The sequence below is a fragment of the Paractinoplanes ovalisporus genome, from assembly GCF_016834655.1.
Lineage (GTDB): Bacteria > Actinomycetota > Actinomycetes > Mycobacteriales > Micromonosporaceae > Actinoplanes > Actinoplanes ovalisporus.
In genome coordinates this window covers 1-112973 of record NZ_JAENHP010000008.1, presented here as the reverse complement: position 1 = coordinate 112973, position 112973 = coordinate 1, and the positions used below count along the sequence as shown (strand labels likewise).

Genomic DNA, 112973 nt, shown 5'->3' with positions numbered 1-112973 from the left:
AAGGTCTCCCCGGTCGTGCTGCGCAACACGCCCCGTTTCGTCGCCGTCTCGCGTGACGGCCGTACGGTGTTCGTGTCGATGTACGAGGACGACAAGCACACCGGCAGCGGCGTCGCGGTCGTCGACACGGCCAGCCGCAAGGTGGTCCGTTACCTCGACACCGGCCACATGCCGTACACACTGGCCGTCGCCCCGGACAACAAGCTCTGGGTGCCGATCCACAGTGACGGCCGGCTCGAGATCTTCAGCTCGGGCACGCTGCGGATGGAGTCGGACCTGCCGGTGCGGCCCAACCCGCACGCGGTCGGCTTCTCCGGCGACCAGATGCGCGCGTTCACCGCCAACCACGAGTCGAACGCGGTCTCGGTGATCGACATGCGGACCAACGCGGTGATCCGCACCATCCCGGTGTCGCGGGCGCCGCACAGCATCGCGGTCTCGCCGGACGGGCGGATGGCGCTGGTCGCGGGCTACGAGTCCGACACCGCCGACCTGATCGACACGGTCACCCTCAAGCGGACCGGCCCGTTCAAGGTCGGACGTGATCCGCAGAGCGTGGCCTTCTCGACCGACAGCCGCTACGGCTACGTGGTCAACGAGTTCGACGGCACGGTGTCGGTGCTCAACGGCAAGACCGGCAAGATCACGGCGACGGTCAAGGTCGGCAAGAGCCCCCGTACGGTGGGGGTGTCGCCCGACGGACGCACCGCGTACGTCTCCAACGGCGGCGACAACACCATCTCCGTCCTGCGGGTGGGGGAGTGAGCCGACGCGACCGCACCGCCGGGGAGGTGCTCGTAAGGCGGCTCTTCGCGGAGCACGGGGCCGCCCTGCTCGCGTACGCGACCCGGTTGAGCGCCGGAGACCGGGTGCGGGCCGAACTCATCGTGCGCGAGACCCTGGTGCGGGCCTGGTCGGCCAGTGCCTCCCTCAGCGGCGACCGGGGTGCCGTACGGGCGCATCTGTTTCCGATCGTGCGCGATGTCGCCGCCGAGCAGGGCGTGCCGCAGCCGCAGGCCGGACCGATGGAGATGCTCACCGCCGTCGGGACGCTTCCGCCCGAACAGCGCGAGGTGTTGAACCAGTTGTACTTCCAGGGGCGTGACGTCAAAGAGGCGGCGGCGTCGCTCGGTCTTCCGGCCGAGACGGTGAAGTCCCGCAGCTACGAGGCGTTGCGCCGGTTGCGGGAGGCGCTGCCCGCCGCCGAACCGACGGGAGTCACATGAGCGGGCACCAGACCGAGCAGCTGGGTGCGTACGCCCTGGGTGTGCTCGACGACGACGAGTGGTCGGCCGTGCACGCCCACGTCGAGGACTGCCCGCAGTGCCGCCGCGAGGTGGGCGACCTGCGCCAGATGGAGGAACGGCTCGGTGAGATCCCGCCCGAGGCGTTCCTGGAGGGCCCGCCGCCCGACGGTGACCTGCTGTTGCACAAGACCCTTGCCCAGGTACGGGAGGAGCGCCGCGGCCAGGACAAGCGGCGCACCGCGCTGTGGACGCTGGCCGGGGTCGCCGCCGCCGTGCTGGCCCTCGCGGGCGGCCTCTATGCCGGCCGGTCGACCGCGACTTCGGCCGACGCCCGGGCCGTGGCCGCGGCCAGTGCGGCCGCCCCGAAGGTGCTCACGGCGCTCGACCGCACCACCGGCACGGCGCTGAACGTGACGATGACCCCGGCCGCCGGATGGGTGCGGCTGAGTGCCACGATCGCCGGCGTCCCGGCCGGTACCCAGTGCCGCCTGTTCGTCGTGGCGAACGACGGCCGCCGTGAGTTCGCCGGAAGCTGGCTGGTCAGCGACGCCGGCGCGACGGACGGCACCGCGGTCGACGGCAGCGCGCTGGTGGCTCCGGCCGACGTGGCGGCGGTCCAGGTCGAGACGTACGCGGGGCAGGTTCTGGCCGTCGCCACTATCTAGAACCCCGCCCGGGAGCCTATTATCGGATCGTGATTGCTCGATCGACTCAGCGTCACGGCGTCTGGTCCTCACCATGACCGGCGCCGGTTGGGTCGCGGTCTCGATCGTGGTCTTCGGGTCGCTCTGTTACGCGACCGCCTCGATCCTGCAGGCCGTCGGCGCCCGCCGCAGCCGCAGCACGGCCCAGACGATGGCCCACCCGCTCTATCTGGCCGGCATCTTCTTCGACATCCTGGCCTGGGTCGGCGCCATGATCGCCCTGCAGACGCTGGCGGTCTACGTCGTCGAGTCGATCCTGGCCGGTTCGCTGGCCCTGACCGTGCTCGGCGCCCGCATCTGGCTCGGCTCCCGCCTGCGCAAACGCGACTCGGCGGCCATCCTCGTCACGATCGTCTCGCTGACCTTCCTGGCCTTCTCGGCCGCCCCGCAGGCCGAGGTCCACACGCCCGGCGAGCTGCGGTTCGCCCTCTGCGGTGCGGCCGCCGCCATGGTTCTGGTCGGCTACGGCGCGGTCAAGGTCGACGCCCCCGGCGGCGTCATCGCGGCCTGCGCCGGTCTGTCGCTCGGCGGCGCCGCCCTGGTCGGCCGGTCGCTGCCGGTGCCCGAGGGCGTGGGCGCCGGCCAGGTCGCGCTCGCCCTGGTCACCGAGCCGCTGGTCGCGGCCCTGCTCGTCTTCGCCGGAACCGGCATGACGCTCTACGCCCACGCCCTGCAGCACGGCGACGTCGGCCCGGTGACCGCGATCCACTGGACGGCCGAGGTGATGGCGCCGTCCATCGTGGCCGTGGTGTTCCTTGGCGACACCGTCCGCGAGGGCTGGCTGATCCCGGCCGGCGTGGCCTGCGCGCTCACCGTCGGCGCCGCGGTCGTGCTGGCCACCGCCCCGGCCACCCATGCGACCCACGTCGAGACCCCTGCGGAGGCCCCTTCCGGTCCGTCCGCCCTGCCCCCGCAGTCGCCCCGGCACGCCTTGGGGGCGCCGCCCCTGCCCGTGCTGCCGCAGCCGACCGGCGAGCGGGTCATCTGGTGGGGCCCGCCGCCGATCTGGCGCCCGCCCGACCGGGGCCGCCCGGTCGAGCCGAGCTACCGCGCCCTGGCCCTGCCGGCCGCCGCACCCCGTTTCGTGTGGGCGGCCCCGCCCCGTCGTCGCTGACCCCTGTCGTCGCTGCTTTTCTCAGCACTTCCACGTGCGCGGGGTCGTCGGTCCGTCGTTGCTCGCGTCCTGGGCGACTCCGACGATCAGGCCCGTGTTGGCCACGGCCCGCGCCGAGGTCTCCTGACCCTTCGGCGCCGGAAGGCCGACCACTTTGCCGTCGCGGATCAGCTTGCCCGAGGCCACCACCAGCTGGTCCCGGTTGACCGAGTCGCCGGGCCCGTCCCCGTCGAGCTTGGTGACGGCGCCGGTCTTCAGGTTCCACAGGGCCGGCTTGCCGCTGCCGGTGGCCGGCCACAGACCGCCGGTGGCCCAGTCGCCCTCGGCCGCGTACGCGACCGACCGCATTCCGGCCGGTGCGGCCAGCTTGCGGCCGTGGCCGGTGCGGTCCCAGACGTACGCGTCCCGTCCTTCGCCGTTCACGAAGCTGCCGCCCACGATCATGCCGTCGTCGGTGATGTCGTAGACGTTGGCCTCCTCGGGCAGCGGCAGCTTGACCGCGGTGGTCGAGCCGGCCGCCCAGAACAGCGCGATGCTGTCCTCACCCTCGATCTTGCCGTCGGGCTCGGCGTTGATGACGATGTCGCCGGCGGCGTTCATCATCGGCCACGGGTAGATGTGCCAGTCCCCGGGCGGCGTCTTCAAACGCGTGTAGCGGCCGTTCTCGTACCGGAACGCGTATTCGAGGTTCCCCTCGGTGGCCAGCCCCGCCACCACGCCGCTCGCGTTGACCGTGGTCAGCTGCACCGACTTCTCCACCTGCGGCAACCGTTTCGGCACGCCGTCGGTCCACAGGATCGGCTTGAAGTTCTGCCCCGAGAAGTCGTGCCCGATGATGTAGCGCCCGGAGGGGTCGACGCCCTCGGCGGTGGCCTCCTTGGCGCCCTTCGGCATGGCCAGCGCCGTCATCTGGCAGTTCTTCTTCACCGGCGTCACCGAGTCGGCCACGTAGGCCGGCGCCGGTGGTGCGGCATCCGGTTCCCTCATCACGACCGGCACCGCCACCACGACGCCGGTCGCGAGCGCGACCCCGCCCGCCGCCTGCCACGAGCGGCGGCGAAAGACCTGGCGCCGGCCCGCATCCAGCATGGTTTCCGCCTCGAGACGGCTGGGCGGCGCGATGATCCGCTCCAGCCGGTTCCGCAGCTGCTGTTCCTCGTCGTTCACGACCGCTCCCTTTCGACCACCGGTGCCATGGCTCCACGGAGAGTGGCCAGCCCACGCGCGCACTGACTCTTGACGTTGCCGGTCGAGCAGCCCAGCGCCTCGGCCGTCTGCTCGACGGTCAGGTCGCCGAAGTAGCGCAGCACCACCACGGCCCGCTGCCCCTTCGGCAGCCCCCGCAGCGCGGCCGCCAGCGCGTCCCGCTCCCCGAACCCGTCGTCGGCCGCCGGAACCGCCTCCGCCGTGTCGGGCACGTGGTTGCCCAGCAGCACCCGCGACCACCGGCGGCGGCGCTCGTCCAGATAACGCCGCACCATGATCCGGTGGACGTACCCGTCGAGGTTGTCCGCCGCCGCGGCCTTACGCCAGTTCACGTACAGCGCCGTGAGTGTGGCCTGCACGATGTCGTCGGCCTGGTGCCCGTCCGAGCACAGCATGTACGCCAGTCGATGCAGACGCGACAGCCGCCCCCGCACGTAGTCGACGTAATCCCGGTCCTCGTCGGCCCGCATCCGGTCCCTCCCCGTCCTGTTGCCTGTATGTCGGCGCCGGGGTCGTGAAGGGTTGCAGCCTATTTGAATCCGTACGTCAGATCGGCCAGCTCGGCCTGCCCCTCGGCGTTCGGGTGGAAGAAGTCGATCTGGTTCACGAGGTCGAGGCTGAACCCGCTCTCGTGCACGTCATCGTCCCAGCGGCAGCGGCTCCCGTACGCCTCGCACGCCTCGGCCAGCTCCGCGTTGTAGTCGTTGATCCGCGCCCGCACCTCCCGGCGCCGCTGGTCGTCCGCCTCGTCGGTGGACCCCGGGTCGGCCAGCATCGAGGGGCATGTGCCGAACCGCTTCCACGCCCGTACGGCCTGCTCGTCCTTGCGCCCCTGCTGCCAGAGCCGATAGACGTCCGGAATGCTCGCGACCATCACGTTCGCTTTCGGCAGCCCTTTCTTGAGCCGGTCCAGCCCCTTGTCGACCCGGCTGCGAAAGGTGGTCACCGAGGTCATCGCGGTGGTGCTGCCCGCGCAGGCGTCGTTGGCTCCGATCAGGACCGTGACATATTGCGCCTTCATGTCCACGGCCCGCGCCGCCTGCCCCGCCAGATCCCCCGCCCGCGCCCCCGGCTTCGCGAAGTTGCTCGCCTTGCCTTTGATCCGCGGGTTCTTGGCCAGGATCCGCCGATAGTGGCTGTCCACAGCCTTGGCACTCCCGGTGGCCCACGAGTTGCGCTCACAAGCGATGAACGCCCCACAACTCCCGTACCCCACCGTGATCGAATCCCCGAGAGCCGCCATCGACGACGGATAGCCCTTGGGCGGCGCTCCCGGCGGCTCCGGATCGCCGCCTCCGCCGCCGCCCGCTCCACCTGCTCCCGCTTCGCAGGCCAGCGCGAACACCGCCAGTACGGCCATGGTGACAACATGCCAGCGGCGAACCATCAACCCTCCAAAGTCACGGGGTGCAACCATTCCGGCACGATATGTCATCGCCGGGCTTCGCGGGGTGCCACCTTCTTGGAGAAACCCTGATCCCGTACTCGGAGAAACTCTGATCTCGTATTTGGAGAAACGCCGGATCTCGTACGGGACAGCCCCGGCACCAACCGCACCGATCAGGAACCCGCCGTCCCTCGCGACCGGGTGCCACACCGGTCCGTAACGCGGCCGCCGGCCGTAGCGTCCGGTCACCCACGACGCGCCCTCTTCCGGGTCCACGCCCGCCGCGGCAGGGTTCCCCGAGGCGGTGCCGCGCCGTTCTGGCGGCCGTCGCTACGCCGGACGCTCCTGACCGCGTTCCCCGGTGCTTGTCGCGGCGTCCGTCGTTCTGACCGTGCTTCCCGCGTCTCGCCGTGCAGCTCGCGTCCGCCGGCCCCATCAGCGGGTCGCACTCTCCCGTCGGCTGGCGTGGCCCATCGCGCCTGCTAGGAGTGCTGCGGCTCCTCCAGGCGGAAGTCACTTTCGAACACGCCATACTCCGCCGGCTCCACCCAGCAACTGAACCAGCGGCCCGGCAAACTCGATTCATCGACGCCGAGCTGGAAGGCCAGTATGGCCGCATCCGTCCGGCGCACTTTCGCCTCCGGATCCGGCTCGCGGAAGTGGGCGACCCCGCCGCGCTTGGTGACGACGAAGTAGACGACCCTCTCGCCGTGCGTCGCCTCGGCCACGTGGGGCATCCCGCAGATCCCGCAGAGCGATTCGGGGTCATGTCGCGTCATCGGGCAGAACTCCAGCGGGTTGTGGGTGGAACGCATTTGGTGCACGCGGCTGGCGCGGTGAAATCATATTGCTCGGCAGGTGGCCGGTTGCCGCTGTGCCGGTTGGGTACGCGACCTGCTCGTGGCTCTGGCGGTTCGTCCGGCCACGTCCGGCGCGGCGGCGGATCCCCCTCCCGGCAGACCGCCGCCGCACCACCATGTGCCCGCCGTTATCCACATTCCTGAGTTATCCACAGGGCTTCCGCAAAGATCCCCGCGAAGCGTCACCATTGGCGGCGGCAGGAGAGACCCGGGAGCAGAGGAGGTCCACGACTGGGCGAAAGCCGTTCGAGCTGAGGGCGATTCCGTAGGCGGACGTTGCGCGCGGCGCGGGAGGTAGAGCGGTGCCGGGACGCTGAGGTACGGCCGCGCTGTGGGAGGGCCGCGCTGTGTGGTGGCGCGTTGCCGGGAGGCCGCGCTGCGCTGCGGGGTGGTCGCGCGCTGGGGCGTCTGTGGTCGTGCTGGGCGGTGGCGGCGCTGTGGAGGGCCACGCTGGGCGGTGGCGCGCTGCCGGAATGCCGGGGCTGCGTTGCGGGGTGGTCGCGTGGGGAAGTCGGCGGTCGTCCTGGACGGTGACGGCACTGTGGACGGGCCGCGCTGTGCGGTGGCGCGCTGCCGGAGGGCCAAGCTGTGGGGCGTCCGCGGTCGTGCTGGGCAGTGGACGTTGGCGTGGAATGGTCGCGGGACGTCTGCGCTCGCGTGGGGCGGTGCGAGATGGTCGCGCTTTGGCCGTGCCGGGCGGTGGGCTGCGCTGCGGGGAGGCCGCGCCCCGCTTTGTGAGGTCGGTTCTGCGGGATGGCTGGGAGCGGAGGGTGGGGGCGGGGCGGGGGACGTTGCGCCGGCGGAACTACCGGTCCGACCCCCGGCGAGCAGGGCGGCCAAGCCGGCGGCGCCGCTGGGGAATCACCACAGCATCGGCCGACTGAGCGCGGGGCGGGTTGGGTGGCGCTCGGGAAATGGTGCTGGGCGGAAAGGGCGGTGCCCCGCGAGGACGCGAGGCACCGCCGGGGTGCGGGTCAGCTGCCGGAGATGGTGAACTGGGAACCGGGCTGGATGACGATGTTGCCGTCGGCTGAGTTGGTGATGGTCACGTTGGTGAGGACGGCGTTGCCGCGGGCGCCGCTCATGGCCAGGATTCCGGCGCCGTTGTTCGACTTGTCGATGCGTACGTTGGTCACGGCCACGTTCGGCATGTTGCCGCCTCCCGTTTTGAACTGGATGCCGTCGTACGTGGAATCCAGGATCTCGGTGTCGCGGATCGTCACACCGGTGATGTCCTTGCCGGACGGGAAGAGCGTGATCGCGCCGAACTCCTGGTCCTCGTTCCAGAAGACGCCGCCCGCCCGGTAGAGACCGTTGTTGGCCAGCAGCGTCGTCCCGCCGAACGGCAGCGGGTCGTGGTCGGTGGCCAGCATGATGCCGGGGTAGTTCATGGTGTCGTAGATGAGGTTGTTCTCGGCCGAGTTGTTCGACCCTCCGTAGATCGCGATGCCGTTCGCCCGCCACGGCAACTGCACCGTGTTGTTGACGAAGTGGTTGTTGGAAGCGGCATCGGCCGACGTGTCCTTGACGCGCGGGTTCGCCCACACCGCCAGGGAGTCGTCACCGGTCGTACGGAAAGTGGAATTGAAGACCCGCGAGTTGCGTGTGCCGTTGCTGAAGTTGATGCCGTCCGCGTACGTGTTCCGGATGCGCATGCCGCTGAACTCGAGCCCGTCGCCCGGGTTCCAGTAGGCGGGCGTGTCCGAGTAGTCGCGGCCGACCCAGGCGCCGACGTTGACGTGCTCGATCCACACGTTGCTGATCTTCGTGTTCCTGCCGAGCCGGCCGTTGATGCCGTGGCCGCGGTTGGCCCGGTTCGTGGTCATGCCGAAGATGGCCAGGTCGGAGATCTGCGTGTTGTCGTCGATGTCGAAGCCGACGTTGCCCTCGTGCGGGTGGTTGATGTTGCCGACCACGTTCTGCGGCTCGGTGTTCGTGGAGAGCTGCGTGTGCCACATGCCGGCGCCGCGGATCACCACGTTCCGGATGCCCTTCTGGTTCCACTGGCCCCGGTTCGGGTCGGGCGAGAGGATCTTCTGCTCCTGCCGCCACTGCCCGGCCGGGATCCACACGCAGGAGATCACGCCGTTCTCGTCGTCGGTCACCGCCCGCTGGATCGCGGCGGTGTCGTCGATGCCGTCGTTCGGCACCGCGCCGTAGTTCGTGATCGACACACAGCCGGCGGGCTGCGACAGCGCCGGGGCCACCTGCTCCAGGTCGATCATGTCGATGATGTAGAACGACGCCGAGTCGCCCGAGTCCCGCTGCAGCTTGAAGCGGGTTCCGGCCGGGTACGACGTGGACAGCAGCGCGTGCGACTCGTCGAACAGCCGCCGCGCGTCGGCCGACGGTGTGTTCGACAACGACTCGGTGTCGTCGGTCGTGCCGTACAGCCAGCTGTTGCGCGACGACAAGGTCAGCTTCTGCACGAACTGGTCGTTGGCGTAGAGGCTGATCGTGGCGTTCTGCCCGCCGCCGCCCGGAGCGTCCGGGATCGAGTTGCGGACGACGATCGAGTTGGCCTGGTTGATCGAGGTGAACTCGACGAACTGGCCGGTGCTGTTCAGGCGCACCGATTTGCGGCCCGACGACTCGGTGCCGAAGTTGGTGTGCCCGAAGGTGCGCAGCGCGTCGGCCTCGACCAGGGTGCCTTGATAGCGGGCGGCCTCGGCCTCGTACGACACGTACGGTGTCGCCGCTCCTCGTCCGACCACGATTGATTGCGTACGGGAATTGTTGTTCTCGTTCGTCTCGGCGACCACGTTGGTGGCGTCGGCCGTGGCCGTCACCGTGGCGCCGCCGCTGGTCGCCGTCCACGGGCCGACGTTGACCGTCACCGTGGCGCCGGCCGCGACCGCGCCCGTGTTCGCGTTGAGGGTCGTGCTGCCGGCGACCACGCGGGTGACGCTGGCCGCCGCCGCGCTGGTGCCCCGGTTGTTCACGGCGACCGCGAACGTGACCGAGGCGCCCGCTGCCGGATTGGCCGGATTCGGCGTCACGCTGAGAATCTGCAGGTCCGGGCCGGGAGCCTGGGCCACGACCAGGGCCGACGGCGAGGTCAGCGAATTGTTGGAGTTGTCGGTTTCGGCAACGGTGTCGGCCGGGTCGACGACGGCGGACACCTGGTAGCTACCCTGCCCGCGCCGGCCCGCGTTCACGGTCACGGTCGTCGAGGCGCCCGCGGCCAGGGCACCCACCGAAGCGCTGCCCACGGTGTTACCCGCCAGCCGTACGTCGAGAGTGGTCGCCGCCGCGGCCGCGCTGCCCTGATTGCGTACGGAAGCCGTGATGTTGATCGTGGAGGTCTCGTCGGGCGTGGCCGGGGTCCAGGACAGGCCGGTCACGATCAGGTCCGGGTTCGGCGCCCACGACCCGAGAACCTGCAGCTCCGCCACCTGACCGCCCGGGGCGCCGGTGTTGCTGAAGAACTGCAGCTGCAGGTCGGCGACCCGCCCCGTGACCGGGATGGTGACCGTGTTGCCGCTGCCGAACGCGTAGTCGGCGCGCGCCTTGAGCGACGTGAACGCCGACGCGCCCTGGGCCCGGCCCAGCACCTGGATGTTCTGGGTGCGCGGGCCCCACGCCGAGTCGGGGTTGAGCTTGACGACCACGCCGGTGACGTTGGCGTCGGCGCCCAGCTTGGCCGTCAGCGTGGCCGGGAAGCCGTTCGACTCCCAGTAGGTCGCCAGGTTGTTGTCGTTGGCGTTGGCCGCGACGAAGGTGAAGACGTTGTTGGACGCCTCCATCGTCTTGCCCGCGGCCAGGTTGGTGCCGGTCGGCGGGTCGGGATCCGGGTCCGGGTCCTGCCCCGCGACGCCGTAGACCTCGAGCTCGGACAGCTGCCCCGCGGGCCAGCCGGTGTTGGCGGTGATGTTGATGCGGACATACCGGACGGTGGCCGCGGTGAAGTCGATCGTGACGGTGTTGCCGCTGCCCGGGTTGAAGGTGCGGCCGGCGCTGGCCGACAGCGTGCTCCAGCTGGAGTTGTTCGTGCTGCCGAGCACGCTGAGCGTCTGCGTACGCGTGGCCCAGTCGGCCGGCGGCGGCAGCTTCAGCTTGACCTGGTCGATCGCGACGCTGCTGCCGAGGTCGACCTGCACCCACTGGGGGAAGGAGTTGTTCGGGCTCTCCCAGTAGGAGCCGGCATTGCCGTCGGTCACATTGCTTGCCACGTACGGGCCGTTGACGCCACTCGCCGTGGCGGTCTTCCCCTGGGCCAGGTTGGACCCGCCGGCGGCGTGTGCGGGGGTGGCGGAGATCCCGGCCGCGACCAGGGTGGTCGCCAGGATCCCGGTGATGAACCTTCTTCGCCCTCTCATGAAGCCCTCTTAGGTATGCGCGAGCGGGCCGCCGAGGTTCGGGGTCTCGGCGACCACTCCGGGGACGGGGGACGTCTGCCACAAATTTTCAACTTGTTGCCAAGTTTTTTCGTAGGCAGGGATTCAAGGTTTCAGATACATCACTGATAAGTCAACGGCTGATGTCGCGAGATTTCGCTGGGCGCGGGGTACCAGATAGGACGTGTGGGCTGTCGCGGCGTTGTGCCTGATCCAGTTCGTCGACGTGATGGGCGTGACCGTGGTCGTCACGACGTTGCCGGCGATGCTGAACGACGTCGGCGCGGCTCCGGAGGACAGCGCGATCGTGGCCACCGGCTACGCGATGTTCTTCGGCGGCCTGCTGATGTTCGGGGCCCGGCTGGGCGACCGCTTCGGGCATCGGCGGTGCATCCTCGGCAGCCTGGTCACGTTCGCCGGCGGTTCGGTGCTCACCGCCGCCGCCAGTTCGGTGCCGATGCTGACCGCGGGCCGATGCGTGCAGGGCGCGGCCGCGGCCGTGGCGGTGCCGTCCGCGCTGCGGCTGCTGACCACGATCGCCCGGGACGAGCGGCAGCGGGCCCGCGCGGTGGCCGCCTGGAGCGCCGCGGGCGCGGCGGCCGGAGCGTCCGGCTTCGTGGTCGGCGGGTTCGTGTCGGCCGCCGGCAGCTGGCGACTGATCTTCTGGGGTCTGCTGGCCGTCTCCGCCCTGCTGGCCGTGGCCGTGGTGACCCTCATTCCCGCCGGTTCACCGGCCACCGAGCGTCCCGCGCTCAACCTGGCCGGAGCCCTGCTGCTGACCGCGGCCGTCATGCTCGCGGTCGTCGGTGCCACCGCCGGGCTGCTCGTCCTGGGTGTGGCGGCCATCGTCGCCGGGGTTCTGTTCGTGGTCGCCGACCGGCGTTCACCGGCCCCGATGCTTCCGCCCGACCTGGTGCGCCGGCCCACCGTGCGCCGCGGGGCCGGCGGCTCGTTCTTCAACACCGCGACCACCAGCGGTGTCGCCACGCTCATCACGCTCTATCTGCAGACCACCCTGAGCCGTACGCCCCTGGAAGCGGCCGCCACCCTGCTGCCGCTGAGCCTGGCCGTCATCCCCGGTTCGGCCCTGGCCGCACGGCTCATCGTGCGGCGCCCCACCGAGCGCGTCGCCGCGGCCGGGCTCGCGGTGATCGCCGTCGGGGTGGCCGCCCCGTTGCTCGACCCGAGCGCGCCGGTCCTGCTCGGCGCGGGGATGGCGGTCACCGGTCTCGGCCTGGGGCTGGCCTCGGTCGCGGCCACCTCGCTGGCCACCGACGTGCCCGAGGGCCCGCGCGCGACGGCGGCCGGTCTCGCGAACACCGCCGCCCAGCTCGGCACGGCGATCGGAACGGCCGCGTTGCTGCTGCTGGCCGCCGCGACGACCGACCTGTTGGCCTGGGGCGCGGCGGCCGTGGTGGCGCTGGCCGCGGCGGCCGCGCTGGGCCGGGCGCGCAGAGACGGGCGGAACGACTGAGCCTCAGCCCTGGCGCCGATGCTCGCGTACGAACGTGTGGGTCGGGGGCATCGGGTGGTAGACGACGCCGGCGTCGTACGCGGAGTCGCGATGCAGCGCGACCTGCTCGTCCGAGGCCTGCGCACCGTCCGGCAGCCTCCGCAGGAACCCGGCGACCAGGTGCCCGCCACGCGGGTGGTGCGGACCGTGGCCCGTACCGGCCGGGCCGGCCTCGCGGACCTGAGGCGCGAACCGCACCAGCCGCAGCCGCCGCTGCCCGGCCCGCGCCGGATAGGCCGGACGGCCCGCCGGGTCGACGCTGCCCTCGACCAGATCGAGCGAGCCCAGCTTCGGCACCGTCGCGACGACCGCGTCCTCCAACCGGGCCGGCATGCCGAGCCTGCGGCAGTTGGCGAGCAGCGCGCTCTCGGGCAGCACGGCGCTTCCATCGGGGCTGAGATGACCCAGTTTCCGGACCGTACGCATGATCCAGCTGCCCGGGGTGAGGTCGGGGATCTCGCTGTTCTGGTCGGCGCCCGGCACCCGTTCCCGGGTGACCACCAACGGGTCGTACTCGTCCCAATAGACCGTGTCGTCGATGCTCACGGGCTGGTCGAGAGGCGTGGTGCTCGCCTCCACGACCGCGCTGCCCCGGGCCCACACGAACGTGACGAGCACCCCGGCCCGGATCGTGCGGGGCCAGCGGATGCCGCTGAGTTCCCACTCGCCGCCACGCCGGCGCAGGGTCACCGTCTGCGCGGCCGAATCGGGAAACTGGACCAGCAGGCCGCGCTCCCTGACACGTCCCGGCATCGGCCCGTCCGGCAGCGGACACCACCCGCCGTCGACATGCAGCTGGTAGAGAACCGCTCGCCATTTCCGTCGGCGCTGGCCGAGCCACCACGCCTGCTCGCGCTCGTCGTCCGGCCCCACGAGATCCTGGTCGGCTCGCATGCCGGCGCGTAGCTCGGTGAGGGCGAACTCCGCCCGGAGGCCCTGGGCGCAGGCGAACGCGTGGTCGCGAATCGTCCGGCGGAGCAACCGGATCCGCTGGATACCTCCCGGGCTGTCGGCCGGGTTCCCGAGCGCGGCGTGGTACGCGCGGTCCCGCCGGTCCTTCAACGTCTTCGTCGCCTGGACGGCCAGTCCGGCCCATCGTTCGACCAGAGCCGGATGGTGCACGGGAAGGTCGCCACGGTTCGAGACCAGCAGCTGCACGAACTGGGCGTCATCGAGATCGAGAAACCTACGTACCTCATCCGGAATCTCTCCCGGGAAGCTGAACCTCTCGGCGAGCTGATCATGCCGGGCGGTCCAGGCATCCCTGGACTCCTGCGAGTTGTCGCCCAGTTCGTCGCTGAGGAGCTCGAGATCCAGCGTCTCGCGACCCATCACGGTCTCGATCAGAAGCTCGCCCCAGACCATCATCTCGGCATAGAGCTGCACCACGGCCAGCCACTCGATGGGCAGTGCCGCCAGAGCCCGAGACTCCTCGTCGCTGAGCTCTTCGGCTTCGGTGGCGGCACGCACCACCCGGGCCAGGGCGTGGAGGTGGAGGCCGGGGTCGATCGGCTCGCCCGGGCGCGGGAGCCGGCCCGGCTCGTCGTCCATCGCCGACATCTCGCCGTAGCAGCCGTTGCACAACAGCCGGGACCAGTCGTCGTCGACGGTGGTCACCAGCTTCGAGCGCTTCGGCCCACGGCAGCGGCTGCAATCGAACGAGACAACGGTGGTCAGCTTGTGCTGCCGCAGCGAGCCGATGGGTTCGTACGGCTGAAGGATGGTCCAGTCGGTGGGCTTGGCCGTCATCGGTCTCCACAACGGAATGAGGTGTTCCGCCGGCGACGCTACGGATTGCCGGGCGACCGCGAAGCCGCCCGTCCGTTCATGATCAATTGGCCGATGGGCCGGTGTACCCGGCCGCCGGAAGGATGGGGTTCAGGCCTTCAAGCCGGTGAGCGGGCGGAGCTCGGCCATGCCGGTCTCGTAGTGGACGATCTCGCTGCCGGGGTGGTCCTTGGCCGCGTACATGGCGATGTCGGCCTGGCGCAGCAGCTCGCCCGCGTCCGTGCCGTGGCCGGTGGTGACGCCGAAGCTCGTGCCGATCGGCAGGGTGCGGCCGTCCACCTCGATCGGCTCGGCCAGCGCGGCCATCATGCGGCGCACCACCTCGTCGGCGTCGGCGGCCGATGAGCCGGGCAGGACGATCACGAACTCGTCGCCGCCCAGGCGGGCCACCGTGTCGCCGTCGCGGGCGGCCGCGGCCAGGCGGCGGCCGACCTCGATGAGCAACTGGTCGCCGGCGTCGTGGCCCAGGGTGTCGTTGATCTGTTTGAAGCCGTCGAGGTCGAGCAGCGCCACCGCCACCGGGCCGTCGTGCAGGTCGCCCAGGCGCCGCTGGAACAGGGCCCGGTTGGGCAGGCCGGTCAGCGCGTCGTGGGTGGCGCTGTGGTCGAGGCGGCGTACCAGCCGGCCGTTGTCGATCAGGGCGGTCAGCTGGCGGACCGCGACCAGGGCGGTGACCAGCGCCGACGCCACCACCAGGGCGAGATCGTCGTCGAAGGTGCCGTTGGCGGCCACGGCGACCAGCAGGGCCTGGACGGCGATCACCGCGGCGTACGGGGCGAGGCTGAACGGGCGGTCGGGACGGGCCTGGTAGACGTGTTTCGCCGTGACCTGCTTGCGGGCGGCCAGCACGGCCACGAAGAAGCAGGTCGGATTGCCCACCACCGAGGTGAGCAGGTGCGGGTTCTCGATCAGCGGCTGGGCGATGGGGGCCAGCGTGCCGACGAACACGGCCGCGGCGAGCAGCCGCAGCGAGGTGCCGTCGACAAACCGCTGACCGGAGAGCACGACCTTCATCACCGAGAACACCGCGATCATGCCGGTGACGGTGAGGATCAGCGAGGCGATCGGGTCGGGCAGGTGACGCATCTGGAAGTGCCAGAGGAAGGCGGCCGCGGCCAGCATGACCGTGCCCGCGTCGAGCAGCAGCCGCAGCCGGGCGCCGGGGCGCTGGTCGCCGATCGGGAGCCGGAGCAGGGCGTACACGATGAACAGCTGGGCCACGCCGGCGCCGGCGATCATCACGGGTGGGGTGTGGCTGCCGCCGACATCGGGGTGCTGCCACACGTCGTACCCCTGGCTCGCGAGCCCGACGGTGGCGGCGACCGCGGCGTACGACAGACGGCGCCAGAAGTCACGGGCGGGCTGGGCGAGGCTCTTGGTGCGCGAGGTCCGCCACAGCGCCCCCGCGAGCACCGCGCCGGCCGCGAGGGTCGGCAGCCAGTGCAGGATCGACGGCCCGGCCGGCTGGGTCAGGCCGATCCCGAACCAGAGGGCCGCGATGGCCGCGATCAGCCCGGACACGCCGGCGTACTTCCCCATGACGGCCCCTATCGGCCGGTGGGGAGCCGAGGTGAGGAGATGGCGACTCAGACGTACGGGAAATTCTGGGGCGGAAGTCCGTTGCAGTCCCAGAGCTGCAACCGCGTCCCGTTGGCGGTCGCCCCACCGGGCGAGTCGAGGCACCGCCCCGAGTTCGGGTTGATCAGCGAGCCGTCGCCCCGGCGCAGCCACTGCTGGGCCGGCGAGCCGTTGCAGTCCCAGATCTGGATCTTCGTGCCGCCCGCGGTGGCAGCGTTCGGCACGTCGAGGCAGCGGCCCATCGCACCGATCGAGCCGTCGGTCCGCAGCGTCCATTGCTGCACCGGCGCGTTGTTGCACGACCACAGCTGCACCGCCGCGCCGTTGAATCCGCCGCCGCCCGCCACGTCGACGCAGGTCCCGCCGATCGCGCTGAAGCGACCGGTGCGTTCAGCCGTCGGAGGCAGAAGAGCTTCCCCCGCGTACGCCCGGCAGCCCGCCCCGCCGTCGTCGGTGGTCACCTGCAGCACCGCGTTGCCGTCGACGCTCGGCGCCAGGGCCGGGCTGTAGTTGGGGCACACGCCGGCCCGCGCCCCGGGCACCGCGACCGGCGTGGGCACGACCGTCCACGGCCCTGACCCGGTTCCCGAGAACATCGCCCGCCCGTTGACCGCCGCGTCGCTCCCGTCGGCGTTGCGCACCCGCTGCCCGATCAGCAGCACCCGCCCGGCCGCGGCCAGCGCGAGCGTCGGCGTCGCGGTCAGGTAGCGCCCGTCCGCGGTCTGCACGAGCGGGTCCAGCCGCGCCGGGTCGCCCCAGCTCACCCCGTCGTTGGACCAGCGCGAACGCACGGCACAGTCGTACTGGCCGCCGAAACCGCAGACCTCGTACGCGAGCAGGTAGCGCCCGTCGGGCAGGCGGCGCACCGCGGGCATGCCCGGCCGGTGTCCCGCCTGCGGCCCGGTGACCACCGGCGTCCGCGCCGACCAGCTCAGCCCGTCGTTCGAGATCGACTGCACGAGCACCTGGCTGCGGCCCGGTTGACTCTCGTCGGCGAAGAGCACGACCAGACGCCCGTACGCGTCGACGGCGAACTCGGGCTCCCACAGCCCACCGGCGTTGTCCGAACGCGCGATCGTGGCCAGGAACCGCCAGTTGCGCCCGGCGTCGTTGCTGGCCCAGAGCCGCACCGACATGCGCCGGGCCGCGCCGCCGTCCTGACCGACGCTGCCCGCCCACAGCAGCGTGCCCGTGGGCAGGGCGCCGATCGGGCGGGGCAACTGGAAGAGCGTCGCGCAGCAGAGCCCGGCGCGGGCCTCGGGGTCGGCGACCGTGCCGACCCGCTGGTAGCCGTCGTAGATGGCGCCGACCGGGCCGCCGGCCGGGAACTGGGTGACCGAGATCAGCGTGCGGCCGTCGGCCAGCCGGACGGCCCGCGGATACATCGCGGTGTCGGCGCCCACCGGCTGACCCGTGGCTGCGGCGGCCGGCGTGGCGAGCAGCGCCACCATGACCAGAGCGAGGAGGACAGCTTTCATGAGGGGATGGCCACCGCCGTTCTGAGAGCGTGCCCAGATGTTTCGAAAATGATAGCCATCAATGTACGTGGTATTACACGCTGCGACGATGCGTACATTTCTGGTCGGCCTGCGGGTTGCCAGCGGGCTGCCGGTGCGCGTACGGGACCTCGGTGATCCTCGCGCGACGTTCACCATCACGACTGCGGATTCGGGGGAGTGGGACGCGGCCTTCGACCTGTGGTTCGACGCGCCGGCCAACCCGCCCGGCCAGAACTACGGCGCCGAACTCATGATCTGGACCAACCACCGCGGCCGCCCGCAGCCGATCGGCTCCCGCGTGGGCCCGGTGAACCTCGAGGGCGGCACCTGGGACGTCTGGATCGGCAACATCGGGTGGAACGTCATCTCGTACGTCCGGACGACGCCCGCCAACACCATGGCCAACTTCAGCGTGAAGGCGTTCACCAGCGACGCCGTCGGCCGGGGACAGATCGACCCGGCCTGGTTCATGACCAGCGGGCAGGCCGGTTTCGAGCCCCCGGTGCAGCAGTGGACCTGCCTCAACAACGGCGCCCAGCAATGGCAGCAAACCAACGGCAACCTACGCAACCCGCAGTCGAACTGCTGCCTGGACGCCGACCCATGGGGCACAACAAACGGCACGCGCCTTCCGGCTCGTCATTGTTCTCGATCAGGTGCCCGATGAACTGGTTCAGCTCGTCGGCTATTTCGAATTGCTGACCGATCGCGTGATGGTGGACCTGCTCACCATTTCGTCGTACGAGGTCGGCGATTCGAGGGTCCTGGTGCCGCAGCGCATCGACCCCGGAAATCGGCTCGCCGAACTGACTGCCGCCGAGGCGAGTGCTCGTGAAGCGAAGGCGCTGCGACCGGGATCGCAGGAGTCCCGTGCCGCCATGGCCGAGGCACCCGCAGCCGTCCGGACGTGGCTCGAGCCCCTGGTGCACTGGGCCGAAGGTCTGGAAAAGCGGGGGCTGATCGCTTTGGCCAGCTATCGGGGCAAGAACCAGATCACGACGCTCCTTCCGCGCTTCCGCCACGTGAAGGCCGGGCTTGTCACCGTCGTTCTCAACGCGACCGGGGCGGCGCTGCAGTTCCAGCCCAGCGTCTTCCGGAAGTGGGCGCCGGACAGCATCGCCGTTGTGGAGGGGCTGCTCGGTGCGAGACTGACGAACGGCAAGCGGATCACTGAGGTGCCGGACGGACTCCTGGCCGCTCTGACGTCTGCGTACGAGGAGGCAACGGGTGCTGACGTTGGGGGTGGACCTGGCCTCGGCGGATGAGCGGACCGCGATGGCGCGGCTGGAATGGGCGGGCGGGGCTGCCGTCGTACGGGAAATGCGCCTTGGGGTTTCTGACGAGGAATTGCTGGACGCTGTTCGTGAGGTCGACAAGGCCGGATTGGACTGCCCGCTCGGGTGGCCGTCCGCCTTTGTCGACTTTGTTGCGGCGCAGCGGAAAGGGCACTCGACGCCGGTGGCGGCCGATGCGGCGTGGCGGCGGACGCTTGCCTATCGGGTGACGGATCAGGCCGTACGGAAGGAAGCCGGCCTCAATCCGCTCAGTGTTTCCGCCGACCGGATCGCCTATGTGGCGTTTCGTGGCGCCAATCTGCTCGCGCATCTGGGGATCGAGGATCGTAGCGGCGCAGGTGTGGTGGTCGAGGTCTATCCGGCGGCGTCGTTGCGGCGGTGGGGGCTGACCCATCGCGGCTACAAGACCGATGGGCACGGCGCACTGCTCGACGAACTGCTCGCTGCCGCGCCTTGGCTTGACCTCGGGCCGTACGGGGAACTCTGCCGCACCAGCCACGACGCGTTCGACGCGGTCATCGCCGCGCTGGCCGCCCGGGCCGCGGCTCTGGGACGGTTCGTTCCGCCCGCGCCGGAGCAACGCGAGGCCGCCCGTGTCGAAGGGTGGATCGCACTCCCCACCGGCGACCTGAACGACCTGCGGTAACGTGCGCCGATGACGATCGCGGCGGCCCGGGGCTGCATTCTCGGACTGCTGCTGGGCGACGCCCTCGGCGCCGCAAAAGAAGGCGCCGCAACAAAGACAGCAGGCGCCGCAACCAAAGCGACCTCCGCGGGACAACTCGCCTGCTTCACGGTCGAGGGGATCATCCGGGCGAGTGTCCGGGCCTCCCACCACGGCGGCATCAGCCACCCGCCCGGCGTGGTGTGGAACGCCTACCTGCGGTGGGCCACGATTCAGGGCATTCCGGGGGTTCCGGCCCGTGATAAGAACGGCTGGCTGGCCCACGTGCCCGCCCTGGCCGAGCGCCGCGGCTCGGCGCCCGCGACCGTCGCCGCCCTCCAAGGCATCACGGAGAGAACCAGCACGGGAGCCCACGCCCTGACCCGGACCTTGCCCGCGGGCCTGGTCGCGCTGTGGGGAATGGACGCGGCCCGCCTCGCTCACGGGATCGCCGCCACTACTCACGCCGACGAGGCGGCCGACGTCGCGGCCATGGGCGCAACCGCCGTCGCCGCGCTGGCGCAGGGCCGTAAGGTCGAGATCGACCTGCCGGAGAAGAAGGACGAACGGGCCGTCTCCGCGCTGGCCGGCGGCATAGCGATCCTCCGCGCGTTCCCGCGGCCCGACCAGGTCCGCGACGCTCTCGTCGCCGCCGTCGCGAAGGGGCCGCACGTCGCCACGGTCGCGGGTGCGCTGCTGGGGACGGCCCACGGCGTGGACGCCCTCCCGGTCGACTGGGTCTCCCGCCTCGAACTGGCCTGGGTCGGCGACGTTCTGGCCCGCGATCTGGTGGCCGAGTTCGAGGAGCATCCGTCCGGAAGCGAGTACGAGCCGGCCCCGGACGGCCGCTGGTGGAACCGATACCCGGGCGGGTGACGACGGCGTGGAGTTCACGTACGAGGAGCGGCGGCCGCCGGCGTTGGCGCGGTTCGTCGAGTCGGTCTGGTACGCGCGGGGCCGCATCGACTACCGCCGGGAACGGATCGCGCCGACCGGGTCGACCGTCGCCGTGGTTGTGCTCGGTGACCCGATCCAGGTGGTGGCCGGCGACGGGCCCCCGCTGGTCGCTCGCGAGGGCTTTCTCATCGGGCCCCACGACCGGCCCGTGATCAACGAGCCGCTGGGGGAGACCCACTGCTTCGGCGTCGTCACCACCCCGGTCGGGTGCGGCGCTCTTTTCGGGGTGCGGCCTTCCTCCGTACGCGGGAAGGTCGTTGATCTGATGACAGCGTGGCCCGGCGCGGTGGCGCTGCGGACGGCGGGCTCGCTCGACGATGTCGAGAAGGCTCTGGTCCCTGGCCCGCCCGGTCCGGCGCTGCGACGGTGTGAGGCGGCCGTGCACGCGCTCGAAGCCGACCCGCTGCGGCCGATCGCCGGGCTCGCGGCCGAACTGAACGTCTCCCACGGGCATCTCGACCGCGAGTTCACCGAGATCGTCGGGCTGGCGCCGCGGGCACTGTCGCGGATCCTGCGGCTACGGGCGCTGCTGGCCGCGATCGACGTCTACGCGCCGGTCGACTGGCCGGGCCTGGCCGCCGCGTACGGCTGGTTCGACCAGAGCCACTTCATCCGCGACTTCCGCCGGCACACCGGCGTGACCCCGTCCGCCTATGTCAAGGCTCAGCGCGCCGCGTTCACCCCCGACCAGGCGGCACCCGGCTTCACCCCGGAGATGTGAAATCTGTCCAAGACCGGGTCGTGAAGATAAAGGCGTGACCACTGCTTTCACCGCCTCCGCGACCGTCGACCGCCCCGCCGGCGAGGTGTGGGCCCGGCTGACCGACTGGCCCGCCGCCCCGGCCTGGATGTCCGGTGTGGAGAGCATCCACGTCTCGGGTGACGACCTGACCTTCCGGGCCCGCGGCCGCGACCGCACGGCCCGGGTCGAGGTGGTCGAACCCGGCCGTACGGTCGTCGTGCACTCGGCCCAGGGCGGCGTGACCGCCGCCTACACCTACACCTGCGTGCCCGAGGGCGGGGGCACGCGGGTCACCCTGACCGCCGACTGCCGGGTCGGCGGCGTATGGCGTCCGTTCGCCGGCCTGCTGCGGGCCGCGATCCGCAAGGCCGACGGCGGGCAACCGGCCGCGCTCAAACGGGTGGTCGAACGCCGTTGACCTCGCGGATGGCCGACTCGATCTCGCGGACCCGATCGGCCAGCAGACCCACCGCGCCCACCGCCCGCACCATCGGGTCGTCGTCGGCTCCGCCCAGGGCCTGCTCGCGCCGATAGGCCGCCTTGACCTCGTCCCAGCGTGACGCCTGGTCGGGGGTCAGCCGGTCGCGCAGCGACGCCAGCTTGAGCAGGTTGGCCTCGGCGCCCGCGGCCAGCGTCTGGGCCTCGCCCAGGTAGTGGTCGTCGATCACCGTCTCGAGCTCGTCCTCGTTCATCGCCGGGACGATGCGTTCGGCCAGCTTGTTCATGTTGCGGTAGGAGCCCTGCAGCTTGAACGGCGGCTCGGTGCGGGCCGCGTCCGACTGCGCCGCCGAGGCGATGTACGCCTGGTTGTTGCGCAGCACCACCCGCTGCGCCCGTTTCATCTTGCGCAACACCGACAGCACCTGCTCGAGCTCGGCCGCCGAGTAGGGGTAGGACAACCGGTCCGCCCGTACGGAATCATCGCCGTCGGCCAGACGCATGAGCAGCGGCAGATCCGCCCGGTCCCGCCCGGCCAGCGGAGCCAGCGTCGTGTTCGAGGTGAGCGCGTTCTCCAGATAGGACAACTCGAACAGGTCCTCGCGGCCGGCCAGCACGTCACCCAGGTTCCACACGTCGGCCCGGTTGGCCAGCATGTCCGGCACCCGGAAACGGCGGCCGGTCTCGGTGTACGGGTTGCCGGCCATGCACACCGCGAACCGCTTGCCCCGCAGGTCGTAGGTGCGGGTCCGGCCGTCCCAGACACCCTCCATGCGGCGCTGGGCGTCGCACAGCGAGATGAACTTCTGCAGCAGTTCCGGGTTGGTGTGCTGGATGTCGTCGAGGTAGAGCAGCACGTTGTTGCCCATCTGCAGGGCGAACGAGATCTTCTCCACCTCCTGCCGCGCGGTCGCGTCGGGTGCGTCGGCCGGGTCGAGCGAGGTCACGCCGTGCCCCAGCGCGGGCCCGTTGACCTTCACGAAGATCAGCCCGAGCCGGTCCGCCACGTACTCCATCAGCGTGGTCTTGCCATAGCCGGGCGGCGAGATCAGCAGCAGCAGGCCGGACTGGTCGGTGCGTTTGCCGTCGCCGGTCGCGCCCAGCTGCCGGGCCAGGTTGTCGCCGATCAGCGGCAGATACACCTCGTCGAGCAGGCGGTTGCGCACGAACGCGGTCATCACCCGCGGCTTGAACTCGTCGAGCCGCAGCCGGTCGCGTTCGGCGGCGGCCAGGGCGGCCCGCTGCTTCTGATAGGCGCGATAGGCGGGCATCCGGGAGACCCGCAGTTCCCGCGTACGGGCGAGGAAATCGTCCAGCCTCACGGTCAACGTGCCGTCGCTGATGCGCGGATGCACACCCAGCAGCCCGGTCACCGTCTCGCTGAGCGAAGCCGACACGTCGTAGCGGGTGAGGCCGGTCAGCTCGACCGCGACCGCCTCGACCACGTCGGCGGGGTCGCCGGCGTCCGGCTTGGCGGCCCGGAAGGCGCTCAGCCACGCGTGCACCAGTTGCCGCCGCGCCTCCAGGTCGTCCTCGAGCGCGCGCAGGTCGGCCGCGTACTGCCGGCCGGCCGGTGACTGCGGCCCGCCCAGCTCGCGGTGGAAACGGTCGAGCAGGGTGCGCGCCCCGGCGCTGGTGGCGAACCCGTCCGGGGCCGCGGCCAGCTCCTCGGCCAGATATTCGCCGCCCGGTCCCAGCTCGGCGCAGAGCTCGTCCCAGGCCAGGCCGGCCGAGCCGAACATCTCCCGCAGCCGGGCCAGCGAGGCGGCCCGCAACGTCCATTGGGTCCGCTGTTCCGGTGTGGTGCCGAAGGCCCAGAAGAGCTGCGCCTCGGCTCGTATCTTCGGCTCGTAGCGCAGCAGCCCGGCCCCGGCGTGCAGGCGGATCAGCGCGGCCAGGATCAGGGCCGCGTCGGCGTCGTGCACCCCCCGCTCGTACCCCTCGTCGTAGCGGGCCTCGGCCCCCCGCCGCACCAGGTCGCGCAGGGTGTCGTCGGCGAGCGCACCCGGGTTCTCCGCGAAGATCGCCGCGGCCAGGTGCTCACCCCGGTAGACGTGCTCGGTCTCGGAGACCAGCACCTGGTTCCAGAACGGCTTGGTGGCCAGGAAGGCGTCGTCGCGGATCGGTCCCCGGTAGTCGGTGCCGGTGATCGCGAAGGCCAGTTCACCCGCGTGCGGCACCAGGCTCAGGTCGATGGCGCTGGTGTTGACCGCGAACGTGTGCCGGCCCAGCCGGATCGTGCGGCCGCCGTCGGCGTAGAGGTCCTGCCGGTCGCGCAGGGTGCGGCCGGCGTCCTGTCGCGCGGCCTTGAGCTGACCGTCCAACTCCTCGGCGCGGACGCTGTCGCCCAGCTCCCGCAGGTCGGCCGTGATCGAGCGCAGCTTGGCGACCATCGGGTCGGTCGCGAAGTACGTGTTGACCTGGTCGGTGTCGGTGAGGGCACCGACCCGGCGGCGCACGGTGTCGAGGATGCGGCGGGCCGAGTCGGCGAGCCGGTCGGCCCGGCGGGCCTGCTCGTCCAGCAGGGCCTGGCGGCGGCCGGAGATCGCCTCGTACACCTCGGTGCGCTTGGCCCCGAGCTGCTCGGCGAAGTCGTCGTAGTCGCCGAACCGGGTTTCCAGCGTCTCGATCTGGGTCATCAACCGGGCCAGGTGCTCGTCGCACCTCTCCGGCGTGTCGGCGGCGGCCAGCGCACCGCTGACCGCCTGCCCGAACAGCGCGAACTCGGCCGCGAACTCGGCCCGGCCCTCGCTCGCGGCCAGCTCGCGGCGCCGGCCGTCGACGGTGGCCCGGGCCCGGTTCAGCCCGCCCAGCACCGTGCCCAGGCGTTCCAGGATCCCGACCCGCACGGTCGCGTCGGCGATGTCGAGCCCGCCGATCACCTCGGTGACCGCCTGCAGCCCGTCGAACTGCTCGGCGATGCGGGCGGTGACCGGCTCGGCCTCGGCCGTGGTGGTGATCGCGCCGGCCGAGGCGACCAGGTCGTCCACGGTGGATTCGTAGTCGGCGAACGCGTCCGGCCGCTGCAGGTGCTCGACCGCGCGGCGGGCGGTGTCGTCGACCGCGGTGGTGAGCTCGGCGTCCACGGCGTCGATCCGCGTGAGGTCGGCGTATCGCATCTCGCGCAGCCCGGCCAGCCGGCCCTGCTCCTGGCGCAGTCCACCCAGCTGGGCGACCCAGCCACCGGTGGTGGTCGGGTTCTCGGCCCGGGTCTTGCCGATCAGCGAGGTCGCCGACGCCTCGGCCGCGGCCACCGCGTCGGCCGCCTGCCCGGTCAGCACCTGCACCGACTCGAACTCGTCGAGCACCTGCTCGGCCGTGGAGCGCACCTCGGCCAGCGGCTCGCCCAGGTTCTCGAGCTCGGCGTCGGCCAGCCAGTGGTAGCTGTCCGACACCCGGGTGCAGGCCGCGATGATGGCCTCGAAGACCGGCCCGGACGGGCTCATCTCGTCGACCATGCGGGTCACCGCGAGCGCGTCGGCGATGCCCCGCACCAGGTCGGCGTTGCCGATCCGGTCGAGCGGGCCGGTGCCGACCGGTCGGGTCGCGGCGAACGTGTCGGACTCGTACGGCGTCTGCCAGACCTGCATCGGGTGCACGCGGCTGGGTTCGTCGGTGGTCGTGCGGAAGACCACCAGGGTGCCGTCGTCGAACAGCGAGTAGCCGTGGCCGCCGATCGGGGTGGCGACCTCCTTGCGGATCACGTTGTACGGCAGCAGCAGGTAGCGTCCGGCGGCGCGGGCGTGGAAGACGTACAGGACGTCCTCGCCGTTGACCGAGTGGATCGCGCGCTCGTACTCGAGCTCGGTGGTGTCGGCGTCGAAGGTCTTGGCGGCGCCGGTGGCCAGGTAGTAGCCGCCGGGGAAGATGATGCCCTGGTCGTCCGGCAGGCGCCGGCAGGCCTGGCCGATCCCGTCGATGCGGCGGATGTCGTGGGTGCGGGTGTTGAAGACCAGAAAGCGATAGACCGTTTCCTGGTACGGGAGGACGCGTAACAGGATGAGCGGGCCGACCCGCGCGTACGAGATCTCCGCGTCGGCCAGACTCTGCAGCGGCTCGTCCACCGGCTCGGAGAAGATGCCCTGCCCGTCCTCGGTGTTGTTCTCCACCTTGACCGTCAGCGAGCCGCCGACCGCCTCGACGAACACCTCGTCCTCGATCGAGACGTGCGGGTGCCGGCCCAGCACGTGCTGCTCGCGGCCGGTGACGGTCCACTCGAAGTCGTGCTGAGGCGGGAAGACGTGGTCGCGCTCGCCCCGGTTGTCCAGGTAGGACACCGTGCCGTCGGTGCCGACCCGCCAGCGCAGCACCTTGAGGTCGTCGCCGCGGGCGCCGGTCTGGAACACGGCCAGCAGCAGGCTCTCGATCCGCCGCAGCTGCAGCAGCTTGGTCTGCTTGTAGTAGCGGTAGAGCTCGGCGAAGTCGCGCTCGAACCCCGGGTCGTCGAGCAGCCCGGGCAGCGTGGCCGGCTCGAACGTCTTGCCGTTGAACCGGTGCACCGCGAACACGTCGGCGACCGACGTCTCGGTCTTGAGGCCGATGAACACGTTGTAGCCGAACAGCATGACGCCGCCGACCTGCGCGATGTCCCGCGGCACACAGTTGTTCTCGGTGCGCACCCGGTCGGTGTGCAGCAGCGTGGTCTGACGCCCGCCGAACGTGGAGATCCGTCGGGCGTTCAGGGCCTCCGCGCGGCCGGCCAGTTCGCGCGCACGCGCACCGAGCCGGCCGCGCAGCACCTCGTAGGTGCCGGCGTCGATCGTCTCCGCGGTCACCGGGCCGCCGGCACCTTTCCGTCGGCGATACCCATCCGCTCGGCCGCGGCCAGCAGCTCACGCAGCTTGCCGGCGTCCTGGCCGCCGTTCTTGATCTGCTGGGTGAGGAAGGCGGCCAGGCTCACGTTGGCCACGTCCGAGGTGGACACCGAGCCGACCACGCGGCCCAGGTCGTCGGCGAAGTTGGCCGACCCGTCCAGATAGCGGGCGCCCAGGCCCTGAGCCACGGTCGAGTTCTCGACGAAGCCGTCGACGCTCTTGCCCAGCGCGATCGAGCCGATCAGCTTGTCGAAGAACATCGAGTCGCCGCCGACGATGTCGATGTCGGCCTTCTCCAGTCCGGCCGACAGGACCATGGCCTGCGCCTCGGCGACCTCGCGGTGCACGTTGATGCCGGCCAGACGGACCTCTTTCTCCATCTCCAGCCGCAGGCGGTATTCCTCGTGCTCGCGGGTGGCGTCGTCCAGCGCCGCCATCGCGCCCGCCTTCTCCTGCAGACCCTCGGCCTCGCCCTTCAGCTTCTCGCGGATCGCCTCGGCCGCGACCAGCGCCTTCTCGCGCTCGACGGCGGCCTCGGCCCGGCCCGTCTTCTCGATCGCGTCGGCGCTGCGCTCGCGCACCAGCACGTCGGCCAGGCCGGCGGCGGCCGCCTCGGCCTGCGTGCCCTCGGCCAGGCGGATCTTCGACCGGGCGTCGAGTTCGGCCGCCTGCTGGCGGGCCTCGGCCAGGAGGACTTCCTCACGGGCCTTGAACTTCGCCGCGGCCTCGGCCGCCTCGGCGGCCTTGATGTCCTTGACCAGGGCCTCCTGCGCCTCGGCCTCGGCCTGGATGACCACGGCCTGGCGCGTACGCTCGGCCTCCTCGACCGTACGCAGGCGCTTGATGTTCTCTTCCTGCTCGGCCACCGTCTTCTCGACCGCGATGCGCTCCCGGATCACCTCGGCCATGGCCCGCTTCTCGGCCTCGACCTCCTTGTCCTTGGCGATCGTGGACAGCTCGGTCTCGCGGTCGCGGCCGATCACCTCGAGCATCCGGTCCTTCTCGATGCGCTCGGTCTCGATCGCGATGACCCGCTCGCGGTTCTTCTCGGCCACCGCGATCTCGCGGCGCTTGTTCTCCTCCTGCACGCCGAGCTGCTGATCGGTCTTGATCAGGGCACCCTGGGCGCGCAGCCGCTCCTCGGCGTGGGCCAGGGCGATCTCGGCCTCCTCGCGGGCCCGCATGGTCTCGATCTCGCGGCGCTGCTTGATCTCGGCGTCGGTCTGCCGGCGCTCCAGCTCGAGGATGGCCTCCCGCGCGTCCACGTTCTGGCGGGTGATCTCCTTCTCCTCGTTGCGCCGGTAGTCGTTCGTGCGGACCGCCTCGATCGCGGTCAGCTCGGTGATCTTCCGGATGCCCTGCGCGTCCAGGATGTTCTTCGGGTCCATCGACCCCAGCGGCGTCTGCTCGAGGAAGTCGATCGCCGCGTCCTCCAGGCTGTAGCCGTTGAGGTCGGTGCCGATCACCTCGATGATCTGGTCGCGGAAGTCGTTGCGCCGGGTGTAGAGGTCGACGAAGTCGAGCTGCTTGCCGACCGTCTTGAGGGCCTCGGAGAACTTCGCGTTGAACAGCTCCTGCAGGGTCGACTCGCTGCTGGCGCGGTCGGTGCCGATGGCCTGGGCCACCTTGATGACGTCCTCGGTCGTCTTGTTGACCCGCACGAAGAACGTGATCCGGATGTCGGCCCGGATGTTGTCCTTACAGATCAGACCCTCACGCCCGGTGCGCGTGATCTCGATCGTCTTGACCGAGATGTCCATGATCTCGGCCTTGTGCAGCACGGGCAGCACCACGGCGCCGGTGAACGTCACATCGACGCGGCGGACCTTCGACACGATGAGGGCCTTGCCCTGCTCGACCTTGCGGAACATGCGGCTGATGAAGAACAGCACTCCGATGGCCACGAGCAGGACAACGGCGATGAGCACGCCGAACCCGGTGGAGACAACGTCCATCAAAGACCCTTCGTTGCGATGTCGGTGGGAACGACCCAGAAGAACTCGCCGTCCGGGTCGAAGTCGTAGAGGAGCGCCTCGGAACCGGCGCGCAGATCATCGGCCCCGGCCTGCCGGACCTGAACGATCGCCGACGAGCCGTCCGGAGCGTGCACCTCGGCCTGACCGAACGTGTCGGTGACCTTGCCGGTGCGGATGACACAGGTGAGCCCGACGAAGTCGGCGCGCGACGCGTCCGGGCCGTCGGGGAGCAGTTTGCGGATCGGGATGACCAGGAGCCGGGTGAGCACCCAGGCCACGACGAGCGCGGCGATCATGACGGCCCAGAGCGGGACCGGCCCGTGGAACTCGCCGCCGGCCAGGCTCGCGAACCAGGCGAAGGCGATCAGCAGAGACAGCGAGACCGGAGCCGGCACGCCGCCCAGCCCCGCGAAATCGAGCGGACCCTGGTCGCCGGCCTCGGAACCGGCCTCGGGGTCGGCGCCCCCGACGATGACCACGATCCAGTAGCCGACGACCACCACGAGCATCGGGGTGAAGAGAACGGTGGGAAAGCTCAGTGCAGCGTCGACAAACCCGCCCATGATCAGACCGCCCCCCGTCCCATGATCGTGATCTCATGGTGACAGCCCGCGTCCACCCGTCCGATCGCCCGGATATTCTCGGGCCTGACCAGGGGCGATGGCGACCCCGCATGCAGTTATTTCGCGAAACCGTCATATCCGTGGGGACCGGTCGGTCCGGTCGGCTGAGGCGGCCCTCAGCCGAACGTCAGGCGCTGGTGCCGGCGCCGGGCGTCAGGCGCTCCTGTAGCGCTCCTGCCGGCGCCGGGCGTCGCGCATCAACCGTGGGACCGCGGGCGCGGCGAGCCGGGGGAAGAGATCGACGAAGCGCATCATCGGCCCCCGCCGGCGCGGCACGATCGTCACCGGCCGGGGCCGCTCGGTGAGACGGCCGACCACCCGGGCGACGGCGTCGGCGGTGAGCAGGGGAGCGGTGAACGAGGCGGCCGCTTCGGGGTCGTCGACCTGGTCGCTCAGCAACGGCGTCCACACCCCGCTCGGGCAGACCGCGCAGACGTCGATGCCACGGTGACCGCCCCGCCGCAGGTCGAACAGGGTGCTGAGGGTGTACGCCATGGCCGCGTGCTTGCTGGCCGCATAAACCGCCTGCCCCGGCGTGGCCACGATCCCGGCCATCGACACCAGGTTGATCACCTGTCCCCGCCCGGCCGGCACCATGTGGGCCAGCGCGGCGTTGGTGCCGTTGATCGTCCCGGTCGCGTTGACGGCAAGAACACGGTCGTTGCGGTCGGCGTCGATCTCCCAGGCATATCCCACGGCGAGAATGCCGGCGTTGTTGACCCACAGATCGAGCCGGCCGCGCTCGGCGACGACCGCTTGGGCCAGCGCCCGGTTCGCGCGGGCGTCGGTGACATCGAGCGCCGCCGCGCGGCAGTCGGAAAGACCGTCGACCGCCGGCTCGGCGACGCCGGCTTCGATGTCGGTCGCCCAGACCGCATAGCCGCGGCGTGCCAGCTCGGCCGTGATGGCCCGCCCGAGCCCACCTCCGGCCCCGGTGACCACCGCCGTCCTGGTTCGTGTCATCGCCCTCGCCCCTTCCGCCCGCCTCGGGACGACGCTATTAGGGGCCACTGCACGCCCAGTGGATTCGAACTGGACCGGAACGTCATTCGTCCATCAATCTGGTTTTGTCCGGACCTCGTCGTTGCCCGCTGTCGCCGGCACGCCACAACGGGGGCAGGTCTCCTGTTCGGACCAACTGACCCGGCCGAGGTCGTCCGGGGCGAACGATTCCTGCCCGAGCTCCCGGCGCACCGCGATACGGAAGGTCCACAGCGCCTCCGCGAACGGGTGATAGACGTCGTGGAACTCGCTCGTGGACAGCCGGGCTCCGGTGCGGACGGCGTTGCGGATCGCCACCAGCCGCAGGAAAGCCTCCTCACCCGACCGGACCAGCTCCGGCGAGCCGGACATGAGCAGGCGTTCCCGGATGCTGTACGTCTTCGAGTCGTGCACGGCGGCGACGGCTCTTGTGTAGCGGTCCTCGTCGGCCGGGTCGCTCCGGGCAACCTCACGCAGGGCCGCGTGCGCGGCGTCGAGGGCGACCGCGAATTCGGCGTACGTGCTCAGCCGCTCGGATTCCCGGTCCCGGCTGCGCTGGCTCCGATCGGCCCGCACCCCGGTGAGCAGCGAGCCGGTCAGCGCGATGACCGCTCCGCAGGCCGCGCTCACGATCGGTACCCAGTCCGAAGCCATCGGTCTCCCGTTCAAGCGTCGTGAACGCGTCCACCGGATCCGTGTCGCCGGGCGCGCTGAGCCATGAACACTCCCACAGTCACAGGAGGCAACCCTTCGAGTACTTTATGTATCCGAAGAGGGGTGTGGAAGATTTGAGACGGGTGGGATGAGCGTGGTGCCGCCGGCGGGAGTGCGTCGTGGGTGAGTTGCAATAACGCGATAGTCGCGTTCACGGCGTCTGGTGCCGCTGGGTCGCGTGCGGCAGCGGCGAAGCCGAGGGCGAAGGCCGTGCGGTTCGGGACGGCCGGGTGGCGTACGTCCGCAGTGGTGGTCTTTGCCTGTTCGACCCGGTTGAGCTGGGCCTCTGCGCGAAAATGAGGGCGGGCACGCGGGAGGGGAGACATCTATGTCGCTCAGTGGGGCGCATCGGGCGGCGTTCCGGCGGGAAGCGGCTGGGGAAGGGCGCGTCTATTCGATCCGCGACGCGGGTGGGCTGGCGGCTCCGGCCGTGGATGAGGGGTGGGCCGTTCCGTTCTGGTCGAAGCCGACCCGGGCCGGGCGGGTGGTGGATCAGGTGGAGGCCTACCGCGACTTCCAGGTGGTGGCCGTCGACGTCGATGAGTGGCTGGACGGGTGGCTTCCTCGTCTCGAAGCGGACGGGATGCTGGTCGGTGTCAATTGGGCGGGCGCCCGCGCCACCGGCTACGACCTGACGCCGGCGCAGGTCAGGCAGTGGTTCGAGGACGAACCCGCGGAGAAGTAGGAGTTGGGCTCGTCAACCCCTATGCTTGCGGCACAGCAAACAAAGGGGCCCTTCGTGCGCAGCCTTCAGATCCTCGTCGTCGACGACGATGACGCCGACGCGCTCATGATTTCCGAGGCCCTGGAGAGCGGGGACACCCGGGCGAGCGTCGATCGGGTGGTCGACGGCCGGGAGGCGCTCGACTATCTGCGTCGCGAAGGGGCCTATCCGCAGGCGAACCGGCCGGATCTGATCCTGCTCGATCTCAACATGCCGCGGATGGACGGGCGCGAGACCTTGGCCGCCATCAAGACCGACGATCGGCTCAAAGCGATTCCGGTGGTGATCCTGACCACCTCGGGCGCCGCGCCGGACATCGTTGCCAGCTATCAGCACCGGGCCAACGCCTATGTGACCAAGCCGTTCGGGCTGGACGACTTCGAGAGCACCGTACGGACGATCAACCGGTTCTACCGTGAGGTCGCGACGCTGCCCGGGTCGGAGCAAGCTTAGGCCTGGTCACCTGCGGGTATCGGGACTGCATGACCACGAACGAAGCTCCCGAGGACCTCGGCGCCCCGGTCGCCTATCTCGTGCTCAAGGACGGCACGCCCGTCTTTGACGAGTCGGGCGCGCGCGCCGGTGAGGTCGAACATGTGCTGGCCGACGATCAGTCGGACCTCTTCCACGGGCTGATCATCGAGACCCCGGACGGCCATCGGTTCGCCCCGGCCGGCAAGGTCGGCGGCCTCTTCGAGCACGGTGTGATTCTCACCGTGCCGGCCGCCGACCTGCCGGAACCGAGCGAGGACCCGTCGGCCAAGGTGGCCGACGAGGGCCTGCAGGACACGCTCAAGCGGGCGTGGAACTGGTTGATCCAGCCCCGCTGACCCGGGGCCGCGGAGGCGTCAATGACGCACGCCGCCCCAGCGCACCAGCGAAGCGCCGACCGACATGCCGCCGCCGAAGCCGGCCATCAGCACGATGTCGCCCTCCTTGAGGGCGCCCTTGCGGTTGGCCTCGTCGAGCGTCACCGGAACCGACGCGCTGCCGACGTTGCCGTAGCGGTCGAGCGTGAGGTGGGTCGTGGCCTCGGTCAGACCCGCCTGCTCGACCAGCTCGGCCAGCATCACGCCGTTGGCCTGGTGCGGCACGAAGTGGGTGACGTCTTCGACGGCGACGCCGGCCCGCTTGAGCAGGGCCTCGAGCGCCGGCGGGACACCGCTGTTGACGAACTCGCGCACGCCGCGGCCGTTCATCTTGAAGTAGTGGTCGCCGTTGGCCACCGTGTCGGCCGAGGCCGGCAGGCGGCTGCCGCCACCGGGAACGTGGATCAGCTGGCTGGCCTCGCCCCGCGACACCAGCTCGGCGTCGAGGAAGCCGTAGCCGTCGGCCACCTTGCCGACCACCGCCGCGCCCGCGCCGTCGCCGAAGAGCACGGCCGTGCGGCGGTCGCCGAAGTCGAGGATGCGCGAGTAGATGTCGGACGCGATGACCAGAACCTTCGCCGTCGGGTTCATCGAGACGAGGCTGTTGGCGAGCGCGACGCCGAACACGAACCCGGCGCAGACGACGTTGATGTCGAAGCAGGCAGCCCGGTTGGCGCCGATCAGGTCCTGCACCAGCGTGGACGTCGGCGGTTGCGGAGAGTCACCGGTCGAGGTCGACACGATGAGGTAGTCGATGTCGACCGCCTCGAGGCCGGCGTTGTCGAGAGCCTCCCGGGCGGCCTCGGCGGCGAGGTCGGAAGCGGCCTCGTGCGGCGCCGCGAAACGGCGGGCCTGGATCATCGTCTTGCGACTGACCCACTCGGGATCGGCATCCGGCACGAGACGCACCAGATCGTTGTTGGTGACCACCTCGGCCGGCAGGTACGAGCCGGTACCCAGGATGCCCACGCTCATTGTTGCCCCCACTTGATCGAACTCGCCCACTGTCCCGCGAAAGAGGCTATCGGGTTTAGGCTATGACAGGCAGGCAAGATCCCACGACGTGCGGACCGCCCATATCGGCCGATCGGCCCACTCATGGCGAGTCCGGAAACGCATCGGTAACAAGTGGAAACCAAATGCGGCCGGTTCGATCTTTCCGTGCAGATCATCATTACGGGGAGTCACCAGAACTACGACAAATCGGTCCGGGTCACAAGTCGGCAACCGTCTTCAGATAGAGAAAAGGCCGGCCCCGACGGGACCGGCCTTTCTTGTGTCGGATATCAGCGGGAAGAGCGATCCCGGTCACGGTAGGTCCACGCGCCCGAGCTCAGCCCGCTCTTGGGGACGCCCGGCTGCGGAGCGCCCGGATTCGGGCCACTGGTCTGGCCGGTCGGCCGCGGGGTGCCGACGCCGAACCGGCCGGTCGGGCCGGGCTGCTGCGGAATGCGGGCGGCCGCCTCGTCACGCCGCTGGGCCAGGTAGGCCGCGGCGGCGCGGTCCTCCTCGGTGGGGGCGGACATCAGCGCGTAGGCCAGGCCGATGATGCCGAAGACGACGGCGAGGCCGATCGGGACGAGCATGCCGCTGGCGGTCGCTCCCGGCAGCTGCCCCTCGGACGGGTGGGTGTCGACCGACATCGCGGTCATGCCGGTGAAGTGCATGCCGTTGACCGCGATGCCCATCACCAGCGCGGCGGCGAAGATGACGAGCGGGCGGCGCACCGTGACGGCGAGCCAGAGCGCGACCGCTGCCGCGACCACAGCGATGCCGATCGAGAGGCCGACCCGGGTCATCCCGTACGTCACCTCGCCGTTGAGCTTCATGGCGGCCATGCCGGTGTAATGCATCCCCGCGACGCCCAGGCCGGCGATCACGCCCCCGGTGACGATGCGGAAGTTCTGCGCGCCCTTGCCCAGCAGCGCGATCGCGAGGCCGACGCCGACGGCGATCACGGCGAGCAGGGCGCTGGCGGCGGTGAGGCCGACGTCGTAGCGGATCGGGGTGCCGACCACGCTGAAGCCCATCATCGCGACGAAGTGCATGCTCCAGATCGCGGTGCCGCCGATCGACAGCGACGCCAGCACGAGCCACCAGACACGCTCGCCGCGGCCGACGGCCGACCGGAAACGGACAGCACAGGTCAGCCCCAGCATCGAACCCAGGACGGAAAGGACGTAACTCACGGTGGGGGTGATCCACCCGTGATCGAAGTGATGGATCGGCGCCATCGCGGATCTCCTTCTCAGCTCCCGCTCTGGGACTGCATCATGCACTCTTAGACGTGATCTTGCACGGGTTCATGAACCCGAAAAGCCGGATTTAGCTGCTGGAACGCGACGAAATCGACTGATGAATTTCGAAGTTTCGTTGATCAGTCGCCCGCTCGCCGACGATTAGACCTCCATGCACGGGCTGAAGTGATCACCCGACGGTCTGTAGCCCACTGTCCGAACAGACACTCGACATGTCCGAGGCGGCAGCGGAGACGGCGGCCACGGCGTCGGGCTCGCCCTCGGTTCCGGCCGAGGAGACCGCTTTCCCATACGCACCGAGGAGGCGATCGGCGGCGTCGGCGACCGGGGCGTCGGCGGTGCTGGCGGCCTGGACCACGCCGTCGACCACGCCCGGGTTCATCAGCGAGGAGTCGGTGATCGCCTGGGCCAGGGCGGCGCAGGCGAGCGAGCCGGGCGGGTCGTCCACGACGCTCGTTTCGACCGACGGCACCACCGAGGCGGTGCTCGGCACCGGCTCCGGCGTCACGGGCGGCGTCTCCTGGGCGCCGCCACAGCCCGCGCTCGCGCCCCCGGCCAGCAGGGCGGCGACGATCAGCGCCGGAAATCGGGACATTTTGTCAGGCTATGCGGGTCTTACGCCGTACGGGAGCAGAAAAGCCCGGCCGATCACCCGGCCGGGCTTTGACGCTGAGAGCTTGGACCGCTCAGAGATAGGAGCCCTTCTTGTACTCGTCCCAGCTCATGTTCCAGTCGGTCCAGCCGTTGCCGTTCTTCAGCTTCTCCTCGGTGCCCGAGACGGTGATCGGGTCACCCATCATCGTGCGGTCGAAGAGCCAGGCGCCCATCGCCTCGGAGACGTTCACGCAGCCGTGCGAGACGTTGACCTTGCCCTGCTTGCCCTCGGACCACGGCGCGGCGTGGATGAACTGGCCGCTCCAGGTGATGCGCTGGGCGAAGTCGATCGGGGTCTTGTAGCCCTCGCCGGCCGGCAGCTCGTCGGTCGTGTCGAAGATCGTGTGCTTCTTCTTCTCGATCACGACCATGGTGCCGCTCGAGGACGGGGTGCTCTTCTTGCCCAGGCTGACCGGGATGGTCTTGATGACCTTGCCGTCCTGCTTGACCGTCATCTGCTTGGTCTTGTTCGAGACCGTCATGACGAACGAGCGGCCGATCTTGAGGTCGACGGTGAGGTCGGAGCGGCCGTAGTAGCCGTCGCCGAGCGGAACGCCCTTCAGCGCCACCTTGTAGAAGACCTTGGACTGCGCCTTCCAGTAGACCTTGGGGCGGTAGTGCACCTCGGTCGGGCTCGTCCAGTGCCAGGTGCCCTCCTGGACCGGGGTGGCGGTGACCTTCATGCGGCGCTCGACGTCGTCGCGGTAGCTCTCGGGGATCGAGCGGCCGAACCGGATGATCAGCGGCATGCCCACGCCGACGGTCTGGCCGTCGCCCATGAAGCTGGTGACGCGGATCTCCTTCGACGGCTTGGCCATTGTCGTGAACGAGGAGGTGGCTGTGTTGGTCTTGCCCTCGGCCTCGGGCCCGGTGACGGTCACGGTGTATTTCGTGCCGTAGGCCAGGGTCTTGGACGGGGTGAAGGTCTTGGCGTCCTTGTCGAGGGTGCCCTCGATCTCGGCGCCCTTGGCGTCGACGACCTTGACCTCGGTGTTCTCCGGGTCTTCGCTCGTGTACTTCACCGAGCTGATCGCCTGGACGTTCTTGGCGTCGGCGGCCGGCTCGCTCACGGCGACCGTGCTGGGCAGCGCCTCGGGCGCGGGGGAGGCACCGCCGCTGCTGCCCGGCTGGCCTCCGCCCTCCCACGAGGACGACTTCTTGTCACCGTCGCCGCATGCCGACGTGAGCAGAAGGCTCGCCGCGACGACCGCGACGGCGGCTTTCTTGAATCCCCAGGTCTTCATGGTCCCCTCACGGCGTCGTTCGTCCCGGCGCCCAATACTGCCTTTATCTTTCCCGGTCACCAATCCCGGAATCGTGCCGTGACGACTTTCATTCCCCGCTATTTAGTCCGTTTTTCACCAATTGCCACATTCGTCACTTCAGCGACGCGGGAACCGGAAGCGCACTCCCCTTGATGTATTCCGACCAGGACAAATCCCACGGTGTCCAGCCGTTGCCGTAGGAGAGCTTGTCGCCCGTGCCCTTCACGGTGACCGGATCGCCGATCAGGGTGCGGTCGAACAGCCAGCGCGCGTTGGACGGTGACACGTTCACACAACCGTGGGACACGTTGCGGCGGCCCTGGTCACCGACCGACCACGGGGCCGAGTGGATGTACTGCCCGCTCCACGTGAGGCGCTGGGCGAACTCGATGTCGGTGACGTAACCGTCGTCGCCGTCGGTGTCCGTGGTGTCGAAGACGGTCGCTTCCTTCTTCTCCATGACGACCATCACGCCGCTGGAAGACGGGGTGCCCTTCTTGCCGAGGCTCACCGGCATCGTCTTGACCGTCTTGCCGTCCTGCACCACGGTCATCTTCTTCGAGGCGTTGTCGACCTTCATCTCGAACGAGCGGCCGATCTTGGCGGTGGCCGAGCGGTCGCGGTCGCCGTAGCGCCCGCCGCCGGTCGGGAGGCCGCCGACGGCCACGCGGACGGCGATCGTGGTGCCCGGCTTCCAGAACTCCGGGCCGCGGTAATAGGCCTGGGTGCCGCTGCTCGTCCACGACCAGACGCCGGGCTGGGCCGGGCTGGTGCTGACGAACAGGCGGCGCTGCACGGCGGCGCGGTCGGCCTTCTTGATGCCCGGGCTGAACTCGACCACGACCGGCATGGCCACGCCGTAGGTCCGGTCGTCGAACAGGTAGAGGCCGGTGCCGGTCTTCTTGCCGGGCTTGCCCATCGTCGTGAAGCTCGTGGTCTGGGTCGTGGTCTGGCCGTTGTCGGCGGTGGCGACGACGGTGGCGGCGTACTTCTGGTTGGGGCTCAGGGACTTGGCCGGGATCCAGGATGTGCCGTCGTCACGCAGCTTGCCGCTGACCGGGGTGCCCTTGGCGTCCTTGAGGGTCACGTCGGTCACCTTGCCGCCGGCGACCTTGACCCCGATCTCGGCGCTGACCGGCACACCCGTCTTGCCGGCGGCCGGCGTGATCGTCAGGCTGACCGGAACCGTGGCCGACTCGGTCACCGGCTCCCCGTCCGCACTCGCGGAGGCGGTGGGCGCCGTGGAGGTTCCCACCCAGGCGGTGGCCTTCTGGTCGTCCTTGCCGCACGCCGCGAGCGCGACCGGCGTGATCACCGCCATCGCCATGACTGCCACGAGCGTGCGTCGCATGCTGGACCTGCCCCTTCTGAAGTTCGCGGGGACATCCTGCCTCATGGATGCAAGAGATCGAGTCCTCCGTCCGGGTGGGGCAGCCTCGTCCGGGGCCGATTTCAGAGATCAGTTGGGGCCGTGCTACCTTTTCTCCGTTGCCGACGAGCGCCGCTAGCTCAACTGGCAGAGCAGCGGACTCTTAATCCGCGGGTTGTAGGTTCAAGTCCTACGCGGCGCACGGTAGTAATCAGAAGGCGCACAGCTGATCAGCTGTGCGCCTTCTGCGTGTTGCGCCCCTCACGTCTTCCACTTGTTGGGATGGCCGGCCCGGGCTCTCCGGCGGCAACCGGCCGATTCGAGCGGGCTTCTGCGGCTGTGCCGTCCGGTCGTGGCCGACGACTTCGATCATCTTTCCGGCGGGGGCCGCCGGTTCTTGAGAATCGTCAATAAGCGCTGGTTATAGGCCATTTCCGCAGAGCCGGATCCGGGCTTTGCCGAGGGCGGCTGGATGTTTGGCGAAGGCGGCTCTCCAGTCGGCGGATCAACATCAACTTTCGGTCGGGCCGACCTAAACATTTAGTACAAGAAAGTGGAAATCGCCGCAAAACGCGTGGCGTTGGCGCGGCAGGATCCGGTGGTGGTCATATTGTCCGGTTTGTCGGTTGGCACCTCGACCGGACACTCAACAGTCACTGGAGGAAAGCAATGAACAACAGTCGGCGCATCGGGGCGCTGGTGGCCATGGCCACCGCGGCGGTCGGCATGGCGACGGTTACCGCTACGGCGCCCGCTTCGGCGGCGGTCCGGGGGCCCGAGCCGGTTTCCAGCTGGCTGGGCGCGGTCCGGGCCAACGCCGACAGCTGGGTCAAGATCTACTGGCGTACGGACCGCAAGGTCTGCGACGTCGAGGTGCGGGTCAACGGGCGCGACGTCGACGTCGACTACCCGGGCCACCGCCGCTACACGTCCTTCACCCGCGGCGACTCGCTGCGCCCGGGACGCGTGGACTTCACCGCCGTCGAGGTGAACCCCGACTTCGACCGGGCCGGCATCGCCCGCCTGCGCGCCACCATCGCCTACGACCTGTGCGGGCGCCGCGACCGCACCGAGTACCGCTCGTTCTCGCTGTCCCTGCCGGTGCTGCGTAACAGCGGCCACGACGGCCCCGGGCGCCCCGGTGGCCCCGGTGGTCCGGGTCGCCCTGACGGTCCGGGTCGCCCCGACGGTCCGGGTCGCCCTGACGGTCCGGGTCGTCCCGACGGTCCGGGTCGCCCTGACGGTCCGGGTCGCCCCGACGGTCCCGGTCGTCCGGACGGCCCCGGCCGCCCGACCCCGTCGAGCCCGACCGCGTCGCCGTCGACCAGCCCGACCGCGACCGCCAGCCCGACTGCCACTGTCAGCCCGACGGCGACCCCGACCACGAGCCCGACCCGTCCGGACCGTGGCAACGGCGGCGACCGCGGCAACGGTGGCGACCGTGGGAACGGTGGCGACCGTGGGAACGGTGGCGACCGTGGGAACGGCGACTGGGGCAACGGCGGCAACCGCGGCTGATTGCGGCGATCGCGGGTGCCGGTGGCGATCGTGGCCATCGCATCAGATGACAGCCGCCGCTGACCGGCCGATGTAGCGGTAGCGGGTCCCGGGGCCACCGATTGAGTCGGTGAGCCGGGACCCGTTACGTGCGACCAACCCCGCTGCGACGCGTCGGATCGGCCGGGCGCGCGATGTCTCAGGGCGTCCAAGGCTGAGCCTGGGCGACGGCGGGGATGCGTACGGGAAACCTGGAAATGTATTTTATGACCATGAGCCCGAATTGCGCGTTATAGCATGATCGACGGCCGAGCCGCGCGACCGGGAAGCGGCCCGCGTAACGGGAAGAGGACCGATATGAGAACGGGCCGCCGAATCGGCATCGTCGCCGCCACTGCCGCCGCGGTGATGGGCCTGCTGGCCGTGGCCTCACCGGCGTCGGCCGCGCCCGCCACCGACGCCCAGGCGAGCGCTCCGAAGCAGTTCAAGGGGCCGCGTGTGGTCAACCAGACGCTCGCGACGGTCGACGCGAACGACTCGCAGTGGGTGCGCGTGAAGTGGAAGACCGACCGCCGCGTCTGTGACGCCCAGGTGGTCATCTGGGCCAACGACGACGTCCAGATCGACTACCCGAGCGACCGGGACTACACGTCCTTCTCGCGCGGCGACACGCTCAACCGCGGCCGTGGCGACTACACCTCGTTCCGTATCCAGGCCGACTTCGACCGCGACGCCTGGGCGATTCTCGCGGCGACGATCACCTACACCGATTGCAGCCGCAACTCGGACACCTATACCTCGAACACCGGTCTTGTCGTGCCCGTCCGGGCCTGACCGGTGAGCGGCGCCGACGCGCGCCGGCAGGACAGCGGCGCCCTGCGCGCCGGGACATAGCGAGCGCGGCCCGACCGCGCCGGATGAACGCGGGGCGGCTCAGGTCCGCCCGAGACGAACGGCGACGATCGCCGCACATAGCAAAAGCTGCGCCCGGCCTGCAGAGGCCGGGCGCAGCTTTGCAGAACCTAGACCCGGGCCAGAACCTGGGTCGCCTCGTCCGACTCGCGCCGCGCGGCCATGATCAGCGCGGACGGGTCGGTGAGCACCATCTCCATGGCCTTCGAGATCAGGTTGGGGTCGAAGGTCGACGCGTGGAACGTCGCCTCCAGGTGCAGCACCCCGTTCATCTCGCTGGTGGTCAGGCAGACGCCCTCGGGGCTGTTCAGGGTCGGCACGCTCAGGTTGACCCGCCACTCGGGGCCGACCGACCAGGGCAGGTCGCCGAGCAGGTCGTGCCGGCCCTGGTTGCTGAAGGTCAGACGCGGGCGCGGCGGGATGGCCAGCTCCGACGGGTACGGGTCGGGCATGCCGGGCGCGCCGTCCAGAGCGATCTTGCCCTCGCGCAGCACCATCATGGTGAGGATGCGGCCGGTGGCGAGCTCGTTCTTGATCGTCGTGTTGATCGACGCCGGGTCCATCATGTTCTGCGGGGAGAGGTAGGGCCCCATGCAGAAGTTGCTGTCGATCCGGACGTCCTTGTCGAGGAAGCGCCGGCCGTCGGCCAGGAACGTCGCGCCGCCGGTGTCGGGCTTGAGACCCAGCTGGTGCAGCGCCGCGGTGAAGGCCGCGAACGTGATGGCCGAGGTGGTGACGCCGGGCGAGTATTCGTCGCGCCACTTGCGCATCAGCTTCAGCGTCGAGGCCGAGCGCGCTGAGCGGACGGTCAGGTTGGGCTGCCACTTGCGCATGCGGGTCTCTTCGGGCTCCGGCGGACGGGCGAAGCTGATGCCCTCCTTCCACCGGGCCGGCTTGGTGCCGAACTGCTTCCACCAGGCCTTGGGCAGCGCCATACGGTTGCGCTCGAGCGGCGGGATGACCGCGGCCCGGCCCTGACTGGCCGCGAGCACCAGCTCGTGCACCAGCGAGTTCACGGGACCGGCATCGCCGTACGCGTGGGAGACCTTGATCGCGATGTAGCCGGCGCCGACCAGGATGCGGATCGGGTGGACGCCCCGCGGCTCCGACTGCAGCTTGCGGGTCATCCCGTCCATGTCGAGCGACCAGTCGCCGGAGTCCTGCACGGCGCGGTGCACGAACTGGGCGAACTCGGCGCCGTTCATGTGCTCCCAGCGGGCGCCGACGCGGTCGAGCTTCGACACGGCCCGGTGCTTGGGGTCGGCGGCGTGCAGACCGATCAGAGCCCGCCGTACGCCGTCGACCGTCACGCCGTACAGCGGGCCGACGGTACGGATGTATTCGAGCGGCAGCCAGGCCCGCTCGTGCAGGGTCATCACGGTCGTGTTCGCGCTGTCGCCGCGGCGCTTGGCGCTGCCGAAGACGACCCGCAGGACGGTCGGGGCGACCAGCACGGTCTCGACACCCATGACGATGGCGACCCACATCACCAGGTCGGTCAGGCCGCCGGTGCTGCCGCCGTACCAGGCCGCACCCAGCTCGGCGATTCCCGCGAAGAGCGAGAAGATGCCGGCGCCGCGCACCCTGTCCTGCACGCGGGAGATCGCCATGAAGAAGTGCAGGAAGACGAACGGGATGTAGGTCAGCGAGAGCAGCCGCAGCGCGTCGCTGGCCGTCTCGGCGTACTGCGCGCCGAAGACCGACATGATCGGGTTGGCCAGCAGGAAGACGAGCGCCGCGGCCGGCACACCGCCGCCCAGGCAGATCATCAGGCCGACGCGCACCTTGGAGGTCAGCGCCCGCTTGTCGCCGCTGGCCACCGCGAACAGCGTGAGCGCCACGTTGCCGGGCACCATGGCGAGGAACGACAGCACCATGAAGGCGGTGTAGAACGACGCGTTGGCCTCGGCCGACAGCACCGCGGTGACGACCAGCGGCAGCGACGCGCGCGGCAGGTAGGTCGCCAGGTTGAGCAGGTTGTGGTCGAAGGTCGACTTGCCCCGGCCCTTGAGCAGCGAGAACCGCGGCCGGGCGGAGTCGATGACGCGGCGCCGGCGCAGCGCCACGCTCAGGATGGCGGTCGACAGCACGATGCCGGCCACCCAGGTGAGCAGCAGGATGTTGCCGTCGAGGGTGATCGGGGCCAGGGCCAGACCGCCCAGCAGCGCCAGCTTGATCACCGAGAACCAGGCGTTGCGCATCAGCTGCAGCGGGCCCTTGAGCAGGCCGACCAGCGCCTCGTCGAGAACCAGCGTGATCGAGTTGAGCGCGATGCCGACGACCAGCAGCACGGTGCCGAAGAGGCCGCCGAGCGCCTCCTGCAGGCCCGGGATCCACAGCTCGGCGACGATCACATAGACGATGCCGCCGACCGTGGCCGCGCTGCCCGCGACGAGCAGACAGGTGGTGATCAGTTCCCACTTGGGCCCGCGCAGCTGCGACAGGTCGGAGATCAGCATGGTGCCCATGCCGAACATGCCGATGGTGCCGATCAGCGTCATCGCGGAGACCGCGGCCGACGCCTGGCCCACCGCCTCGGGCGACGCCGAGCGGGCGGCGACCCACCAGAACGCGAACCCGAACAGCGACGTGATCGCCGTCGTGGCGATCAGCGAGCCGGCGTTCAGGAACAGGTCGACGTGCCCCTTGAGGGCAGTCAGGATGGCGCTGCGCTTCTTGGCCGGTTTAACCGAGCCTCCCGGCGCGGCGACCTGGGTCGCGGTCACAAAGCCTCCCCACGGAACGACGAGGAAACGGTAGTTACTCGTCGGTTTCGATGGCTACGGGAGAGCGGCCGAATCTTCGCGTACTGTCCGGTATGGACGATCATTGAAGCGGCGGATCCGATTGGCCGTTCGGTCGATATTTGGGGCGCATGAGGTCCCAGATGAATCACCTGCCACCGCCGCAACCCTGATCGACCGTCACTGTGCGTGACGTGGATCATCACAACCAACCCGCTCGTTTCAATCGCCAGAAGAGGCCACTACAGACGAGAACAATTATCACAATGGTCACCGAGAACCCATACCGGGAGTCGATACCGGGCATATTCGCGAAGTTCATCCCATAAATCCCGGCGCCCACGGTTGGGACGGCGGCGATGGCGGCCCAAGAGGCGATCATGCGCATGTCGTTGTTCTGCTCGAGTGTCACCTGTGTCAGGCGCGCTTGCAAGATCGAGTTAAGCAGGTCGTCGAAGCCCGCCACCCGGTCGATCGCCCTGGCCAGACGGCCGCGGACATCGACGAAGTAGGGTCGCAGGCCGGCCGGGACCACGGTCAGGTCGAGCAGCCGGGCCAGCGGTTCGTGCAGCGGCAGCACCGCCCGTTTGAGTTCGACCATCTCGAGTTTAAGTTGGTAGAAGTGGGCGATCTCGGAGGAGCGCCGAGTGGCGAAAGTCTCTTCCTCGAGGCGTTCGAGATCACGTTCCACCTGCGTGGAAACGTCGAGGTAATCGTCGACGAGCCGGTCGGCCACCGCGTACGCGACCGCCCACGGGCCGGCGCGCAGCAGCTCGGGGCGCTTCTCGATCTCGCGGCGCACCGGCCACAAGGCGCCCGCCGCGCCGTGACGTACGGTGATCACGAACCACGGGCCGATCAGCAGCGTCACGTCGCCGGTGTCGACCACCTCGCTGGTCGCCGTCAATTCCTCGTGCTCGACATAGCGGGCCGTGCGCAGCACCAGCCGGGTCACGTCGCCGTTGGTCTCGGCCGCGGGCCGGTGCCCGCCCTCGACCGCCTGCTCGACCAGCAGCTCGTGCAGACCGAAGGTGACGGCCACGGCCCGCATGGTCGCCGGGTCGGGCTCGTGCAGCCCGAGCCAGACGAACTCGCCCCGGTGCCGCCGGGTCTGAGCGAAGTGGACGGTGCCCGGTTTGCGAATTCCCGACCGGTAGATGGCGCAGTCGACCACCGCGTCCGAGTTGGCGCGGCGGACGGGCTGGTCGGCATGGACGACGCGTGGGGCGAGCCCTCCGAGGAGCCGCCCCAGCGCACGCGGAAGAAGCATCCGCCGACGGTATCGACTGCACGCACCTCAGTCCGACCGGCGCATCGCCCTCACCCCGGCCCACAACCCGAGGGTGGCGGTGGCGGCCGCGGCGATCAGCCCGCTCAGCGTGGCCGACGTCCAGATCTCGCCGTTGAACAGCGTCCGCTCGGCGTCCACGACATAGCTCAGCGGGTTTCCCTTGGCCAGCGCCCGCAGCCAGCCCGGCCCGTTCTCGATCGGCAGCAGCACACCCGCCAGCAGCAGCAACGGGAAGATCAGGGTCTGCTGCACGGTCCAGAACAGCCACTCCTGGTTCTTCGAGGCCAGAGCCAGCGTGTACGACAGAGCGCCGAGCCCGATGCAGAACGTGGCCAGGATGATCAGCCCGAGCACCGCGCCCACGAGGTTGAACCGGAACCCGAACGGAACACAGACGGCCACGATCAGGGCGGCCTGCGCGAACATCGGGACGATCTCCTTGAGCGCGCGCCCGATCAGCAGGGCCGGCCGCCGCAGCGGGGTGACCAGCATCCGCTCGTGCGAACCGGTCTGGATCTCGAAGAGCAGGTTGGAACCGGTCATCGACGACGCGAACAGGCAGGACATCACGATGATGCCGGGCACGAACCACTGCAGCGAGTCGTCCGGCAGCAGCGGCGTGAACAGCGCCAGGAAGACCAGCGGCTGCACCATCGAGAAGATGATCGTGAACGGGTCCCGGAGCACGGGCCGCAGCTCGCGGCTGAAGACGGTACGGGTGTCGGTGATCAGCGTGGTCACGGCTCAGACCTCCACGAGCTCGTCGGTGCTGCCGGCGGATTCCGGTGCGGCGCCGCCCTCACGCAGGCTGCGGCCGGTCAGGGTCAGGAAGACGTCGTCGAGCGTCGGGCGCACCACCTCGACCTCCGCCGCCGGGCGACCGTGCGCGCGCAGGTCGTCCAGGATTCCGGTGACGCGCCTCGGTGCCTCCTGCGTCGAGATCAAGAGCCGAACTCCTTCCCGTACGGGGGAAAGCCCGCCCAGCACCGAGGCCGCGCTCGCCGCGTCCGTCTCGTGGTCGAACCCGAGGATGATCCGGTCGCCCACATGCTCGGCCTTGAGCCGCGCCGGGCTGTCGTCCGCGATGATCCGCCCGTGGTCGATGACGATCACCCGCTCGGCCATCGAGTCCGCCTCGTCGAGGTAGTGCGTGGTCAGCACGATCGTCGTCTCGTGCCGGGCCCGCAGGTCGAGGATGTGCTCCTGCAGGTTCGCGCGGTTCTGCGGATCCAGACCGGTCGACGGCTCGTCGAGGAAGAGCAGGTCGGGCGCGTGGATCAGGCCCATCGCGATGTCCAGCCGGCGGCGCTGCCCGCCGGACAGGCTCGACACGCGCCGGTCGGCCACTTCGGACAGACCCAGGGACTCGACCAGCGTGGCGGCTCGGGCCCGGGCGTCGGGCACCTTGAGCCCGTACGCCCGCCCCTGACTGATCAGTTCGTCGCGGCCGCGCTGGCTGTGGCCGGCACCGTTGCCCTGCCCGATGTAGCCGATCCGCAGCCGCACCTCGCGCTGCTGCCGCACCACGTCGAAACCGGCCACCCGGGCCGTCCCCGAGGTCGGCGGGATCAGCGTGGTGAGCATGCGCAGCGTCGTCGACTTGCCGGCGCCGTTCGGGCCGAGCAGCGCGACCAGTTCACCCGGCTCGACCCGCAGATCGATGCCGTCCACCGCCCGCACGTCCTTGAAGTGCTTGGTGAGCCCCTGTGTCTGAATCATGTTTTCCAAGCTAGGGTCGCTTGCGGCCACTTTCTGACCTCAATGCGGCGGAGTCTGGATCCATGGCGAACACGAGTGCCCGGATGCTGCGGCTGCTGTCCCTGCTTCAGACCCACCGTTACTGGCCGGGTTCGGAACTCGCGGACCGGCTCGAGGTGAGCCCGCGGACCCTGCGGCGCGACGTCGACCGGCTGCGCGAGCTGGGCTATCCGGTCGACGCCAGCCGCGGCGTGGCCGGGGGCTACCAGTTGCAGGCGGGCGCGGCGGTGCCTCCGCTGCTGCTCGACGACGATGAGGCGGTCGCGATCGCGGTCGGGCTCCGGACGGCGGCGGCGGGTGCGGTCGCCGGGTTCGAGGAGACTTCCGTACGGGCGTTGGCCAAGGTCATCCAACTGCTGCCGCCCCGGCTGCGCCGTCGCATCGACGCGTTGCGGGCAGTGACCGCGCCCGGCGTCTTCGGCGGCGGTCCGACGCTGGACGCCACGGTGCTGACCACCCTGGCCATGGCGTGCCGGGGCGAGGAGCGGCTGCGTTTCGACTACGCGCCGCGCGAGGGCGCGGCGTCGTCGCGCTACGTGGAGCCGCACCACCTGGTGCCGATCGGCCGCCGCTGGTACCTGGTCGCCTGGGACCTCGACCGCGGCGACTGGCGCAGCTTCCGCGTCGACCGCCTGGACACGCCCGCCCTGACCGGCGCCCGCTTCCGGCCGCGCGAGATCCCCGGCGGTGACCCGGCGGAGTGGCTGCGTTCCCGCATGTCGAGGATCCCGGCCCGCTACGACGTCGCGGTCCTCTTCGAAACACCCGCGTCGACGGTGCGCGCGATGATCGGCCACTACGGCACGGTCGACGAGATCTCGGAGGTGTCGTGCCGGATGCACATGAACACCGACGACCTGGGCTGGCCGGTGATGGTGGTCGGGGTGCTGGGCGTGCCGTTCACGATCGAGTCGCCCGAGGAGTTGCGGACTCAGGTGCGTGCCACCGCCGAGACCCTGCTGCGCGGTTCCGCTTCGTAGGCCGGCCGTCTTTGCTGAACACCGGCGATCTGGGTTGGTCGGCGTGCCGTTCACGATCGAGTCGCCCGAGCAGTTGTGACCCTGCGCGCTACCTCTACTACCGCTTGACTCGCGCCCGAGCAGTTGCGAGCCCGAGCGCGCCGCCTCTACCCGTTTTGCTGCGCGGATCCGCCTGATGGGTGGTCGGCCTTGTTGGACGGATCGGCGCCCCCGTGGCGCCGATCCGCATGACGGAAGCTATCGACCACCTCTGACACTTTTCCGGCGTCGGCCACGCCCGCGCTTGGACGAAATCTCCGGGCACCGAGGCCTCAACCACGACGGCACGCGCGGCGATCAGTGCTCGCGACGCCATGACCTGCGCCTTCGATCCGCCGGGCGCGCGCGGTGCGATTCCGAGGCACTTCGTAGGGCCTTAATAGTGGCGGTGGTCACACTTTCAGGCTCCTGGATCGTCGGCGTGCCGATGGATCACGTCGGACCGGGGACACCGGAAAATGTCAGGGGGTCCGTGCAGAATCGGGTCCATGACGACCATCGGTGCGATCTTCCTGCCGAGCAATCCGCCCGAGTCCCTGCGCTCCGTCGCTCAGGCCGCCGATCAGGCCGGCCTCGAAGAGCTGTGGCTGTGGGAAGACTGCTTTCTCAACGGAGGTCTCACCGCCTCCACGGCCGCTCTGGCCTGGACCGAAAATCTGCGCGTCGGCGTCGGCATCATGCCGGTCCCGTTCCGCAACGTCGCGTCCCTGGCGATGGAGGTCGCCACCCTGGGCCGCATGTTCGGCGAGCGGGCCCTGCCCGGCATCGGGCACGGCGTGCAGGAATGGATGGGTCAGGTCGGCGCCCGGGCCGCGTCGCCGCTGACGCTCCTGCGCGAATACGCGACCGCCCTGCGCGCCCTGCTCCACGGCGAGTCGGTCACGGTCGAGGGGCGCTATGTGAAGCTCGACAACGTCAAGCTCGACTGGCCGCCCGCCGTCCCGCCGCTGCTCTCGGTCGCCGCCGGCGGCCCCAAGACGATCGCGCTGGCCGGCGAGGTGGGCGACGCCGTGGTCCTCTCCGGCGGCACCAGCCCCGCCCAGGTCGCCGAGGCGGCCAAGGTGGTGACCGACGCCCAGATCGTCGTGTTCCTGCCCGCCCTCACCGGCCCCGGCGCGGCCGAGAAGCTGGCGGCCGACGCGCTGGTCTACAAGGCCGACTATCCCGGCGTATCCGGCAGTCCCGCCGAGATCGCCGCCGGCGTGGCCGAGTTCGTGGCGGCCGGCGCGAGCAAGGTGATCCTCCAGCCGGTGCCCGGCGAAGACCCCGCGGCCTACGCCCGCTGGGTCGCCGAAGAGATCCGCCCTCTGGTCGACTGACAGCGTCCACGCCGCCGGGTGCTCGCGCTGCCGGGTTGACGCTGGGGCGCTCGTGGGTGGCTGTGGGTGCGTCCACTGATCGGCCGACGGTGGCGCCGTTTCTGGGTGCGCTGAGTCGGCGTTCGGTGTTTCCGCAGCTGGGTGGGGTGGCGCCGCTTGCCGGGTCAGCGCGGGGTGTGCCCTGGGTCGGTGATGGCGGGGCTGCTTGTCGGGTGTGCTCTGGCTTGGCGTGGGGTCTGTCCGCGGTTGGTGTGGTGATGTCGTTGCCGGGTCGGCGTGGTGCGCTCGGGGTCGGGTGGTGATGGCGCCCGACTTCGGGTGCGCGTCGGGTCGACGAGGGCGTGTCCGCGGTCGGGTGACGACGCCGCCGTCTGTCGCATGTTCGTCGGGTCCGCGAGGGTGGGCCGGTGGTCGGGTGATGGTGACGCCGGTCGCGAATCGGGCCGTTCGGACGGGGCGGTCCGATAGCCTCGGCCGATGCGCCCCGGGTGACGACACCGGGGTGGTGACGGGGCGGCACGGGAGGGTTTCGGCGTGATGCGATACGTGGCGATCGGCGACAGTTTCACCGAGGGCGTGGGCGACGAACAGCCCGACGGCTCGGTACGCGGCTGGGCCGACCTGGTTGCCGCCGGGCTGGCCGCGGGCGAGGGCGAGACGGTGCAATACGCGAACCTCGCCATCCGGGGCCGCCTGCTCGAGCCGATCGTCCACGAGCAACTCGACGCCGCGCTGGCGCTGTCGCCGCGGCCCACGATGCTGACGCTCAACGGCGGCGGCAACGACATGCTGCGTCCCGGCGGTGACATGCTGCGCCTGGCCGAGCTGACCGAGAAGGCCATCCAGCGCTGTGCCGAGGCCGGCGTGCGGATGGTCCTGCTCAGCGGCGGCGACCCGTCCGACCGGCTGCCGCTGGGCGGAGTGATGCGCCGCCGCGGCGAACAGCTCACCCAGTCGGCGATCGAGCTCGCGAAGCGCTACGACGTCACGTTCGTCGACGTCTTCCACGACGCCGAGATCCGCCGGGCCGGCTACTGGTCACCCGACCGCCTCCACCTCAACGCGGCCGGCCACACCCGGGTCGCCAGCCTGGTGCTCCGGGCGCTGGGCTACGAACGCGCCGCCCACGTGATCGCCCCCGGCCCGGCCGAGAGCCGCAAGGTGCTGGCCGAGGCGCGCTATTACCGCGAACACGTCCTGCCCTGGCTCAACCGCCGTTTCCGCGGCCGTTCCTCCGGCGACAACCGCACCGGCAAGTTCGTCGAGTGGGCCGACATCACCCCCGCCTGACCCACCCGTCGAGCCCGCATCGTGCAGCCTCGGCGTGAGGTCAACGCCCGCCTCGCCGGCCCGACACCGAGCCGCGGGTTATCCACACCAGGAAGTTATCCACAGCGCAGCCAGTCCGGCCCCGCGTTGATCGGCCATTTCTGCCACAATTGCCCTGGTGGGGGACCCCCTGGGAGGGCGGGCAATGCGCCTGGAACCACCTACCCCTACCACGATCAACCGCCCGCCCCGAGCGCATCGACATCGAGCCGCTCCCCAGCCGATCGAGCCCTGGCCGTTCCGAGCGCGACGAGATCGTGTCGAGCGCGTCCGGCCTGTCGGAGCGCGATGACATCGGGCCGTGCATGTATGGCCAGTCCAATCGTGGCGACATTGGGCCGTGCACACCCGGCCTGTCCGAGCGCGACGAGATCGGGCCATGCACACCCGGCCTGTCCGAGCGCGACGAGATCGGGCCGTGCACACCCGGCCTGTCCGAGCGCGACGAGATCGGGCCGTGCACACCCGGCCTGTCCGAGCGCGACGAGATCGGGCCGTGCACACCCGGCCTGTCTGAGCGCGGCGACATCGGGCCGTGCACGTCGGGCCCGTCCGAGCGCGATGACATTGTGCCGTGCGCGTCCGGCCCGTCGGATCGCGACGAGATCGTGCCGAGCACGCCCAGCCCGTCGGAGCGCGGCGTCGGGCCGGGGCGGGCTGGTCAGGGGAGAGGGCGCAGGCGAATGTGGTCGTCGTGCCACTCGGCGCCGACCAGGAAGCGCTTGGTGCCGGCGATCTCGAAGCCGTTCTTCGCGTAGAACCGACCGGCCCGTACGTTCTGCTGGTTGACGCCCAGCCAGCAGAACGCCGCCCCGGTCGCGGCGGCCTCGGCCAAGGTCGCGGTCATCAGGGCGGCCGCCGCGCCCGAGCCGTGCCGCTCCGGCGCCAGGTAGAACTTGCTCAGCTCGATGCTGACGGTCTCGTCCACGACGGCGGCCACGTCCGGGTCCTTGATCGGGCCGCGGACCAGCATCGAATAGCCGACCGGCCGGTCCTCGTCGTAGGCCAGCAGCAGCACCCGCGCGGGGTCGGCGAGGTAGTCGCGGAAACTCGCCACCGACAGGTGCGTGGCGATGAACGCGTCGATGTCCGCCTGCAGCGTTCCGGGCGGACAGGCCAGCCCGAACGTCCGTTCGGCCAGATCGTGCAGTAGTTCGGTGTCGGCATCTCCGGCGCGACGGGTCGTGATCGACATGGAAAGACAGTTTATGGTTTCTCGCGTGAGCGCTCCCACGATGAGACAACTCGGCGACGTCATTCCGCTGCCGGCTTCGGTCCGGCCCGACGCTTCCGCCGACTTCCGGATCACGTCCGATGTGTCGGTGAGCGCCGCCCCCGCGGCCGCCGCCGTCGCCGATGAACTGGCCGAGGTGCTGCGCCGGTCCACCGGCTTCCCGGTGCCCCGGGGCGAGGACGGTGCCGTCCGCCTCCACCTGGACGACTCCGACGAGGTGAAGTCGCCGGAGTCGTACCGGCTCGACATCGCCGCCGACGGCGTCACCCTCAGCGCACCCACCCAGCAGGGGCTGTTCGCCGGGCTGCAGACGCTGCGCCAGCTGCTCCCGGAGAGCCTGGCCGCCGAGGTCGTGCTGCCCGGCGGCCGGATCGAGGACGAGCCCCGCTTCGCCTACCGCGGCACGATGCTCGACCTGGCCCGGCACTTCTACAGCCCGGCCGACATCCGGTCCTACATCGACACGATCGCCCAGTTCAAAATCAACTATCTGCACCTGCACCTCACCGACGATCAGGGCTGGCGGCTCGAGATCGAGGGCTGGCCGCGTCTCACCGAGGTCAGCGGCGGCGAGGGCACCGGGATCGACGGCCAGGGCCCGGGCTTCCTCACCGCGCAGGAATACACGGACCTGGTGGCGTACGGGGAAACGCGTTTTGTCACGATCGTCCCCGAGATCGACCTGCCCGGCCACGTCAACGCCGCCCAGGTCGCCTACCCCGAGCTGACCACCGACGGCGAGCCGGTGCAGCCGCGGACCGACGCCGAGGTGGGCTACTCGTCGCTGGTCGCCGACAAGGAGATCACGTACACCTTCGTCGAGGACGTCATCCGCGTCGTGGCCGCCCTGACCCCCGGCCCGTTCCTGCACATCGGTGGCGACGAGGCGCTGAGCACGACGGCCGAGGACTACCGGACGTTCATGACCCGGGTGCTGCCGATGGCCGGCAAGTACGGCAAGCGGGCGATCGGCTGGCACGAGATGGCCGCCGTCGACCTGCCGCCGACCGCGGTCCCGCAGTACTGGCGGATCGAGCCCGCGGACGGCGGAGTCACCCGGGCCGCCCAGGCCGGACACCAGGTGATCATGTCGCCGGCCGACCGCAGCTACCTCGACATGAAGTACGACGACGCCAGCCCGCTCGGCCTGGACTGGGCCGGCCTGCTCGGCGTCGAGCGCTCCTACGACTGGGACCCGGCCGACCGCCTGCCCGGCGTGGGCGAGGAGTCCCTGCTCGGCGTCGAGGCGCCGCTGTGGTCCGAGACCCTGCGGAGCCTGGCCGACGTGCACTACATGGCGTTCCCGCGGCTGCTGGCGATCGCCGAGATCGGCTGGACGCCGCGTGCCGACCGCGACTGGACGTCGTTCCGCCGCCGGTTGGCCGAGTACGGCCCGCGCTTCGAGGCGCAGGGCGTCAACTACCACCGATCCCCGGAGATCGACTGGAAGTAGCCGCAGGGACGACGATCTCGAGGCCGCTCCGGGGGCGGGTCGGCACGCGGGCCAGGTCGATGCTCGTGTCCTGCGGCGGCAGGTAGTAGTCGAGTTTCGCCAGCCTCTGCACGAGCGTCCCCAGCACCGCGACCGTGATCTGTTCGCCGGGACAGCGGTGGCCCGTACGCGGGTCGCCGCCGCCCTGCGGGATCAGCTCGAACTCGCCGATCGGCCGTCCCAGGAAGCGTTCGGGCCGGAACTCGTACGGCTCGGGCCAGACCCGTGGATCGTGGTGCTGGCCGTACACGTCGAGCAGCACGAGCGCGCCCTTCGGGATGTCGGTGCGCTGGAAGTGCAGGTCGCGTCGGGCCCGCCCGCCCAGGAACGGTACGAACGGATAGAACCGCCGCACCTCGTGCACGAACGCCTCGGTGTAGTCGTCGTCGCCGGCGCGCAGGCGGGCCCGGGTTCCGGGCCAGCGGTCGAGGGCGTGCCCGGCGAACGCGACGAACCAGGCGACGGCCGTGGTCGGGCGGATGATGTTGATGAGTTCGACGGCGGCGCTCCGCGCATCGAGCAGGTAGCCGTTCTCGAGGTGGTGCGCGATCTTCGACACCGGTTCGCCGGTCGGTTCCTGACGGCGTACGTCCTCGATCAGCCGGGCCAGCTGCCGTTCGCAACGCACACGCGCCACCCGGGCCCGCACGTGACGCGGGCCCAGCGTCGCGAACCCGTCCACCATCGCCACCATGTCAGAGGCCAGAGCATTGGTGGGTACGCCGGTCCACCGTTCCGCCGCGTCCGCGAGCACCCGGCTGGTCTCGTCGAAGAGCGACACCGGCCCGGCGCCGCGCCAGCCGTCGGCCGCCTCGTCGAAGATCTTGCCGGCCAGCGAGGCCAGCGTGTCCACGCCGTCCTCGTGCATCAGCAACGCCACGAAGAGGGCCTTGCGCGCCCTGTGGGCCTCGCCGTCGAGGGTGTGCACGCCCCGGCCGAACAGCGTGTCGACCACGGGTGCGGGCAGGGCGGTGTGCCGTTCGAGGTGGCCGCGTTCGTAGAAGAACCGGGCCGCGTCGGGTCCGCTGATCGCGACCGCGGGCTGCCCGCCGAACCGCAGGGGAACGGGCTGTCCGTGGCTGCGGCGGCGTAGGTCCGGGAGCCAGGCGTAGCCCTTCGTCCCGAACGCGAGGGTCTGGTCGAAAAACGCCATGGCAGTCCGTATCCCCTTCGGTGACGGCGTGAAACCGGGTCGAAAATCTTCCTTATTTTTCCTGTCGTCGGACTCTGCGTCTGGGCTTTCCGTCGGACCACCGCCCTAGGCTGGGGTCCTCGATTGCGGAGGTTTCAAGTGCGATCCGATACACCGGGAACGCGGTCGGCGCTGATGCTGGCCGGATTCCTGGCGGTGGCGTGGCTTCAGGTCGCCGCCGTCCTGCTCGTCGTGCTGCTCGTGCTCGAGCCGCTGCCCGGCGAGATCGCGCTGCAGGTGGCGGTGCCGTTGGTCATCGCCGTCGCCGGCCTGCTCTGGTGGGCGACCGTGCGGGCGCTGCGCCTGCGCCGCCCCGCGCCGGCCGGGGTGCCCGTGCTGCGCCAGCACGCGCCCGCCCTCTGGACGATGATCGACGACGCCGCGGCCGCGGCCGGGGTCAAGCCGCCCGGTGGGGTGACCGTGGTGGCCGGGGCGACGGTCACCGTCGCGCAGCGTCTGCGCCTCGGTGGTCTGGCCGGTGGGCACCGCGAGCTCCACCTCGGGCTGCCGCTGCTGCAGGCGTGGGACGAGTCGCGGGTGCGGGCTGTCGTGGCGCACGAACTGGCCCACGGCTCGCCCGCGCTGGGTGGCCGGTTCGGCCCGATGGCCCGGCGCGGCCGGCTCGCCCTGGGCCGCATCGTGCCGCGCATCCCGCGCCGCAGCCCGGCCGGGCCGCTGCTGCGGGCGTGGGCCCGGTGGTACAAGGCGGTCGACACCCCGTACAGCCACGCTCAAGAGCTGGCCGCCGACCGCGTGGCGGCCACCTTCGCCGGTCCGCACGCGGCGGCCGCGGTGCTGCGTGACGGCCCCGCGCTCGAGAGCATGCAGCAGATGTTCCACGCCGAATACCTCAGTCCCGGCTGGCAGGCTGGTCTCGTTCCCGACGACGTGTTCGGTGGCTTCCTGCGGGTCCTGGCCGCCCGGGGCGACGACATGGCCGCCTTCCGGGCCCACGATCCCGAGCCGCCGGGGGAGTGGGATCCGCACCCGCCGCTCGCCGAGCGCCTGGCCGCCCTGGCCGAGATCACCCCCGAGGGCCCCGAGCCGCCCGGAAAGCCGGCCGGCGAGCTGGTGCCCGACCTGCCCGGCCTGGGCCGGGCCCTGCAGGCGGTCGCGTTCCCGGTCGGTGGCCGCGCGGTCGTGGGCTGGGACGAGTTCTTCGGCGTGGCCCGTGTCGCCGAGATGGAGCGTGAGGCCGACGCCTCCCTGCGCGCGTTGTCCCGGGCCGCGGGCGTTCCGGTGACCGGCGTGGGCGAAGTGCTCGACCTCGCCGCCGACGGCCGGCTGCGCAAGATCGCCGAGACGGTCTTCGGCGATCTGCCGGCCGACGAGGTCTCCGGCCGCATCACCGACCTGCTCGCCCTGCTGCTGGCCCTGGCCGCGCTGCACAGCGGCAAGGCCCGCTGGCGGCACAGCTGGACCGGCACGGCCGAGCTGGTCGCGATCGACGGCTCCTATCTGGAGCTGCACGCCCCGGCCGAGGCGGCCGGCGACCCGGCCACGGTCGGCCAGGCCCGCGAGTGGCTGACCACCCTCGGCGTCGACATCACGGCCGACGCCTCGACCGCGCGGCACCACTCGGCCCGCGTGCCGGTGCTCGGCGGCGTGGTCGGCGTGCAGGTCGACGGCGCCCGCACCGACCTGCTGGTCCTCGAGACCGGCCTGTTCCTGGTGCCCGCCCTGCCCCGCACCCGCCACCACGAGTCCCGGCGCCGCCTGACCCGCCTGGCCACCGACGGCGTCCTCACCGACGGCTCACCCGCACCGGCTTCGGCACCCCCGACCGGGACGCCGGGCGGCGGCACCGCCACCGCGACACTGACCGAGACAAGCGCGGCGGAGAAGACCACGACGGAGAAGACCGTGTCGGCCAGCCGGTTCGTGCCGTTTGCCGACGTCGCCACCGCCTCGGCCACCCGCAACGGCCGCCGTTCGTGGGAGATCAACCTGCGCGACGGCGGCACGCTCAACGTGCGGTCCACACTCGACTCGGAGGAGCTGCCCGGCGGCTGGGCCGCTCTCGACGACGCGGTGGCCTTCCTGACCCGCACCCGCTGACGGGCCCATCCGCGCAGACCTGCCCACGCGAACCCGCCCGTGCGAACCCGCCCCCGTGCTCCGCGGCGCTGACCTGCGACGGGATGAACTCTTCGCCGCCGCGGGTCGTATGTACGACCGAAGGGTGAACACTCCGTCACATCACGTCACAATAACCTCGCGGATTGTTCGCTTTATCGCTCCCGATAACGGGTAGGAGAAAACCCGGAACGGCGGGATGATCCTTTCGAGGCGGGGAGGCCGACATGGAGCGGGGGCCATTGGCGCTCTTCGGCGCGATCGTCGCGGTCGGCGTCGGTCCCGCGCTGTGGATGGGTGTCCAGCTCGGCGCGATGAGCAATGAGGACAGTCCGGCCCGCCCACCCGTGGTCAACCAGCAGCGCGCCGACAAGACCGGCCAGGAGCTGCTCGGCGGCACCGGCGCGGGGGAGCAGACGAACGACAGCCCGGCCACCGAGCCGCGTGGCCACGTCGTCCCGTTGACCACGTCACCGTCGGCCGAGCCTTCGTCCAGCGCCAGCCGCGAGCCGTCGCCGTCGGCCACCTCGCCGTCGGCCGAGCCGTCGCCGACCAGCGACTCCCCGTCCACGCCGCCGACCGAGTCCACCACGCAACCGGCGGGCGATCCGACCGACACCACTGAGCCGCCGGTCGAGGTGACCGACGACCCCACGGTCCCGCCCTCCCCTCCGGTCGGGAACGACGACGAGAACGACGACGAGGGCGGCAGCTACGGCGGTTACGTCGAGGCCGAGGATTCGGGCAGGTAGGTCGCGGCCAGACCCCGGGCCGTCTCGGCGAAACAGGCTCGCAGCTCGGGTGGGTCGAGCACCTCGGCCGAGGCGCCCAGTTTGAGCAGTTCGATGTGCCCGTGCCGCACCGACTCGATCGGCACCCGGGTGACCAGCCAGCCGTCCTCGCCGGGCGGCCCGGCTTCGGCGCGCGCCACCCGGGACATCTCGGGCGGAAAGACGTACGCCATCCGGGTCAGCGCCTCGCTCGTCATGCGGACGGTGGCCATCGCGGTGTAGACGCTCCGCTCGTACCGCTCGGTCCACTCCCGCCAGAACGCGGCCAGATCGAATTCCGCGGGCCGCGACGCGAGCTCGTCCAGCAGCTCGGCCTCGAGAATGTTCGACACCCGGTAGGCGGTGGTGCGGGTCCCGGTCGCGGCGACCAGATACCACCGGCCGGCCTTGAGCACGACGCCCAGCGGGTGCAGCGTGCGGGTCACCTCGCGCGGTGCCTTCCAGCGGCGGTAGCGCACCTCCAGCCGGCGTCCGCTCCACACGGCGTCGGCCACGGCCGAGAGATGCGGGGTCGGCTCGTCGCCGCGGAACCAGCCGGGGGCGTCGAGATGAAACCTTTCCCGTACGCGGTCAGCCCGATCCGCCAGCTCACCCGGCAACGACGCACGCAGTTTGAGCTGGGCCGCCGCCAGCACCGACCCGAGACCCAGCTCGGCCGCCGGTCCCGGCATCCCGGCCAGGAACAGCGTGCCCGCCTCGTCCGAGGTGAGGCCGGTGAGCCGGGTGCGGTAACCGTCGAGCAGCTGATAGCCGCCGGACGGGCCGCGGTCGGCGTAGACCGGCACTCCGGCCGCGCCCAGCGACTCGACGTCGCGATAGACCGTGCGCACCGAGACCTCGAGCTCGTCGGCGAGATCCTGCGCCGTCATCCGCCCACGGGTCTGCAACAGGAGCAGAAGCGAGAGCAGACGGTCGGCGCGCACCAACCCACGCTAACGCCGAAGGGGGAGCCGGCGGCTCCCCCTTCGGTCGGACGGTCGGTCAGAGCGCGGTCAGGCGGTTGATGATGTCGCGGTACGCGCGGAGCTCGACCCGCAGCTTCTCGGTGTCGTCGGCGTTGCCGCCCAAGCTGTCCCGCTGCGCCTTGAGGGCACCGGTCAGCTTGTCGACCGCCTCGCCGACCAGCTCCGCCGCCTCGGCCGTGGCCGCCTTCGGCTCGTCGACGAAGCGCAGCTGGATGTCGCGGAACCGCTCGGCGAACGAGTCGCCGTCCGGCAGCAGCTTCTCGGATTCCGCCTTCTTCCCGGCGGGGGTGGTGCTCGCCGGCACCGGGGCCGCGGCAACCACCGGGGAGGGCGTCTCGGCGGCCGGGGTCGGCTGGAACTCCTCGCCGTCGCGATAGCCGTTGGTGGCGGCCTTGTCGGTGTCGCTGTCGTCCTTCAGCGTGTCACCGGTGGCCGGGTCGACCGCCTTCGGGCTGTCGAACGTGCCGTCGTCCTTGATCGCCGCGTCCTTGTCGGCGTCGGTGTCGGCGTCCTTGACGGCGTCGTCCCGCTTGCGGTCGTCCGAGCTGATCACCTGCGTCCGGTCCGCGTCGTCCTTGGGCTGGTCGAGGGGGAGGTCGACGGCGTCCCGGTCGGCGTGGGAGCCCCGGTAGTCCTTGTCGTCGACGGTGTCCTCGACGACGGTCCCGTCCGGGCCGTACGTGGTGGCGGTCTTCGGCTTGTCGGCATCGGTCGACGTGTCACCGGAAGCCGACGTGTCATCGGACGCCAGCGAGTCGCGGGCAGCCGGCCTGTCACCGGCGACCGGCGTGTCACCGGGTGCGTCGCTCCACGGCGATCCGGCGCGCTGGGGCGGCACGCCGACCGGGTCGGTCGCCGCGCGGTCCCGGTCGGAGATCTCCTGGGTCTCGTTCTCTTTCTCGTTGGAGAAGAACTTCATGGCGGTGGCTCCTAGCGGCTGGTGTCGCGGGCGGGGGATTCGGACTCGTCGGCGGCCCGGCGAGGAGCGGGCGTGGGTGCATCCGAAGTGGACACAGGAGTAGTAGTACCAGTCGACGGCACCGGGTCGGTCCCGAGTAGGTCGGCGAAGAGCGCCCGGTAGTGCACCAGGGCCTGGCGCAGGTCCTCGGTGTTCGCCTCGCCCGCGGTGTTGCGCCGGCTGATCTCGTGAGCCTTGCGGTAGTGCTCGAGCGTGCGGGCGTGCTCGACCGAAAGGGTCGCGAGCCGCTCGTCGTACTCGGCGGTCGGGTAACCCCGGTCCGTGATCAGACGTGTGACCAGCTCGTCGGCGGCCGTCACGGCCTCGACCGGGCTGTCCACGAACTGGATCTGGACCTCTTCCCAGTTCGCCGCGTAGGTGGTCTGCGCCTCGGGGGAGAGCGGCTTCAGCTCGAGCGCGGCGTGCTTCTTCTCACGCTCGCGGAGCTCCTTCTCGGCCTCGGTGCGGCTTCCGGAGTCGGCGACCGCGCGGTCGTACTCCGGTCCGAAGGTGTGCTGCAGTTGCTTGCGTCGCATGACCTGGACGCCGTACACGACCGCGGCGATCACAACCAGGATGACGACGATCAGGATGATCGTGGCTGTGGGGGACATGGGGCCTCCTCTTATCCGATCCCGGTATTCCCACCCACGTGGTGTCGTCAATCCCCTCCGGCGTGTTCGGTTTCGCCCGATCCTTCGATCCGTTGGGTAACTGCCTGGTCACAGTGTCACAAGGACGACCGGCCCGGGCATGCCAATCTCGCTGCTTAAAAAGGACTTAAGCGCGCTTTTAGGTACGCCGCAGTGGTGGCTCGCTCCGAAGTCTTTACGTATTCTCCCGAAGGCGTACGCCAGAAGAGCGGAGCCTGATGAAGAAGCGTTACTGGTCGATCCGTTCGAAGATCATCGTGTTGGTGGCCGTCCCGTTGACGGCACTGCTGGCGCTGTGGGTCTTCGCGACGGCGCTCACCGCCGGTCCGGCGTTCAACCTGCTGTCCGCCCGCACGGTGCTGGACAACGTCGGCAACCCCGGCATCGAGCTGGTCGGCCAGCTTCAGCGGGAGCGCCTGTTCAGTGTGGAATACCTCTCGGCCACCGGCCCGCCCACCCAGTCCCTGCTCGAGCAGCGCAGCGCCACCGACAAGGCGCTCGCCAACTTCCGCCGGCTGGCCGGGGGCGACGACGCGAGGGGCGCGGCCAGCGAGGTGTTGCGCGGCCGGATCGACGCGTTCCTGACCCAGCTCGACAGCCTGCCCGGCAACCGCACCCACATCAACAACCGGGCGATGGACGCGATCGGCGCGCAGAACTTCTTCAACAACGTGATCGGGGCCGGGTTCCAGACGTTTGCGGCCACCGCCACCTTCAACGATCCGCGGATCGACGGCGAGCTGCGCGCGCTGACCACGGTCGGGCAGGGCCAGGAATACCTGAGCCGGGTCGACGCGCTGGTCGGGGGCGTGACCGCCGCCGGCCGGTTCACGCCCGAGCTGCGCGGCGAGCTCATCCAGGACGTCGGCACCGCCCGCTTCCTGCTGGCCCGCGGTGTCGAAGACATGGCCGAGTCCGACCGTACGGCGTACAACGACCTGAGCGCCGGCCTCGCCTTCGAGCGGCTCGACAGCCTGCTCTCCCAGCTCGTGGAGCAGAGCCGCGACGGCTCGGCCACCCCGGTGAGCAGCGCCGAGTTCCGCCCGGCCTACGTCGCCGTGGCCCAGGAGCTGCGCGAGTTCGAGGTCGGGGCGACCGACGCGCTCACCGACCGGGCCCGTCCGGTGGCCGAGCGGGTGCTGATCCGGCTCGGACTGGCCGGCATCCTCGGCCTGGCCGCGCTGGCCTTCTCGCTCTATCTGTCGGTGCGGGTCGGCCGCTCGATCGTCGGCCGGCTGCGCCGCCTGCACGGCGAGGCCCGCGAGATGGCGGCCGAGCGGCTGCCCACCGTGGTCCGCCGGTTGCAACGCGGCGAAGAGGTGGACGTCGACGTCGAGACGCCCCCGCTGGAATACGGCCGCGACGAGATCGGTCAGCTCGGCCACGCCTTCAACGACGTGCAGCGCACGGCCCTGCAGTCGGCGGTCGAGGAGGCGAACGTCCGGCGCGGCCTCAACGAGGTGTTCCTCAACATCGCCCGGCGCAGCCAGACACTGCTGCACCGCCAGCTCGCGCTGCTCGACCGCATGGAGCGGCGCGAGACCGAGCCGCAGGAGCTCGAGGACCTCTACCGGGTCGACCACCTCGCCACCCGCATGCGGCGCCACGCGGAAGACCTGGTCATCCTGGCCGGCGCCGCGCCCGGCCGCGGCTGGCGCAACCCGGTCCCGGTGATCGACGTCGTCCGCGGCGCGATCAGCGAGGTCGAGGACTACAAGCGCATCGACATCCGCTCGATCGAGGGCGCCTCGGTGCTGGGCCGCGCGGTCGGCGACGTCATCCACCTGCTGGCCGAGCTGCTGGAAAACGCCGCCTCGTTCTCCCCGCCGCACACCCGGGTGCAGGTCACCGGCCAGGTGCTGCCCAACGGCTACGGCATCGAGATCGAGGACCGCGGCCTGGGCCTGACACCCGAGGCGATCGACGAGATCAACCGGCGCCTGGTCGAGCCGCCCGAGTTCGATCCGGCCGACAGCGCCCGCCTCGGCCTGTTCGTGGTGGCCCAGCTGGCCAACCGGCACGGCATCCGGGTGTCGCTGCGCCCGTCGGCGTTCGCCGGGGTCACCGCCATCGTGCTGGTGCCGGCCGACCTGATCGTCGGGGCGACGCCGGCCGTGGCGCTGCCCGCCGGCGGGTCCACGGGGGAGCGTCCGCTGGTCGGATCGGGCAGCGACGACCCGTCCCGCCGTTCGCTGGCCGCGCTGCAGTGGCAGGGCGGCGAGCAGGTGCAGCAGGTCACCGCGTCGGGCCACCCGATCATCAACGGCACCGCGCTGCCCGGCCCCGAGGAGCCCCGCCCGGTCCGCGGCACGGTCACCAGCGGCCAGCACCGGGCGCCGGTCGCGCAGAGCGGTCCCTCGCCGAGTTCGGTCGCTGACGGGTTGAACGAGGAGGGCCTGGTCCAGCGGCGGCGGGTGCGCCGGCCGGTCGAGACGGCGCCGGCCGAGCCGCCGCGGGTCGAGGCCGACCTCGGGCCGGTGCGGGCCGAGCTCGAGGCGCTCAACGCCGCGTCCGACCTCCCGCAGATCGAGGGCCCGCGAGCCGGCCGCATTCCGGCGCCCCGCGCCGTGCCCCGCAATTCCGCCCCGGCCGCGATGCCGACGAGAGCGCCGGCCGCGATGCCGACCGGGGCGCCGGCCACAATGCCGACCGCGATGCCGGCCGGAGCTCCGGCCGACATCCCCGCACCGGTGTCACACGCCGAGACCACAGAGGACGGGCTTCCGCGCCGGGTCCGTCAGGCCAACCTGGTGCCGCAGCTGCGCCGCCCGGCCGGCGAGACGCCGCCCGAGCCCGAGCCGCAACTCCGCTCGCCCGAGCAGGTGCGCAGCATCATGAGCGCCCTCCAGCTCGGCACCACCCGCGGACGCATCGACGCGAACCGCTATCTGGCCGAGGGGGGAGCGTTAACTCCGGGTAACCGCCCCACCGCTGGCGGCGAGGTCAAACGCGGAGGTGAACGTCACACATCTGACGAATTCGTGCCGGAAGATCGGTCCAATGCGGATGACACGGACATTGATCTACCGGTGAGCGGCGGATCCTTTGCGGATGCGGCTACCGTCAGTTTTCCAGCGATCGTGAACGTGGCGCTTGCCCGGGACGAGAGAACACGGGACGAGGCAGCACGCGGCGAGGGAACGCGGGACGAGAGAGCAAACGGGGATGCGGCCAACGGCGGGGCATCAACCGGGGGCGACAACGTGACCAGGCCGGAAAAGGACGCATAAGTGACACAGACGACGAACCAGCGCGCGCAGCTCACCTGGCTCCTCGACGATCTGGTGGAGCGGGTGCCGACGGCGCAGCAGGCGGTCGTGCTCTCGGCCGACGGTCTCCTGATGGGAGCGTCGGCCGGACTGGGCCGCGAGGACGCCGAGCACCTGTCCGCGATGGCGGCCGGGTTCCAGAGCCTGGCCAAGGGCGCGAGCCGCCACTTCCGGGCCGGCCCGGTGCGCCAGACCGTGGTCGAGATGGAGTCCGCCTTCCTCTTCGTCACGGCCGCTGGACAGGGTGCGTGCCTGGCCGTGCTCGCCTCGTCCGACGCCGATCTCGGCCTGATCGCGTACGAGATGGCCATGCTCGTCACCCGGGTGGGCCAGAACATGAGCGCTCCGCAGCGCTCATCGGTGATGCCGTCCGATGCCGGCTGACCCGCCCCGCGCGACGCACGACTGGCTCGACCACGACGCCGGGCCGGTCGTCCGCCCGTACGCGATGACCCAGGGCCGCGTGGCTCCCGAGGGCAGCGAGTTCGACCTCGTCGCGTTCGTGGTGGCCACCTCGGCCGACGACCCGGAGGACGCCCCGCTGCAGCCCGAGCACCACGCGATCGTGGCCGCGTCGTGGGAGCCGATCTCGGTCGTCGAGCTGGCCTCGGCCCTCGACCTGTCCATCGGGGTCGTCCGGGTTTTACTCGGTGATCTACGCTCGGCAGGACTCATTTCGCTGTACGAACCCCCGGCGGCATCCCAGCCGCACGATGTCGACGTACTCAAGGCGGTTGTCAATGGACTCCGTGCGCTCTGACCGCAACGGCGCGTCGTCGCGCATCCCGGTCGCGCTCAAGATCCTGATCGCCGGCGGTTTCGGCGCCGGCAAGACCACGATGGTGGGCTCGGTCAGCGAGATCCGTCCGCTGCAGACCGAGGAGATCCTGACCGGGGTCGAGGGCGCCGACGACACCGGCGGGGTGGAGGGCAAGACCACCACCACCGTGACGATGGACTTCGGCCGCATCACCATCACCGAGGATCTGCAGCTCTACCTGTTCGGCACGCCCGGGCAGGACAGGTTCTGGTTCCTGTGGGACGAGCTGTCGCAGGGCGCGCTCGGCGCCGTCGTGCTGGCCGACACCCGCCGCCTCGCCGACTGCTTCCCCTCGATCGACTATTTCGAGCAGCGGGGCACGCCGTTCGTCGTCGCGGTCAACTGCTTCGATCCCGACCAGCGTTTCGGGGCCGACGCCGTGGGCCGCGCGCTCGACCTCGACGCCGGGGTCCCGGTGGTCCTGTTCGACGCCCGCGAGCCCACCGGCGCCCGTAACGTCCTGATCGAGCTGGTGGAATACGTCGCCCGCCGGCAACTGGCGGCCGCCGCGTCCCGCTGATCCCGCTGCCGCGCCACGCCGGATGCGGCAGGAGCGACGGATCACCCGGCCGCCGTGTCCCCCTGATAGCGGCGATGTGATGGGATCACCCTATGGGCGCGAGCGATGAACTCCTCTTCGTCGGTGGCTACACGTCGGACAAGGGCGGTGACGGCGAGGGCATCACCCGGCTGCGGCGCGATCCGGCGACCGGCTCGCTGACCGGCCCGGAGGTCGTCGCGCCGACGCCGTCACCCTCGTTCCTGGTGCAGCATCCGACCCTTCCTCTCCTGTACGCGGTGAACGAGCTCGACCCCGACGGCACGGTCAGCGCCTTCGCGGTGGCCTCCGACGGGTCGCTCACGCCGGTGTCGAGCCGGCCCACCGGCGGCAGCGACCCGGCCCACCTCGCCGTGACGGCCGGCGGGCGTCACCTGCTCGTGGCCAACTACGGCACCGGTTCGGTCGCCGTCTTCCCGCTCGACCCCGAGGGTGCTCTCGGTGAGCGTTCCGACCTGCTCACGCTCGAGGGCAGCGGCCCGGTCACCGACCGCCAGGCCGGCCCGCACGCCCACATGGTCTTCCCGGTGCGTGACGAGGTGCTGATCGCCGACCTCGGTTCCGACCACGTGTGGCGGGCCCGGCTCGACCCGGTCGCCGGCCGCCTGACGATGCTGACGCCGGCGGTGGCCGCGAAGCCCGGCACCGGCCCGCGGCACGTCCGCTTCTCGCCCGACGGCGCGCTCTTCGTGGTCGGCGAGCTCGGCGGCGACCTCAGCTGGTGGCGCCCGGCCGCCGACGGCTCGCTCGACCTGGCCGGTCAGGCCGCGACGACCACGGCCGGGGGCGAGAACTACCCGTCCGAGATCGTGGTGCGCCCCGACGGTCGTTTCGTCTATGTCGCCAACCGCGGCCCGAACACGGTCGCGACCTTCTCGTGGGACGGCGAGGCGGCCGTGCTGGTGGCCGAGACGCCGGTCGGAGGTGACTGGCCAAGGCACATGATCCTGGTCGGGGATCACCTCTACGTAACCAATCAGCGATCACAGAGCGTGACGACGTTCCGGGTCGACCCCGAGACCGGCGTCCCGGTAGCGCTGGGTACGCCGACGGGTCACCCGACGCCGACATGCATCCTGCGCTGGACGGCCGTCGCGGGCAGGTAACCCCCACAACGGGATAGACGCTCATCATCGCGGCGGCGAGGACAAATCCGACACAGGTCGCCACTGATCGAGATGGCACCACCACGCGCAGTCACGCTTGATGCCAAGAATTCCAATCCGAGTAACTTTCGCCCGAACGTATATGGCATTCGGGTACGCAGATGCGCACTATAGAGCGCGTGTCAGGCCGCCATCGTAGAAACTTCAATCTCAGGGGAGCAGGCGTCGTCGGAGCTGCGATGGCATTAGTCGTCGTACTTGGTGGGTCCTACTACGGCTACCAGCAGCTCTCCGACAACGGCTGCTCCGGTTCCATCCGTTTGACCGTCGCCGCCACGAGCGAGGTCGCCTCTTCCATCGACCAGGTCGCGCAACGCTGGGTACAGGACGGCGCGAACGTCGACGGCACGTGTGTCGCCGTCGCGGTCGAGGACATCGACTCCGCGATCATGGCGGCCGCTGTCGCCGGTCAGCACAAGGTCGTCCTGGCCGGTGTGGGCACCGCGCCCGAGTCGGTCAAGGTGCCGGACATCTGGGTGCCGGACTCCTCGACCTGGATCCTGCGGTTGAAGTCCGAGGCGCCTGGCTTCGTGCCCTCCGACAGCAAGCCGATCGCGCAGAGCCCGATCGTGCTCGCCATGCCGCAGCCGGTCGCCGAGCAGCCCGCCATCGGCTGGCCCAACAAGAAGCTCGGCTGGGCCCAGCTGATGCAGCTCATGCTCACCAGCACGAGCCTGCAGACCGGCGTCACCGAACCGACCCGTGACGCGGCCGGCCTGTCCGGTCTGCTCGCGCTCGGTCAGGCGGCCGGTGCCGGCGACAAGGGACAGCAGGCCAAGGTCCAGGCGATCAAGAGGCTGGCCACCGACGCCTCCACCAAGCGCGACGAGCTGATCGGGCGGTTCCCGCGCTCGGCCGACCCCAACGACATCGGCAACTCGCTCAGCGCGGCGCCGGTCTCCGAGGCCGACGTGGTCACCTACAACTCGGGCAAGCCGCCCGTGCCGCTGGTCGCGATGTACCTCGAGCCCAGCCCGATGCCGCTGGACTACCCGTTCGCGGTCATGCCCCAGGTCGACCTGCAGAAGCAGCAGGCCGCCGCGGGTCTGCGGGCGCAGCTGGCCAGCGCCACCTTCAAGAACGCGCTCGGCGCGGCCGGTCTGCGGGCGCCCGACGGATCGTTCGGCGCCGGCTTCAGCCGTCCGCTCGGCGCCCCCGACGCGTCCCCGGCCGTCAGCAACTCGGTCGGCGGCACGACCGAGAACGGTGGCACCGCCGCCGCCGGTCTCGACGCCAGCGCGCTCAGCCAGGTGATCGGCAGCTGGAACGCCATCACCCAGCCGGGCCGGGTGCTCGCGGTCTTCGACGTCTCCGGTTCGATGAACCAGAAGGTGCCGACCGCCAACAACCAGACCCGGGCCGCGGTGACCCGCAAGGCGGCCGCCGCCGGTCTGCAGATGTTCGACGACAAGTGGGCCGTCGGCGTGTGGCTGTTCTCGACCGAGCTGGTCGGCAAACGGCCCTGGAAGCAGATCGTGCCGATCAGTCCGCTGGCGTCGGCCCGCGGGGAGCTGCAGGCGTCGATCGACCAGATCATCCCGAAGGAGAACGGCGACACCGGTCTCTACGACACCGTGCTCGACGCCTACAAGAACGTGAAGGCGAGCTGGCAGCCGGGCCGGGTCAACTCGGTCATCCTCTTCACCGACGGCAAGAACGAGAACGACGACGGCATCAAGATCGAGCAGCTGCTCAGCGAGCTGAAGCGGCTCAACGATCCGCGCAAGCCGATCCGTCTGGTGATCATCGGTATCGGTGACCAGGTCGACGAGAACGAGCTCCAGACGATCGTGAAGGCGACCCCCGCGGGCGGTGTCTTCGTCACCAAGGACCCGGCCAGGATGAGCTCGATCTTCGTCGAGGCCATCGGCCGCCGCACCGGCGCCGCCGGGAGCTAGTCCGAGACGAACGAAAAGGGCCGTCACCGCGAGGTGACGGCCCTTTTTCCATGAAGGCGCGAACTCATGGCTGCGGAGGCCGGCCGGTCCAGTCCAGGCAGACCGCGACCGCGTCGTCCTCCAGCTCGGCGTCGCCCACGAAGGCCCGCAGATCGCCCAGCAACGACCGCACGGCCTGCAGCGGCGCCAGCGTGCCGGCCCGCCGCACGAAGCGGGCCAGGGCCGCGTCCCCATAGCGCCCGGTCTCGGCCACGGCGTCATAGATCCCGTCGCTGACCAGCATCAGCCGGTCGCCCGGCTCGAGCCGGAACCGCTGCACCTGGTAGTCCGTGTCCTCGAACATGCCGAGCGGGAATTCCTTGGTCAGCTTCTCGTCGTGCACCTGGCCGTCGCGCAGCAGCAGGAGCCGGGGCGAGCCGGCGTCGACGGCCAGCATCTCCCCGGTGGTCAGGTCGAGTTCCAGCAGCAACGCCGACACGTAGGTCGCGCCCCGGTGCTCGGCGAAGACGGCCTGGTCGGCCAGCGCGGCCTGGTCGGCCAGCGGGATTCCGGCCCGGCGGGCGTTGCGCAGCGCATAGGTGGCGAGCGAGGTGAGCAGCGCCGCCGTCACCCCTTCGCCCATGCCGTTGAGCACGCTGAGCGAGAGCCGGCCGTCCTGGTCGGCCCAGTCGAAGCTGTCGCCGCGCACGTTGTAGGACGGCTCGAGCTGCCCGGCCAGGCCGAACGACGGGCGGATGCGGCTGCGGGCGGGCAGCAGCTCCCACTGCATCTCGGCGGCCAGCGTGAGCCGCCGGGTGCGGGCGACCGACTGGTAGCGGTCGGTGCCAGAGGCCGCGGCCTGGAGCTCATGGGCCAGCGCGACGGCGATCTCGGCCAGTTCGGTGCTCAGGCCGGGGTCGTCGGGGAGCGGCGCGCAGGCCAGAACCCCGATGCGTTCCCCTCGCGCCGAGACCGGCAGGAAGATCACATCGCCATCGTGCACTTCGGACTGGTGGTCGAAGCAGCGCCACGCGGGGTCTCCCGGACGGGTGCGAACGGCTTCGCCGAGCACCGGTACGAGGGCGGTCAAACGGTAGTCGACCAGGAACAACTCGGTTCGGGCGACCGCGTATTGCGAGGCGAGTCCCTCGGCCAGGCGTTCCGGAATCGCGTCGGCGGCCGCGTCGGCGAGAATCCGTCGAACCACCAGTAGCCTGTCGATCAATGGCGACCTCCTCGAACAGACACGCCCGTACGAGTAGTCTCTGCTGCACCATGGCCATTCACCATGGGCCGGACGGGCCTGACCCCATGCATGCCGCGGCGATCGACGACGCCGCGAAAGCCCTGCTGCTCGCGTGGGACGTGGCCCGCGAGCAGGTGACACCGCGCATGTCGTCGGTGCAGCTGAACGCGCTGCTCGCCGTCGAGCGCGCCGAGGGCATCAACCTGGGCGGCCTGGCGGCCGAGCTGGGCATGCTGCTCTCGTCGGCCAGCCGGTTGTGCGACCGCCTGGTGGCCTCGGGCATGGTCGAGCGGGTGCCCGGCCGGGCCGACCGCCGCGAGATCGCGCTCTATCTCACGCCCGCCTCCCGCAACCTGCTGGCCGAGCTGCGTCGCATCCGCCGTCGCGCGCTCACCGGCGTACTGGAAAAGATGTCTTCCGGTGGTCGGGCGGCCCTGCTGCGGGGGCTGACCGAGTTCGCCGCGGCCGCGGGGGAAAACGGCGGCAGCGCCTCGGCTCAGACGGCTTGAGCGAGCCATCCGGCCGGGTCCTCGCGCACGGATCGGATCACCGCGTCGGCCGCGCCGCGCATGGCCGCCTCCGATCCCAGGGCGGCCGGCCGCAGCGTGACCGGGGCCAGGTCGGCCGTGAGCACACGACGGTGCAGCTCGGCCTCGATGCCGGGCCGTAGCCGGTCGAACTCCGGGGCGTAAGCACCACCGAGCACGACTACCCCGATATCGAGCAGGTTCACGACCGCCGACAGGGCAATTCCGAGCGCCGACGCGGCCAGGTCGGGATCGGCCGCGACCGCCTCCTGACCCGCGTACTGCTCGAGGCAGCCGTTCGCGCCGCAGCGGCAGGGCCGGCCGTCGGGGAAGACCGTGACGTGGCCGATCTCGCCGCTCCAGCCCCGCCCGCCGCGGTAGAGCCCGCCGTCGAGCACGATGCCGGCGCCGATGCCGATCTCGCCCGAGACGTAGAGGAAGGTGGGCTCGGCGCCGTCGGCCCGCAGCTCGCCCAGGGCGGCCAGGTTGGCCTCGTTGTCGACGGTGACCGGCAGCCCGGCCAGATCCGGCACACGCACGTCCAGCCAGCCCAGGTTGGGCGCCACCCGCACGAGCCCGTCCGCCGCCACCAGACCCGGCACGGCGAGGGCGGCCCCGGCGAGCACCAGCCCGTCGGCCTCGGCCGCCGCGCGGGCCTGAACCGCGAGATCTCCCAGCTCGGCCAGGGCCGTCCCGGGTGACAGCAGCCGTTGGTCGCGCCGCGCCACGAAGCGGTGCCGCACCGCGCCGGTCAGGTCGACCACACAGGCGGCCTGATAGTCGACGTTGATCTCGAGGCCGAGCCCGGCCGGGCCCTGGGACGCGAGCGCCAGTCCGGCGGCGGGGCGGCCGGCGCCCGTACGGGGGGCCGGGTCGAGCTCGATGAGCAGACCACCGGCGATGAGGTCGTCGACGAGCGCCGAGACCGTGGCCCGGGTGAGACCGGTCGCTCCGGCGATCGCCGCCCGGGATGGCCGATCTGCGCTGTTTGCCACTGTCTGCAACACGAGCGCGAGATTGTGAGCTCGCACGCTCGATTGCCGGACGGGGGCCCGGGAAGCATTCATCAGGCGGCCGCTCACGGCCTTGACAATGCCACACGGCGGCCAAATAATTCAACCAATAAACAAATCCGAGCTGTTACGTGGAGGTAACACCGTGTCGGTCCAACCCACCCGTGAAGACAAGTTCTCCTTCGGCCTGTGGACCATCGGGTGGCAGGCCCAGGACGCGTTCGGTTCCGCGACCCGCCCCGCGCTCGACCCGGTCGAGGCGGTGCACAAGCTGGCCGAGCTCGGCGCTTACGGCCTGACGTTCCACGACGACGACCTCGTGCCCTTCGGCTCCGACGCGCAGACCCGCGACGGCATCGTGTCGGCGTTCAAGAAGGCGCTCGACGAGACCGGGATCATCGTCCCGATGGTCACCACCAACACCTTCAGCCACCCGGTGTTCAAGGACGGCGCGTTCACCAGCAACGACCGCTCGGTCCGGCGCTACGCGCTGCGCAAGGTGCTGCGCCAGGTCGACTTCGCGGCCGAGCTGGGCGCCAAGACCTTCGTGCTCTGGGGCGGCCGCGAGGGCGCCGAGTACGACGCGGCCAAGGACATCAACGCCGCCCTCGACCGCTACCGTGAGGGCCTCAACCTGGTCGCGCAGTATTCCGAGGACAAGGGCTACGGCCTGCGCTTCGCGATCGAGCCCAAGCCGAACGAGCCCCGCGGCGACATCCTGCTCCCGACCCTCGGCCACGCCATCGCGTTCACCTACGAGCTCGAGCGCCCCGAGCTGTTCGGCATCAACCCCGAGGTCGGCCACGAGCAGATGTCGAACCTCAACTTCACCCAGGGCATCGCCCAGGCCCTGTGGCAGAAGAAGCTCTTCCACATCGACCTCAACGGCCAGCACAGCGTCAAGTTCGACCAAGACCTGGTCTTCGGTCACGGCGACCTGCTCAACGCGTTCTCGCTGGTCGACCTGCTGGAGAACGGCCCGATCGGCGGCGGCCCCACGTACGACGGCCCCCGCCACTTCGACTACAAGCCGTCGCGCACCGAGGACATCAACGGCGTCTGGGACTCGGCCGCCGCCAACATGCGGATGTACCTGCTGCTCAAGGAGCGCGCGCAGGAGTTCCGGGCCTCGGCCGCGGTGCAGGAGGCGCTCGCGCACAGCAAGGTCGCCGAGCTCTCGCAGCCCACCCTCAACCCCGGTGAGACCTACGCCGACCTGCTCAACGACAAGAGCGCGTTCGAGGAGTTCGACGTCGACGCGGCCGGTGCCCAGGGTTACGGTTTCGTGAAGCTGCACCAGCTCGCCATCGACCACGTTCTTCGCGCCAGCTGAAGCGTCGAGCAAAGGGAAGAAATGACTCTCGTAGCCGGGATCGACAGCTCCACCCAGTCCTGCAAGGTGGTCATCCGTGACGCGGAGACCGGCAAGCTGGTCCGGCAGGGCCGCGCCAGTCATCCGGAGGGCACCGAGGTGCATCCGGACGCCTGGTGGGCCGCGCTGCAGCAGGCGATCGACCAGGCCGGCGGCCTGGACGACGTGGCCGCCGCCTCGGTGGCCGGCCAGCAGCACGGCATGGTGGTGCTCGACGAGAACGGCGAAGTGGTCCGCCCGGCGCTGCTGTGGAACGACACCCGCAGCGCCGGCGCGGCCGCCGACCTGATCCAGGAGCTCGGCGGCGGCGACAAGTGGGCCGACGCGGTCGGCATCGTGCCGGTCGCCAGCTTCACCCTGACCAAGCTGCGCTGGCTCGCCCGCAACGAGCCGGCCAACGCGGCCAAGGTGGCGGCGGTCTGCCTTCCGCACGACTGGCTGACCTGGAAGCTCTCCGGCTCGACCGACATCAGCACGATCAAGACCGACCGCAGCGACGCCAGCGGCACGCTCTACTGGTCGGCCAAGACCAACGAATACCGTCCCGACCTTCTCGAGCTCGGCTTCGGGCGTCTGCCGCAGACACCGGAGGTGCTCGGCCCGACCGGCATCGCGGGTCACCTGCCCAACGGTGCCCCGCTCGGTCCGGGCGCAGGTGACAACGCGGCGGCCGCGTTCGGCACGGGCGCCGGCACCGGCGACGTGATCGTCTCGATCGGCACGTCGGGCACGGTCTTCGTCTCCTCCGACGTCTCGCCCAACGACCCGACCGGCACGGTGGCCGGGTTCGCCGACACCACCGGCCGGTTCCTGCCGATCGTCGTGACGCTGAACGCGGCCCGGGTGCTCGACGCGGCCACCCGGCTGCTCGGCGTCGACCACGACCGGCTGTCCGAACTCGCGCTCAGCGCCCCGGCCGGCGCCGACGGCCTCGTCCTCATCCCCTACCTCGAGGGGGAGCGCACCCCGAACCGCCCCGACGCCACCGGCGCCATCCACGGCCTCACCCTCAAGACCTCCGACCCGGCCCACCTGGCCCGGGCCTCGGTCGAGGGCATGCTCTGCGCGCTCGCCGACGGGCTGGACGCGCTGGTCGCGAACGGCGCCACGGCCAACCGCATCGTGCTGGTCGGCGGGGGCGCGCGCAGCGAGGCGGTCCGCCGCATCGCCCCCGAGCTGTTCGGTCTGCCGGTGCTCGTGCCGCCGCCGGGCGAATACGTGGCCGACGGCGCCGCCCGCCAGGCCGCGTGGATCGCCGTCGGTGGCGAGGAGCCCCCGGTGTGGTCGGCCGCGGCCCCCGAGACGTACGAGGGAAAGAGTGTGCCGCTGATCCGCGAGCAGTACGCGGCGGCTCGGGACGCGGTTGTCGACCGCCCCCGCTAACCTTTCCGGGTGACCAGGGGAGGAACCGCCCACCGCATATACAGCGTGGTGGTGTTCGTGGTCCTCGCCTCGCTCGACAACGTCGCGATCGGACTGGTGCCGCCGCTCTACGGCAGCATCGGTGACGCGTTCGGGGTGGGCGAGGGCCACATCGCGCTCGCCACCACGATCATGTTCCTGATCAGTGCGGTCGCGGCAATCGGTTTCGCGTACGCCGGAGACCGCACCGACCGCAAGCCGGTGCTGATCGCGGGAACACTGATCTGGGTCGCCGGCACCGTGTGGTCCGGCCTCTCGGGCAGCTACCCCAGCTTCCTGATCAGCCAGGTGGTCGCCGCGTTCGGCCTCGGCGCCGTCGCCTCGGTCAGTTTCGCCGTGGTCAGCGACCTCATCTCGCCCCGGCGCCGCGGCCTCGTGATGAGCTTCTGGGGCCTCTCCCAGGGGGTCGGCACCCTGGCCGGCACCCTGGTCGGCGGTCTGATCGGCCACAACAACTGGCGCGACCCGTTCCTGGTCACCGCGGTTGCCGGCGGCATCGCCACGGTGGCCTATCTGTTCACCTACAACGTGCCCCGCGGCGACTCGCAGCCCGAGCTGGCCGGCGTCGAGTACGACGAGCGCATCCACCACGACCACCTGCCGCTGATCCTGCGGCGGCGCACCAACGTCTGGCTGATCCTGCAGGGCGGCACCGCCCAGATCGCCCTCGGCTCGCTGGTCTGGCTGCCCGTGCTGTTCCGGGCCCGCGCGGAGGACCAGGGCTACACGGCCGGCACCGCCGTGCTGGTCGGCAGCGTCTTCGCCACGCTCTTCCAGCTGGGCGGCGCCCTGAGCATCCTGGGTGGGCTGGTCGGCGACCGTCTCCAGCGCCGCACGCCCCGGGGCCGGGCCCTGGTCGCCTCGGTCGGCGTGCTGGCCGCCGTCCCGTTCTACGTCGTGCTGTTCTTCGTGCCCATGAAGATCGACGTGCCCGACGGCGCCGGCACCGGGGCGGTGATCGCGGCCGTGCTGGCCGACGTGTTCACCGAGCCCACCGTCGGGCTGTGCCTGGCCACCGCCGTCTTCGCGCTCATGCTCACCTCGGCCAACTCGCCGAACTGGTTCGCCCTGATCGCCGACGTGAACCCGCCCGAGCACCGCGGCACGGTCTACAGCCTCGGCAACCTGATCAACGGCTTCGGCCGGGCCGGTGGCAACGCGATGGTGGCCGTGGTCTTCCGCGGGCTGTCCGGCGCGTTCCCGCCGCCGCTCAACTACGCGGTCGGCCTGGCCGCGTTCCAGCTCTTCTGGATCCCCACCGGCGTGATGTTCTGGCTGGCCAGCAGGACGGTCGCGCGCGACATGGCCGACACGCACGCCGCCCTGCTGGCCCGGGCGTCCCGGCTAGACGACGGCCCAGACGGTGACGTCGGTGGGGACCCGCCCGTCGTCGTCGAGGGGCTCGCTGCTCAGCAGGACCCGGGCGCCGGCCGGTAGCTCGACCGGTTCCGCCCCGAAGTTCGTCACCACCAGCACGTCGCCGTTGCGGAAGGCGAACGGGCCGTCCTGCCACGCCACGGAACCACGGCCCAGCCCGTGCTCACGCCGCAGGCCCAGCGCCGAGTGGTAGAGCTCCCAGGTCGAGCCGGCCACGCCCTGCTGCCGGTCGAGCGCGTACTCGGCCCAGGTCGCCGGCTGCGGCAGCCACGACGCGTCGGCCGGGCCGAAGCCGTACGAGGGAGCGTCCGCCTCCCACGGCAGCGGCACCCGGCAGCCGTCGCGCCCGCGTTCGGTGTGCCCCGACCGTTCCCAGGCCGGGTCCTCGCGGAACTCGTCGGGCATCGTGGTGTGCTCGGGCAACCCCAGCTCCTCGCCCTGATAGAGATAGGCCGAGCCGGGCAGGCCGAGCATCAGCAGCGTGGCCGCCCGGGCCCGGCGCAGGCCCAGCGCCGTGTCAGGCTGCGGGTCCTCGGCGCCGATGCCGGGCACACGCGGGGTGCCGACCGGGAAACCGAGCCGGCTGGCGTGCCGCACGACGTCGTGGTTCGACAGCACCCAGGTGGTGGTCGCCCCGACCGCGTTGTTGGCCGCCAGCGAGTCGTCGATCACCTGCCGCAGCTCGGCCGGCTTCCAGGGCGCGTCGAGATAGGGGAAGTTGAACGCCTGGTGCATCTCGTCGGGGCGCACGTAGCGGGCCAGCCGGCTGGCCGGGGCCACCCAGGCCTCGGCGACCAGGATGCGGCCGCCCTCGTACTCGTCGAGGACACGCCGCCACGACTGGTAGATCTCGTGCACGCCCTCCTGGTCCCACATCGGCGGCGGCGGGCCGGCCGGGTCGAGACCGCCGAGGATCGTCGACGTGTTCGTCCAGTCGGCCAGGTTCCTCTCCTTGACCAGGCCGTGCGCCACGTCGACCCGGAAGCCGTCGACCCCGCGGTCGAGCCAGAACCGCAGGATGCTCAGGAACTCCTCCCGCACCTCGGGGTTGTCCCAGTTGAGGTCGGGCTGGCTCACGTCGAACAGGTGCAGATACCACTGCCCGTCCGGCGTACGCTCCCACGCGTCACCGCCGAAGACGCTCTTCCACGAGTTGGGCGGCTGATCCCCGGCACCTTCCCCGTCGCGGAAGATGTAGCGCTCCCGCTCCGGGCTGCCCGGCCCGGCGGCCAGCGCGGCCTGGAACCACGCGTGCTCGCTGGAGGTGTGGTTGGGCACCAGATCCACGATGACCTTGAGGCCCAGGTGGTGCGCCTCGGTGATCAGCTTGTCGGCGTCGCCGAGGCCGCCGAAGCGCGGGTCGACGCCGCGGTAGTCGGCCACGTCGTAGCCGGCGTCGTGCTGCGGCGAGGGATAGAACGGGGAGAGCCAGACGGCGTCGACGCCGAGCTCCCGCAGGTGGGGCAGGCGGCCGGTGATGCCGGGCAGATCGCCCATGCCGTCGCCGTCGCTGTCGGCGAAGGAGCGGGGATAGACCTGGTAGATGACGGCGTCGCGCCACCAGTCGTGGTTCTGGAGCATGATCCCCAGGCTAACCACCCCACCAGCCGGCGCCGGCCGCACTCCCGCGTGACCGGCCGGTCGGAATCAGCCGTCGAGGATCGCCGCGAACCTCTCCTCGGCCAGGTCGAGCTGATCCATGATGTGGTCCTTGGCCGCGATCGACAGCGGGGTGTCCGGCCGCCCCACCAGCTCACGCAGCTTCGGTACGAGCGGCCGGTACTTCGTGGCCGCCCGCACCGCCTTGTCGAGCGTGGTGTGCACCACGCCCACGCCGTTGTCGGTGAAGTCCGAGACCTTGATCACCCGGGCCCACGGGTCGTTCTCCAGGCTGGCCGCCACGTGCGCCCGGTACTGCTCGTGGCGGTCGCGTTCCGGGTCGTACTCCGGGTTGGTGACCGCGCGGACCAGTTCGGCCACCCGCGGCCCGAAGCGGCGGGCCAGTTCGGCGATCGCGGCCTCGGTCAGCTCGAAGTGGCTGCCCGAGGACAGCCCGGCCAGCTCGCCCGGATGGTCTTCGACGGCGTCGTGCAGCAGGGCCGCGGTGAGCACGTCCACATCCCGTACGCCGTAGTACTTGATGATCCGGATGGCGACCCGGAGCAGGTGGTTGAGGTAGGGCTCGCGGACCCGGCGGTCGTTCGCGTGCAGGCGGGCGGCCAGGTCGAGCGCCTCGGTCAGCTGCTCGCGCTCGGCCTCGGGAAACGTCTCGAGCTCGAGCAGCAACCGCTCGCGGAGGCCGGCCTCGCCGTACACCTCGGTGATCGCGTGCAGCGGCATCGACAGCAGCATCCGTGGCGCCATGCCGAGAACGTACCGGAGCGTCAGCCGTTGGTGGGTGTACGCATCGGAACCGGGCGAGGCGAGGGCCGGCGTACGGCCGTCTGGGCCGCCGTGGCCTGCTTGAGCGACCAGGAAACGCCGCTGGTCTCGGCGTGCACACCCCGCCGCGGGGTGCCGGCGCCGTCGGTGAACTCCTCCTCGGTCATCGCCTGCAGCGCGCTCAGCGCCACCCCGACGATCGAGGCCGCGGTGATCAGCGTGATCGGCACGATCATGGTGAGCGGCCGCAGCCCGGTCACGCCGGTCGGGGCGCCCGGGTCGAGGTGCACCGACATGGCGGCCATCCCGGTGTAGTGCATGCCGCAGACGGCGATCGCCATGATCACGGCGGCGCCGCTGATCGGGAGCCAGCCGCGCACCGAGACGGTGAACCAGAGAGCGACCGTGGAGGCCACCACCGCGATGATGGCCGAGGCCGCGACCAGCGTGAGGTCGTAGCGCATCTCGCCCGACACGTGCATGCCGAGCATGCCGGTGTAGTGCATGGCGAGCACGCCGCCGCCGGTCAGCACGCCGGCCGTCACGACCCGGGGCAGGCTGCGCCGCCCGTGGCCGACCATGAGCAGCCCGGCCCCGACCGCGAAGACGGCGAACGCGAGGCTGGCCACGGTCATCGGCACGTCGAAGCGCACCGGGCTGGCCGGCACCTCGAAGCCGAGCATCGCGGCGAAGTGCATGAGCCAGATCGCGCCGCCGCCGATGGCGAACGCGCCGATCAGCAGCCAGCGGTTACGGCGGCCGCGGGTGCGGGCGTCGCGGGCCCGGGCCGTGCTCAGCAGGCCGAAGAACGACCCCAGGAAGGCCAGCAGGAAGGCGGCGATCGGGTTGAACACGCCGTACGTGAAGTGATGAACCTCGGCCACCGGCACTCCTCGCGGGAAAGATCGACGGATTTCCGCGAGTGATTCAGTCAGCGATCCGGATCGGTCCATCGCACGGCGAGTGCGGCAGAGCGGACAAACGGAACCGGGCCACCCGTTGGGGGTGGCCCGGTGCTCAGTTCGACGGGGGATGGATGCGGGTGAGAGTTGCCGATCAGGTGAAGATGCTGACGCCGCCAGGACCCACGAGGAGGCCCACAACGATCAGCACGATGCCCCAGAGCAGCTGCCGCCGGAAGAGCGCGAGGATACCGGCGACCACCAGAATGACTGCGAGAATCCAAAGGATTAGGTCCATGCAGATCGGATACCCGGGGCGCCAAAATCGGAAACCTGGTTAGTTCGCGCCCACGAGTGTGGCGTCCACCTCATCGGACAACAGCTGGTAGACGTTGTACGCCTGCTTGATCACCGGGTGCGCGACGTTGCGCACGGGGACCCCTCCGGGCGTACGGCCGCGCTCCGAGCCGTGGTGGGCGTGGCCGTGCAGCGCGAGCGCCGTCGGGGCCGCGTCGATCGCGCGTCCGAGCTGGTAGCAGCCGAGGAAGGCGTAGATCTCCAGCGGCTCCCCGACCAGCGTCTCGGGAACGGGGGAGTAGTGGGTCAGGGCCACCAGGGCGTCGCACTCCACCGACTTCAGCGCGGTCTCCAGCGCCTCGGCGTACCGCTCGGCCGTGCCCACGAAGTCCTTCATCTCGCGCTCGCCGAAGTTGCTGGCACAGGCCCCGGCGAAACCGCCGCCGAAACCTTTGGTGCCGGCGATGCCGAGCCGGTGCCCGCGGATCTCCAGCACCGTCGCCGCGCTCTCCAGCACGGTGATCCCGGCGTCGGTGAGCACCTCGGTGACCTGCTCCTGCTGGTCGCTCTGGTGGTCGTGGTTGCCGAGGCAGACCACCACCGGCACGCCCAGCCCGCCGAACTCCTTGGCGAAGCAGCGCGCCTCCTCGGGCGTACCGTGCCGGGTCAGGTCACCCGCCACCAGCAACGCGTCGGCCCGGTCCGGCAGCTCCTCGAGGGCGGGCCGGTAGCGACCCACCACGTCCTTGTCCACGTGCACGTCGCCCACGGCAGCAATCCGGATCATGAAATCTCCTCCACCTCGCTGGGCGCCTGCGTCCGCGTGATCCCGATGTCGCACGTGATCTGCACGTCCGGGAAATGCGTGGTGATCTGCTGGCAGATCTCGTCCCGGCGCTGCGCACTCTCCACCTCACCGCCCAGCACGATCAGATGGTCGCGGCGCTGCACGGTGATGCCCTGTTCGGCTATCCGGTCGTGCTCGGCGAGCAGGCGCTGGATCTCGGCCTCGAGATCGGTGTCGATCGTCATCACAACCCCCTCAGTTGTTGGCCAGGGCGTCCTCGTCGGTCCGCAGCGGGACCACGTCCAGCCGGTCCAGCAGAATGAGGAACGCCTCGGCGTACGGAGATTTCTCGGTCTCGCGGCGGACCCGGGGCCAGTCGATCTGTTCCCGCAACGAGCGGGCCACCGGCAGTCCGGTCGCGAAGTCGCAGTAGTGCTGGCTGTAGCTGAGCAGCTTGTGCACCATCAGCTGGGTCGCCGACAGCACCGGCATGTAGATCGCCTCGACGGAGATCTGCTCGGTGTCGTTCAGGGTCACGTCCGTCACCGGAGTCTCGACCGGCCGGTAGATCAGGTCGACCATCCGGTCCTCGTCATAGACCTTGACCAGCCAGTCCTCCGGCGGCTGCTCGGTGCGGAAGCCGACCTTGGCCAGTTCGGCCAGGGCCTGGTCCTTGTCCTGCTCGCGCAGCAGGAAATCGACGTCGTGGTCGCTGGAGTGCCCGCCGTGCGCGTAGACGGCAAAACTGCCGCCGAGGGCGAACGGTATGCCGGCACTCTTCAGGGTCGACGCGACCTTTTTGAGCGTGCCGGCGAGCCCCTCGTCCACCCGGTGCGGCATGGTTTTCCCCCTGTCGACGTGTGCGGTTCGGTGTCGGATACGACTACCCGGGCCGCCTCGCGTTGAATCGCCGCCGCTGCCTGTCACGGACAAAACCCCATTTTGGTACGGCGGAGGGCCCGTTCGCCGGAGAACAGCGGGGTGCAACCCCCAGGCCGTACGTCGATCCGGCCGTTCGCTTTCGTCCGGACGCGGCTGTCGCTTTCGTCGGACTACGTCGCTGTCGCTTTCGTCCGACGACCCGGCTGTCGCTTCCGTCCGACGATCCGGTTGTCGCTTCCGTCCGACGATCCGGCCGTTCGCGGGAGAACGCCGCGTGCGCCCTCCCGTTACCGTTGGTTGGCATGAGCCTCGGCATGATCGCGCTGGTCGGTATTGACGGCTCGGGCAAGACCACCCAGGCCCACCGGGTGGCCGACGAGCTGGCCGCCGCCGGGGTCCGCGCCGCCTATCGCCGCAACGCGGGCGGCCGCCACTGGTTCGGCCGGGTCGCCGGCTGGTTCGGCCGGAGCGACGCCGAGCAGCTGCTCGGCCGCCGCGGCATGCTGTTCGTCGAGTCGGTGCTGCGCTGGCTCGCCATCCTCCGCACGCTGCTGCGCCGCGCCTTCACCGGCGGCACGGTGGTGATGGACCGCTACGCCTTCTGCCAATACGCGAGCCTGCGGGCCCGCGGGGCAAAACCGGCCGCCGAGCGCCGCGCCCGACTGGCCTACCGTTTCTTCCCCGCCCCCGACATCACGTTCTTCCTCGACGTGTCGCCCCAGGTCGCCCACGACCGCATCGAGGCCCGCGGCTACGACAGCGAGACGATGGAATACCTCGAGTCGGCCCGCGCCGCCTACCTCGGCCTGCCCGAGGCCGCGAGCTTCGTCGTGATCAACGCCGACGGCACGCCCGACGAGGTCTCGGCCGCCATCCACGCGGAGCTGCGCCGCCGTTCCGCCGTCGAGCCGGCCCAGCCCGCACCCCGCAGCGTCCGCGGCATGATCCTGGCCGGGGGCCCGCTCGTGGCCGCCCTCGCCGTGGCCGGTTACCAGCTCGCCGAGGCCCTCTGAACCCGGCCGCGCCCGGGCGCTTGGTCCGCCGCCCGGCCGCGTGTTTGGTCTGCCGCCTGGGCGCGCCGTGCCTACGCCCGGCCGTAGACCGGAATCTGGGCGCCGCTGGTCGGGGCGGACGCCTCCGAGGCCAGGAAGAGGATCGTGGGCGCGATCTCTTCGGGGCGCACCCACTTGGCGAAGTCGGCGTCCGGCATCGCGGCCCGGTTGGCCGGCGTGTCGATGACGCTGGGCAGCACCGTGTTGCAGCGCACGTTCTTCGACCGGTATTCGAGGGCGACCGAGGCCGCGAACGCCAGCACCGCGGCTTTGGAGATCGCATACGCCGACCCGCCGGGGAACGGCGACAACGCCGTACGGGAAGAGACGCAGACGACGCTGCCCCCGCCCGCGTCGACCAGGTGGGGGAGGGCGGCCTGGGTGACGAGGTAGGTCGGGCGCAGATTGACCTTCAGCTGCTCCTCGAGCCCGGACCACGGCGCATCGGCGATCAGCGGACCGCTGGCGAACCCGCCGACCAGGTTGACCACGGCGCGCAGCGGGGAGCTGTGATCACCGGCGGCCACCGCGGCGGCGACCGCGGTCGTGACGTCCGTCTCATCGGTCAGATTGGCGACCAACGGGATCGCGCCCTTGGGCAGCTTGTCGACGGAGTCCGCGCGTACGGGAGTGACCACACGCCACCCGTCGGCGACAAAAGCCTCCACCGTGGCGACCCCGAGGCCACCCGTGCCGCCCGTGATCAGCGCCGTCCGCCCGTTCTGCATGTCGCTCATCGTGCCCCTCCCGGGCATAGCGGCACTGTGTTGTTCGTCACCCCGACCCGTCGGATGACCGGCCGGCTCCGAACCGTTGTCAAAGGGGCGTCACCCACCCGGTTGTCACCCGGACGGGCTAGTGAACTGCGCCGCCACGTGCCGCATTGTGGCAGGTGGTCCCGTTCGGCATCGGCGTCGGGATCTTTTTGTACGTGCTTTTGTTTCAGGCCCGTCCCGAAGCTGTCGATCCAGCACGTGAACCTGGCGCGCCCAAGGAACGTACTGGGTGGTGACGGACGTCCCAAGGTCATTGGTGATGGACGTCGCTGTGAGGGACGAGGGGCCGATGGTGTCATGAGAGTTGCAACGGGTATGCCTCTGTCAGCGCGAGCGAGTGGTCGCGCGGCCGAATGCCGGAGCGTCGGAGCCCCTGTACAGGAAGTACGCACTCGGCTCTCAGCTAAGCCCCAGGCATTCGTGACACTTTCGACCCACCAGCCGGAATCAGTGCAGGCAGCCATTTGTTGTGTAGATGCCAGTAACCGCAATGTGCGAACTGCGGACGTTACGGGGAGGAACTGATGGATACAGGTATCACCCGTAACGGGGTTAGTAGTGAAGGCAATGAGGGGACCGTGGGCAACGTGGAGAAGAACACCGTGATGCGGACCGACCAGGTCGCCGAAGAGCGCGACCTCGTTGGCGTCTACCTGCACGAAATCTCCCGGACTCCGCTGCTGGACGCCGCACGGGAGGTCGAGCTCTCCAAGGCAATCGAGGCGGGCCTCTATGCCGAGCACCTGCTCGACAACGGCGAGGTCCGGCGCGGTGTCAGCCGGGAGGAACTGGAGCGACTCGTCTCCGAGGGCCAGAAGGCCAAGGACCTGTTCATCCGGGCCAACCTGCGACTGGTCGTGTCGATCGCCCGGCGCTACGTGCGCTCCGGCATGCCGATGCTCGACCTGATCCAGGAGGGCAACACCGGCCTCGTCCGCGCCGTCGAGAAGTTCGACTACGAGCGGGGCTACAAGTTCTCGACGTACGCCACGTGGTGGGTCCGTCAGGCGATCAGCCGGGCCATCGCCCAGCAGGAGCGCACCGTGCGCCTGCCCGTGCACCTCGTCGAAGACGTCAACCGCATGCGCAACGTCACCCGCCAGCTCGTCCGTGAACTCGGCGGCGACCCCGAGCCCGAGCAGGTCGCGGCCGCTCTCGGCGTGACCGTCGAGCGCGTCAACGAGCTCACCCGCTGGGCGCAGGACACGGTGTCGCTCGACACCCCGGTCGGCGACGACGGCGACACCAACCTCGGTGACCTGGTCGCCGACAGCGACGCCCCCTCGCCGGAAGAGATCGTGCTGACCGCCCTGGAGCGTCAGCGCATCGAGGGTCTGCTCAACCACCTCGACGACCGTTCGGCCGGCATCATGCGGGCCCGCTACGGCCTCGAGGACGGTCGCGAACACTCGCTCACCGAGGTGGCCTCGCGCTTCTCGCTGAGCCGTGAGCGCATCCGTCAGCTCGAGATCCAGGCGCTCGGCCGGCTGCGCGAGCTGGCCCGGGCCGAGGGCCTGCAGGCCGCCTGACCATCCCCGCCTTCCCCCCGTTACTCACAGACGCGAAAGGCCGGTACCCGACGGGTACCGGCCTTCTCCGTACGCGCGATCAGATCAGGTGACGCGGCCGTAGCCGTACGGCGTCATGATGTTGATCGTCCGCTTCTTGACCACCGTGCCCGAGTGCGGCGCGTCGATGATCTGGCCGTCGCCGACGTAGATCGCGACGTGGCCGAGACTGCGGTAGAACACCAGGTCGCCCGGTTGCAGGTCGTCCCGGCTGATGCGGGTCGTCTCGCTCCACTGCGACTTGGTCTGGTGCGTCAGCGACTTGCCCGCCGCCCGCCACGCCGCCGAGGTCAGACCGGAGCAGTCGAAGCTGCCCGGACCGTCCGCGCCGAACAGGTACGGCTTGCCGATCTGGTTGTACGCGTACGTCACCGCCACGCCGGCCTTGCCGGAGATGTTCGGGATCGGTCCGTTGTACTTGCTGCCCGACTCCTGCCCTTGGCCGAACGCGGCCTCACGCATCGCGAACAGCTTCTTGAGGTCCTTCTGGATCGACGTCTTGCGGGCGGCCAGCGCGTTCACCTGAGCCGTCTGCTTGGTCTGCGTCGCCTTCAGGGCCGCCTGCCGCTCGCTGAAGTTCTGCGTGGCCTCGGTGAAGGTGTCGATGTCACGCTGGTTGGAGCGGGTGAGCATGTCCAGATAGCTCATCCGGTCCATCATGCCGTCCTGCGTGCCGCTCAGCAGCGCGCTCATCGGCCCGACCCGGCCCTGCTTGTAGGACGTGGTCGCCAGGTTTCCGACCTGAGCGCTCGCGACCTTCAGGGCTTCCTGGGCGGGCTTGAGCGAAGCCTGGAGCTTGACCGCGTCGGCCTGGGTCTTCTTCAGGTTGACGCGCATCGCGTTGTACTGCTCGGTGACGTCCTCGAGCTTGTTGGACGCCGCCTCGATCTGCTTCTTGAGCTCCGTGGCGGACGGCGCCGCTTGCGCGGGCGTCACGAAGGAGCCGGTGATCGCGGCAGCCATCGCCGCGACGACGAGGACCCGAAGCCTCGTACGGGGGTGGGGCACCGGTCAGTGGCCTTTCTTCCGCCTGGCCGCCTACCGGGTTAGCTGACGGGTTCGGGCCGGAAGGAGCCCTACCGCGCGGGCGCGGATTCACCCCGGGAACGTGGTTCCCCGGCTCGATTTCGATTCGGCGGCGTTGGCCGGCGCCACCAGGGGGAGTGGCTGCGGACCGAACCAACCGCATTAACCTATCGGCGAAAGATTCAAATGCAAGGGGTCACAGAGTGATTTAAGACAATGGCCCACTTTGCGTGAATGATCCCGATAACAGCTAGTAATTCGACGGCAGCAATGCGTCGAACTGGGCTGTCAAACTGGACTTTTCGCCAGCTCGCCGGTGTGCGCCCATTCCCGGCTCACCTTACGCTCGGCCCAGAACGACAGGAACGGGATCGTGCCGGAGAGCATCACCAGCAGCATCCGGCTGAACGACCAGTGCGCGCGCCGGGAAAGATCGAACGTGGCCACCAGATAGACCATGAACAGGAAGCCGTGGGCCGGGCCGACCGCCTCGACCACGACCGGGTTGTCGGCGAGGTATTTCAGCGGCATGCCGACCACGACGAGCGCGAGCAGGACCACGCCGACGATCCACGCGATGATCCGGTATCGGGTCAGGGCACCCTGCACGTTCGTCCGTCCTATCCGGGATAGTCGCTCGGGCGGGCGCCCGGGTGGGCGTTGAGCCAGGCGAGATAGTCGTTGTAGGCCGTGAGCTCGGGGTCGTCGTCATCCGTGGTGGACCGCGTCGCCACGCGCACCGGCCGGCCGACGGTAACAGGCGAACCTGGGAGCCTTTCTTTCTCGGGCTCCTCGGGCGTCACCTCTTTTGTCCCCTTTTTGCGGAACAGCTGGACCTCGCGCCACCACAGGAACACGACGAAGGCCGCGAACACCGGCCACTCGAACATGTAGCCCCAGCTGATCGAATTGCCCGACTGGGCGCGGCTGAACTGCCACCAGCCCAGCACCAGGCAGCCGGTGGTCAGAACCACCGCCAGGACATGCCGGGCGATCCACGCCGGGGTCCACAGGCCCTTCATGGCCACCAAGCGTACCGGCGGGGTTAGGTGACCTCTTGCATGGGCAACCGACGGGGATGACAGACGCTCGTGGTGACGCACCACTGATGGAGAACGGCATCGATCCGGCCGGGCTCGACGACGAGGACCTGTTCCGGGAACTCGCCAGCCTCTACCGCGCCCGGCTGGCCACCCTGCGGCACGGCCCCGACGCCGCGCTGAGCAACCACTTCAAACGCACCGCCGAACTCGAGACCGAGTACATCACCCGCTACCCCGGCCGCGAGGTCGACCAGGACCGGCTCACCCAGGACTTCTAGGGGATCTCTCTTGATGCAGTCGCTGCGCGCGCGGATGGCGCGCGTCGGGCAGTCGTACGCCCCCCACGATCATCGCCCGCTCGGCGGCTACGCCGCGGCCATGGGAGCTTTCGGAGCCCTTGCCGTGTCGTTGGCCGGCGCGGCGAAAGTAACCGGAAAGCCCTTCTCGCAGCCGTCAGCGGCCGACGTGATCCTGTTGTCGGTGGCGACCCACAAACTGAGTCGTCTGCTGGCCAAGGACGCCGTCACCAGTCCTCTGCGCGCGCCTTTCACCCGCTATGCCGAGCCGGCCGGTGCCGCCGAGCTCAACGAGGAGGTGCGCCACCACGAGAGCTCGCTCAAGCATGGGATCGGCGAGCTGGTGAGTTGCCCGTTCTGCCTCGCCGTATGGGTGGCGACGGGTCTGACCGGCGGCCTGGTGCTGGCGCCCCGGCTGACCCGGTTGGCCGCCGTGACCCTGACGGCGACCGCGGTGTCCGACTTCCTCCAGCTTGGTTACGACATCGCCAAGAAGGCCGCCGAGGGCGATTAAAAGCGTTCCCTCGTACGGGTCGAGGCCCGGACCGCCGTTCGTGGTGGTCCGGGCCTCTGTTCATGCCGTGCTTCCGCGCCCGCATTCCGTGGTGCTTCTTGCTCGCTTGCGGCTCTTCTTGCTCGCCCACGGTTCTGCTCGCCCGCTTACGGTTCTGCTCGCCCGTTTACGGTGGGCCTTCGTTTTCGAGGCCGGCCCAGCCCTCCGGGCTCTCAGGTTCGGCGTCGTCGTCCTGACCGGCGGTGACGTCCTCGTCGACGGCGGTGCTGTCGTGCTCGTCGGCGAAGTCCTGCTGCTCGTCCGGATCCCCGATCGGCTCCATTGCTCAGACCTCCAGCGCGCGTAGGGCTTCGGCCGCTTCGTCCTGGGCGTATTCACCCTCGGGCAGCGCGTCGACCCGGGTGAGCGCCATGGCCGGGAGGTCAGCGGCAACGGCCCGGCGTTGCAGGTCCGCGCTGCTCAGGCGCTCCTGCCCGTCGAAGGCGTCGTCGAGGAACGTGTCCAGCACGTGAATCTCATCGGTCACAGCTGTGCGGCTACCCGGCTGCTCGTTCGCCAAACGCTGTGGTCGGCGTCACATTCACTAACGGAATCGGGGCCGGGGTCCGATCGTTGATGACAGATGTCGGTGTGCCCAGTGTCCCCGGGCCTCACCCATTGCCTTCACGGAATACCGTTCGGCTGGAGCCGTGTTGAGCCACTCGCCGCGAGGCGACCTGCACACCGACATCCGCGCCGCCCCCGGTTCATCCCGAGGGCGGCGCACTGCTTTTCCGGCCCTTTCCGCCCGCGTCCTCCCATTTCGGGGTTTCTTGTAGCTCGGCCTGGGTAGTTGATCTTCTATGACTGATGACCGGATCGGGCAGCGCGCCGCGGATCTGCTCCCCGAGGAGCAGGTGACCGGCAGCGAGGACCCGCGGGCTCAGGCCGAAGCGATCCTCTCCGAGTCCGACGAGCGCGAGGACAACCCCGACGCCGCACCCGACTCGTTCCTGGAGCGCCGCCGCTCCGGCGAAACCACCCGGTAGAGGCACAGCACTTACGTGATCGTCGATGGTCATGGCAGGATGCCCCGCGTGTCTGCCCCAAATCGCCGGGTTTCGCCCCCGGACCGTGGTCCCGCCCGTGTGGTGACCCGGCCCCGGCGTACCCGCTCCGTGGCCCGTGCGGCTTCCGCCGGTTCGCACCCGGTGGAGCTGGCCGGACTGCTGCACGAACTCACGGCCGGTCTGCTCTCGGCCGACCACTTCAACCAGGCGCTGGAACGGCTGGCGGTGTTCGCCGCGGGCGCGATCCCCGGCGCCGTACGGTGCTCGATCGTCCTGATCGGCGAGGGCGGCCCGCTCACCCACGTCGGTCACGGCCCCGCGGGCGCCTCGATCGACGAGATCCAGTACACCGCCGGCACGACCGGCCCCGGCCTGGAAGCGGCCCGGACCCGTGCCGTGGTCACGGTCCCCGACCTGTCGACGGACGCCCGCTGGCCCGACCTGGCCGAAGCCGCGAAGACCCAGGGCGTGCACGCCGTGGCGGCCGTGCCCTTGGACCTGCCCCGGGCCGAGGTAGGCGCCATGAGCCTCTACTTCGACGCCGTGGGAGCCCCCGGAGCCGACCACCTGCTGACCGCGATGGCCGTGGCCGGCCAGGCCGAGCTGCTGCTGGACGAGCTACGCCGCCGCGACGCCCTCGGCTCCGGCGCCACGGTCGACCGCGCGGTAGGCGTGATCATCGCCCAGCGCGGTTGCGGCGTGCAGGAGGCCTACACCGTCCTGCGCGACACCGCCCAGCGCTTGGGCCTGGACCGCGAGGCCGTAGCCGACCGCCTGATCGCCGTAGCCGCCCGCAACGCCTGATCCACCCGCCGCGTCAGGCGGTGGGCTTGTCGACGTGCTGGATCACCTCGAACTCGAGCAGGCTGGCGCTGGCTCCGACCGGCCGGGGACGCTGACCTTCACCGGCGTGGGCGGCCCGGCCGCTGCCACTGGACCAGGCCTGGAACGCTTCCTCGGACTCCCACCGCGTGTAGACGAAGTAGCGTGTCTCGCCGCCGACCGGCCGCAACAGCTCGAACGCCAGGAAGCCGGGCGCCTTCTCGACCATGCCCTTACGCGCGGCGAACCGCTGCTCGAACTCGGCACTTCCGCCCTCGGGAACGTCGATCGCGTTGATCTTCACAACAGCCATGCGCCAAAGCTAGCGGCCGCGGCCGCGGCCCGGGCCCGAGCTCGCCGCCCTGTGGACAACGCACGACCCTGTGGACAAGCACCCAAGCGGGTTTGACAAGCGGTAGCGTCAGCCCCGATTTTCCCTGGGCGGGCGGGGGAGGCGGCGGCTGCTCAGCGATCTTGCGTGCGGCGCCCGGGCGGGAGCGGCGGGGATTCAGCGATCTTGTGCGGGACGCCCGGGCGGGGATTCAGCGATCTTGCGTGGGCGCTCGGGGGGAGTGGCGGGGACTCGGCGAGCTTGTCGGCGGGGTCTGGGTTTGGGCGTGACCACTTACGCACGTCGCCGCGGGTCGGGGAGCGATTTGGACGCGCCAGCGGCCAGCTCGCCGGGCCGTGGCCCTCGGCGTGAGCAGCGGTCCGTACCCACCACCCCGCTACGACATCCGTCTTTGTCTTTGGGTCTGGGGAAAAGCGAAGCGCCGCGAGCCCGGTAGAGATGGCTGGCGGCGCTTCGGGAGGAACGGGCTACTTCGGTGTGTCCTTGGTGGCGGGGACCGGCTCGGCGACGTCCTCGTCCTTCAGGGGACCCGCGCCGACCTCGCCGGGGACGCCCATGCTGTTTTCGGCGGCCAGGGCGTCGTCGGCGCGCTGCTGCTGGGCCGAGCGCATGCTGAGCGGGATCTCGGGCAGGAACAGGACGACGATCAGGCCGATCACCATCACGGCCAGGGCCAGCAGGAAGACGACCTGGATGCCGTCGGAGAAGCCGACCTTGAACGGGTGGGCGACGACGTCGGAGAGCTGGTTCAGCCAGGACGTGTCGCTGAGCTCGCCACTGCCGCCCTGGGGCAGAAGCTGGGCCTGGGCGGGGTTCTGACGCAGCGACTCCTGGAACTCGGGGGTCGACTGGGCGCTCTGGAAGGCCGACTGGATCTTGCCGGGGAGCACGTTGAACAGGACCGACAGGAAGACCGCGGTGCCGAGTGTGCCGCCCATCGAGCGGAAGAACGTGACCGAGCTGGTGGCGACGCCGATCTCGCGGGGGGAGACGGCGTTCTGCACGGCCGTGATCATGGGCTGCATGTTGCCGCCCAGGCCCAGGCCCATCAGCACCATGATCAGCATGGTGCGCCAGAGCGGGGTGTCGGCGCCGATCGTGGCGAACAGGCCGAGCGCGGCGACCATGAGCGTGCTGCCGATGATCGGGAAGATGCGGTAACGGCCCGTACGGGCGATCAGCTGGCCCGAGATGATCGAGCCGGACATGATGCCGAACACGAACGGGATCATCTGCAGGCCGGCCATGGTGGCCGACGAGCCCTTCACGATCTGCAGGTACAGCGGGACGGTCATGAGGCCGCCGAACATCGCCATGCCCAGGATCGTGCTGGAGGTGGCGCCGACGGCGATGGTCCGGTTGCGGAACAGGCGGAGGGGCAGAAGAGCTTCGTCCCCGTACGCCCGTTCGGCGAGCACAAAAGCGACGAGACCGATCGCGCCGATGACGTAGCAGATGAACGCGCGCGGTGAGTCCCAGCCCCAGGCGCGGCCCTGTTCGGCGATGGTCAGCAGCGGCACGAGACCGACGATCAGGGCGACGGCGCCGGGCCAGTCGATGCGGTGGTCGACGCGGTGGTGCGGGAGGTGCAGCACGCGGGCGACGACGACCATGGCGGCGATGCCGATCGGGACGTTGAGGTAGAACACCCAGCGCCAGCCGTCGACCCACAGGATGCTGTCGGCGCCGGCGAAGAAGCCGCCCAGGATCGGGCCGAGCACGCTCGCGGTGCCGAAGACGGCCAGGAAGTAGCCCTGGTACTTGGCGCGCTCGCGGGGCGGCACGATGTCGCCGATGATGGCCAGCGCCAGCGACATCAGACCGCCGGCGCCGATGCCCTGGATGGCCCGGAACGCGGCGAGCTCGTACATGTTCTGCGAGAGGCCGCAGAGGAACGAGCCGACGACGAAGATGCCGATCGCGAACAGGAAGAACGGCCGTCGCCCGTAGATGTCGGACAACTTGCCGTACAGCGGCGTCGAGATCGTCGACGTGATCAGGAAGGCCGTCGTGGCCCAGGCCTGGATGTCGAAGCCGTGCAGGTCGTCCGCGATGGTCCGGGTGGCCGTGGCCATGATCGTCTGATCGAGGGCGGCCAGGAACATGCCCATCATCAGACCGGCCAGGATGGTCAGGATCTGCCGGTGGGTGAATTCCACGGACGCCTTGGCGGGCGGCGCGGCGGCGTTGGAGTTGCTCACGAGTTCTCCCGTGGTGTGGCGAGGTGAGCCTCGACCGAGCTGTTGAATTCTGCGAAGTGACCGGCGAAGGCGGCGATCCGATCGGCCGGCCAGTCGGCGAGCGCTTCGCGCAGCCAGGCCTGGCGGGCCTCCTGGAGCCGTTCGACGGCGGCCAGGCCGGCCTCGGTGATCGCGAGCCGTGAGGCGCGGCCGTCCTCCGGGTCGGCCTCGCGACGGGCGAGTCCGGCCTTGACCAGCTGGGCGACCTGGCGGCTGACCGTGGAGGGGTCGGCCTGTTTGATCTCGGCGAGATCGGTCGCCCGGAGCGGGCCCCGGAAACGCAGCGGGAACAGCAGCATCAGAGCCGAGAATTCCGCACCCAGGTCTCCGACGTTCAGCATGCTCTTGGCGCGCGCGACGACACGGGCGAACCGCATAAGTTCGTCGGCCAACTGCGGAATGACGTCCTGAGTATCCGATTCGTGCACGATCTGCCGTTCTCTCCGCGGCGATAAGTTGCATGCACCGTACAACTGGTTGGGTGGTGAAAGCATCAGCGCATGCGCCAGACTCCTGTGACGAGCGTCTCGGCTTCCTCCAGAGCAGCCGGTACGGGCACCGCGTACTCGGCGACGCGCTCGAAGAGCCGTTCGGGGAAGTACCCCCGGCCCGGGTCGCCAACCAGCACCTCGGCCGATTCCCGGCGGGCGGCACGCAGGCGCTGGGTCATCTCTTCGGCGACCGAGGGGCTGTAGAAGACGTCACCGGCCAGCAGGACCTCGACCGGCGCCGAGAGATCACTCAGCGTGACGTCGTTCGCGGTGGCGTTACGGTGCGCGGCTCGGACGGCGGCGGGGTCGATGTCGGTCGCGGAGACCTCGGCGGCGCCGGCCCGTGCGGCGGCGATCGCGGCGATGCCGCTTCCGGTTGCGAGATCCCGTACGCGTCGTCCCGCGACCGTCTCCGGATGATCGAGCAGAAAACGGGCCAGGGCCTGGCCGCCCGCCCAGACGAAGGCCCAGAACGGCGGCGGTTCGTCACTGCGGAACTCGCCGCCCGCCGAGTCGAACAGGCCGGTCGAGTCGGCGGCGAGATGCAGGGAGATCTCCGGGGCCAGGGGCGCCGGACGGAGCGTGGTCGTGGGCTGCGGCACGCGGCGATTCTGCGCCGCTCCAGCCGCCGCCGCGCGCTAATTGACCTGCGTCACATCCCTGCGTGGCGTCACTGCCGGGCCTTGACCTGGGTCACAGCCTCGCGAGCTTGGCGTCGTACTCCGCGCGGGCCGCGGTGGCCCAGGGCTGGTCCTCGTCTTCGAGCAGGGGGCGGGACGCGACGTACGAGGCCGCGGCCAGCGGTTTGACCGCGCGCTCGGCCGGGCGGCTCGCGGCGGCGGCGATCAGCTCGTCGAAGCGGGCGACGTCGACCCGGACGCGGTCGGGGTCGAGCGACCAGCGGCCGGCCCGGCGGCGCACCACGGAGTCGTTCGGGGTGCTTCCGGGCTCCAGGTGATCACGGAGGACCGACATGTCGGTTTCGACATTCTTCTTCTTTTCTCCCAGCAGGCCGGCCAGCTCCGAGGTGGACATTTCGCCCCGGAGGGCGAGCAGAGCCAGGATGCGGCGCGGGTGGTCGCCGCCGAAATCGGTCCCGGCCAGGAGGATCCCCCTGGTACGGACCTCGACGCGGCCGAAAAGCTGGATGTCGAACATGTTTCGGAACTCTGCGGGTGAGAGAGTTATAGCGGCAAGCCCCAATGCGGGGGGTGACCTCACCCGAAAGACTGGTTATCGCGGCCGCTCGGCCTCATCCGGTCATCGGGCGTACCGCCGGAACGGATCCGGGCCGGTGCACCACCCGGCTGTTGGTACGGCAAAGATGAGAGCCGGTACTCCTTAGACTTCTCCACGGTCGGATTCGGGGAAAGGTGGCGCATGACTAACGGCGATGCGATCAGCGTGCTCGTCGTGGACGGCCACCAGACGTTTGCCGAGCTGCTCGGACACGCGCTGGCCGGCCAGCCTGACCTGGAGTACGTGGGGCACGCGCTCACCGGCGCGGAGGCCCTCCGGCTCGCCGCCGAGCTGCGTCCCAACGTGATTCTGCTCGACCCCGATTTGTCCGATGCGGACGGAATTGCCATCGCGGAACTGCTCCGTGTGCGCCAACCGGACACACGTGTGGTGATCCTCACTGCCAGCGATGAATCGGCTCTTGTCGGCCGGGCCACCGCGGCCGGGGCGGCGGGCTTCCTGTCCAAGAACGGCGCGCTCGGTGACGTGCTGAACGCGTTGCGCACGGCCCACGGCGGCGGCATGACCGTCTCCACCGACATCCTGGCCCGTCTGCTGCGCAGCACCAGCCCGGTGGTCGGTCCCCGTGGCGGCGGTCTCACCGCGCGTGAGGACGAAGTGCTCCAGCTGATGGCGGCCGGGCTCGACGCGCGGGCCATCGCCCGGCGGCTCGGCATCAGCCTGCACACGTGCCGCGGTTACGTGAAGGCGGTTCTGGCCAAACTGGGCGCGCACAGCCAGCTCGAGGCGGTCGCGATCGCCACCCGGCGTGGCCTGGTACGACCCGGCCGGCAGTAACTGTAAGTAGTTCTTCTCGGTACTCATCCGGGAAGACGTGAAATCCGTACCTGTTCCTGGGGGATGCCTGCCGAGAGGCGGCGCCGAATTCAGGTTTCAGGGAAGGGCTTCACGTGGACCGGACAGCAGCTGACCGAGCAGCGGCTGGCGGAACACCGTCCGATGTGGCGGTGGCCGAGCCGTCGACAACGGGATCGCCGCACGGCGGCTCCCGCGACACCATGTACCGACGGCCGCCGGCCCGTCCGGCGGCGGATGATCCGCCGTGGTTCGGCTCGTCCGAGCCGTCCACCGGCGAGACGCCCGCGGTGAGCGCGCCGGACTACGGTCCGGCGACCCCGGGCGGCAACAGCCGCATCTCGTTCGGCTTCACGTCGAGCCCGATCTCACCCGTACGTCACCCGGCGTCACCGACCTCGCCGGCCGCGCCTCCGATGCCGACCGTGGCTCCGGAGCCCGCGCCGTCGGCTGCGGCTCCGTCGCCGACCGGGCTCGGCGCGCCCGACCTGCCGGTGCGCCGCGTGTCGACGCACACGGGGGAGCAGCGCCGGGTCTCCGGGACGGACGGTGACGATTTCCGCCGTACGTCCGAGACCAGCGCCGGCTCTTCATGGGTGACCGGCACCGGTTCGGAGCGGGCGGGCGACATCGCCGGTTCGGCATGGACGACTGACACCGCCGGTTCGGGGCGGGCGACCGACGCCACCGGTTCGGGATGGACGACCGGCGGCGGCTCGGGCCGGTTGGCGGGCTTCGGCTCGGGGCGCGCGACCGACACCGGTTCGGGGCGTGACACCGGCGAGTTCCGCCGGGTTGCCGGGGCCGACGGCGGGTCGGGGGAGTTCCGGCGCGCCTCCGACACGGGTGAGTTCCGGCGGTTCCTCGAAGCCGAGGACCGTCCGGCCGAGACCGGCGAGCAGCGCCGGGTAGCCGTCCAGGCGCCGCCCGCACCCCGCCAGTCCCGCGCGGTCACCGTCGGCATCGTCATGCTGAGCCTCATCGTCCTGGTGGCCGGGGGCATCGTCGGCGTCACGTACTTCACCGGCAACAACGGCAAGCTCGACTCGGTGCTGCAGCTCGGCGCCGGCGGCGACTCGGGCGAGCGCACCGTCACCGCCCCGCTCGACAACCGCAGCCAGGCCACCTTCGAGGTCTTGGCCGCCACGAACCGGGTCAACGTCACGATCGGTGAGCTCGGGGACGACCTGTTCCGCATCTCGACCCCGGAGGACGCCGGCTTCCGGCCCGACCCCACGATCCGCAACGACGACGTCAAGCTGCAGGTCACCAAGGACGGCGACGGCACCGGCGGCGAGATCAACGTGGTGCTGGCGGCCAAGGTGCTGTGGGGGCTGCGGTTCTCCGGCTATGCCGAGGAGCAGGTCATCAACCTCAGCGGCGGTCAGATCAGCGGGCTCGAGATGGTCGGCGGCATGCGTAAGGCCGAGATCAGCCTCGCCCGTCCGTCCGGCACCGTGCCGATCAAGGTGAACGGCGCGGTCGAGAAGCTCGTCCTGACGTCGCCGAGCGGCAGCCCGGTGCGGGTGAAGGTGGGCGGCGGCGCCAAGACCATCGTGGCCGGGAGTCGCACGCTGACGGACGTCCCGGCCGGTTCGACAGTCACCCCGAAGAACTGGGCCGTGCAGAACCGCTACGACGTCGGCGCGGGCGCGCCGATCACCAACCTGACGGTCGAGAACGGCTGAACCAACCGAAAGGGCGCCTCCTCCCGGGTGGGAGAAGGCGCCCTTTCGGTTGGTCAGGAGAGGACGCGCAGGCGGACGGTCTGCTCCATGGAGCGCAGGCGTTCGAGGACGTCGTCGCTGAAGCCGCCGCTGATGTCGGTGATCAGGTAGCCGTATTCGCCGCGGGTGCTCAGGAGCTGGCCCTCCACATTGACCTTGTGCTCGGCCAGGATGCTGTTGACCTGGGCCAGCACGCCGGGCGTGTTGACGTGGACGTGCCCGATGCGACTCTGACCGGCCTGCTCGGGCAAGGCGACGCCGGGGAGATTCACACTGAGGGTGGTGTTGCCCTCCTCGACGAAGGCGGCCAGCTTGTTGGCCACAAAACCGCCGATGTCGGACTGCGCCTCTTCGGTGGAACCGCCGATGTGCGGCGTGAGGATCACGTTGGGCAGGCCGCGCAGCTCGGAGACGAACTCGTCGCCGCGGCCCTTGGGCTCGGTCGGGAAGACGTCGACCGCCGCGCCGGCCAGGTGGCCGCTCTCGAGGGCCTCACGCAGCGCGACGTGGTCGACCACGATGCCGCGGGACAGGTTGAGGAACAGGGCGCCCTCGCGCATCCGCTTGAACTGCTCGGCGCCGAAGAAACCGGCGTTGCCGGGGCGGCCGTCGACGTGGATCGTGACGACGTCGCTGGTCTCGAGCAGTTCCTCGATCGTGGCGCAGCGGTGGGCGTTGCTCAGCGCGAGCTTGTCGGCCGTGTCGTAGAAGGACACGTACATGCCGAGGTTCTCGGCCAGCACCGACAGCTGGGTGCCGATGTTGCCGTAGCCGATGATGCCGAGCCGCCGGCCGCGGATCTCGTGGGCGCCGTCGGCCGACTTGTCCCAGACCCCGGCGTGCATGAGCGTGTTCTTCTCGGTGAGCCGTCGCGTCATCGAGATGATCTCGGCGATCGCCAGCTCGACGACCGAGCGGGTGTTGGAGAACGGCGCGTTGAAGACGGCCACGCCACTGGCCGAGGCGGCGGTGAGGTCGATCTGGTCGGTGCCGATGCAGAAGGCGCCGATCGCGACGAGGCTGTCGGCGGCGTCGAGCACCTTGGCGGTGACCTTGGTCTTGGATCGAATGCCGAGCAGCTTGACACCGGGAATGCGAGCGATCAGCTCGGACTCGTCGAGGGCGTTGCGGAGGGACTCGACCTCGTAGCCCTCGGCCTCGAGCCGGGACACCGCGTCGGGATGGATGCTCTCCAACAGAAGGACTCGCACCTTGGCCTGGTCGCTCATCTTGTTCCGATCCGTGTGAAGTGAGGCCGGTCCGGGCCGCCACGCCGAAGCCCGACCACCCAGCCTAGTGCCCTGACCTGCGAGCCCCGGAGCAGTGTGCTCGACCTCCCATCCGGTGCGTGCCGCCCGGTGCCGGCGCGCTGGGATACGGAGGTGACCTTTCTTCGGTTCACGCCGATGAATTCGGTGTCACGACGTGCACCTTTCCGTCACAGCTCGCGACGGATCCAGGGCAGCAACTCGTCGGCCTGCCACCGCTGGAAGGCGCGCACGGAGGGCAGCCCCGGCGGCGGGGGAAGCCGGGAAATGTCGCGGAAGAACCCGGCGAATCCGGCGAACAGGTCGGTGACTGTCCGCCGGTCGAGGTCCGCGATCACCCGTTCGGGATCACCGCCGTACACGGTGATGTTGAGGGCCAGCAGCACCCGGTCGAACCAGACGGGTGCGGTGGCGCCCCACGGCCAGTCGACGATCACGAGGCGGCCGTCCGGGCGTACGAGAATGTTGTCGGCCCGGATGTCGCAGTGCGCGAGCGTGTCGCCGTCGCTCAGCGCCGCCAGCCCGCGCTCGGACGCGGCGATCAGGGCGGGCAGGTTGGCCGCGGCCCACGGATCGAGGTCGGCCGGCGGGTCGTCGGCCAGGCGTTGCCAGCCCGCGAAACCCTCGACCAGCTCATCGGTGACTGGCGGGACGGTCAAAGGCGCCGGCGTGAGCGCTTCGGCCAGCTCGGTGAGGGCGGTCACGGCGGCGTCGATGTCGCGCTCTTCCCACGGCGTACGGGGTTGGGTTCCCTCGATGTCCTCGAGGACCAGCACGACCCAGTCGCCGTCGTCGAACGAGCCCAGCACGCGCGGAGCCGGGATGTGGCCGGGCAGTGCGGAGGTGATGGCCACCTCCTGGCGGGCCAGCTCGGCCGAGCGCTCGTTGATCGCGGGCGAGACGGCCTTGACGAAGGCGCGCCGGCCGTCGGCGGTGGCCACCCGGTCGGCCGTGCCGGGGGAGAAGCCACCGCTCTGGGACACGGCCTTGACGACCGGCCCGCCGATGATCCGCTCGATCCGTTGCCGCACCTCGGCGGGCAGGTCGCGCCAGCCGATCCGGGTTCCCACTGCCTGAAGCATGGGGTGATCGTGACAGCCGGTCGCGCTCCCGGGCGAGAGGGTTTTCCGTCGTACCCCCACGGAAGAATGCCGGCATGTCATCGAACATCGTCGAAACTGACTGGCAGACCCGTCTCCGTGCCGCCGTCGAGCAGTCCGAAAGCCGGCGCCGGGCCCGTGCGGCCGAGCGCCAGGAGTTCGCCCGGCGCCGCGCCCACGGCCTGATCGACCGCCATGCCGCCCGGCTGGCCGAGGTTCGGCGCGCCCGCGCGGCTGAGGCCCGGCGTGCTCGCCTGGCCTCGTCCCCGGCGGGTGGCCGCCTGGCTTCGTCCTCGGCTTCGTCCCCGGCGGGTGGCCGCTCGGCTTCGCCCCCGGCTCGCGCCACTGTGAGCGACGACACGGGCTGAGGGCCCGGCCCGGGTCTGGCAGACTCGGATCCAGGGGGTGCAAATGGGATCGCTGGGGTGGGCGGTCACGTTCTCGGTGCTCTCCGCGGCCAGTTACGCGGCCGCGGCGGTCGCCCAGGAACGCCTGGCCGAACACGGTCAGCGTGGCTGGTCCCGGTGGGCCAAAGCCCTGCTCCTCACCGCCGGTGGCGTCGTGCTTCACGTGGTGGCGCTCAACTTCGGCACGGTCGCCGTCGTGCAGGCCCTGGGCACGCTCACCCTGCTCTTCGCGCTGCCGATCGCCGCCCTGCGCTACCGCACACCCATCGGCCGGGCCTCGTGGATCGACGCCGTCCTCACCGTCCTCGGCCTCGCCCTGATCCTGTCGCTCTCCGTCGAATCCGACGCGCCGGCCGTGCTGGCCGAGCCCGACGACCGCCATCTCGCGCTGATCACCCTGGCCGTGGTGGCGGTGCTGTCGCTGGCCGCGTGGGCCGCCGGTCCACGGGTGCGTTCGGTGCTGCTCGCGGCCGCCGCCGGCACCGCCTTCGGCATCGCTTCGGTGCTGTCCAAGGCGGTGCTGGCCGCCCTGACCGGCGACGGCCTGAGCGCCGTGTCACCTTTCGGCGGCGTGGCCGTGCTGGTCTTCGCGACCGGGGGTTACTTGCTGGGCCAGCTCTCCTACGGCCGCGCGGGCATGGCGGCCCCACTGGCCACGGTGAGCGTCACCAACCCGATCGTGGCCGCGATCGCCGGCGTGGTCGTCTTCAACGAGGGCTTCCGTTTCGGAGGGGCCGGCTTGGCCGCGATCGCTTTCGCCGCCCTGGTCATGACCGTGGGCGTGATCGGTTTGGCGCGCCGAGCCGCCACCGAGTCCGAACCCGACACACCCAACCACAGCGAGTCCGAACGCTCCGCCGACTCCCGCAACTGACCGCCTTCCGCTCGGCTGTGTACGTGTTGCCGGCTCCTGTGGCTTGGTCGACGGGCTCAGCATCTTTCGCGTCGTCGGCTCTTGTGACTGGTCGGGACTCTCGCCGCTGGTTCCTGAGACTGATTGACTTCCTCGCGGCTGTGTCTGCGTCGCTCGTCCTTGGGAGTTTGGGTGTCCACTCGTGTCGTTCATGTCAGCGGCGGCGAAGAGGTGCTTCAGGTCGTCCAGCAGGAGGTCGACCGCCTCGACCTGGGCGGCGCTGTCATCACCCTGATCGGAGCGGTGAACGAGGCCGACATCTCGGTCATGGCCAGGAACGACGAGAGCGTCGACCACGTTCGTCGTTATTCGCAGCCGATGGAGTTGTCGGGAACAGGCGAGGTCGTCGACGGAAGGGTCCACCTGCACGTAACTCTGGCCGCCGAAGACTTCGTAGCGGCCGGCCACTTGCACAGAGCCGTTGTCGGCGGCTTCTTCGTCCGCGCCTACCTGACCGCGGTCGACCGCTGAGCCGGGTCCGGGCTCAGGTGACAGCCCGCACGCAACGGTCCGGCCGGCGACCCCCGTGACGATCTTTCGAAGTGCCGAAGATATTTACGGCCGAACCGCCGGCTAGAAACCGTGGGCGTGATCGGCTCCCATGTCCTTGCAGCCAGGCAGCGGTTCAAGACCACCTTCTACCTACTGGGATGACTTCGAGTGGCTCGTGGGGTCCCGGGTTGCAGACACCTACCATGACCGTCGTGTCGGCTGCTGACCTCGACGACAAGAGGTAGGGCCGACCGTGGCCAGCGGTTCAAGACCACGGCGGCTGCTCGCAGGCAGCGACGCCAAGCCGCACTCGAACTCAAATTGTGGCGCGATGCGCTCGGAGCTCAGCAGATAGGGCAGCAGGCTTCTAATCCGTCGGTCGCAAATTCGCCTGCCGGACTGCCGGGCGCGCTGGACTGCCCTCGCCTTGGGCCCGAGCCCCAGACCCCACGCCGTAGGGCAAGCCCCCGGATCCCCATCATCGTGTCGCCCAGCGCCCCACGACCGGCGTTCCGATCATCTTGCTATTTTGGCTCGTTTGGGGAAGGCGCTGCGGCACCAGCCAAAGTTGATCATCAGCCGCTTCTCGCTCCGGAGAGCGTATCTGGCCGAGGAATGACTGTTGTTGGCGCACAGGCCACAGCCGATTCGCGCGAGGCCAGTTAGCGCGCCGCCGCATGCCTGTACAAGACTCTCGGCTGAGTGCCACCTCAGTCACGGGTCACGCCGAGATCGAGACACCCCGGATGGGGTTCGAACATCTATGAGCTCTTATCTCAATTTACAACGCCAGAATTCACCCGCTAGAGTCCGGCTAGCCGTTAGTAGTCACGCGGGGAGCTATCGAATATGAGAAAGTCGGCATTGGAGCCAGGCGACAAGCGCACCGGAATATTCATCTACGCTGATGGTGTTGCCCATCAATGCGTTGTTGGATCTATTTGGATCGACCGCAAGTTAGGTGTGCTTGCAGAAATTCCGTATATCGAATTTGGTACCGAGCAGTTTGTGGTTCCAGCGAGCTGGTTCAACAACGACATAGCCCCGTCTAGCCTGCTGTTCAGATCGGAAGATCTTTACGTTTCACTCTACGACTGCAGGGTGATCCGCTCCGTCAAGGGCACCCATCTCGATATCGGACGGCTGCGAGCGCGAGAGGCTGTCTTCGCCGAACGCACCGGCCAGGCTGATAGCCGGCTTCTTGTGACAAAAATGGTCTCGCGGATTGACGGCTTGGCTGCATGGTCGAATCTATCGTCAATCGATTGGTCGACCGAGCTCGTTGACCGCGCGGGCCCCCGGAAGATGCGAGTCGATTACACAGTCCAGTCCAATAGAGGTTTCGAGTGGGAACAGGGACCTGCTCGAATGAGCATTGCGACACATTGGACACAATCCGACGCAACTGGCCGCGGCATCCATCTGGCAGACGACGCTATCCTCGAAAGTCGATTCCCGAAGCCTAGCCCGGTCGACAGGCACCTTGCCGAGCACAGGAAATTCCGTGACCTATTGTCGATCCTTGCCGGACCCGGCGTGCGCTTTGTCGAGCATTTTGTGAGAGATCAAGGGTTCGGGATCCGAATGCTCGACGGTAAAATCCGAGGCGCGGCTTACGAGCGAATTATTTGCGCGGGCACCATATCCGAGAATAGCCAAGACGCCGTACCCACATCGGACTGGCCAATAGTTGCTAGTAAAAACCTAGATGCGTCAGATCTCGAATGGTGGTCGAAGGAGTATGACAGTTCGCGCCGGTCCATCCTTCCGGTAGCGTCGATATTGCAGCGCCCCCACACCTTTGCGGAAGACAAGGTTATAAATTGCTCGATGAGCGTCGAGGCGCTAGGCATTGCCCTAGGTTCAGCCTTCGGCGAAGAACCCACCCTGACTAGCGTGAGCGCTAGGCCTACGACCAGCACCTACTTCTACCGAGTGATTGATGCACTCGATATCGACGTCTCTGCAGTTGCGGAAAGCCGGATCGAGTTCGCCAGAGCAATGGCAAGTAATTACAACACGATAAAGCACCCAGACCGTGGCGATTTTCCCGATGCGCTTCATAGCATATACGCCGGGAAAATTTCTTTGGCTTTAGCGCGGATGGCGATTCTTCAACGCCTTCCGAGTGCTGGCGGAACTGTAGCCAAGTACGCCAAGGGATGGCAGGTTTCCCGAATCTTTGATGGCATGAAGGCCGATGGAGTCGAAGTGGTGGCGGGAAAGTTCGTCTCCGTGGCGTAAGCTAGCCTAACGATACGTGGAGGCTCAACTCTCGTTGCCGTCGGGTCGGCGCCTCCGCCCCCAGTGCCAAGCGGATGTCTCGGTGCTCCCAGAAGGAATGGGCCGCACTGTCGACCTAATCCACACCAGTAAGCGAGCTGGACGTCGACACAACCGGCGACAAACGTCTGGGGTAACCAGAGGCCACCCGCGGACGCGCCGTGAGGTCAGAATCACGAAGCCGTGAACGGAGAGCCCTCCGTTTAGGGCACAGGTTTGGCGCGGAATCTTGAGACGCCGGCATGTCCGAACGCGTGCTTAGACATCCTGTACTTGCAGTGGTGTCTACCTGGACAGACAGAAACCACTGCGGACAGTCGAGGGGAGATCCACACGGGGTTGGATGAACCTCTAATTCGTCGTTGCAGATTCGAATCCTGCCGGACGCTGCCGGGCGCGCTTTGTGTCGGGCGCGCTTTATTCTTCCTGGGGCCCGAACCCCAGACCCCACGCCGTGGGAGCAAGCCCCGTGGATCCCCCATCGTCCCGTTCGTCGGCAGATCCCCGGCACGTCAAGCCGGGGGTTCCGCCGGACTGACAGGCTTGTCCAAGTATCCGACGGCTGTGGAACCGGATGCCGGCGTTACTCGGTAGCCCCAACGGCGGAGCGCCTGGGTCATCTTCGCGGCGCCCGCTGGGTTGGCTGAGTGAATCTTGATGACGCCGATGTCCAACGGGCGGCCGTCGAAGGCAGCGCGTTCGAGAACCTCCACGACCGGCCAGATCGTGTCGTCCTCGCCGAGGTCGTGGTCGAGCCAGAGCTCGTCGAGACGCCGCCCGCGGTATCCCTCGAGAAGCCGCACGCCGGCCTCGCTCGTGCGAGCCACCTCAGCCCGGCGGCCATCGACGAATGACCGAAGGTCGTCGACGAGAACGACTCGGGTCCCGGCGCTTGGCGTCTCACTCATCCGGGTCGCACGGCCGGTTCGAGCAGGGACAGCGTTCGTTCGTCGGCGTTCAGGGATGCGCGGAGGCCGACTGGCATGGGCAGGTTGGGGGCGGCGTGTCCGAACTCGACGTTGCCCAGGACGGGGATGTCACGGTTGCCCAGGACGTCCAGGACGATCTCCTGCAGGGTGGGGTCGCCCAGGCCTTCGATGTCGCGCGGAATGCCGACCACCATGCCGGCGATGCGGTCGAGGATGCCGCTGTGGCGCAGCACGTGCAGGTAGGTCCACACGTATGCGGCCAACCCGCCGATCTCCTCCCAGAACAGGATCGCGCCGTCGAAACGGTCCAGCGGAAGCGCGTACGGCGTGGCCTGGACCAGCGCGATGCGGTTGATCACGCCGCCGATCAGGGTTCCCTCGGCGCGGCCGGGGCGCCAGCACTCCCACGACGGCGAGGACGGCAGCGGGCCGATCGGGTCGGTGCTGGTCAGCAGCGTGGAGTAGAGGTTTTCCAGCTCGGCCTGCCGGGCGGCGGGGGCGGCCGGCCACGAACCGCCCAAGCCGGGTGTCGCCAAGTCGGTGTGGAAGCCCGCCAATCCCGTACGGGCGTGGAGCACCAGGTGCAGCAGGGAGATGTCGCTGTATCCGAGGATCGGCTTGGGGTCGGCCCGGATCGCCTCGTAGTCGATCAGGTCGAGGTAGCCGAAGACGGTCTGTCCGCCGTCGTTCGCGATGATCGCGCGCACCTCGGGGTCGCGCAGGAGGCCGTTCAGCTCGGCCGCGATCTCCTCGGGCCGGGCCGCGCTCCACCAGCGCCGGCGGTCGGCCTCGAGCAGCGGCGCCCGCCGGACGCGGAATCCCATCCGCTCCAGCACCTTCTCGGCCTGCACGAGGTTGGGCTCGTAGGCCGCAGGCAGGGGGCCGGACAACGCCGCGATGACGATCAGATCGCCGGGGACCAAGGCCTTGGGTAGCAGAGTCACCGCGGCAGTATCGAGGCTCCGGCCATGGCCCGGCGACGCATTTTGGACAGGTACATCTGCTTGTCGGCGGCCTCGATCACCTCGTCGGGGGTCTGACCGGGGTCGGCTACGGCCACGCCCACGCTGCCGCCGCCCTCGACATTTCCACAGCTCAGTGTGTACGGGGCGGCGAGGCTCGGCCGCACGATCTCGGCGGCGTCGTCCGCGTTGTCGCAGGTCGGGTGCGATCAGACGGTCAGGACGATCCGGCCGAAGACTTCGCCCGCGTCCATGCGGCGGTGCGCCTCGGCGGCCTCGTCCAGGGGCAGCACGTCGTGGACCACGGCGCGGAGGTCACCCCGTACGGTGGCCTCGAACTGCTTTTCCCGTACGGCGTTGCGGTCGCCCTCGGGAATCGTGTTCAGGCTGAATGTGGCGTACGTGCGGGAGCGCTGGAACGAGCGCACCAGCGCCATGCCGAAATCGGCGGGCGGGAAGCCACCCACCACACCGACCGACACCAGACGACCGTTGTCGGACAGGCGGTCGAGGAACAACGGCAGGTCGGGACCGCCGACAATGTCGAGGATGACGTCATGTTCGTCCTCGCCACCGGAACGGTCGAGCACGGTCGTGGCACCCAGCGCGCGGAGCCGCTCGCCCCGCGCCGCAGACGAGGTAGTCACAGCGACGGAAGAGGACGCCAGCTGGACGGTCATGATGCCGATGCTTCCGGCCGCGCCGCGGACCAACAACGACTGACCGGCGGCATACCCCACGTGGGCCAGCGCGAAGTGCGCCACCGGGCCGGCGCCACCGATGGTCACGGCGTCGACCGCCGACAGGGCGGGCGGCAGCGGGGTCACATCCTCGATACGCGCGACCGCCCGCCCGGCATACGCGCCGCCGACGCCGGTGAAGGCCCACACCCGCCGGCCCACCCACGAAGAGTCGACGCCCGCGCCGACCGCGGTGACCACCCCGGCCACCTCACTGCCGGGGATGAGACCCTCGGGGAAGCCGCCCAGGGTGCCGCGCCGGATCACCGCGTCGACCCCGCCGACGCCGATCGCCTCGGTTTCGACGAGCACCTGACCGGCGTACGGGACCGGGTCGGGTTTTTCCACCACGACCATGCCGTCGGGGTCACCGAACTGTTTGATGCTGACCGCTCTCATGACGGCGACGGTAGTGAGCATCCCCGTCCGCATGATCGAAGTGAGAAGGTCCGGTCGCCGGTTTGCCTCACATCGGCGGGGTAGGTTCGGCCCTATGACGACGACACAGGTGGTCGGGCTCCAGCTGGCCGGGCGGACCGCCCTGGTCACGGGGGCCGGCAGCGGCATCGGGCGGGCGGTGGCGACCCGGCTGGCCGCGGCCGGCGCGAAGGTGCTGGTGGTGGATGTCGCGGACGACGCCGCCAAGGAGGTCGCGGAGGCGATCGGCGGGCAGGCGGTGGTCGCCGACCTGTCCGATCCGGCCGCCGTCGACACGCTTCAGGCCGAGGTCGACATCCTGGTCAACAACGCCGGACTGCAGTTCGTGGCGCCTCTGCCCGAGTTCCCGCCCGAGCGGTTCGCCTATCTGCAGCGGGTCATGGTCGAGGCACCGTTCCGCCTGGTCCGCCGGGTCCTTCCCCACATGTACGGCGTGGGGTGGGGCCGCATCGTCAACATCTCCTCGGTGCACGGGCTGATCGCGTCGCCGTTCAAGGCCGCCTATGTCACCGCCAAGCACGGCCTCGAAGGGCTGTCGAAGACCGTGGCGCTCGAGGGCGCGGGCCGGGGCGTCACCTCCAACTGCGTCAACCCGGCCTTCGTACGCACCCCGCTGGTCGACAAGCAGATCGCCGACCAGGCGCAGGTGCACGGCATCAGCGAGTCCGAGGTGATCGAGAAGATCATGCTGGACCGGGCCGCGATCAAGCGGCTGATCGCCCCGGAGGAGGTGGCCGAGCTGGTGGCGTACCTGTGCACCCCGGCCGCCGACCTGATCACCGGGGCCTCGATCGCGATCGACGGCGGATGGACGGCGCACTGACATGGACGAGTTCGACGTAGAGGTGGCCGGCGGCGCGCTGCGGGTGTGCCGGTGGCCGGGAACGGGCCCGGTTGTGCTGGCCGCCCACGGCATCACGGCCAACGCGCTCGCCTTCGAGGGGCTGGCCCGGGCGCTCGGCGGGCGGGTCCAGCTCGTCGCCCCTGACCTGCGCGGTCGCGCCCGCAGCAACGCGCTGCCCGGCCCGTACGGGATGGCCTCTCATGCCACCGATCTCATCGCGATCGCCGATCATCTGGGTGTCGGGCGCGTGCCGTTGGTCGGGCACTCGATGGGCGGTTTTGTCGTGGGGTCGACGGCCGCCGCCTATCCCGACCGGATCAGCGGGATCCTGCTGGTCGACGGCGGGCTGCCCCTGCCGGTTCCGTCCGGCGTCGGCATCGACCAGGTGCTGGAGGCCGTCATCGGCCCCGCCATGCAGCGCCTGAGCATGACGTTTCCGAGCGCCGAGGCGTACGTGAGCTTCTTCCGGCGACACCCCGCGCTCGCCGACGGCTGGGAACCGGACATCGAGGCGTACGTGCTCCGGGATTTTGCCGGTGACCGCTCGTCGTGCTCGTTGGAGGCGGTGCGCGCCGACGCCACCGACACGCTGATGACCGAGAGTGTCATTCCCAAGATCGATTGCCCCGTACGGCTTCTGTACGCCGAACGCGGCATGCTGAACGAGGCGCAGGGGCTGTACGACGCGGGTCGCCTGGCGGACGTCCGGTTCCCGGTCGAGCTGGTTCCGGACGTCAACCACTACTCGATCCTGTTCGACGCCACCGCCGTCGGACGGGTCGCCGACCGCATCGTCGAGCTCGCGGCGTAGACCGCCCACCCGGCGATCAACAGCAGCGTCACCACCTCGACCAGCCCCAGCGCGCGTTCCACGGCGCCGAGCGGGATGGCCCGCCACCAGCGCACCCCGGTCCACGGCTCGGAAAACACGGCCCACAGGATCGGGGTGAAGCAGAGCAGCGACAGCGCGCCACCAAATGCGACCAGGCGGGCGCCGGTGTCACGCCAGGAGCGGGCGGTGGCCAGCAGCGCCGCCACCGGCAGGCTCAGGAAGGCGACGACGCTCGCCACGCGGTGGATGTCGCCGCTCATCGACGGGCCGACGGCCCAGTTGTGCTTCTCGAACCAGACCACGCCGACCAGGCCGGCCGCCCACAGCAGCAGGGCCACGGCCGCGCCGCCGCGGACGACCCCGGCCCGCCGCGCCGCTTCCAGAACCGCGACCGAGCCCGCGGCCAGCAGCAGCGTCGCCGCGTCGAACCACCAGCCGTTCTCCAGAAGCGCGTACTGGCTGATGGTCCGTCGCGTCCAGTCGAGCTCGGCCGACGGGGGCCGGACGTGCAGGGCCGCGTAGAAGCCGAGGGCCACCAGCACGAAGGTGGCGCCCACCGCGGCGAGCGCCACCACCGTTCGAGATCGTCCGGTCACCTCCCAACAGTGACACGACCGCCCGGTTCAGGCCGTGACCAGCGCTTCCGTCGGCGCCGGCCGGGCCGCGTCAGGCCGTGACCAGTGCTTCCGTCGGCGCCGGCCGGGCCGCGTCAGGCCGTGACCAGTGCTTCTGTCGGCGCGAGCCGGGCCGCGCGGATGGCCGGGTACAACCCCGCGACCGCCCCGATCACCAGCGTCGCGCCGACCCCGCCGAGCAGAACCCACGCCGGTACGACCGTCGGCCAGTGCTGGGTCACCGCATAGAGCCCCGTGACCAGATAGCCGAGCAGCACCCCGGCCGCGCCGCCCAGCAGCGACAGCAGCAGCGACTCGGTGACGAACTGAGTGCGGATCTGCCCCCGTGTGGCCCCGAGGGACCGCCGCAGACCGATCTCGGCCCGTCTCTCCAGCACCGAGATGACCATCGTGTTGGCCACCCCGATGCCGCCCACCAGCAACGCCACCGCGCCCAGCCCGAGCATCAGGGCCGTGAACGTGTCGTTGGTGGCCCGCCGCGCCGCGAGGGCCTCCGACGGCTTCGACACCTTGACCTCGTCGGGGCTCGACGGGTTGGCCGTGGGAGCCAGCACCCGCCGTACGGCTTCGACAAAGGCGTCCGCCGAGCGGGTGTAGACCGTGGTCGGGTGACCGTCGAACCCGAGGTAGGCCGCCGCCGAATCCCAGCCCACCAGCACCGACTGGTCGAGTTCGGGGGCCAGCGGCACCGGCTTCAGCACCCCGGTCACGGTCCACCAGCGGCCGTTGATCCAGACCGTCGGCACGTTCCCGAGCCGCCGGGCGGCGGTCGCCCCGAGCACGACCGTCGGATACTTCGCGTTGAGCCAGCTGCCCCGGGCCAGTTCGCCCCCGACCGTGCCCAACAGGTCCGGCGTCGCCGCCAGCACCGAGAGGCCGCCGGTCTCCCCGGGCGGGATCTTGTCGGTGCGGTAGACCGGCGTGGACGGCACCAGACCGGTCGCGGTCGCCGACTGCACCGGCCCGATCCGCTTGATCATCGTCACCGAGGAGTCGGGCAGCGTGGCCTCGTCGCCGAACATGGTCTGCCCGGGCGTCACGGTCAGCAGGTTGGTGCCGAGGGCGGCCAGCTCGCGGTCGAGGTCGGCCCGGCTGGACGACGAGATGCCGACGACCGCGGTCATGGCGGCGATCCCGATCGCGATGCCCAGCGCCGAGAGCACCGCCCGCAACGGCCGGGACTGCAGCCCGTAGCCGCCGAGCCGCAACAGGTCGGACGCCCGTAGCCGGGCCGGGGTGAGCGCCATCTCAGACCACCTGCCCGTCCCGCATCGGCACCTGCCGGGGCAGGCTGCCCGCGATCTCGTGGTCGTGCGTGATCACCAGGACGGTCGTGCCCGCCTCATTGAGTTCCCGCAGCAGTTCGACCACGCCGGCGCCGGAGACCGAGTCGAGGTTGCCGGTCGGTTCGTCGGCCAGCAGCACGGCCGGGTCCCCCGCCACCGCCCGGGCGATGGCGACCCGTTGCCGTTCGCCGCCGGAGAGCTGGTGGGGCCGATGGGTCAGCCGGTCACCCAGGCCGACCCGGACCAGCGCGGCCTCGGCGCGCCACTCGCGCTCCTTCCTCCGTACGCCGGAATAGAGCAGCCCGTCGGCCACATTGGCGATCGCCGTGCGCCCCGGCGCCAGATGGAACTGCTGGAACACGAAGCCGATTCGCCCGGCGCGCAACGCCGACAGTTGCCGGTCGGTCAGCGTCGCCACATCGTGGCCGTCGATGCGCACCGACCCGTGGGTGGGCCGGTCGAGCGTGCCGATCAGGTGCAGCATGGTCGACTTGCCGGAACCGGACGGGCCGACGATCGCGACCAGTTCGCCGTACTCGACGGCCAGGTCGACCGACCGGACCGCGGTGACCCCGCCCGGGTACGCCTTCGTGACCCCGGCGAGTTCGATCACTGCGGTCCCCTTCTGGGCGAGGACCGTGACGTCGCCGGTGGTCATGACGGCACCCCTTTTCGGCCGCGGACCGTGACGTCGCCGGTGGTCATGACGGCACCCCCACCTGCATGCCGGCCGTGATGCCGCCGCCTGAGACCTCGACCCGGCCGTCGGCGAACAGGCCCGTCTTGACGGCGACGATGCGGGAACTCCCGTTCTCGACGACCTCGAGCCCGTAGCCGCCCTCGGCCAGCGCGAGCAGCGCCGGCACCGGAACGGTGAGCACGTCCGGCCGCTGCGAGACGACGAAATCGACGGATACCGAGGCCTCGTCCAGGCCCTTCGGCGACTTGGCGAAGGTCACCGTCACCTGGATCACGGTGGTGTCCTCCTCGTTGCCCTGGCCCTGCTCGACCACGGTCTCGACGCCGGTGATCTTCCCCTTACCGGTGCTGCCGTCGGGCATCTCGACGTCGACCGTCGCGCCCTTGCGGGCCAGTCGCTGGTCGTCGACCTCGAGCGGGACCGTCGCCACCATCGTCGTGCCGGTCGTCCGCAGCACCTCGGTGCCCGGCTGCACGACGGCGCCGACTTCCGCGCTCAGCGAGTCGACACGGACCTGCCCTTTCGCGTACGCGATCTGGCTCGTCTCGACGCGCCCGGTCTCCCCGAGTCCCAGGTCGTCCTGCCACTGTTCGACGGCGTCGGCGGTGGCGGACGTGTACTCGTCGTCGACCGTGAATCCCGTGTAACCGAGCGCGCGCAGGTTCTTCTCGAACTGCAGCACGTCGGCGCCCTCGACACCGGGCCGCAGCGTCCGGTAGGCGGGCAGGGCCCCGTACAGGAGGGAAACGGGTTTGTTGTCGAGGTGGTAGAGCGGTTTGCCCCGGGTGATGACCGCGCCGCTCGCGGGCAGCCCGGTGACCGTGCCCGAACCACGCGCGGTGACGGTGCTGGTGTCGCCGTGACCGAGCGTCCCGTCGTGCGACTCGCGGTCGATCAGCGTCTCCCGGGTGATCTCGGCTGTCTCGGCGGGAGTGTTGCCGGTCGTGCCGTCGCCGCTCTCGGCCGGCGGCAGGTTGATGACGGTGACCGCCGCCGCGACCGCGCCGACCGTGAGCACGCCGGCCACCACCCCGGTCGTGCGTCGCCGGCTCATGCCTTCTTCCCTTCGCCGACCCGGGTCTGGCCCGCGCCGTCCGGCAGGAACTGCTGGCACTTCTCCTCGGCCTTGTCGAAGGTGGCGTCGCCGGGGCCGGAGTTCAGCTTGTTGCGGTCGAGCTGGATCGAGCCGTTGGCCTGCGGATCGGGGAAGTCGGGCACGCCGTTCTCACGCATGCACTTGGCCATCTTGCGGGCCTGCTCGATCATCTCCGGGTTGGCCTGGGCGGTGTCGCCGCCGTTGGGCGCGAACTCCCGGCACGCCTTGTTGGCCTCCTCGAACTTCTTCGGATCCATGCCCTTCGGCGTCCGGATCGTCACCCGCCCCGACGGATCGGGGTCGGGGAACCACGTCATGCCGTTGGCGCGCATGCACTGCGCGTACTTGAGGGGCATGTCCTCGTCACGCGTCGTCGCCGACGACGAGGACGCACTCGGGGTGGCGGTCGTGCCGCTCTGCGCGGTGGCCACCCCGTTCCCGTCGGCCGGTTCGGCCCCGCACGCCGACGCGAGCGCCAGCAGGGCCACGACGACAACAACCTTTCCCGTACGCATGGTTCACCTCCGTCGGCGGCCACGGTGACCGCCACGGCTTCGAATGAAAGCGAGCGCGACGTTTCCCGGCCGTCACGCAAAAACGTGACGCTGAAGTGACGCCGCGGCGTCCGGCCCTGGGTCTCGGCTCGGGCGTTCGGCTCCGCGTCTCGGCCACGGGTCTCGGCTCGGCTGTGGCGTTCGGCTTCGCGTCCTGGCCGCGGGTCTCGGTCGCGGCGGAAAACGTGACGCCCAGGTGACGCCGTCGCGCGGGAGGATGGGCGCATGCGGATCCTGGTGGTCGAGGACGAGCCGCTGCTGGCCGACGCGGTGGCGCAGGGGTTGCGCCACGACGCCCACGCGGTCGACGTGGTGTACGACGGTGGCGCCGCGCTGGAACGGGTCGACGTCAACGACTACGACGTGGTGGTGCTCGACCGCGACCTGCCCGGCGTGCACGGCGACGACGTGTGCCGCGCGCTGGTGGAACGGGGAGGCGACACCCGGGTGCTGATGCTGACGGCCGCGGCCGGGATCGACGACCGGGTCACCGGCCTGTCCCTGGGCGCCGACGACTACCTGCCCAAACCGTTCGCGCTGCGCGAGCTGAGCGCCCGGGTCCTCGCTCTCGGGCGGCGTTCCCGGCCTGCCGCGCCCCCCGTGCTGCGCCGCGCCGGCATCAGCCTCGACCCGCACCGGCGCGAGGTCTTCCGCGACGGGCGTTACGTTCCGCTGTCCCGCAAGGAGTTCGCCGTGCTGGCCGAGTTGCTGCGCGCCGACGGCACGGCGGTGTCGGCCGAGACCCTGCTCGAGAAGGCGTGGGACGAGAACGCCGATCCGTTCACCCACGCCGTACGGATGACGATTCTGAAGTTGCGACGCAAGCTCGGGGACCCGGCCGTCGTGCTCACCGAACCGGGAGTGGGGTACCGCATCCCATGAGACTCACCGTGCGGGGCCGCTTGACCCTCGTCTACGGCGGCCTGTTCGTGCTGGCCGGCCTGGTGCTGCTGGGCGCCACCGCCGTGCTGTTCTCGCAGCGCCTGCCGACCGTTCTGGCCAAAGTGGACATCGACGCCTCCGGGCCGGGCGTGGTGGGGAACCAGCGCTTCCTCACCGAGAGCCGGGACAACACCCTGGCCACGCTGCTCTCCCAGGGCGCGATCGCGCTGGTGGTGGTGAGCGCGGCCATGATCGCCCTGGGCTGGCTGGTGGCCGGCCGCATGCTCCAGCCGCTGCAGCAGATCACCGCCACCGCCCGGCGCATCGCCGACGCCCCCGACGCCGACCGCGGCCTGCACGAGCGGATCGCGCTGACCGGTCCCCAGGACGAGATCAAGGAACTGGCCGACACGTTCGACGTCATGCTGGCCCGGCTCGACCACTCCTTCGACGGGCAGCGCCGGTTCATCGCCAGCGCCTCCCACGAACTTCGTACGCCGCTCACGCTCAACCGCACCCTGCTGGAGGTGGCGCTCACCCAGGAGGCGGCGTCGGAGGAGGTGCGCCAGCTCGGCTCGACCCTGCTCGCCATCAACGACCGGCACGGCCGCCTGATCGACGGCCTGCTGCTGCTCGCGCAATCGGAACGCCCGGTGGTCGAACGGTCCTATGTCGACCTGGCCGACATCGTCGACCACGTCGCCGTCTCCGACACGGTCAAGGTGCTCACCGACCCCAAGGAGGCAACGGTCGCCGGGAACCCCGTGCTGCTCGAGCGCCTGGTGCAAAACCTGGTCGAGAACGGCGTACGGCACAACATCGAGGAGAACGGCTGGGTGCGGGTCCGTACGGGCACCCGCCTCGACGGCTGGGTCGTGCTCGAGGTCAGCAACTCGGGCCCCGCGATCCCGCGCTACGAGGTGCCCGGCCTGTTCGAACCTTTCCACCGTTACGGCGCCGAACGCCTGCACGCCCCCGGAGCCGGCCTGGGCCTCTCCATCGTCCGCGCCGTGGCCCGCGCCCACGGCGGCGACGCCCGAGCCGAGGCAAGAGACGAAGGCGGCCTGGTCGTGACGGTCACCCTGCCCCGCGCCTTATGAGACCCTGCTGATCGTGACGGTCACCTTGCAGCGCGCCCTGTGAGACCCTGCTGGTCGTGACGGTCACCTCGCCGCGCGCCCTGTGAGACCCTGCTGGGCATGGCGAAGCTGCGCGTGCACAACCTGGCAACGTCCCTCGACGGCTACGCGGCCGGCCCCGCCCAGAGTCTTTCGGAGCCCTTGGGCATCGGCGGCGAGGCCCTGCACGACTTCTTCTGGAAGACCCGATTCGGCAGTTCCGATCCCGACGCCGGCGAGACCGGCTTGGACAACGACGTGCTCGAGGCCGGCGTCGACAACATCGGAGCCCACATCATGGGCCGCAACATGTTCGGCCCCGTCCGAGGCCCTTGGCCCGACAAGTCCTGGACCGGTTGGTGGGGCGACGAGCCGCCCTACCACCACGACGTGTTCGTGCTGACCCACCACCCACGCGAGTCGGTAGCCATGAAGGGCGGCACCACGTTCCACTTCGTAACCGACGGCATCGAGGCAGCTCTGTCCCAGGCTCTCACCGCCGCCAACGGCAAGGATGTACGCGTGGGCGGCGGCGTGGCCACGGTCCGCGCTTACTTGAAGGCCGGCCTCGTAGACGAGATGCACGTGCCGGTAGTCCCGATCCTGCTCGGGGGCGGCGAACGCCTCCTAGGCGACGACGCCACGGCCGGCTACCGGGTCGACCGTTTCGCCGCCTCCGAAACGGTCGCCCACTATTGGTTCGTCCGCCGCTGACGCCTGATCCGCGCTAATAACCCGGCGGAGGCGGGCTCCAAAGATCACCGGACGAGTTCGGAGCGCCGTAGGCGGACCCGTCGATGGTGCGCCCTGCGCCGAACGGAGGCGGAGGCATCGTAGGCAGCTGATACCTGTTCGGCGTAGGCGGATCGAACGGGCCGGGGGCCGTATCTCGTCGGAGGTAATCGCTCAAGGTCACGAGCGCGAGCGAGCGAAACTCCGCATCGGAGACTCGTGAGCTGATCTCCACCAGGAGGCGGAGTTTCTCGACTGCGATCTCATCCGCGGTGAGACCGAACTCGACGAGCAGCTGGCCGACCGGGGTGGTGATTCTGATGCTCTTTGTCCGGGCACCCAGGCGGCCGAGCAGAACGACCAGAGCGATGCCCGGAATCGCACCCATAGCAATCATTGCGAGAGTCATCTGTTGCCTTCCGTGGCCCTCCGCGGCGGCGACGGTCTCGGGTGCACCGCGCAGGAGATTGAGTACGTCGCCTGCAACCACGCGGTGAAGCCCACGCAGGTTCGAACTCGCTCCGTACGCGCTCAAGCGCGGAGCGCAACTCCGGGCGGATAGGGCATACGACCGTGCCCGGCACGATGCGAACCTGCGACGACGGATCGGAAGGCTCTGTCTTGCTGCTCCGGGCTCGGTGGGAACGGCGTCCCGTCCGCCCGGAACTCGGTCGCTCGTCCAAGCGCGCGTGAGAGCTCCATCGCCCGGCTGTCGGGCTATCTGACATCCGAGACGCTGCAGGAGCGACGGCCCCGCGCCGAAATCGGGCGGTAACGCTGGTGGAGTGCGGACCGCACAGCCCGAAGCCCGGTGCTGGTTGAGGATCGGCCGGCGAACACGACGATGGGGGATCCGGGGGGCTTGCCCCCACGGCGTGGGGTCTGGGGCTCGGGCCCCAGGAAGACTCAAGCGCGCCCGGCAGTGTCCTGGCTCAGCACATCGGAATAGGGTGTCTCGCGTCATCGGAATAGGTATGTCTCCGGACATCGGCATGGCGTCGTAGCCGCCCGGTCGGGTGGTTGCAGGGTGCGGCGTGTCCACACGCC

107 protein-coding genes, 1 tRNA gene, 1 pseudogene and 1 riboswitch (1 of these 110 running past the window's edge) are annotated in these 112973 nt (G+C 70.1%); of the genes and pseudogenes, 50 read left to right on the top strand and 59 right to left on the bottom strand.

The annotated features are described in order from the left end of the window. The 4 genes from JIG36_RS24765 to JIG36_RS24750 all read left to right on the top strand — a co-directional run. On the top strand, window positions 1-765 hold the 3' portion of the coding sequence (locus JIG36_RS24765; protein ID WP_236048200.1) for a YncE family protein. Its footprint begins 1164 nt before the window's first position; 765 of the gene's 1929 nt are visible here — the last part of the coding sequence; its start codon lies off the left edge, out of view; it ends in the stop codon at window positions 763-765. Continuing rightward, a complete protein-coding gene (locus JIG36_RS54185) occupies window positions 762-1226 on the top strand; it encodes a sigma factor-like helix-turn-helix DNA-binding protein (protein WP_203378788.1) in 465 nt (154 codons plus the stop codon). The genes JIG36_RS24765 and JIG36_RS54185 overlap by 4 nt, the downstream gene beginning before the upstream one ends. After that, window positions 1223-1912 carry an anti-sigma factor family protein gene (locus JIG36_RS24755; RefSeq protein ID WP_203378787.1) on the top strand — a complete coding sequence of 230 codons (690 nt, stop codon included), beginning with the start codon at window positions 1223-1225 and terminating at the stop codon, window positions 1910-1912. Before JIG36_RS54185 ends, JIG36_RS24755 begins: the two co-directional genes overlap by 4 nt. A gap of 73 nt (window positions 1913-1985) precedes the next feature. Next, the gene (locus tag JIG36_RS24750; protein WP_203378786.1) at window positions 1986-3065 is read left to right on the top strand and encodes a hypothetical protein; all 1080 of its coding nucleotides are present in this window, start codon (window positions 1986-1988) and stop codon (window positions 3063-3065) included. Window positions 3066-3086: 21 nt separating this feature from the next. Here the strand turns inward: JIG36_RS24750 and JIG36_RS24745 are convergent, their stop codons facing one another. The 5 genes from JIG36_RS24745 to JIG36_RS24725 form a co-directional block, all read right to left on the bottom strand. Beyond that, entirely contained in the window at window positions 3087-4232 is a 1146-nt protein-coding gene (locus tag JIG36_RS24745) for a hypothetical protein (RefSeq protein ID WP_203378785.1), read from the bottom strand. Then, window positions 4229-4741: a SigE family RNA polymerase sigma factor gene (locus JIG36_RS24740; RefSeq protein WP_203378784.1), complete on the bottom strand. Its 513-nt coding sequence runs from the start codon at window positions 4739-4741 to the stop codon at window positions 4229-4231. The genes JIG36_RS24745 and JIG36_RS24740 overlap by 4 nt, the downstream gene beginning before the upstream one ends. Before the next feature lie 59 nt (window positions 4742-4800). Beyond that, window positions 4801-5658, bottom strand: coding sequence for an SGNH/GDSL hydrolase family protein (locus tag JIG36_RS24735; protein WP_203378783.1), 858 nt, complete (start codon window positions 5656-5658; stop codon window positions 4801-4803). Window positions 5659-6140: 482 nt separating this feature from the next. Continuing rightward, complete coding sequence (locus tag JIG36_RS24730) at window positions 6141-6473, bottom strand: hypothetical protein (protein ID WP_203378782.1); 333 nt, start codon at window positions 6471-6473, stop codon at window positions 6141-6143. A 1019-nt stretch (window positions 6474-7492) separates the two neighbouring features. Further along, window positions 7493-10837, bottom strand: coding sequence for a CARDB domain-containing protein (locus JIG36_RS24725; protein WP_203378781.1), 3345 nt, complete (start codon window positions 10835-10837; stop codon window positions 7493-7495). A 202-nt stretch (window positions 10838-11039) separates the two neighbouring features. Between JIG36_RS24725 and JIG36_RS24720 the strand changes: the two genes are divergently transcribed. Next, complete coding sequence (locus tag JIG36_RS24720; RefSeq protein ID WP_203378780.1) at window positions 11040-12329, top strand: MFS transporter; 1290 nt, start codon at window positions 11040-11042, stop codon at window positions 12327-12329. Window positions 12330-12332: 3 nt separating this feature from the next. Here the strand turns inward: JIG36_RS24720 and JIG36_RS24715 are convergent, their stop codons facing one another. The 3 genes from JIG36_RS24715 to JIG36_RS24705 all read right to left on the bottom strand — a co-directional run bounded on the left by JIG36_RS24715 (window position 12333) and on the right by JIG36_RS24705 (window position 17212). Beyond that, entirely contained in the window at window positions 12333-14117 is a 1785-nt protein-coding gene (locus tag JIG36_RS24715; protein ID WP_203378779.1) for a hypothetical protein, read from the bottom strand. Between the two features lie 129 nt (window positions 14118-14246). Further along, entirely contained in the window at window positions 14247-15695 is a 1449-nt protein-coding gene (locus tag JIG36_RS24710) for a GGDEF domain-containing protein (RefSeq protein WP_203378778.1), read from the bottom strand. A 47-nt stretch (window positions 15696-15742) separates the two neighbouring features. Continuing rightward, entirely contained in the window at window positions 15743-17212 is a 1470-nt protein-coding gene (locus JIG36_RS24705; RefSeq protein ID WP_203378777.1) for a sialidase family protein, read from the bottom strand. 88 nt (window positions 17213-17300) lie between these two features. Between JIG36_RS24705 and JIG36_RS24700 the strand changes: the two genes are divergently transcribed. The 6 genes from JIG36_RS24700 to JIG36_RS24675 are packed head-to-tail and all read left to right on the top strand — an operon-like array spanning window position 17301 to window position 21309. Beyond that, on the top strand, window positions 17301-17900 hold the full coding sequence (locus JIG36_RS24700) for a GH12 family glycosyl hydrolase domain-containing protein (protein WP_203378776.1): 600 nt from the start codon (window positions 17301-17303) through the stop codon (window positions 17898-17900). Continuing rightward, on the top strand, window positions 17890-18498 hold the full coding sequence (locus JIG36_RS24695) for a hypothetical protein (RefSeq protein WP_203378775.1): 609 nt from the start codon (window positions 17890-17892) through the stop codon (window positions 18496-18498). The genes JIG36_RS24700 and JIG36_RS24695 overlap by 11 nt, the downstream gene beginning before the upstream one ends. Next, on the top strand, window positions 18461-19174 hold the full coding sequence (locus tag JIG36_RS24690; protein WP_203378774.1) for a DUF429 domain-containing protein: 714 nt from the start codon (window positions 18461-18463) through the stop codon (window positions 19172-19174). Before JIG36_RS24695 ends, JIG36_RS24690 begins: the two co-directional genes overlap by 38 nt. 9 nt (window positions 19175-19183) lie before the next feature. Beyond that, window positions 19184-20068, top strand: a complete 885-nt coding sequence (locus JIG36_RS24685) for an ADP-ribosylglycohydrolase family protein (RefSeq protein WP_203378773.1) — start codon at window positions 19184-19186, stop codon at window positions 20066-20068. Between the two features lie 7 nt (window positions 20069-20075). Beyond that, the gene (locus JIG36_RS54180) at window positions 20076-20870 is read left to right on the top strand and encodes a helix-turn-helix domain-containing protein (RefSeq protein ID WP_203378772.1); all 795 of its coding nucleotides are present in this window, start codon (window positions 20076-20078) and stop codon (window positions 20868-20870) included. 34 nt (window positions 20871-20904) lie between these two features. Beyond that, a complete protein-coding gene (locus JIG36_RS24675; RefSeq protein WP_203378771.1) occupies window positions 20905-21309 on the top strand; it encodes an SRPBCC family protein in 405 nt (134 codons plus the stop codon). Here the strand turns inward: JIG36_RS24675 and JIG36_RS24670 are convergent. The 5 genes from JIG36_RS24670 to JIG36_RS24650 form a co-directional block, all read right to left on the bottom strand. After that, complete coding sequence (locus tag JIG36_RS24670) at window positions 21284-26104, bottom strand: DNA repair ATPase (RefSeq protein ID WP_203378770.1); 4821 nt, start codon at window positions 26102-26104, stop codon at window positions 21284-21286. The genes JIG36_RS24675 and JIG36_RS24670 overlap by 26 nt on opposite strands. Further along, complete coding sequence (locus tag JIG36_RS24665) at window positions 26101-28098, bottom strand: SPFH domain-containing protein (RefSeq protein ID WP_203378769.1); 1998 nt, start codon at window positions 28096-28098, stop codon at window positions 26101-26103. Before JIG36_RS24665 ends, JIG36_RS24670 begins: the two co-directional genes overlap by 4 nt. Further along, window positions 28098-28682, bottom strand: a complete 585-nt coding sequence (locus JIG36_RS24660; RefSeq protein WP_203378768.1) for a hypothetical protein — start codon at window positions 28680-28682, stop codon at window positions 28098-28100. The genes JIG36_RS24665 and JIG36_RS24660 overlap by 1 nt, the downstream gene beginning before the upstream one ends. 213 nt (window positions 28683-28895) lie before the next feature. After that, entirely contained in the window at window positions 28896-29705 is an 810-nt protein-coding gene (locus tag JIG36_RS24655; RefSeq protein ID WP_203378767.1) for an SDR family NAD(P)-dependent oxidoreductase, read from the bottom strand. A 93-nt stretch (window positions 29706-29798) separates the two neighbouring features. Then, window positions 29799-30377, bottom strand: coding sequence for a hypothetical protein (locus JIG36_RS24650; protein ID WP_203378766.1), 579 nt, complete (start codon window positions 30375-30377; stop codon window positions 29799-29801). 388 nt (window positions 30378-30765) lie between these two features. On the opposite strand from JIG36_RS24650, the gene JIG36_RS24645 reads away from it, so the two are divergent. From JIG36_RS24645 to JIG36_RS24635, 3 genes are read left to right on the top strand one after another with little or no spacing between them, the layout of a single operon-like run. Then, window positions 30766-31122, top strand: coding sequence for a DUF2750 domain-containing protein (locus JIG36_RS24645; RefSeq protein ID WP_203378765.1), 357 nt, complete (start codon window positions 30766-30768; stop codon window positions 31120-31122). Window positions 31123-31176: 54 nt separating this feature from the next. After that, entirely contained in the window at window positions 31177-31614 is a 438-nt protein-coding gene (locus tag JIG36_RS24640) for a response regulator (RefSeq protein WP_307872902.1), read from the top strand. A gap of 29 nt (window positions 31615-31643) precedes the next feature. Continuing rightward, window positions 31644-31991 carry a PRC-barrel domain-containing protein gene (locus JIG36_RS24635; protein WP_203378763.1) on the top strand — a complete coding sequence of 116 codons (348 nt, stop codon included), beginning with the start codon at window positions 31644-31646 and terminating at the stop codon, window positions 31989-31991. A gap of 18 nt (window positions 31992-32009) precedes the next feature. On the opposite strand, the gene JIG36_RS24630 is transcribed toward JIG36_RS24635, so the two are convergent. The 5 genes from JIG36_RS24630 to JIG36_RS24610 form a co-directional block, all read right to left on the bottom strand. Then, window positions 32010-33005 carry a 3-oxoacyl-ACP synthase III family protein gene (locus tag JIG36_RS24630; protein WP_203378762.1) on the bottom strand — a complete coding sequence of 332 codons (996 nt, stop codon included), beginning with the start codon at window positions 33003-33005 and terminating at the stop codon, window positions 32010-32012. A 311-nt stretch (window positions 33006-33316) separates the two neighbouring features. Continuing rightward, window positions 33317-34264, bottom strand: a complete 948-nt coding sequence (locus tag JIG36_RS24625; protein WP_203378761.1) for an MHYT domain-containing protein — start codon at window positions 34262-34264, stop codon at window positions 33317-33319. A gap of 193 nt (window positions 34265-34457) precedes the next feature. After that, window positions 34458-34883, bottom strand: a complete 426-nt coding sequence (locus tag JIG36_RS24620; RefSeq protein WP_203378760.1) for a hypothetical protein — start codon at window positions 34881-34883, stop codon at window positions 34458-34460. Window positions 34884-34974: 91 nt separating this feature from the next. Continuing rightward, window positions 34975-36186 (bottom strand): L,D-transpeptidase, encoded by a 1212-nt coding sequence (locus JIG36_RS24615; RefSeq protein ID WP_203378759.1) that lies wholly within the window; start codon window positions 36184-36186, stop codon window positions 34975-34977. A 133-nt stretch (window positions 36187-36319) separates the two neighbouring features. Continuing rightward, complete coding sequence (locus JIG36_RS24610; protein ID WP_203378758.1) at window positions 36320-37558, bottom strand: L,D-transpeptidase; 1239 nt, start codon at window positions 37556-37558, stop codon at window positions 36320-36322. Between the two features lie 147 nt (window positions 37559-37705). On the opposite strand from JIG36_RS24610, the gene JIG36_RS24605 reads away from it, so the two are divergent. The 3 genes from JIG36_RS24605 to JIG36_RS24590 all read left to right on the top strand — a co-directional run bounded on the left by JIG36_RS24605 (window position 37706) and on the right by JIG36_RS24590 (window position 39907). Continuing rightward, a tRNA-Lys gene (locus JIG36_RS24605) sits at window positions 37706-37778 on the top strand. Between the two features lie 467 nt (window positions 37779-38245). Beyond that, complete coding sequence (locus tag JIG36_RS52180) at window positions 38246-39094, top strand: hypothetical protein (RefSeq protein WP_236048198.1); 849 nt, start codon at window positions 38246-38248, stop codon at window positions 39092-39094. A 336-nt stretch (window positions 39095-39430) separates the two neighbouring features. Continuing rightward, on the top strand, window positions 39431-39907 hold the full coding sequence (locus tag JIG36_RS24590; RefSeq protein ID WP_203378755.1) for a hypothetical protein: 477 nt from the start codon (window positions 39431-39433) through the stop codon (window positions 39905-39907). A 188-nt stretch (window positions 39908-40095) separates the two neighbouring features. Here JIG36_RS24590 and JIG36_RS24585 read toward each other — a convergent pair whose 3' ends face one another. The 4 genes from JIG36_RS24585 to JIG36_RS24570 form a co-directional block, all read right to left on the bottom strand. Continuing rightward, window positions 40096-42711 (bottom strand): lipopolysaccharide biosynthesis protein, encoded by a 2616-nt coding sequence (locus JIG36_RS24585; protein ID WP_203378754.1) that lies wholly within the window; start codon window positions 42709-42711, stop codon window positions 40096-40098. Window positions 42712-42931: 220 nt separating this feature from the next. Further along, on the bottom strand, window positions 42932-43999 hold the full coding sequence (locus JIG36_RS24580; protein ID WP_203378753.1) for a magnesium and cobalt transport protein CorA: 1068 nt from the start codon (window positions 43997-43999) through the stop codon (window positions 42932-42934). 27 nt (window positions 44000-44026) lie between these two features. Continuing rightward, window positions 44027-44761 (bottom strand): ABC transporter permease, encoded by a 735-nt coding sequence (locus JIG36_RS24575; protein WP_307872901.1) that lies wholly within the window; start codon window positions 44759-44761, stop codon window positions 44027-44029. Between the two features lie 3 nt (window positions 44762-44764). Continuing rightward, complete coding sequence (locus tag JIG36_RS24570) at window positions 44765-45739, bottom strand: ABC transporter ATP-binding protein (RefSeq protein WP_203378752.1); 975 nt, start codon at window positions 45737-45739, stop codon at window positions 44765-44767. 62 nt (window positions 45740-45801) lie between these two features. Here JIG36_RS24570 and JIG36_RS24565 point away from each other — a divergent pair, with 62 nt between their 5' ends. The 3 genes from JIG36_RS24565 (at window position 45802) to JIG36_RS24555 (ending at window position 49406) form a co-directional block, all read left to right on the top strand. Beyond that, window positions 45802-46758, top strand: coding sequence for a helix-turn-helix transcriptional regulator (locus JIG36_RS24565; RefSeq protein ID WP_236048197.1), 957 nt, complete (start codon window positions 45802-45804; stop codon window positions 46756-46758). A 527-nt stretch (window positions 46759-47285) separates the two neighbouring features. Then, a complete protein-coding gene (locus JIG36_RS24560; RefSeq protein WP_203378751.1) occupies window positions 47286-48116 on the top strand; it encodes an LLM class flavin-dependent oxidoreductase in 831 nt (276 codons plus the stop codon). Window positions 48117-48653: 537 nt separating this feature from the next. Then, a complete protein-coding gene (locus JIG36_RS24555) occupies window positions 48654-49406 on the top strand; it encodes an SGNH/GDSL hydrolase family protein (protein ID WP_203378994.1) in 753 nt (250 codons plus the stop codon). A gap of 700 nt (window positions 49407-50106) precedes the next feature. Here JIG36_RS24555 and JIG36_RS24550 read toward each other — a convergent pair. Further along, window positions 50107-50640, bottom strand: coding sequence for a GNAT family N-acetyltransferase (locus tag JIG36_RS24550; RefSeq protein ID WP_203378750.1), 534 nt, complete (start codon window positions 50638-50640; stop codon window positions 50107-50109). Between the two features lie 25 nt (window positions 50641-50665). Here JIG36_RS24550 and JIG36_RS24545 point away from each other — a divergent pair, with 25 nt between their 5' ends. Further along, the gene (locus JIG36_RS24545; protein ID WP_307872900.1) at window positions 50666-52132 is read left to right on the top strand and encodes a beta-N-acetylhexosaminidase; all 1467 of its coding nucleotides are present in this window, start codon (window positions 50666-50668) and stop codon (window positions 52130-52132) included. On the opposite strand, the gene JIG36_RS24540 is transcribed toward JIG36_RS24545, so the two are convergent. After that, a complete protein-coding gene (locus JIG36_RS24540; RefSeq protein ID WP_203378748.1) occupies window positions 52095-53324 on the bottom strand; it encodes a cytochrome P450 in 1230 nt (409 codons plus the stop codon). The genes JIG36_RS24545 and JIG36_RS24540 overlap by 38 nt on opposite strands. A 138-nt stretch (window positions 53325-53462) precedes the next feature. Here JIG36_RS24540 and JIG36_RS24535 point away from each other — a divergent pair, with 138 nt between their 5' ends. Together JIG36_RS24535 and JIG36_RS24530 are read left to right on the top strand one after the other, a co-directional pair. After that, complete coding sequence (locus tag JIG36_RS24535) at window positions 53463-55421, top strand: M48 family metallopeptidase (protein WP_307872899.1); 1959 nt, start codon at window positions 53463-53465, stop codon at window positions 55419-55421. 245 nt (window positions 55422-55666) lie between these two features. Beyond that, the gene (locus tag JIG36_RS24530; RefSeq protein WP_203378747.1) at window positions 55667-56191 is read left to right on the top strand and encodes a hypothetical protein; all 525 of its coding nucleotides are present in this window, start codon (window positions 55667-55669) and stop codon (window positions 56189-56191) included. Here JIG36_RS24530 and JIG36_RS24525 read toward each other — a convergent pair. From JIG36_RS24525 to JIG36_RS24515, 3 genes are read right to left on the bottom strand one after another with little or no spacing between them, the layout of a single operon-like run. Beyond that, a complete protein-coding gene (locus JIG36_RS24525) occupies window positions 56161-57153 on the bottom strand; it encodes a helix-turn-helix transcriptional regulator (RefSeq protein ID WP_203378746.1) in 993 nt (330 codons plus the stop codon). The genes JIG36_RS24530 and JIG36_RS24525 overlap by 31 nt on opposite strands. A gap of 58 nt (window positions 57154-57211) precedes the next feature. Next, window positions 57212-58114, bottom strand: coding sequence for a hypothetical protein (locus JIG36_RS24520; protein WP_203378745.1), 903 nt, complete (start codon window positions 58112-58114; stop codon window positions 57212-57214). Window positions 58115-58125: 11 nt separating this feature from the next. After that, window positions 58126-58767 (bottom strand): hypothetical protein, encoded by a 642-nt coding sequence (locus JIG36_RS24515; protein ID WP_203378744.1) that lies wholly within the window; start codon window positions 58765-58767, stop codon window positions 58126-58128. Between the two features lie 257 nt (window positions 58768-59024). Here JIG36_RS24515 and JIG36_RS24510 point away from each other — a divergent pair, with 257 nt between their 5' ends. From JIG36_RS24510 to JIG36_RS24485, 6 genes are all read left to right on the top strand, one after another. Then, a complete protein-coding gene (locus tag JIG36_RS24510; RefSeq protein WP_236048196.1) occupies window positions 59025-62036 on the top strand; it encodes a sensor histidine kinase in 3012 nt (1003 codons plus the stop codon). Then, on the top strand, window positions 62037-62459 hold the full coding sequence (locus JIG36_RS24505; RefSeq protein WP_203378743.1) for a roadblock/LC7 domain-containing protein: 423 nt from the start codon (window positions 62037-62039) through the stop codon (window positions 62457-62459). It begins immediately after the preceding gene. Next, the gene (locus JIG36_RS24500; protein WP_203378742.1) at window positions 62449-62835 is read left to right on the top strand and encodes a DUF742 domain-containing protein; all 387 of its coding nucleotides are present in this window, start codon (window positions 62449-62451) and stop codon (window positions 62833-62835) included. Before JIG36_RS24505 ends, JIG36_RS24500 begins: the two co-directional genes overlap by 11 nt. Beyond that, entirely contained in the window at window positions 62816-63415 is a 600-nt protein-coding gene (locus JIG36_RS24495) for a GTP-binding protein (RefSeq protein WP_203378741.1), read from the top strand. The genes JIG36_RS24500 and JIG36_RS24495 overlap by 20 nt, the downstream gene beginning before the upstream one ends. A gap of 92 nt (window positions 63416-63507) precedes the next feature. After that, a complete protein-coding gene (locus JIG36_RS24490; protein ID WP_203378740.1) occupies window positions 63508-64560 on the top strand; it encodes a lactonase family protein in 1053 nt (350 codons plus the stop codon). 239 nt (window positions 64561-64799) lie between these two features. Next, window positions 64800-66518: a VWA domain-containing protein gene (locus JIG36_RS24485; RefSeq protein ID WP_203378739.1), complete on the top strand. Its 1719-nt coding sequence runs from the start codon at window positions 64800-64802 to the stop codon at window positions 66516-66518. A 64-nt stretch (window positions 66519-66582) separates the two neighbouring features. Here JIG36_RS24485 and JIG36_RS24480 read toward each other — a convergent pair whose 3' ends face one another. Then, window positions 66583-67704 (bottom strand): PP2C family protein-serine/threonine phosphatase, encoded by a 1122-nt coding sequence (locus tag JIG36_RS24480; RefSeq protein WP_307872898.1) that lies wholly within the window; start codon window positions 67702-67704, stop codon window positions 66583-66585. A 68-nt stretch (window positions 67705-67772) separates the two neighbouring features. Between JIG36_RS24480 and JIG36_RS24475 the strand changes: the two genes are divergently transcribed. Then, a complete protein-coding gene (locus tag JIG36_RS24475) occupies window positions 67773-68252 on the top strand; it encodes a MarR family winged helix-turn-helix transcriptional regulator (RefSeq protein ID WP_236048195.1) in 480 nt (159 codons plus the stop codon). Here JIG36_RS24475 and JIG36_RS24470 read toward each other — a convergent pair. Beyond that, entirely contained in the window at window positions 68240-69337 is a 1098-nt protein-coding gene (locus JIG36_RS24470; protein WP_203378992.1) for an ROK family protein, read from the bottom strand. The genes JIG36_RS24475 and JIG36_RS24470 overlap by 13 nt on opposite strands. A gap of 91 nt (window positions 69338-69428) precedes the next feature. Here JIG36_RS24470 and xylA point away from each other — a divergent pair, with 91 nt between their 5' ends. From xylA to JIG36_RS24455, 3 genes are read left to right on the top strand one after another with little or no spacing between them, the layout of a single operon-like run. After that, a complete protein-coding gene (xylA, locus tag JIG36_RS24465; protein ID WP_203378737.1) occupies window positions 69429-70616 on the top strand; it encodes a xylose isomerase in 1188 nt (395 codons plus the stop codon). 21 nt (window positions 70617-70637) lie between these two features. Then, on the top strand, window positions 70638-72038 hold the full coding sequence (gene xylB, locus JIG36_RS24460; protein WP_203378736.1) for a xylulokinase: 1401 nt from the start codon (window positions 70638-70640) through the stop codon (window positions 72036-72038). A gap of 9 nt (window positions 72039-72047) precedes the next feature. Next, complete coding sequence (locus tag JIG36_RS24455) at window positions 72048-73514, top strand: MFS transporter (RefSeq protein WP_203378735.1); 1467 nt, start codon at window positions 72048-72050, stop codon at window positions 73512-73514. On the opposite strand, the gene JIG36_RS24450 is transcribed toward JIG36_RS24455, so the two are convergent. The 7 genes from JIG36_RS24450 to JIG36_RS24420 all read right to left on the bottom strand — a co-directional run bounded on the left by JIG36_RS24450 (window position 73422) and on the right by JIG36_RS24420 (window position 78662). Next, entirely contained in the window at window positions 73422-75035 is a 1614-nt protein-coding gene (locus tag JIG36_RS24450) for a glycoside hydrolase family 13 protein (RefSeq protein ID WP_203378734.1), read from the bottom strand. The two genes, JIG36_RS24455 and JIG36_RS24450, sit on opposite strands and share 93 nt — an antisense overlap. A 66-nt stretch (window positions 75036-75101) precedes the next feature. Beyond that, entirely contained in the window at window positions 75102-75818 is a 717-nt protein-coding gene (locus JIG36_RS24445) for an HD domain-containing protein (protein WP_203378733.1), read from the bottom strand. A 20-nt stretch (window positions 75819-75838) separates the two neighbouring features. Beyond that, entirely contained in the window at window positions 75839-76720 is an 882-nt protein-coding gene (locus tag JIG36_RS24440; RefSeq protein ID WP_203378732.1) for an MHYT domain-containing protein, read from the bottom strand. Between the two features lie 172 nt (window positions 76721-76892). After that, window positions 76893-77036 (bottom strand): GPGG-motif small membrane protein, encoded by a 144-nt coding sequence (locus tag JIG36_RS24435; RefSeq protein WP_203378731.1) that lies wholly within the window; start codon window positions 77034-77036, stop codon window positions 76893-76895. A gap of 39 nt (window positions 77037-77075) precedes the next feature. After that, complete coding sequence (locus JIG36_RS24430) at window positions 77076-77822, bottom strand: metallophosphoesterase family protein (RefSeq protein WP_203378730.1); 747 nt, start codon at window positions 77820-77822, stop codon at window positions 77076-77078. Beyond that, window positions 77819-78067 (bottom strand): hypothetical protein, encoded by a 249-nt coding sequence (locus tag JIG36_RS24425; protein ID WP_203378729.1) that lies wholly within the window; start codon window positions 78065-78067, stop codon window positions 77819-77821. Before JIG36_RS24425 ends, JIG36_RS24430 begins: the two co-directional genes overlap by 4 nt. Before the next feature lie 10 nt (window positions 78068-78077). Next, on the bottom strand, window positions 78078-78662 hold the full coding sequence (locus JIG36_RS24420) for a nucleotidyltransferase (protein WP_203378728.1): 585 nt from the start codon (window positions 78660-78662) through the stop codon (window positions 78078-78080). Between the two features lie 344 nt (window positions 78663-79006). Here JIG36_RS24420 and JIG36_RS24415 point away from each other — a divergent pair, with 344 nt between their 5' ends. Next, entirely contained in the window at window positions 79007-79717 is a 711-nt protein-coding gene (locus tag JIG36_RS24415; protein ID WP_203378727.1) for a dTMP kinase, read from the top strand. Between the two features lie 71 nt (window positions 79718-79788). Here the strand turns inward: JIG36_RS24415 and JIG36_RS24410 are convergent, their stop codons facing one another. Beyond that, window positions 79789-80493 carry an SDR family NAD(P)-dependent oxidoreductase gene (locus JIG36_RS24410; RefSeq protein WP_438870754.1) on the bottom strand — a complete coding sequence of 235 codons (705 nt, stop codon included), beginning with the start codon at window positions 80491-80493 and terminating at the stop codon, window positions 79789-79791. A 563-nt stretch (window positions 80494-81056) separates the two neighbouring features. Here JIG36_RS24410 and JIG36_RS24405 point away from each other — a divergent pair. Then, entirely contained in the window at window positions 81057-82061 is a 1005-nt protein-coding gene (locus JIG36_RS24405) for a sigma-70 family RNA polymerase sigma factor (RefSeq protein WP_203378726.1), read from the top strand. 84 nt (window positions 82062-82145) lie between these two features. On the opposite strand, the gene JIG36_RS24400 is transcribed toward JIG36_RS24405, so the two are convergent. From JIG36_RS24400 to JIG36_RS24390, 3 genes are all read right to left on the bottom strand, one after another. Beyond that, window positions 82146-83063: a C40 family peptidase gene (locus tag JIG36_RS24400; protein WP_203378725.1), complete on the bottom strand. Its 918-nt coding sequence runs from the start codon at window positions 83061-83063 to the stop codon at window positions 82146-82148. Window positions 83064-83120: 57 nt separating this feature from the next. Then, window positions 83121-83248, bottom strand: a riboswitch (cyclic di-AMP (ydaO/yuaA leader). Window positions 83249-83414: 166 nt separating this feature from the next. After that, window positions 83415-83735 (bottom strand): DUF3817 domain-containing protein, encoded by a 321-nt coding sequence (locus JIG36_RS24395; protein ID WP_203378724.1) that lies wholly within the window; start codon window positions 83733-83735, stop codon window positions 83415-83417. Between the two features lie 11 nt (window positions 83736-83746). Then, entirely contained in the window at window positions 83747-84148 is a 402-nt protein-coding gene (locus JIG36_RS24390) for a hypothetical protein (protein WP_203378723.1), read from the bottom strand. Here JIG36_RS24390 and JIG36_RS24385 point away from each other — a divergent pair. Beyond that, window positions 84142-84447: pseudogene (locus JIG36_RS24385) on the top strand (DUF6158 family protein); the annotation flags it as partial. The gene JIG36_RS24390 and the pseudogene JIG36_RS24385 sit on opposite strands and share 7 nt — an antisense overlap. Window positions 84448-84460: 13 nt before the next feature. Then, on the top strand, window positions 84461-84979 hold the full coding sequence (locus JIG36_RS24380; protein WP_203378721.1) for a DUF1360 domain-containing protein: 519 nt from the start codon (window positions 84461-84463) through the stop codon (window positions 84977-84979). 166 nt (window positions 84980-85145) lie between these two features. Here the strand turns inward: JIG36_RS24380 and JIG36_RS24375 are convergent, their stop codons facing one another. Together JIG36_RS24375 and JIG36_RS24370 are read right to left on the bottom strand one after the other, a co-directional pair. Then, window positions 85146-85301, bottom strand: coding sequence for a hypothetical protein (locus JIG36_RS24375; RefSeq protein WP_203378720.1), 156 nt, complete (start codon window positions 85299-85301; stop codon window positions 85146-85148). 3 nt (window positions 85302-85304) lie between these two features. Beyond that, window positions 85305-85505, bottom strand: a complete 201-nt coding sequence (locus JIG36_RS24370; RefSeq protein WP_307872896.1) for a hypothetical protein — start codon at window positions 85503-85505, stop codon at window positions 85305-85307. Window positions 85506-85821: 316 nt separating this feature from the next. On the opposite strand from JIG36_RS24370, the gene JIG36_RS24365 reads away from it, so the two are divergent. Further along, window positions 85822-86007: a hypothetical protein gene (locus tag JIG36_RS24365; protein ID WP_203378718.1), complete on the top strand. Its 186-nt coding sequence runs from the start codon at window positions 85822-85824 to the stop codon at window positions 86005-86007. A gap of 48 nt (window positions 86008-86055) precedes the next feature. Continuing rightward, window positions 86056-86832: an ANTAR domain-containing protein gene (locus JIG36_RS24360; protein ID WP_307872895.1), complete on the top strand. Its 777-nt coding sequence runs from the start codon at window positions 86056-86058 to the stop codon at window positions 86830-86832. A 13-nt stretch (window positions 86833-86845) separates the two neighbouring features. Here the strand turns inward: JIG36_RS24360 and JIG36_RS24355 are convergent, their stop codons facing one another. From JIG36_RS24355 to JIG36_RS24335, 5 genes are all read right to left on the bottom strand, one after another. Then, window positions 86846-87163, bottom strand: a complete 318-nt coding sequence (locus JIG36_RS24355) for an antibiotic biosynthesis monooxygenase family protein (protein ID WP_203378716.1) — start codon at window positions 87161-87163, stop codon at window positions 86846-86848. A 506-nt stretch (window positions 87164-87669) separates the two neighbouring features. Beyond that, entirely contained in the window at window positions 87670-89403 is a 1734-nt protein-coding gene (locus JIG36_RS24350) for an MDR family MFS transporter (RefSeq protein ID WP_203378715.1), read from the bottom strand. Continuing rightward, window positions 89400-89870: a MarR family winged helix-turn-helix transcriptional regulator gene (locus tag JIG36_RS24345; protein WP_307872894.1), complete on the bottom strand. Its 471-nt coding sequence runs from the start codon at window positions 89868-89870 to the stop codon at window positions 89400-89402. Before JIG36_RS24345 ends, JIG36_RS24350 begins: the two co-directional genes overlap by 4 nt. Window positions 89871-89935: 65 nt before the next feature. Further along, the gene (locus JIG36_RS24340; RefSeq protein WP_203378713.1) at window positions 89936-90535 is read right to left on the bottom strand and encodes a class I SAM-dependent methyltransferase; all 600 of its coding nucleotides are present in this window, start codon (window positions 90533-90535) and stop codon (window positions 89936-89938) included. Between the two features lie 91 nt (window positions 90536-90626). Continuing rightward, the gene (locus JIG36_RS24335; protein WP_203378712.1) at window positions 90627-91091 is read right to left on the bottom strand and encodes an AfsR/SARP family transcriptional regulator; all 465 of its coding nucleotides are present in this window, start codon (window positions 91089-91091) and stop codon (window positions 90627-90629) included. A 222-nt stretch (window positions 91092-91313) separates the two neighbouring features. On the opposite strand from JIG36_RS24335, the gene JIG36_RS24330 reads away from it, so the two are divergent. Together JIG36_RS24330 and JIG36_RS24325 are read left to right on the top strand one after the other, a co-directional pair. Next, window positions 91314-91970: a response regulator gene (locus tag JIG36_RS24330; RefSeq protein WP_202997129.1), complete on the top strand. Its 657-nt coding sequence runs from the start codon at window positions 91314-91316 to the stop codon at window positions 91968-91970. A gap of 170 nt (window positions 91971-92140) precedes the next feature. Continuing rightward, complete coding sequence (locus JIG36_RS24325; protein WP_203378711.1) at window positions 92141-93676, top strand: hypothetical protein; 1536 nt, start codon at window positions 92141-92143, stop codon at window positions 93674-93676. A gap of 53 nt (window positions 93677-93729) precedes the next feature. On the opposite strand, the gene serA is transcribed toward JIG36_RS24325, so the two are convergent. After that, window positions 93730-94944 (bottom strand): phosphoglycerate dehydrogenase, encoded by a 1215-nt coding sequence (gene serA / locus JIG36_RS24320; protein WP_203378710.1) that lies wholly within the window; start codon window positions 94942-94944, stop codon window positions 93730-93732. Between the two features lie 209 nt (window positions 94945-95153). Continuing rightward, the gene (locus JIG36_RS24315) at window positions 95154-96065 is read right to left on the bottom strand and encodes a phosphotransferase family protein (protein WP_203378709.1); all 912 of its coding nucleotides are present in this window, start codon (window positions 96063-96065) and stop codon (window positions 95154-95156) included. A 74-nt stretch (window positions 96066-96139) separates the two neighbouring features. Between JIG36_RS24315 and JIG36_RS24310 the strand changes: the two genes are divergently transcribed. The 4 genes from JIG36_RS24310 (at window position 96140) to JIG36_RS24295 (ending at window position 100139) form a co-directional block, all read left to right on the top strand. Then, entirely contained in the window at window positions 96140-96451 is a 312-nt protein-coding gene (locus tag JIG36_RS24310; RefSeq protein ID WP_203378708.1) for a hypothetical protein, read from the top strand. A 43-nt stretch (window positions 96452-96494) separates the two neighbouring features. Next, on the top strand, window positions 96495-97364 hold the full coding sequence (locus tag JIG36_RS24305) for a DMT family transporter (protein WP_203378707.1): 870 nt from the start codon (window positions 96495-96497) through the stop codon (window positions 97362-97364). Window positions 97365-97535: 171 nt separating this feature from the next. Continuing rightward, window positions 97536-97874 carry a PPC domain-containing DNA-binding protein gene (locus tag JIG36_RS24300; protein ID WP_203378706.1) on the top strand — a complete coding sequence of 113 codons (339 nt, stop codon included), beginning with the start codon at window positions 97536-97538 and terminating at the stop codon, window positions 97872-97874. Between the two features lie 870 nt (window positions 97875-98744). Further along, on the top strand, window positions 98745-100139 hold the full coding sequence (locus JIG36_RS24295; protein WP_203378705.1) for an ApeA N-terminal domain 1-containing protein: 1395 nt from the start codon (window positions 98745-98747) through the stop codon (window positions 100137-100139). A 551-nt stretch (window positions 100140-100690) separates the two neighbouring features. Here JIG36_RS24295 and JIG36_RS24290 read toward each other — a convergent pair. Genes JIG36_RS24290 through JIG36_RS24275 form a run of 4 tightly spaced genes read right to left on the bottom strand, consistent with a single transcriptional unit; the run spans window position 100691 to window position 103208 of the window. After that, the gene (locus JIG36_RS24290; RefSeq protein ID WP_203378704.1) at window positions 100691-101086 is read right to left on the bottom strand and encodes a cyclic-phosphate processing receiver domain-containing protein; all 396 of its coding nucleotides are present in this window, start codon (window positions 101084-101086) and stop codon (window positions 100691-100693) included. After that, complete coding sequence (locus tag JIG36_RS24285; protein WP_203378703.1) at window positions 101083-102051, bottom strand: S66 peptidase family protein; 969 nt, start codon at window positions 102049-102051, stop codon at window positions 101083-101085. The genes JIG36_RS24290 and JIG36_RS24285 overlap by 4 nt, the downstream gene beginning before the upstream one ends. Beyond that, window positions 102048-102236 (bottom strand): hypothetical protein, encoded by a 189-nt coding sequence (locus JIG36_RS24280; RefSeq protein WP_203378702.1) that lies wholly within the window; start codon window positions 102234-102236, stop codon window positions 102048-102050. The genes JIG36_RS24285 and JIG36_RS24280 overlap by 4 nt, the downstream gene beginning before the upstream one ends. Before the next feature lie 42 nt (window positions 102237-102278). Beyond that, entirely contained in the window at window positions 102279-103208 is a 930-nt protein-coding gene (locus JIG36_RS24275; protein WP_203378701.1) for a zinc-binding dehydrogenase, read from the bottom strand. A 31-nt stretch (window positions 103209-103239) separates the two neighbouring features. Here JIG36_RS24275 and JIG36_RS24270 point away from each other — a divergent pair, with 31 nt between their 5' ends. Next, window positions 103240-104070, top strand: a complete 831-nt coding sequence (locus JIG36_RS24270; RefSeq protein ID WP_203378700.1) for a 3-hydroxybutyrate dehydrogenase — start codon at window positions 103240-103242, stop codon at window positions 104068-104070. Between the two features lies 1 nt (window position 104071). Continuing rightward, window positions 104072-104902, top strand: a complete 831-nt coding sequence (locus JIG36_RS24265) for an alpha/beta fold hydrolase (protein WP_203378699.1) — start codon at window positions 104072-104074, stop codon at window positions 104900-104902. Here JIG36_RS24265 and JIG36_RS24260 read toward each other — a convergent pair. The 5 genes from JIG36_RS24260 to JIG36_RS24240 form a co-directional block, all read right to left on the bottom strand. Beyond that, entirely contained in the window at window positions 104833-105519 is a 687-nt protein-coding gene (locus JIG36_RS24260; RefSeq protein WP_203378698.1) for a DUF998 domain-containing protein, read from the bottom strand. The genes JIG36_RS24265 and JIG36_RS24260 overlap by 70 nt on opposite strands. A 113-nt stretch (window positions 105520-105632) precedes the next feature. Next, window positions 105633-106805, bottom strand: a complete 1173-nt coding sequence (locus JIG36_RS24255; protein WP_203378697.1) for an ABC transporter permease — start codon at window positions 106803-106805, stop codon at window positions 105633-105635. A gap of 1 nt (window position 106806) precedes the next feature. Next, complete coding sequence (locus JIG36_RS24250) at window positions 106807-107457, bottom strand: ABC transporter ATP-binding protein (protein ID WP_203378989.1); 651 nt, start codon at window positions 107455-107457, stop codon at window positions 106807-106809. An 88-nt stretch (window positions 107458-107545) separates the two neighbouring features. Further along, the gene (locus JIG36_RS24245; protein ID WP_203378696.1) at window positions 107546-108598 is read right to left on the bottom strand and encodes an efflux RND transporter periplasmic adaptor subunit; all 1053 of its coding nucleotides are present in this window, start codon (window positions 108596-108598) and stop codon (window positions 107546-107548) included. After that, the gene (locus tag JIG36_RS24240) at window positions 108595-109155 is read right to left on the bottom strand and encodes a hypothetical protein (RefSeq protein ID WP_203378695.1); all 561 of its coding nucleotides are present in this window, start codon (window positions 109153-109155) and stop codon (window positions 108595-108597) included. Before JIG36_RS24240 ends, JIG36_RS24245 begins: the two co-directional genes overlap by 4 nt. A gap of 264 nt (window positions 109156-109419) precedes the next feature. On the opposite strand from JIG36_RS24240, the gene JIG36_RS24235 reads away from it, so the two are divergent. From JIG36_RS24235 to JIG36_RS24225, 3 genes are all read left to right on the top strand, one after another. Continuing rightward, entirely contained in the window at window positions 109420-110076 is a 657-nt protein-coding gene (locus JIG36_RS24235) for a response regulator transcription factor (RefSeq protein WP_203378694.1), read from the top strand. Further along, window positions 110073-111176 (top strand): sensor histidine kinase, encoded by a 1104-nt coding sequence (locus tag JIG36_RS24230; protein ID WP_203378693.1) that lies wholly within the window; start codon window positions 110073-110075, stop codon window positions 111174-111176. Before JIG36_RS24235 ends, JIG36_RS24230 begins: the two co-directional genes overlap by 4 nt. Before the next feature lie 99 nt (window positions 111177-111275). Then, window positions 111276-111908, top strand: a complete 633-nt coding sequence (locus tag JIG36_RS24225) for a dihydrofolate reductase family protein (protein ID WP_203378692.1) — start codon at window positions 111276-111278, stop codon at window positions 111906-111908. Window positions 111909-111921: 13 nt separating this feature from the next. On the opposite strand, the gene JIG36_RS24220 is transcribed toward JIG36_RS24225, so the two are convergent. Further along, window positions 111922-112416: a hypothetical protein gene (locus tag JIG36_RS24220; RefSeq protein ID WP_203378691.1), complete on the bottom strand. Its 495-nt coding sequence runs from the start codon at window positions 112414-112416 to the stop codon at window positions 111922-111924. Window positions 112417-112973: the final 557 nt, after the last annotated feature.

What these genes read in the sequence shown, in the direction of transcription:
- JIG36_RS24665 (WP_203378769.1), bottom strand. Translation starts at nt 28,098, where the DNA reads ATGGACGTTGTCTCCACCGGGTTCGGCGTGCTCATCGCCGTTGTCCTG.
- JIG36_RS24240 (WP_203378695.1), bottom strand. Translation starts at nt 109,155, where the DNA reads ATGCGTACGGGAAAGGTTGTTGTCGTCGTGGCCCTGCTGGCGCTCGCG.
- JIG36_RS24520 (WP_203378745.1), bottom strand. Translation starts at nt 58,114, where the DNA reads ATGAAGTTCTTCTCCAACGAGAAAGAGAACGAGACCCAGGAGATCTCC.
- JIG36_RS24390 (WP_203378723.1), bottom strand. Translation starts at nt 84,148, where the DNA reads ATGAAGGGCCTGTGGACCCCGGCGTGGATCGCCCGGCATGTCCTGGCG.
- JIG36_RS24310 (WP_203378708.1), top strand. Translation starts at nt 96,140, where the DNA reads ATGTCATCGAACATCGTCGAAACTGACTGGCAGACCCGTCTCCGTGCC.
- JIG36_RS24515 (WP_203378744.1), bottom strand. Translation starts at nt 58,767, where the DNA reads ATGTCCCCCACAGCCACGATCATCCTGATCGTCGTCATCCTGGTTGTG.
- JIG36_RS24315 (WP_203378709.1), bottom strand. Translation starts at nt 96,065, where the DNA reads ATGCTTCAGGCAGTGGGAACCCGGATCGGCTGGCGCGACCTGCCCGCC.
- JIG36_RS24620 (WP_203378760.1), bottom strand. Translation starts at nt 34,883, where the DNA reads ATGTCCCGATTTCCGGCGCTGATCGTCGCCGCCCTGCTGGCCGGGGGC.
- JIG36_RS24715 (WP_203378779.1), bottom strand. Translation starts at nt 14,117, where the DNA reads ATGACGGCCAAGCCCACCGACTGGACCATCCTTCAGCCGTACGAACCC.
- JIG36_RS24335 (WP_203378712.1), bottom strand. Translation starts at nt 91,091, where the DNA reads ATGTTCGACATCCAGCTTTTCGGCCGCGTCGAGGTCCGTACCAGGGGG.
- JIG36_RS24485 (WP_203378739.1), top strand. Translation starts at nt 64,800, where the DNA reads ATGGCATTAGTCGTCGTACTTGGTGGGTCCTACTACGGCTACCAGCAG.
- JIG36_RS24445 (WP_203378733.1), bottom strand. Translation starts at nt 75,818, where the DNA reads ATGGCGCCACGGATGCTGCTGTCGATGCCGCTGCACGCGATCACCGAG.
- JIG36_RS24510 (WP_236048196.1), top strand. Translation starts at nt 59,025, where the DNA reads ATGAAGAAGCGTTACTGGTCGATCCGTTCGAAGATCATCGTGTTGGTG.
- JIG36_RS24610 (WP_203378758.1), bottom strand. Translation starts at nt 37,558, where the DNA reads ATGCGACGCACGCTCGTGGCAGTCATGGCGATGGCGGTGATCACGCCG.
- JIG36_RS24700 (WP_203378776.1), top strand. Translation starts at nt 17,301, where the DNA reads ATGCGTACATTTCTGGTCGGCCTGCGGGTTGCCAGCGGGCTGCCGGTG.
- JIG36_RS24625 (WP_203378761.1), bottom strand. Translation starts at nt 34,264, where the DNA reads ATGGCGCCGATCCATCACTTCGATCACGGGTGGATCACCCCCACCGTG.
- JIG36_RS24630 (WP_203378762.1), bottom strand. Translation starts at nt 33,005, where the DNA reads ATGAGCGTGGGCATCCTGGGTACCGGCTCGTACCTGCCGGCCGAGGTG.
- JIG36_RS24755 (WP_203378787.1), top strand. Translation starts at nt 1,223, where the DNA reads ATGAGCGGGCACCAGACCGAGCAGCTGGGTGCGTACGCCCTGGGTGTG.
- JIG36_RS24420 (WP_203378728.1), bottom strand. Translation starts at nt 78,662, where the DNA reads ATGCCGCACCGGGTGGACGAGGGGCTCGCCGGCACGCTCAAAAAGGTC.
- JIG36_RS24400 (WP_203378725.1), bottom strand. Translation starts at nt 83,063, where the DNA reads ATGGCTGCCGCGATCACCGGCTCCTTCGTGACGCCCGCGCAAGCGGCG.
- JIG36_RS24735 (WP_203378783.1), bottom strand. Translation starts at nt 5,658, where the DNA reads ATGGTTCGCCGCTGGCATGTTGTCACCATGGCCGTACTGGCGGTGTTC.
- JIG36_RS24265 (WP_203378699.1), top strand. Translation starts at nt 104,072, where the DNA reads ATGGACGAGTTCGACGTAGAGGTGGCCGGCGGCGCGCTGCGGGTGTGC.
- JIG36_RS24725 (WP_203378781.1), bottom strand. Translation starts at nt 10,837, where the DNA reads ATGAGAGGGCGAAGAAGGTTCATCACCGGGATCCTGGCGACCACCCTG.
- JIG36_RS24430 (WP_203378730.1), bottom strand. Translation starts at nt 77,822, where the DNA reads ATGATCCGGATTGCTGCCGTGGGCGACGTGCACGTGGACAAGGACGTG.
- JIG36_RS24380 (WP_203378721.1), top strand. Translation starts at nt 84,461, where the DNA reads ATGCAGTCGCTGCGCGCGCGGATGGCGCGCGTCGGGCAGTCGTACGCC.
- JIG36_RS24530 (WP_203378747.1), top strand. Translation starts at nt 55,667, where the DNA reads ATGGAGCGGGGGCCATTGGCGCTCTTCGGCGCGATCGTCGCGGTCGGC.
- JIG36_RS24580 (WP_203378753.1), bottom strand. Translation starts at nt 43,999, where the DNA reads ATGCTTCTTCCGCGTGCGCTGGGGCGGCTCCTCGGAGGGCTCGCCCCA.
- JIG36_RS24560 (WP_203378751.1), top strand. Translation starts at nt 47,286, where the DNA reads ATGACGACCATCGGTGCGATCTTCCTGCCGAGCAATCCGCCCGAGTCC.
- JIG36_RS24365 (WP_203378718.1), top strand. Translation starts at nt 85,822, where the DNA reads ATGACTGATGACCGGATCGGGCAGCGCGCCGCGGATCTGCTCCCCGAG.
- JIG36_RS24425 (WP_203378729.1), bottom strand. Translation starts at nt 78,067, where the DNA reads ATGACGATCGACACCGATCTCGAGGCCGAGATCCAGCGCCTGCTCGCC.
- JIG36_RS24570 (WP_203378752.1), bottom strand. Translation starts at nt 45,739, where the DNA reads ATGATTCAGACACAGGGGCTCACCAAGCACTTCAAGGACGTGCGGGCG.
- JIG36_RS24230 (WP_203378693.1), top strand. Translation starts at nt 110,073, where the DNA reads ATGAGACTCACCGTGCGGGGCCGCTTGACCCTCGTCTACGGCGGCCTG.
- JIG36_RS24705 (WP_203378777.1), bottom strand. Translation starts at nt 17,212, where the DNA reads ATGAAAGCTGTCCTCCTCGCTCTGGTCATGGTGGCGCTGCTCGCCACG.
- JIG36_RS24405 (WP_203378726.1), top strand. Translation starts at nt 81,057, where the DNA reads ATGGATACAGGTATCACCCGTAACGGGGTTAGTAGTGAAGGCAATGAG.
- JIG36_RS24275 (WP_203378701.1), bottom strand. Translation starts at nt 103,208, where the DNA reads ATGAGAGCGGTCAGCATCAAACAGTTCGGTGACCCCGACGGCATGGTC.
- JIG36_RS24235 (WP_203378694.1), top strand. Translation starts at nt 109,420, where the DNA reads ATGCGGATCCTGGTGGTCGAGGACGAGCCGCTGCTGGCCGACGCGGTG.
- JIG36_RS24550 (WP_203378750.1), bottom strand. Translation starts at nt 50,640, where the DNA reads ATGTCGATCACGACCCGTCGCGCCGGAGATGCCGACACCGAACTACTG.
- serA (WP_203378710.1), bottom strand. Translation starts at nt 94,944, where the DNA reads ATGAGCGACCAGGCCAAGGTGCGAGTCCTTCTGTTGGAGAGCATCCAT.
- JIG36_RS24710 (WP_203378778.1), bottom strand. Translation starts at nt 15,695, where the DNA reads ATGGGGAAGTACGCCGGCGTGTCCGGGCTGATCGCGGCCATCGCGGCC.
- JIG36_RS24435 (WP_203378731.1), bottom strand. Translation starts at nt 77,036, where the DNA reads ATGGACCTAATCCTTTGGATTCTCGCAGTCATTCTGGTGGTCGCCGGT.
- JIG36_RS24500 (WP_203378742.1), top strand. Translation starts at nt 62,449, where the DNA reads ATGCCGGCTGACCCGCCCCGCGCGACGCACGACTGGCTCGACCACGAC.
- xylB (WP_203378736.1), top strand. Translation starts at nt 70,638, where the DNA reads ATGACTCTCGTAGCCGGGATCGACAGCTCCACCCAGTCCTGCAAGGTG.
- JIG36_RS24470 (WP_203378992.1), bottom strand. Translation starts at nt 69,337, where the DNA reads ATGAATGCTTCCCGGGCCCCCGTCCGGCAATCGAGCGTGCGAGCTCAC.
- JIG36_RS24590 (WP_203378755.1), top strand. Translation starts at nt 39,431, where the DNA reads ATGAGAACGGGCCGCCGAATCGGCATCGTCGCCGCCACTGCCGCCGCG.
- JIG36_RS24225 (WP_203378692.1), top strand. Translation starts at nt 111,276, where the DNA reads ATGGCGAAGCTGCGCGTGCACAACCTGGCAACGTCCCTCGACGGCTAC.
- JIG36_RS24685 (WP_203378773.1), top strand. Translation starts at nt 19,184, where the DNA reads ATGACGATCGCGGCGGCCCGGGGCTGCATTCTCGGACTGCTGCTGGGC.
- JIG36_RS24660 (WP_203378768.1), bottom strand. Translation starts at nt 28,682, where the DNA reads ATGGGCGGGTTTGTCGACGCTGCACTGAGCTTTCCCACCGTTCTCTTC.
- JIG36_RS24290 (WP_203378704.1), bottom strand. Translation starts at nt 101,086, where the DNA reads ATGAGTGAGACGCCAAGCGCCGGGACCCGAGTCGTTCTCGTCGACGAC.
- JIG36_RS24565 (WP_236048197.1), top strand. Translation starts at nt 45,802, where the DNA reads ATGGCGAACACGAGTGCCCGGATGCTGCGGCTGCTGTCCCTGCTTCAG.
- JIG36_RS24355 (WP_203378716.1), bottom strand. Translation starts at nt 87,163, where the DNA reads ATGGCTGTTGTGAAGATCAACGCGATCGACGTTCCCGAGGGCGGAAGT.
- JIG36_RS24295 (WP_203378705.1), top strand. Translation starts at nt 98,745, where the DNA reads ATGAGAAAGTCGGCATTGGAGCCAGGCGACAAGCGCACCGGAATATTC.
- JIG36_RS24740 (WP_203378784.1), bottom strand. Translation starts at nt 4,741, where the DNA reads ATGCGGGCCGACGAGGACCGGGATTACGTCGACTACGTGCGGGGGCGG.
- JIG36_RS24270 (WP_203378700.1), top strand. Translation starts at nt 103,240, where the DNA reads ATGATCGAAGTGAGAAGGTCCGGTCGCCGGTTTGCCTCACATCGGCGG.
- JIG36_RS24645 (WP_203378765.1), top strand. Translation starts at nt 30,766, where the DNA reads ATGTCGCTCAGTGGGGCGCATCGGGCGGCGTTCCGGCGGGAAGCGGCT.
- JIG36_RS24245 (WP_203378696.1), bottom strand. Translation starts at nt 108,598, where the DNA reads ATGAGCCGGCGACGCACGACCGGGGTGGTGGCCGGCGTGCTCACGGTC.
- JIG36_RS52180 (WP_236048198.1), top strand. Translation starts at nt 38,246, where the DNA reads ATGAACAACAGTCGGCGCATCGGGGCGCTGGTGGCCATGGCCACCGCG.
- JIG36_RS24635 (WP_203378763.1), top strand. Translation starts at nt 31,644, where the DNA reads ATGACCACGAACGAAGCTCCCGAGGACCTCGGCGCCCCGGTCGCCTAT.
- JIG36_RS24650 (WP_203378766.1), bottom strand. Translation starts at nt 30,377, where the DNA reads ATGGCTTCGGACTGGGTACCGATCGTGAGCGCGGCCTGCGGAGCGGTC.
- JIG36_RS24555 (WP_203378994.1), top strand. Translation starts at nt 48,654, where the DNA reads ATGCGATACGTGGCGATCGGCGACAGTTTCACCGAGGGCGTGGGCGAC.
- JIG36_RS24540 (WP_203378748.1), bottom strand. Translation starts at nt 53,324, where the DNA reads ATGGCGTTTTTCGACCAGACCCTCGCGTTCGGGACGAAGGGCTACGCC.
- JIG36_RS24655 (WP_203378767.1), bottom strand. Translation starts at nt 29,705, where the DNA reads ATGACACGAACCAGGACGGCGGTGGTCACCGGGGCCGGAGGTGGGCTC.
- JIG36_RS24255 (WP_203378697.1), bottom strand. Translation starts at nt 106,805, where the DNA reads ATGGCGCTCACCCCGGCCCGGCTACGGGCGTCCGACCTGTTGCGGCTC.
- JIG36_RS24330 (WP_202997129.1), top strand. Translation starts at nt 91,314, where the DNA reads ATGACTAACGGCGATGCGATCAGCGTGCTCGTCGTGGACGGCCACCAG.
- JIG36_RS24475 (WP_236048195.1), top strand. Translation starts at nt 67,773, where the DNA reads ATGGCCATTCACCATGGGCCGGACGGGCCTGACCCCATGCATGCCGCG.
- JIG36_RS24410 (WP_438870754.1), bottom strand. Translation starts at nt 80,493, where the DNA reads ATGAGCGACATGCAGAACGGGCGGACGGCGCTGATCACGGGCGGCACG.
- JIG36_RS24375 (WP_203378720.1), bottom strand. Translation starts at nt 85,301, where the DNA reads ATGGAGCCGATCGGGGATCCGGACGAGCAGCAGGACTTCGCCGACGAG.
- JIG36_RS24450 (WP_203378734.1), bottom strand. Translation starts at nt 75,035, where the DNA reads ATGCTCCAGAACCACGACTGGTGGCGCGACGCCGTCATCTACCAGGTC.
- JIG36_RS24495 (WP_203378741.1), top strand. Translation starts at nt 62,816, where the DNA reads ATGGACTCCGTGCGCTCTGACCGCAACGGCGCGTCGTCGCGCATCCCG.
- JIG36_RS24490 (WP_203378740.1), top strand. Translation starts at nt 63,508, where the DNA reads ATGGGCGCGAGCGATGAACTCCTCTTCGTCGGTGGCTACACGTCGGAC.
- JIG36_RS24305 (WP_203378707.1), top strand. Translation starts at nt 96,495, where the DNA reads ATGGGATCGCTGGGGTGGGCGGTCACGTTCTCGGTGCTCTCCGCGGCC.
- JIG36_RS24730 (WP_203378782.1), bottom strand. Translation starts at nt 6,473, where the DNA reads ATGCGTTCCACCCACAACCCGCTGGAGTTCTGCCCGATGACGCGACAT.
- JIG36_RS24415 (WP_203378727.1), top strand. Translation starts at nt 79,007, where the DNA reads ATGAGCCTCGGCATGATCGCGCTGGTCGGTATTGACGGCTCGGGCAAG.
- JIG36_RS24750 (WP_203378786.1), top strand. Translation starts at nt 1,986, where the DNA reads ATGACCGGCGCCGGTTGGGTCGCGGTCTCGATCGTGGTCTTCGGGTCG.
- JIG36_RS24615 (WP_203378759.1), bottom strand. Translation starts at nt 36,186, where the DNA reads ATGAAGACCTGGGGATTCAAGAAAGCCGCCGTCGCGGTCGTCGCGGCG.